Annotated in this window: 78 protein-coding genes, 2 tRNA genes, 2 pseudogenes and 1 other annotated feature (2 of these 83 running past the window's edge); of the genes and pseudogenes, 45 read left to right on the forward strand and 37 right to left on the reverse strand. The window is 44.6% G+C overall.

Annotated elements, in window-relative coordinates; translation table 11 throughout:
• Nucleotides 1-221: the end of a transketolase gene (gene tkt, locus AC5JPO_RS12090; RefSeq protein WP_493853946.1), read on the forward strand. It extends 1777 nt beyond the left edge of the window; 221 of the gene's 1998 nt are visible here — the last part of the coding sequence; its start codon lies beyond the left edge, outside the window; its stop codon occupies nucleotides 219-221.
• A gap of 127 nt (nucleotides 222-348) precedes the next feature.
• Here the strand turns inward: tkt and AC5JPO_RS12095 are convergent, their stop codons facing one another.
• From AC5JPO_RS12095 to exaC, 9 genes are all read right to left on the reverse strand, one after another.
• Nucleotides 349-1653, reverse strand: a complete 1305-nt coding sequence (locus AC5JPO_RS12095) for an SIR2 family NAD-dependent protein deacylase (RefSeq protein WP_493853947.1) — start codon at nucleotides 1651-1653, stop codon at nucleotides 349-351.
• Between the two features lie 548 nt (nucleotides 1654-2201).
• Nucleotides 2202-3173 (reverse strand): peptide ABC transporter ATP-binding protein, encoded by a 972-nt coding sequence (locus AC5JPO_RS12100; RefSeq protein WP_493853948.1) that lies wholly within the window; start codon nucleotides 3171-3173, stop codon nucleotides 2202-2204.
• On the reverse strand, nucleotides 3170-4237 hold the full coding sequence (locus tag AC5JPO_RS12105; RefSeq protein ID WP_493853949.1) for an ABC transporter ATP-binding protein: 1068 nt from the start codon (nucleotides 4235-4237) through the stop codon (nucleotides 3170-3172). The genes AC5JPO_RS12100 and AC5JPO_RS12105 overlap by 4 nt, the downstream gene beginning before the upstream one ends.
• Before the next feature lies 1 nt (nucleotide 4238).
• Nucleotides 4239-5153 carry an ABC transporter permease gene (locus AC5JPO_RS12110; protein ID WP_493853950.1) on the reverse strand — a complete coding sequence of 305 codons (915 nt, stop codon included), beginning with the start codon at nucleotides 5151-5153 and terminating at the stop codon, nucleotides 4239-4241.
• 139 nt (nucleotides 5154-5292) lie between these two features.
• The gene (locus AC5JPO_RS12115) at nucleotides 5293-6309 is read right to left on the reverse strand and encodes an ABC transporter permease (protein WP_319052180.1); all 1017 of its coding nucleotides are present in this window, start codon (nucleotides 6307-6309) and stop codon (nucleotides 5293-5295) included.
• A gap of 199 nt (nucleotides 6310-6508) precedes the next feature.
• On the reverse strand, nucleotides 6509-8149 hold the full coding sequence (locus tag AC5JPO_RS12120) for an ABC transporter substrate-binding protein (protein WP_493853951.1): 1641 nt from the start codon (nucleotides 8147-8149) through the stop codon (nucleotides 6509-6511).
• A gap of 486 nt (nucleotides 8150-8635) precedes the next feature.
• Nucleotides 8636-10279 carry a GMC family oxidoreductase gene (locus AC5JPO_RS12125; protein ID WP_493853952.1) on the reverse strand — a complete coding sequence of 548 codons (1644 nt, stop codon included), beginning with the start codon at nucleotides 10277-10279 and terminating at the stop codon, nucleotides 8636-8638.
• A 211-nt stretch (nucleotides 10280-10490) separates the two neighbouring features.
• On the reverse strand, nucleotides 10491-10817 hold the full coding sequence (locus tag AC5JPO_RS12130; RefSeq protein WP_493853953.1) for a DUF779 domain-containing protein: 327 nt from the start codon (nucleotides 10815-10817) through the stop codon (nucleotides 10491-10493).
• A gap of 166 nt (nucleotides 10818-10983) precedes the next feature.
• Nucleotides 10984-12510, reverse strand: a complete 1527-nt coding sequence (gene exaC, locus AC5JPO_RS12135; protein ID WP_319052185.1) for an acetaldehyde dehydrogenase ExaC — start codon at nucleotides 12508-12510, stop codon at nucleotides 10984-10986.
• Between the two features lie 336 nt (nucleotides 12511-12846).
• Here exaC and AC5JPO_RS12140 point away from each other — a divergent pair, with 336 nt between their 5' ends.
• The 3 genes from AC5JPO_RS12140 (at nucleotide 12847) to AC5JPO_RS12150 (ending at nucleotide 16286) form a co-directional block, all read left to right on the forward strand.
• Complete coding sequence (locus AC5JPO_RS12140) at nucleotides 12847-14805, forward strand: AAA family ATPase (protein ID WP_493853954.1); 1959 nt, start codon at nucleotides 12847-12849, stop codon at nucleotides 14803-14805.
• A gap of 149 nt (nucleotides 14806-14954) precedes the next feature.
• Nucleotides 14955-16103 (forward strand): type I glyceraldehyde-3-phosphate dehydrogenase, encoded by a 1149-nt coding sequence (locus AC5JPO_RS12145; protein WP_493853955.1) that lies wholly within the window; start codon nucleotides 14955-14957, stop codon nucleotides 16101-16103.
• 92 nt (nucleotides 16104-16195) lie between these two features.
• Nucleotides 16196-16286, forward strand: a tRNA-Ser gene (locus tag AC5JPO_RS12150).
• A 107-nt stretch (nucleotides 16287-16393) separates the two neighbouring features.
• Here AC5JPO_RS12150 and AC5JPO_RS12155 read toward each other — a convergent pair.
• The 3 genes from AC5JPO_RS12155 to AC5JPO_RS12165 all read right to left on the reverse strand — a co-directional run bounded on the left by AC5JPO_RS12155 (nucleotide 16394) and on the right by AC5JPO_RS12165 (nucleotide 18114).
• Nucleotides 16394-17125, reverse strand: a complete 732-nt coding sequence (locus tag AC5JPO_RS12155; RefSeq protein WP_493842736.1) for a hypothetical protein — start codon at nucleotides 17123-17125, stop codon at nucleotides 16394-16396.
• A 363-nt stretch (nucleotides 17126-17488) separates the two neighbouring features.
• Nucleotides 17489-17821 carry a CopG family transcriptional regulator gene (locus tag AC5JPO_RS12160; protein ID WP_443526028.1) on the reverse strand — a complete coding sequence of 111 codons (333 nt, stop codon included), beginning with the start codon at nucleotides 17819-17821 and terminating at the stop codon, nucleotides 17489-17491.
• A 217-nt stretch (nucleotides 17822-18038) separates the two neighbouring features.
• Nucleotides 18039-18114, reverse strand: a tRNA-Asn gene (locus AC5JPO_RS12165).
• A gap of 477 nt (nucleotides 18115-18591) precedes the next feature.
• On the opposite strand from AC5JPO_RS12165, the gene AC5JPO_RS12170 reads away from it, so the two are divergent.
• From AC5JPO_RS12170 to AC5JPO_RS12240, 15 genes are all read left to right on the forward strand, one after another.
• Nucleotides 18592-18945, forward strand: coding sequence for a DMT family transporter (locus tag AC5JPO_RS12170; protein ID WP_493842737.1), 354 nt, complete (start codon nucleotides 18592-18594; stop codon nucleotides 18943-18945).
• 1 nt (nucleotide 18946) lies between these two features.
• The gene (locus AC5JPO_RS12175) at nucleotides 18947-19537 is read left to right on the forward strand and encodes a TetR/AcrR family transcriptional regulator (protein ID WP_443526031.1); all 591 of its coding nucleotides are present in this window, start codon (nucleotides 18947-18949) and stop codon (nucleotides 19535-19537) included.
• A 248-nt stretch (nucleotides 19538-19785) separates the two neighbouring features.
• Nucleotides 19786-21288, forward strand: coding sequence for a betaine-aldehyde dehydrogenase (gene betB, locus AC5JPO_RS12180; RefSeq protein ID WP_443526032.1), 1503 nt, complete (start codon nucleotides 19786-19788; stop codon nucleotides 21286-21288).
• 119 nt (nucleotides 21289-21407) lie between these two features.
• Nucleotides 21408-23108 (forward strand): choline dehydrogenase, encoded by a 1701-nt coding sequence (gene betA / locus AC5JPO_RS12185; protein ID WP_443526033.1) that lies wholly within the window; start codon nucleotides 21408-21410, stop codon nucleotides 23106-23108.
• Nucleotides 23109-23388: 280 nt separating this feature from the next.
• The gene (betT, locus tag AC5JPO_RS12190) at nucleotides 23389-25434 is read left to right on the forward strand and encodes a choline BCCT transporter BetT (protein WP_443526034.1); all 2046 of its coding nucleotides are present in this window, start codon (nucleotides 23389-23391) and stop codon (nucleotides 25432-25434) included.
• 253 nt (nucleotides 25435-25687) lie between these two features.
• A complete protein-coding gene (locus AC5JPO_RS12195) occupies nucleotides 25688-26176 on the forward strand; it encodes a M48 family metallopeptidase (RefSeq protein ID WP_319052195.1) in 489 nt (162 codons plus the stop codon).
• A gap of 176 nt (nucleotides 26177-26352) precedes the next feature.
• Entirely contained in the window at nucleotides 26353-26775 is a 423-nt protein-coding gene (locus AC5JPO_RS12200; RefSeq protein ID WP_443526035.1) for a tetratricopeptide repeat protein, read from the forward strand.
• A 41-nt stretch (nucleotides 26776-26816) separates the two neighbouring features.
• A complete protein-coding gene (locus tag AC5JPO_RS12205; RefSeq protein ID WP_443526037.1) occupies nucleotides 26817-28004 on the forward strand; it encodes a flavin monoamine oxidase family protein in 1188 nt (395 codons plus the stop codon).
• A 56-nt stretch (nucleotides 28005-28060) separates the two neighbouring features.
• The gene (locus AC5JPO_RS12210; protein WP_443526038.1) at nucleotides 28061-29002 is read left to right on the forward strand and encodes a DMT family transporter; all 942 of its coding nucleotides are present in this window, start codon (nucleotides 28061-28063) and stop codon (nucleotides 29000-29002) included.
• Nucleotides 29003-29203: 201 nt separating this feature from the next.
• Nucleotides 29204-30964, forward strand: a complete 1761-nt coding sequence (locus AC5JPO_RS12215) for a potassium transporter TrkG (RefSeq protein WP_493853956.1) — start codon at nucleotides 29204-29206, stop codon at nucleotides 30962-30964.
• Nucleotides 30965-31031: 67 nt separating this feature from the next.
• Nucleotides 31032-31733, forward strand: a complete 702-nt coding sequence (locus tag AC5JPO_RS12220; RefSeq protein ID WP_319052200.1) for a potassium channel family protein — start codon at nucleotides 31032-31034, stop codon at nucleotides 31731-31733.
• A gap of 43 nt (nucleotides 31734-31776) precedes the next feature.
• The gene (locus AC5JPO_RS12225) at nucleotides 31777-32319 is read left to right on the forward strand and encodes a DUF3124 domain-containing protein (protein WP_443526042.1); all 543 of its coding nucleotides are present in this window, start codon (nucleotides 31777-31779) and stop codon (nucleotides 32317-32319) included.
• Between the two features lie 136 nt (nucleotides 32320-32455).
• Nucleotides 32456-32869 carry a PaaI family thioesterase gene (locus tag AC5JPO_RS12230; RefSeq protein WP_319052202.1) on the forward strand — a complete coding sequence of 138 codons (414 nt, stop codon included), beginning with the start codon at nucleotides 32456-32458 and terminating at the stop codon, nucleotides 32867-32869.
• Between the two features lie 619 nt (nucleotides 32870-33488).
• On the forward strand, nucleotides 33489-34469 hold the full coding sequence (locus AC5JPO_RS12235; protein WP_493853957.1) for an OmpA family protein: 981 nt from the start codon (nucleotides 33489-33491) through the stop codon (nucleotides 34467-34469).
• A gap of 140 nt (nucleotides 34470-34609) precedes the next feature.
• Nucleotides 34610-55303 (forward strand): Calx-beta domain-containing protein, encoded by a 20694-nt coding sequence (locus tag AC5JPO_RS12240; protein WP_493853958.1) that lies wholly within the window; start codon nucleotides 34610-34612, stop codon nucleotides 55301-55303.
• A gap of 147 nt (nucleotides 55304-55450) precedes the next feature.
• Here AC5JPO_RS12240 and AC5JPO_RS12245 read toward each other — a convergent pair whose 3' ends face one another.
• The 10 genes from AC5JPO_RS12245 to AC5JPO_RS12290 all read right to left on the reverse strand — a co-directional run bounded on the left by AC5JPO_RS12245 (nucleotide 55451) and on the right by AC5JPO_RS12290 (nucleotide 66615).
• Nucleotides 55451-56131, reverse strand: coding sequence for a c-type cytochrome (locus AC5JPO_RS12245; protein ID WP_493853959.1), 681 nt, complete (start codon nucleotides 56129-56131; stop codon nucleotides 55451-55453).
• 72 nt (nucleotides 56132-56203) lie between these two features.
• Entirely contained in the window at nucleotides 56204-57817 is a 1614-nt protein-coding gene (locus tag AC5JPO_RS12250; protein ID WP_493853960.1) for a flavin monoamine oxidase family protein, read from the reverse strand.
• 94 nt (nucleotides 57818-57911) lie between these two features.
• On the reverse strand, nucleotides 57912-59228 hold the full coding sequence (locus AC5JPO_RS12255; RefSeq protein WP_493854034.1) for a c-type cytochrome: 1317 nt from the start codon (nucleotides 59226-59228) through the stop codon (nucleotides 57912-57914).
• Between the two features lie 219 nt (nucleotides 59229-59447).
• Entirely contained in the window at nucleotides 59448-60059 is a 612-nt protein-coding gene (locus tag AC5JPO_RS12260; protein WP_493853961.1) for a YceI family protein, read from the reverse strand.
• 190 nt (nucleotides 60060-60249) lie between these two features.
• Nucleotides 60250-61047 carry a PAP2 family lipid A phosphatase gene (locus tag AC5JPO_RS12265; protein WP_493853962.1) on the reverse strand — a complete coding sequence of 266 codons (798 nt, stop codon included), beginning with the start codon at nucleotides 61045-61047 and terminating at the stop codon, nucleotides 60250-60252.
• A 139-nt stretch (nucleotides 61048-61186) separates the two neighbouring features.
• Nucleotides 61187-61648 (reverse strand): diacylglycerol kinase, encoded by a 462-nt coding sequence (locus tag AC5JPO_RS12270; RefSeq protein WP_443527141.1) that lies wholly within the window; start codon nucleotides 61646-61648, stop codon nucleotides 61187-61189.
• 223 nt (nucleotides 61649-61871) lie between these two features.
• Complete coding sequence (locus AC5JPO_RS12275; RefSeq protein ID WP_493853963.1) at nucleotides 61872-63233, reverse strand: sensor histidine kinase; 1362 nt, start codon at nucleotides 63231-63233, stop codon at nucleotides 61872-61874.
• Nucleotides 63234-63327: 94 nt separating this feature from the next.
• The gene (locus AC5JPO_RS12280; RefSeq protein WP_443527100.1) at nucleotides 63328-64008 is read right to left on the reverse strand and encodes a response regulator transcription factor; all 681 of its coding nucleotides are present in this window, start codon (nucleotides 64006-64008) and stop codon (nucleotides 63328-63330) included.
• Nucleotides 64009-64063: 55 nt separating this feature from the next.
• Nucleotides 64064-65752 (reverse strand): phosphoethanolamine transferase, encoded by a 1689-nt coding sequence (locus AC5JPO_RS12285; RefSeq protein WP_493853964.1) that lies wholly within the window; start codon nucleotides 65750-65752, stop codon nucleotides 64064-64066.
• Nucleotides 65753-65925: 173 nt separating this feature from the next.
• Complete coding sequence (locus AC5JPO_RS12290) at nucleotides 65926-66615, reverse strand: Crp/Fnr family transcriptional regulator (protein WP_319051635.1); 690 nt, start codon at nucleotides 66613-66615, stop codon at nucleotides 65926-65928.
• An 85-nt stretch (nucleotides 66616-66700) separates the two neighbouring features.
• Between AC5JPO_RS12290 and AC5JPO_RS12295 the strand changes: the two genes are divergently transcribed.
• Entirely contained in the window at nucleotides 66701-67492 is a 792-nt protein-coding gene (locus AC5JPO_RS12295) for a class II aldolase/adducin family protein (protein ID WP_493852183.1), read from the forward strand.
• A gap of 7 nt (nucleotides 67493-67499) precedes the next feature.
• Complete coding sequence (locus AC5JPO_RS12300) at nucleotides 67500-68369, forward strand: alpha/beta fold hydrolase (RefSeq protein WP_493853965.1); 870 nt, start codon at nucleotides 67500-67502, stop codon at nucleotides 68367-68369.
• 211 nt (nucleotides 68370-68580) lie between these two features.
• On the opposite strand, the gene AC5JPO_RS12305 is transcribed toward AC5JPO_RS12300, so the two are convergent.
• Entirely contained in the window at nucleotides 68581-69216 is a 636-nt protein-coding gene (locus tag AC5JPO_RS12305; protein ID WP_493842756.1) for a TetR family transcriptional regulator C-terminal domain-containing protein, read from the reverse strand.
• 473 nt (nucleotides 69217-69689) lie between these two features.
• Here AC5JPO_RS12305 and rutA point away from each other — a divergent pair, with 473 nt between their 5' ends.
• From rutA to AC5JPO_RS12350, 9 genes and pseudogenes are all read left to right on the forward strand, one after another.
• Nucleotides 69690-70793 carry a pyrimidine utilization protein A gene (gene rutA, locus AC5JPO_RS12310; RefSeq protein WP_493853966.1) on the forward strand — a complete coding sequence of 368 codons (1104 nt, stop codon included), beginning with the start codon at nucleotides 69690-69692 and terminating at the stop codon, nucleotides 70791-70793.
• A gap of 14 nt (nucleotides 70794-70807) precedes the next feature.
• Nucleotides 70808-71527 carry a pyrimidine utilization protein B gene (gene rutB, locus AC5JPO_RS12315; protein ID WP_493853967.1) on the forward strand — a complete coding sequence of 240 codons (720 nt, stop codon included), beginning with the start codon at nucleotides 70808-70810 and terminating at the stop codon, nucleotides 71525-71527.
• A 73-nt stretch (nucleotides 71528-71600) separates the two neighbouring features.
• Nucleotides 71601-71984: a pyrimidine utilization protein C gene (rutC, locus tag AC5JPO_RS12320; protein WP_493853968.1), complete on the forward strand. Its 384-nt coding sequence runs from the start codon at nucleotides 71601-71603 to the stop codon at nucleotides 71982-71984.
• 131 nt (nucleotides 71985-72115) lie between these two features.
• Entirely contained in the window at nucleotides 72116-72697 is a 582-nt protein-coding gene (gene rutF / locus AC5JPO_RS12325; RefSeq protein WP_493853969.1) for an NADH-dependent FMN reductase RutF, read from the forward strand.
• A 34-nt stretch (nucleotides 72698-72731) separates the two neighbouring features.
• Nucleotides 72732-74090 (forward strand): solute carrier family 23 protein, encoded by a 1359-nt coding sequence (locus AC5JPO_RS12330; RefSeq protein ID WP_493853970.1) that lies wholly within the window; start codon nucleotides 72732-72734, stop codon nucleotides 74088-74090.
• Between the two features lie 40 nt (nucleotides 74091-74130).
• On the forward strand, nucleotides 74131-75630 hold the full coding sequence (locus AC5JPO_RS12335) for a CoA-acylating methylmalonate-semialdehyde dehydrogenase (RefSeq protein WP_493853971.1): 1500 nt from the start codon (nucleotides 74131-74133) through the stop codon (nucleotides 75628-75630).
• 119 nt (nucleotides 75631-75749) lie between these two features.
• Nucleotides 75750-76358: pseudogene (gene ribB, locus AC5JPO_RS12340) on the forward strand (3,4-dihydroxy-2-butanone-4-phosphate synthase); the annotation flags it as partial.
• A 176-nt stretch (nucleotides 76359-76534) separates the two neighbouring features.
• Entirely contained in the window at nucleotides 76535-77311 is a 777-nt protein-coding gene (gene rutD / locus AC5JPO_RS12345) for a pyrimidine utilization protein D (protein ID WP_493853972.1), read from the forward strand.
• Between the two features lie 18 nt (nucleotides 77312-77329).
• Complete coding sequence (locus tag AC5JPO_RS12350; RefSeq protein ID WP_493853973.1) at nucleotides 77330-77926, forward strand: malonic semialdehyde reductase; 597 nt, start codon at nucleotides 77330-77332, stop codon at nucleotides 77924-77926.
• Between the two features lie 227 nt (nucleotides 77927-78153).
• Here AC5JPO_RS12350 and AC5JPO_RS12355 read toward each other — a convergent pair whose 3' ends face one another.
• The 6 genes from AC5JPO_RS12355 to AC5JPO_RS12380 form a co-directional block, all read right to left on the reverse strand.
• Nucleotides 78154-78432, reverse strand: a complete 279-nt coding sequence (locus tag AC5JPO_RS12355; protein WP_443527114.1) for a peptidylprolyl isomerase — start codon at nucleotides 78430-78432, stop codon at nucleotides 78154-78156.
• A gap of 115 nt (nucleotides 78433-78547) precedes the next feature.
• Nucleotides 78548-79321, reverse strand: a complete 774-nt coding sequence (locus tag AC5JPO_RS12360; RefSeq protein ID WP_493853974.1) for a sulfite exporter TauE/SafE family protein — start codon at nucleotides 79319-79321, stop codon at nucleotides 78548-78550.
• A 185-nt stretch (nucleotides 79322-79506) separates the two neighbouring features.
• Nucleotides 79507-81012, reverse strand: a complete 1506-nt coding sequence (locus tag AC5JPO_RS12365) for a tripartite tricarboxylate transporter permease (RefSeq protein ID WP_493853975.1) — start codon at nucleotides 81010-81012, stop codon at nucleotides 79507-79509.
• Nucleotides 81013-81017: 5 nt separating this feature from the next.
• On the reverse strand, nucleotides 81018-81473 hold the full coding sequence (locus tag AC5JPO_RS12370; RefSeq protein ID WP_443527117.1) for a tripartite tricarboxylate transporter TctB family protein: 456 nt from the start codon (nucleotides 81471-81473) through the stop codon (nucleotides 81018-81020).
• 116 nt (nucleotides 81474-81589) lie between these two features.
• Nucleotides 81590-82603 carry a Bug family tripartite tricarboxylate transporter substrate binding protein gene (locus AC5JPO_RS12375; protein WP_493853976.1) on the reverse strand — a complete coding sequence of 338 codons (1014 nt, stop codon included), beginning with the start codon at nucleotides 82601-82603 and terminating at the stop codon, nucleotides 81590-81592.
• Nucleotides 82604-83168: 565 nt separating this feature from the next.
• Nucleotides 83169-84458 carry an SLC13 family permease gene (locus tag AC5JPO_RS12380; protein ID WP_493853977.1) on the reverse strand — a complete coding sequence of 430 codons (1290 nt, stop codon included), beginning with the start codon at nucleotides 84456-84458 and terminating at the stop codon, nucleotides 83169-83171.
• A gap of 333 nt (nucleotides 84459-84791) precedes the next feature.
• Here AC5JPO_RS12380 and AC5JPO_RS12385 point away from each other — a divergent pair, with 333 nt between their 5' ends.
• On the forward strand, nucleotides 84792-85517 hold the full coding sequence (locus tag AC5JPO_RS12385; protein WP_493853978.1) for a GntR family transcriptional regulator: 726 nt from the start codon (nucleotides 84792-84794) through the stop codon (nucleotides 85515-85517).
• A gap of 231 nt (nucleotides 85518-85748) precedes the next feature.
• Here the strand turns inward: AC5JPO_RS12385 and AC5JPO_RS12390 are convergent, their stop codons facing one another.
• Both AC5JPO_RS12390 and AC5JPO_RS12395 read right to left on the reverse strand, forming a co-directional pair.
• Nucleotides 85749-86384: a BLUF domain-containing protein gene (locus AC5JPO_RS12390; protein ID WP_493842766.1), complete on the reverse strand. Its 636-nt coding sequence runs from the start codon at nucleotides 86382-86384 to the stop codon at nucleotides 85749-85751.
• 413 nt (nucleotides 86385-86797) lie between these two features.
• Complete coding sequence (locus AC5JPO_RS12395) at nucleotides 86798-87229, reverse strand: Lrp/AsnC family transcriptional regulator (RefSeq protein WP_443527125.1); 432 nt, start codon at nucleotides 87227-87229, stop codon at nucleotides 86798-86800.
• 169 nt (nucleotides 87230-87398) lie between these two features.
• Between AC5JPO_RS12395 and ocd the strand changes: the two genes are divergently transcribed.
• From ocd to AC5JPO_RS12410, 3 genes are all read left to right on the forward strand, one after another.
• The gene (gene ocd / locus AC5JPO_RS12400) at nucleotides 87399-88493 is read left to right on the forward strand and encodes an ornithine cyclodeaminase (protein ID WP_493853979.1); all 1095 of its coding nucleotides are present in this window, start codon (nucleotides 87399-87401) and stop codon (nucleotides 88491-88493) included.
• 67 nt (nucleotides 88494-88560) lie between these two features.
• Nucleotides 88561-89520, forward strand: a complete 960-nt coding sequence (locus AC5JPO_RS12405) for an arginase (RefSeq protein WP_493853980.1) — start codon at nucleotides 88561-88563, stop codon at nucleotides 89518-89520.
• A gap of 86 nt (nucleotides 89521-89606) precedes the next feature.
• Nucleotides 89607-91010, forward strand: coding sequence for a YjiH family protein (locus tag AC5JPO_RS12410; RefSeq protein WP_493853981.1), 1404 nt, complete (start codon nucleotides 89607-89609; stop codon nucleotides 91008-91010).
• Between the two features lie 187 nt (nucleotides 91011-91197).
• On the opposite strand, the gene AC5JPO_RS12415 is transcribed toward AC5JPO_RS12410, so the two are convergent.
• Nucleotides 91198-91536, reverse strand: a complete 339-nt coding sequence (locus AC5JPO_RS12415) for a hypothetical protein (RefSeq protein ID WP_493853982.1) — start codon at nucleotides 91534-91536, stop codon at nucleotides 91198-91200.
• 436 nt (nucleotides 91537-91972) lie between these two features.
• Here AC5JPO_RS12415 and AC5JPO_RS12420 point away from each other — a divergent pair, with 436 nt between their 5' ends.
• From AC5JPO_RS12420 to AC5JPO_RS12435, 4 genes are all read left to right on the forward strand, one after another.
• Entirely contained in the window at nucleotides 91973-93073 is a 1101-nt protein-coding gene (locus AC5JPO_RS12420) for an L-dopachrome tautomerase-related protein (RefSeq protein ID WP_493853983.1), read from the forward strand.
• Nucleotides 93074-94114: 1041 nt separating this feature from the next.
• Nucleotides 94115-94240: a hypothetical protein gene (locus AC5JPO_RS12425; protein WP_493853984.1), complete on the forward strand. Its 126-nt coding sequence runs from the start codon at nucleotides 94115-94117 to the stop codon at nucleotides 94238-94240.
• Nucleotides 94241-94444: 204 nt separating this feature from the next.
• On the forward strand, nucleotides 94445-95182 hold the full coding sequence (locus AC5JPO_RS12430) for a hypothetical protein (protein WP_493853985.1): 738 nt from the start codon (nucleotides 94445-94447) through the stop codon (nucleotides 95180-95182).
• A gap of 367 nt (nucleotides 95183-95549) precedes the next feature.
• Entirely contained in the window at nucleotides 95550-96671 is a 1122-nt protein-coding gene (locus AC5JPO_RS12435; protein ID WP_201559462.1) for a Fic family protein, read from the forward strand.
• A gap of 522 nt (nucleotides 96672-97193) precedes the next feature.
• On the opposite strand, the gene nirD is transcribed toward AC5JPO_RS12435, so the two are convergent.
• Together nirD and nirB are read right to left on the reverse strand one after the other, a co-directional pair.
• Entirely contained in the window at nucleotides 97194-97544 is a 351-nt protein-coding gene (gene nirD / locus AC5JPO_RS12440) for a nitrite reductase small subunit NirD (protein WP_238036651.1), read from the reverse strand.
• A 90-nt stretch (nucleotides 97545-97634) separates the two neighbouring features.
• The gene (gene nirB / locus AC5JPO_RS12445) at nucleotides 97635-100220 is read right to left on the reverse strand and encodes a nitrite reductase large subunit NirB (RefSeq protein ID WP_493853986.1); all 2586 of its coding nucleotides are present in this window, start codon (nucleotides 100218-100220) and stop codon (nucleotides 97635-97637) included.
• Between the two features lie 610 nt (nucleotides 100221-100830).
• Here nirB and AC5JPO_RS12450 point away from each other — a divergent pair.
• From AC5JPO_RS12450 to AC5JPO_RS12475, 6 genes are all read left to right on the forward strand, one after another.
• The gene (locus AC5JPO_RS12450) at nucleotides 100831-102333 is read left to right on the forward strand and encodes a NarK family nitrate/nitrite MFS transporter (protein WP_493853987.1); all 1503 of its coding nucleotides are present in this window, start codon (nucleotides 100831-100833) and stop codon (nucleotides 102331-102333) included.
• Between the two features lie 3 nt (nucleotides 102334-102336).
• Nucleotides 102337-104367, forward strand: coding sequence for a bifunctional protein-serine/threonine kinase/phosphatase (locus tag AC5JPO_RS12455; RefSeq protein ID WP_493853988.1), 2031 nt, complete (start codon nucleotides 102337-102339; stop codon nucleotides 104365-104367).
• 77 nt (nucleotides 104368-104444) lie between these two features.
• Nucleotides 104445-105902, forward strand: a complete 1458-nt coding sequence (locus tag AC5JPO_RS12460; protein WP_493853989.1) for an NAD(P)/FAD-dependent oxidoreductase — start codon at nucleotides 104445-104447, stop codon at nucleotides 105900-105902.
• Complete coding sequence (locus AC5JPO_RS12465; RefSeq protein ID WP_493853990.1) at nucleotides 105899-109108, forward strand: molybdopterin-dependent oxidoreductase; 3210 nt, start codon at nucleotides 105899-105901, stop codon at nucleotides 109106-109108. Before AC5JPO_RS12460 ends, AC5JPO_RS12465 begins: the two co-directional genes overlap by 4 nt.
• A gap of 137 nt (nucleotides 109109-109245) precedes the next feature.
• A complete protein-coding gene (cobA, locus tag AC5JPO_RS12470; protein ID WP_443527140.1) occupies nucleotides 109246-110178 on the forward strand; it encodes a uroporphyrinogen-III C-methyltransferase in 933 nt (310 codons plus the stop codon).
• A 220-nt stretch (nucleotides 110179-110398) separates the two neighbouring features.
• Nucleotides 110399-111618 (forward strand): IS3 family transposase gene (locus AC5JPO_RS12475; protein WP_493853537.1). Its coding sequence is split into 2 segments (ribosomal slippage): nucleotides 110399-110675 and nucleotides 110675-111618, totalling 1221 coding nucleotides; the frame shifts between segments, so codons are not numbered across the junction.
• Nucleotides 110674-110790: a sequence feature (AL1L pseudoknot), on the forward strand. (Overlaps the previous gene by 117 nt.)
• 145 nt (nucleotides 111619-111763) lie before the next feature.
• Here the strand turns inward: AC5JPO_RS12475 and AC5JPO_RS12480 are convergent.
• A pseudogene (locus AC5JPO_RS12480) lies at nucleotides 111764-111838 on the reverse strand (IS1 family transposase); the annotation flags it as partial.
• Between the two features lie 76 nt (nucleotides 111839-111914).
• On the opposite strand from AC5JPO_RS12480, the gene AC5JPO_RS12485 reads away from it, so the two are divergent.
• Nucleotides 111915-112748, forward strand: coding sequence for a cation efflux transmembrane domain-containing protein (locus tag AC5JPO_RS12485; protein WP_493853514.1), 834 nt, complete (start codon nucleotides 111915-111917; stop codon nucleotides 112746-112748).
• Between the two features lie 660 nt (nucleotides 112749-113408).
• On the opposite strand, the gene AC5JPO_RS12490 is transcribed toward AC5JPO_RS12485, so the two are convergent.
• Entirely contained in the window at nucleotides 113409-114884 is a 1476-nt protein-coding gene (locus AC5JPO_RS12490; protein ID WP_493853991.1) for an ATP-binding protein, read from the reverse strand.
• Nucleotide 114885: 1 nt separating this feature from the next.
• Nucleotides 114886-115343 carry the 3' portion of a heavy metal response regulator transcription factor gene (locus AC5JPO_RS12495; RefSeq protein ID WP_413190034.1) on the reverse strand. It continues 262 nt past the right edge of the window, so only the last 458 of its 720 coding nucleotides appear in the window; its start codon lies beyond the right edge, outside the window — the gene reads right to left on this strand; its stop codon occupies nucleotides 114886-114888.

Here is a 115343-nt window from a genome sequence, read left to right on the forward strand (position 1 = left end):
AGCAAGATGCTAGCTATCGTGAAGCGGTATTGCCTGCCAATATCCGTGCTCGTGTCGCAGTAGAAGCCGCGCATGTAGACTACTGGTATAAGTTCGTTGGTCTAGATGGCAAAGTTATTGGTATGACCACTTATGGCGAATCTGCTCCTGCTAGCGACTTGTATAAAGAGTTTGGTATCACGACTGATGCTGTGGTTGAAGCGGTGAATAGTTTGGTGTAATAAACCTGAGTTAGTTAGTGTTTAAAAAAAGAGCTGCCGGAGAAATCTGGTGGCTTTTTTTATCTAACTATATTTTCACTCATATATTGCCGACCTATTGAATCGCATATTAATAGCTAAAGAGCAATTACAAGTTAGCATGTTTCTTATAATCAAACATACATAAGAACTTTCTATACCCAGTTTCTTTTTTATCTTCATATATTTTTAGATAATCAGCGACTTCGTCTAATTTCAAATTTTCGTGCCAAACACCCCATGAAATAGCATTAGATTTGTTTGTTAAAGAAATGTTTTCATCCAAAATAATATCCTGAATAGTTTGATGGTTATTAATACAATAACGATTTATACCCTTGATTAGATCATTCATAAGTTTTGTCTGTTGCTTTTTCAACCTGCTTTCTTCTTCAATACCTTCACATACCTTACTAAACCCATAAATAGGAAAATACTGATTATCCGCAATACGTTGTTTGTTGACTAGTAAAAGCAATTGATCATTAGAGTCTTCTATTATCTTGAAATAATCAGAAATCATTTCTGAAATAGTATGAAAATTATATTGTATTGTACGTCTGGAACCTATAGCGATTATTTTATCGCCATTATTTACTTCATCCATATCTTCTGTAAAACTTACTTGAATATTTCCACCTTCATATATTTCTTTTGCAATTGACTGAAACTTTCTTACGTCCATTGCCGAAATCGGCAATGATAGCTCTGCAAGTACCCGATAAATTTCAGAGAAATTATTTGTTCTAATCTTATTGATTCTAATTGTCGAGAATCCTTCAACATCAATATCATGTTCGACAATATTGAGATTCTCTGAACCTTCTTCATACTCTACAAGTAGAAAGTTTTCTCTAATTTTTTTTGCTACATCTGTATTCGATTCAACATAGGAAAAAATTGTCTTTAGAAGTTCTTTAATATTATCATCACCCACGTTATAACCTAGAAAAATTATTGGATTATGGATAAATAAAGAAAGTAATTGCGAGCGTATTAGCTCATACTTAACTTTGAAGTTTTCATAATCGGGTTTTGTAATAATAATTTTATTTGGATCACTAATACTTCCATGTATTTTATAAACTGAACCATATGGATTACTGAGCAGAATATCATTGCCTACTAGTGGATTAAATTCAAAAATATCTTGCGCTAAATTATCGTAGTTAGTTGTGATGATTGAGCCTATGTTTTTTCTTGCTTTCTTAAGTTCCGCTAACTCTTCTTCGATAGAATCTCTGTAAGTTAAGTCTGATAGTAAACTAGATATATATATCTTAAACCTACTTATAGGAACTCCTAAACGCATATTTTCAAAAAAAATATCATTAATTTCCTTAAAGCTCCCCTCCGGATTACTCTCTAAGTATTTATTAAAGTTTTTTTCAAGAGTTTCCTGCAATGCTCTCATATTTGAACTGACCATTGACGATATGATGGGATTTAATATTCAAGTATTCTCTATCGTCTCCATATAACTCAGTAGCAATTTTTGAGAGCAATCCATCCCAAGTATATGAGTTTTCCAAATATCTAAGACTTACACCAGTTCCTATAAACAATACTGGATGGTTTGTGTATTTGGCTACGAAATCTTTTATATTCATAATAGTCTACTATTAGATAGCGAGCGTAAGATGTGTTAGCGATAGCGTAACTTAGCAGTATTAAAAAATCAAAAATTAAATCGGTGGGTTACACCTTATCGTCGTTCTCTACGAGAATTTGACAAGTCTAACGCTACTCTATGGCGAACACAGTGTTATTTTCAAATAATAAATATCGAAATATGATAGATTTTTGCTGAGGGTGAGCGAGGAAATAATAAAGCACTGCTTTGCCCAAATGCAAGACGAAAGTACTGCGAAAAAAGGCGCACGCCAAGGACAGTCCTTTTATGGGTGCGCGCATTTTCCTAAGTGCCGAGGTGTGGTGAATGTAGCTTAACTGTTAGTCATCTCAACCATATATCTCTTCCAAACGTAAACAAGCGACCAATCGACCGTCCCATTCGCGCAGTTGCGGCTCTACTTCGCTGCATTGTGGTTTGGCATAGGGACAGCGTTTGTGTAGTGCACAGCCACTTGGTGGATTAAGCGGACTTGGTAGCTCACCTTGCAGGGTTAGATCATTCTTATGTCCATTTACTGTGGGTGCAGCAGCCAATAGGGCGATGGTATATGGGTGTTTTGGCGCATTATAAATTGCTTCTTTGGGGCCGTGTTCGACGGCCTGACCCAAGTACATCACCATCACATCATCAGCGACGTGGCGTACGACCGATAAGTTATGCGAGATAAAGACATAAGCGGTTTGATATTCGTCCTGCAAGTCCATAAACAGGTTCAATACTTGCGCTTGAATCGACACATCAAGTGCGGAAGTTGGCTCATCAGCGACGACAATTTTTGGATTGAGCATCATGGCGCGGGCGAGGGCGATTCGCTGCCGTTGACCACCCGAAAACATATGCGGAAAACGACCAGCATGTTCAGGACGTAGACCCACGTTTCTCATCATCTCGTTGATCTTGTCGCGCTTCTCTTCTTTGGACAGTTTGGTATGGATATCCAATGGTTCAGTCAATTGATAGCCAATGGTATGGCGTGGGTTCAAGCTGCCATAAGGGTTTTGGAATACCGTTTGAATTTCGGTACGCAACTCTTTTAGCGCCTTTCTACTATAGCCAGTGGTGCCTTCATCATTGATAAATAGCTCACCGTGTGTAGGCGCTTCGATCAGCGTCAGCTGGCGGGCAAGGGTTGATTTGCCGCAGCCTGACTCACCAACGACTGCAAGTGTCTTACCAGCTTCAAGTTCAAATGAGACACCATTGAGCGCTTTCACGTATGCTTTTGCTTTGCCCAGACCTTGTGATACTGGGTAGTGCTTGTGTAGGTTGTCTGCTTTTAAGACCACTTTGTTACTCATACTTGGGACTCCAAAGTAGCAGCATGAGAGGGGCGAGAAGTAATATTAGAATCAATACAACGCACCTTACCAGTAGGCGTATCTAAAATAGGTGGTGGTACTTCGCAAGCGGGCTCCTTATACGGACAACGAGGAGACAGTAAGCAACCACTTGGACGATCGTATTGACTGGGCACAACCCCTGGTAAACTGTTCAATCTATCTTGACCGATAGCCAACTCAGGGATGGCTTGTAGCAACGCCTCAGTATAAGGGTGAGCAGGATATTGAAAAATCTCTGGCACGGTACTGGTTTCAACCACTTGTCCCGCATACATAACCGCGACATCACGCGAGTTTTGAGCAACGAGGCCCAAATCATGAGTGATTAGTACCATCGCCATTTGTTTTTCACGTTGCAAACGGCTCAGTAAGTCCATGATCTGCGCTTGTACAGTGACATCAAGCGCAGTGGTCGGTTCATCGGCGATCAGTAGTTTTGGCTCGCAAGCAAGCGCCATTGCAATCATGACTCGCTGACTCATTCCCCCTGATAGTTGATGCGGATAGACCTTGAGACGGTTTTTGGCGTCAGGCATCTCGACCAGTTCTAACAGCTCTAATATACGTGTTTGTACGGCGGCGCCGCGCAAACCAAGATGCTTGCGCAGAACTTCACCCAATTGCATTTCAACAGTAAAGCTTGGATTAAGACAAGACATGGCGTTTTGAAAGATCATAGAGATGTCTTTACCAATGATGCCGCGTCTCTGTTTCGGCGGCATACCGAGCATGTCTTTACCATCAAACATCACCCGCTTGGCACGCACGCTGGCAGACGGTGGCAGTAGTCCCATCAGCGCCATCATCGTGACCGACTTACCTGAGCCTGACTCTCCTACGACAGCGATGACCTCACCTTGAGTAATTTTTAACGACACATCATCCACTGCGCGAAAGGCACGCATACCTTGTCCAAAAGTGACAGACAGATTTTCAATGTCTAACAGCAACGGTGAGTCTTTTGTTGATGCGCCATTCATAGACGTGTGGTTGGTAGGTATTTTAATTAATGATTCAGTCATGTTAGGACACCTGTTTGAGTTTAGGGTCTAGCGCGTCACGCAAGCCATCCCCCGTCAAGTTGATCGACAATGCTGCTAAGAAAATAGCGACACCTGGCCAAATAGCGAGCCAAACATTACTTTGAATATACTGACGAGCCGTACCGAGCATCGCGCCCCATTCAGCATCTGGTGGCTGTACGCCAAAGCCTAAGAAACCAATCGCACCTGCTTCTAAGATAGCAGAGGAGAAGATCATCGTTGCCTGCACGATAAGCGGTGCCATACAGTTGGGCAGAATGGTCACGAACAGTAGACGCAGTACGCCAGCACCCATGACTTGTGAGGCAATAAAGTACTCGCGCTGAAGCTCTACCATCGCGGTAGCGCGAGTCAGACGAATAAAGGGCGGTGTACAGACCAGTGCAATCGTGATAATCGTATTGGTCATAGAAGGGCCTAAGATAGCGGCAATAATGATGGCCAAAAGCAAGCTGGGATAGGACATCAAAATATCATTAACCAGCATGACCGCCTTGCCCCAAACCTTTGGCCAAAATGCGGCACTAAGTCCTAAAGAAATACCGACCAGCATAGCAAGGGTGGTCGCGCTCAAACCGATAAACAGTGAATAACGCGCGCCATACATCACTCGCGACAAGGTATCGCGGCCAGCATCGTCAGTACCTAGCCAAAACATCGTATTGCCACCATCCAAAAAAGCAGGGGGCAATTGCTCTTGACCGGTAAATAGCTCATAGGGATCATGGGGTGCAATGGCGGGCGCGAGTATGGCAACAAGCACCATTAGTGCCAGTACGATAAAACCAAGCACCGCGCCTTTGTTTCGGCAAAACGTCGACAAAAATAGCTGCCAAGAAGATGGCGGTGTGGCGGCCATAAGCTTGACATCGGAGGGGAGAACAGAAGGCTTCATGAGCAGTTCCTATAGTGGCTAGTGCATTAGATTTTTAGGCTTCTTTTTCTAACAATTATTAGAAATTTACTACAAACCTTTGAAACCAAATAAGCGCTAATCCTCACTATTTATAATATGTGTATTTATCACTGTTGATTTAAGACGTATGTCGAATGCGTGGGTTGATCAGACCATACAAAATATCAATAAATAAACTGACCAAAATCAGAGCGGTGGCGACCAGTAGGATACCGTTTTGTACAATTGGGTAGTCACGTGTGAAGAACCCATCGAGTAACCAGTTGCCAACACCTGGCCAACTAAAGATTGTCTCGGTAATGATCGCTCCTGCGAGCAATGTTGCCATCTGTAAGCCAACAACTGTAACGACAGTGATTAACGCATTACGCATGACGTGTACCAGTATCACGCGGCGCGGTGACAAGCCTTTGGCACGCGCGGTACGTACATAGTCTTCATCTAACACCTCTAGCATCGCAGAGCGCGTCATCCGCGCTATCATCGCTAACGGAATGGTCGATAGCGCAATAGAAGGCAGGATGAAGTGTTTGACCACGTTCCAGAACGCACCAGGCTCGCCTGATGTTAGAGAACCGAGTAGCCATGAGCCATATAGCGGCTGCACATCCAAAAACTGTGCGACAGAGATCACCCCAGCGACAGGTAAAAGTCCTAGGTAGTGGGCAAATATGCCAGTCAAAATAGGCCCCAGCAAATAAATGGGCATAGAATAGCCTGCCAGCGCCCCTGACATGAGTGTGTAGTCAATCCATGTGCCGCGGCGTAGCGCTGCAAAAATACCCAAACTTATCCCAACGACGCTAGCAATGACAATAGCGCATAGCGCCAGCTCTAACGTGGGCACAAAATGTGCAAAGAAGTCTTGCAGTACAGGGGTACGGGTACGGAAGGACTGACCGAAATCACCTGTCAAAATACCCGTTAGGTAGTCCCAATACTGGGCGATGAGGGGTTTGTCCAGTCCCAGTCTCTCTAGCGCGCGAGCGTGTAGCTCAGGGTCGACCATACGCTCACCCATCATAATCTCGACTGCATCTCCAGGGACGAGGCGAATTAGAGTAAAGGTGGATAGGGTGAGACCAAGATAGACAGGTATTAGGATGGCGATGCGACGTAGAATATAAAGTAGCATGGGCTGCTCAATAGTTGTGGTTCGATGATTAGAAAATTAGCAGTGATGAGCGTATCCGTGACCAAGCATTTAACTCATATTATTGATATTATTTATATAAGTGCGGCTGGGGCAGAGTATCTGACCCAGCCGAATATCAATAAATACAAATATTAATGAATTAAGAGTGCTTGTCATACAAGGACGTAATCAGCCAAGGTTATTCAACTTTTACGCCATCGAAGCGTATTGAGCCAAGTGGGCTAATCTTATAGTCGACGACGTTTGGTGCAGTGAATACGGTTACGACCGAGTGTGCCATTGTCGTCCAAGGAAGTTGTTCTTTGAAGATTTGCTGTGCTTGTTCATATTCAGCGACACGCTCGTCTTGATTATTGATCTGACGGGCATTGGTCACTAAGTTATCAAAGTCTTTGTTGCACCAGCGTGAGTAGTTATTGCCACCCACAGCATCACAAGACAGTAATGAGCCTAGCCAGTTGTCTGGGTCACCATTATCACCGGTCCAGCCAGCTAGAATGACATCAGGCTCGCCTTTAGCAGCGCGCTTGAGGTATTCGCCCCACTCATAAGTGACCAGCTTGGTATCGACACCGATCTTAGCCCAATCTGCTTGTAGCATCTCAGCCATCAGCTTGGCATTTGGGTTATATGGTCGTTGGACTGGCATATACCATAGGTCGATAGAAAGATTGTCTGCACCAGCTTCTTTAATCAGGGCCTTTGCTTTTTCGACGTCATAAGGCGCATCTTTTAGAGACTCGTCATAGCCCCACTGTGTTGGTGGCATTGGATTGGTCGCTTTGAGACCTTCACTTTGATAAACCGCGTTGATAATCGCGTCTTTATTCACAGCCATATCTAATGCCTGACGGACTCTTAGATCACTAAGCTGCGGTTTTTCAACGTTGTAACCAACATAGCCCACGTTGAAACCAGGTTGGTCGAGAACCGTAGCCTTGCCAGATTGTTTGACAGATTCAATCTCAGCAGGTTTTGGATAGGCCGATACATGACACTCACCAGCTTGTACTTTTTGAGCACGGACTGCTGAGTCTTTAGTGATAACAAACACAAGATTATCGATATGAATATCGTCTTTATTCCAGTAGTCTGGGTTTTTGGTATAACGAATTTGTGCGTCTTTTTGATAAGAGGTAAAGACAAATGGTCCTGTACCAACAGGTTTGATATTGATATCAGCGGCATCACCAGCTTCCATCAGTGTGTTGGCATATTCAGCAGAGTTGATGTAAGCGAATGGCATCGCTAGGTTCTGTAAAAATGGGGCGTTGGTTTCGCTCAGGGTAATTTTTACCGTGTAGTCATCGACCTTTTCGATATCAGAGATAATATCAGGTAGCCCCATGCCAACAGAATAAGGGAATTCAGCAGGATAAGATTTATTAAATTCAAAGTCTGGGTCGGTGATACGCTCTAGCGTAAAGACAATGTCGTCGGCATTGAAATCGCGAGTCGGGGTAAAGTAATCAGTTTTACCGAATTTAACGCCTTTACGTAGGTTGAACGTATAGGTTTTGCCATCTTCGCTAATCTCCCAGCTCTCAGCTAACCCTGGCTGAATCTCAGTTTCCGCTCTTTTAAACTCTACCAAACCGTTATAAATAGGGAATGCACTCGCATCAAAATCTGTACCCGAAGTATACTGCGCCGGATCAAAACCAGCAGGGCTACCTTCTGAACAATAAAGCAAAGTCTTGGCAGCTTTTGCATCAGAGCTGGCAGCAGAGTCATCAGTGGTTTTATTGTCTCCACTACAGGCACTAACGCCTAAGATGAATGTCGTCAACAGGGTAAGTTTAAAGAGAGATTTTTGCATTATTACATCCTATGTAGTGATAGGTAGTCACTTATGATATCCAGATAGCGGTGTTCAACTATGGATATCATGAGCAAGCGTTTGATGACCTTGAAAGTGTTTATTTATATATTTTCTTATATACAAAAAGAAACATATTATGGGTTGTTATAACTTTAATTTATATTGATAGAAACTAAAAATATAAACAAGTCGTTCGAATATACTCTCTTAATCTGTAGTAGTGCAAGCTATAAATGAACTAATTTTGATAATAATTGCATCATTATGCTGTCAATAGCACGAATTTAGTAGAATATGCTAAATTCTATTGATTTTTGTCTATACATTTAATTTGTGCCAAAAAGTGATTAAGATCCAGTATTGTATGATTTTTTACTAAATACAGACGACGAGAAATAAACTGGTTACGTGCATCTGACGTAACCAGTTATGACATGTTTTTAAGGTAATTATCTATGTGACGACATTATCTTTGGCTATATTTTATGCAGAGATATTTTTGGCATGATCATGAGTTGCCTTGATAAGGTCTGCTATTTTTTCGGCAATCATAATCGTCGGTGCATTGGTGTTGGCACTGATAAGCGTTGGCATCACTGAGGCATCAATGACCCGTAGTCCTTTTACACCGCGCACTTTTAGCGCCAAGTCAACCACCGAGCTATCATCTGAGCCCATCCGGCAGGTGCCTACTGGATGGTAGATGGTGTCAGATTTATTGCGGATATAGCCGAGCATGCCATCTTTTTCGAGATAGGGGGCAGGGTAGTCTTCTGTAATATACTTGGCGAGTGCTGACTCTTGCATGATGGCTCGAGTACGCTCGGCGCCTGCCACCATCTGCTCAACGTCTTTTGGATGTGAGAGGTAGTTTGGATCGATCAAGACGGCAGCAGAGGGATCCGCTGAGTCCAGTCTTACCGTACCGCGACTCTCAGGTCGTAAGTAGCAGCTATGGCAAGAGACCGCATAGCCACGCCTGAGGTCTCGACCATGCTCAATCACACGTGAGATGACAAAATGCAGCTGAGTGTTTGGCCACTCTTTTGGCGCATCACCCACACTAAAAAACGCACCTGCTTCTGCATAGTTAGTAGAGAGTATGCCTGTACCGTCCTTTCTCCATTGGCGAATGCTTTTGGTCAGTGTCGAGAGTGCTGCTATACCGATACCGATGACATCCGTAGTATTGACCTCGTAATCAAAGACCACATCTAAATGGTCTTGTAAATTACCGCCAACTTCAGGGGCATCTACTATGACCTCAATACCATGAGACTTTAAATGCTCGGCGGGACCAATACCTGAGAGCATAAGGACCTTAGGTGAACCGAATGCACCACCTGACAAGAGAACTTCGTGACGTGCCAGAACCGTGTGCTCCACACCGTCTTTTTCGTAGACAACACCAGTCGCTTGATCGTCTTCAATAATGACACGGTTAGCCTGTGCATGTGTGATGACAGTTAGGTTTGAGCGGTTTTGTACGGGATGCAGATAGGCGGCAGCCGCGGAGCAGCGTTGGCCTTGTTTTTCACCATGGAAGTGGGTGACCTGATATAACCCTGCACCGTCTTGTTTTTCGCTATTGAAGTCTTTGTTATGGTCCAAACCGTTCGCTATAGCCGCCTCTACAAAAGCCTTTGAGATGTCTCGCGGGCTTAGCAGATCGCTGACATGCAGTGGTCCACCATCGCCATGTAAGTCATCGCTGCCATGGACGTTGTTTTCAGCTTTTATAAAGTAAGGGAGTACATCATCAAATCCCCAGCCAGTACAGCCTTCTTCTACCCAGCGCTCGTAATCTAGTTTACTGCCGCGCGTGTAGATCATGGCATTGATTGCTGATGAGCCGCCTAGGCACTGCCCACGTGGTTGAAAACCTTTACGGTTATTAAGATGCTTTTGGGGTGTGGTATGAAAGCACCAGTTGTTCAGTTTGAGCGGCTTGCCCGGCACCATCAGAATCAGTCCGGCAGGTACGCGTACAGCCAGATCTTTCCCATCACCGCCGTACTCCAATAAGCAGACACTGATATCTGGGTTTTCGGTCAGACGGCTTGCAAGTACACAACCTGCCGAGCCACCGCCCACAATGACGTAATCAAATGTTTTGTCAAATTCCATTTTATATTCCTTATAGCATCCATGCTAATTAAAATAGGCTATGCTTTACAGTATCTATTATTTTGCTGAAATAATAAAATAAAAATGACTCGGCGGTGTCTGTATATATCAGTAGGGTATAACCGCCCATGGGGCAGCACAGGGTGCATGGCGTAGTACTGATGCCATATTGTCTTGTTTCAAATAACCTTTCATCTTGTCCCGAATAGTCTCATACCGAACAGATCTCTGAGCGTACGATGAAGCGCTTGCCTTCAGGGATCTCTAATGAAAAACTCGCACCGCGCCCATTGACCACATCGATAGTCAGATCAGTATGCTGCCACAGATCGTACTGTGCGCGTCCCATATAAAATGGACAGCCAGCAAGCTTGCCAACCAGCACATCTTGACCGCCTACCTTAAACTCTCCTAATGGATAACACATCGGCGAGCTACCATCACAGCAGCCACCTGATTGGTGAAACATTAGCTCACCGTGCTTGGATTTCAATAGCGTAATTAATGCTTCACAAGCTTCTGTTGCCATAATTTTCATCATTAACTCCTTATATTTCCTCTATCTATAAATTACCAGTCTATAAATCACTAAAAATAGCACTTTAATGATTTATTAAAGCAAAAATGCAACCTACCTTGCGACAGATTGCATTTTTGTATGCTTGTTTCAGCATGGTCACAAATTAAGAGTTGTCAAAATCTGCTTAGAAAAATCCCATCGCTTTAGGGCTGTACGATACCAGCATGTTTTTGGTCTGCTGGTAATGATCGAGCATCATCAGATGGTTTTCGCGGCCAATACCAGATTGCTTGTAACCGCCAAATGCTGAATGCGCAGGATAGAGGTGATAGCAATTGGTCCATACGCGGCCCGCTTGGATACCACGGCCAAAACGATAAGCGCGAGTGCCATTACGTGTCCAGATACCAGCGCCTAGACCGTACAATGTGTCATTGGCCAGCGTCATCGCTTCTTCATCGTCTTTGAAAGTAGTGACAGCAAGCACAGGACCAAAGATTTCTTCTTGGAACACACGCATATCATTGGTGCCCTCAAAAATAGTGGGCTGTACGTAATAACCGTTTGCCATATCGCCATCATGTTTGGCAAGTTCACCACCTACCAAGACTTTTGCACCTTCTTTTTTGCCGATATCCAGATAAGATAGGATTTTTTCTAATTGATCTGAGCTGGCTTGTGCCCCAATCATGGTATCGGTATCGAGCGGATTACCCATTTTGATAGCTTTGACACGAGCGATACAGCGTTTCATAAATTCATCGTAGATGCTCTCGTGAACGAGCGCGCGTGAGGGACAGGTACAGACTTCGCCTTGGTTTAGCGCAAACATCACCAGACCTTCGACCGCTTTGTCCAAGAAGTCATCGTCTTCATCCATAATATCAGCAAAGAAAATATTTGGACTTTTGCCGCCCAGCTCTAGTGTGACTGGAATGATATTTTCGCTGGCATACTGCATGATTAAGCGACCAGTCGTGGTTTCACCAGTAAAGGAGACTTTATCGATACGTGGGTTAGAAGCGATAGGCTTGCCGGCTTCAACACCGAAGCCGTTGACGACGTTTAGTACGCCTTTAGGCAGAATATCAGCTACCCCTATCAATTCAAGCATATATAGGACAGAAGCAGGGGTTTGCTCAGCAGGCTTGAGGACGATACAGTTACCCGCCGCCAGTGCTGGGGCAATTTTCCAAATTGCCATGAGAATAGGGAAGTTCCAAGGAATGATTTGACCGACCACACCTAGTGGCTCATGAAAGTGATAAGCGACGGTATCTTCATCAATCTGACTGATGCCGCCTTCTTGTGCGCGGATAACGCCAGCAAAATAACGCAAATGGTCGATGGCGATTGGAATATCAGCGGCGAGGGTTTCACGTACAGGTTTACCGTTTTCGTAGCTTTCGGCGATCGCGATGGCTTCTAGGTTGGCTTCGATACCGTCAGCAAGTTTGAGTAACATATTGGAGCGTTCAGTGACACTCGTTTTGCCCCAGGCGTCTTTTGCTGCGTGTGCTGCATCTAGTGCCGCTTCTACATCGGCTTCTTTTGAACGGGCGATCTGACAGAAGGTTTTTCCATCAATTGGGCTGGAGTTATCAAAATACTCGCCATCAATAGGAGGCGTCCACTCACCATTGATAAAGTTATCGTATTTTTCGCGGAATTGAACGGGGCTGTCTTCAGTATTGGGATAAGCGTATAACATTAACCACTCCTTGTTGTGTATTATGGTTATCTAAAATATGGTCACTGGTGTAGGGCCATTTAAAAATAATCCTTGGTCTTCCTGACCAAGTTATCATCCTATCGTACTGAGCTTTTTTGCAGAACGATAATGACTTTTTATAATGATATATTTTGTATCACATAACTTAAAGTTATGTGATATGAGCGGGTGAAAGTAGTCCGCAAAGTGGTTGCAGCTGCTATAATTGTGAGCATCGATTTTGGCTGGCTATGGTTATCGAATTAACCATGGCAGCTTTCTTCTTATACTGTTTCTTATACTATTCTTTTTCATAATATTGGTTGGTTTGGGTCTATGCGTCAATCTTCTGCTCTTGATATCCTAAAAACAGGTCAAAATGTCTTTTTGACTGGCTCAGCAGGCTCAGGCAAGACTTATACGCTCAACCAATATATCGACTATCTGCGCGCACGCCGTGTGCCCGTCGCGGTGACGGCCAGTACGGGTATTGCAGCCACGCATATGAATGGCACAACGATTCATAGTTGGTCAGGGATCGGCATCAAGGATGAGCTGACGGATCGGGATTTAACCACCTTATCACGCAAGCAGTTCTTGGCAGATAGATTAAAAGATACTTCAGTTTTGGTCATCGATGAGATATCGATGCTACATGCCAAGCAGCTCAATCTAGTCAGCCAAGTACTCAAGCACATTCGCAAGAGTGACAAAGCCTTTGGTGGTATTCAGGTGGTGGTCGCAGGTGACTTCTTTCAGTTGCCGCCCATCGGTAGCAAGGGCGAGAGCAATCGTGAAAAGTTCGCGTTTATGTCTGAGGCATGGCTCGATGCCAAATTTCATATTTGCTATCTATCAGAGCAGCACAGACAGGTTAGCGAAGCGGCCAATGGCGGACTAGATTTGGACGATATCCTTAACCAAATCCGTCGTCAAGAAGTGACCTTTGAGGCGATTGCGGCGTTGGAGGCGACTTATGATCAAAGCGTCGATATCAAGCGCACGCGTCTGTACACGCACAATCTCAATGTCAACAAAATCAACGACAAAGAGCTTGCTTCTTTAGAGGGAGAGACGATGCGCTTTGAGGCGACTGCCACAGGCGACAGTAAGCTGGTTGAAACCCTAAAAAAGACCGTACGGACTCAAGATGAGCTGATCCTCAAAGTTGGTGCAAAGGTCATGTTTATCAAAAACAATGCCGAGCTTGGTGTCTCTAACGGTACGATGGGTGAGCTGATTGGTTTTGCGGCAGTCAAAATAGATGATAGCAAGGACAATAGTGATGCGCTAATCGAAGACGATAGCAGCGATGACATTGATGAAGATGCTGCTGGCGAAAAAACGACGAAAGGTAAGAAGTCCACTGCTAAAAAAGATAAAGATAAAGATAAAGATAAAGAAAAACCAAAAACAAAGAAAATAACCACGCAAAAAATGCCTGTGGTGCGGCTCAACTCAGGACGTGAAGTCATCGCTGAACCTGAAGAATGGATCATCGAAGATGAAACGGGCGATGTGCTAGCAAGCTACTTGCAAGTTCCGCTCTGTCTGGCATGGGCGATTACCATTCACAAATCACAGGGCATGACCCTTGATGCGGCTGAAATTGATCTGTCACGCACCTTTGAGTTGGGTCAAGGCTACGTAGCATTGTCACGGCTCAAGTCACTGGCAGGGTTACAGCTGCTCGGTATGAATGACATGAGTCTGCAACTTGATCCGCTAGCACGCGGGGCAGACAAGCGATTCTTAGTGCTGTCAGCAGAGGCGGATGCCAACTACGCCATGCTAGATGAAGAAAGTATGCAGCAGGCACACGACAAGTTTGTTTTAAAATCAGGTGGAACGCTGAGTAAATCTGTCATTGATGCCTATGCGGCGCTGCAAAAAAAGCGCCGCGAGCAGCAGCAAGCGCAAATAGACAAAAAACAAAAATTAGGCAATCAAGTCTCTGATAAATCAGACAGTACTTTGCTTGCGACTAGAGTGCTGTTAGAGGAGAGTCTGACCATAGCAGAGATCTCACAAGCGCGTCAGCTGTCACAATCAACTATCATGCGTCATATCGGTGAGCTAAAATCACAAGATCCCAGCCTTGCCTGTGATCATCTGCGCCCAGACGATGAGGTGATGACAGCTGTAGGCAATGCATATGTCGCCATCAAGGTCGCTAACAACCCAAATGACTTCAATGATGATGGTAGTATCAAGCTGCGCCCCATATTTGATCATCTTAAGCAGAGCATCGACTACAATACCATTCGCTTGGCTCTGATTTTTATTACGCCATAAGTATTTGTTGCTGCATAGGTAGCTATCTATTGCCGCACAGAATGTCATTGCAGATCTTATGGTACGACAGTACCAAACCCACTATTAGAGCGTGCCAAGAGTGACCGCGCTCACTCTTTATCTTTCTTATTTGATAGCGATACCTTGTTATGCCTGATTTTTCTAATGCGACTTACCAGTTGACCTCCGATCCCATCGCGACGACGTTTCGTACGACTGGTGAGCACTCACAGCCACTAAGAGTCGCCATCAATGGTTTTGGACGTATAGGACGCAATGTACTGCGCGCCTTGCTAGAGCGCTTTGAGGTATTGGGACGTGCTATCCATGTCGTCGCCATTAATGATTTGGCACCGGCAGATATTTTGCTGCATCTCCTAAAATTCGACAGTACACACGGTCGCCTTAGTCGATTGGGCGTCGATGCTGAGATCATAGAAAGTAACGCGGATAATGGAGGCAAAACCCAGCTTTGTCTAACCAAAAACAATTTAACATATTGTATCAATATGCTATCAGAGCCTGATCCACAAAACCTATCTTGGCAGTCGCTGGGCGTCGATGTGGTACTAGAGTGTACCGGTCATTTTCGCTCTTACGAGCAGGCGATGTTACATATCGATGCAGGCGCGCAGCAGGTCATTATTGGTGCTGCACCATTCGATGATGTGGACGCTTGTATCGTTATGGGCGTCAACACAGACGCGCTGACACTTGAGCTACCGATTATCTCTAGCGTGTCTTGTACCACGCAGGCATTGGTGCCGCTGATTGACACACTGGACAAGGCATTTGGTGTAAGATCTGCCATGATGACAGAGATTCATGCGGTCACTGCCGATCAGACTGTACTCGATCAGGCGCATCGAGACCCAAGACGCGCACGTGCTTCTGGCTATAATATTATCCCAACGACGTCCAGTAGTATCGCTGCAACAGAGCGTGTCTTGCCAGCCATGGCCGGCAAGATAAATGGGCACTCGATACGTGTACCTACTATCGATGTGGCAGCCATTGATGTGACTTTTGTATTTGATACGCCAGATGTCAGTATTGAGGATATCCGTGAGACACTCAAATCGGCCAGTCAGGCACATCTGCATGACATCATGGCGTATACCGATGAGCCGTTGGTCTCTAGTGATTTTATTCATCAGACCGAGTCGCTGATCATCGATGGTCAGCAGCTCATGCAAGTAGGCGACCAGTACAAGGTTTTTGCGTGGTACGATAATGAGTGGGGATATGCCAATAGGCTGCTAGATATGTGCCTACATCTGGCTTATAGCAAGCGATAAGCAACTGATTAGAACGTATTTGAAAATTAATTGAACTTTTTTAGATTAGGGGCTTGCATTATAAAATGATATCTATATAATGATGCACCAATGGAGACGTGGCAGAGCGGTTGAATGCACCGGTCTTGAAAACCGACAAGGGTTAATAGCCCTTCGAGAGTTCGAATCTCTCCGTCTCCGCCAAATTCGAAAAATCCCCAATCAGAAATGATTGGGGATTTTTTTATGGGCATTTATAAAGGTTTAAGTCATACATCTTGTAGATGTCTTTATTAGTCTACTTTGGATGGCTATTTTGCCAATGAGTTGCCAAACTCGATGGTCTGGTCATCCACTAATACTAGGGTGCCTTCTTTTATCTCAATGGTCATGCCTGTGGTGTTTTTGATCGCACGCATGACATTGATGTCCTCGATACTGCTATCGATGACTATCTTTCCAGATTGCTCAGGCTCAATAGCAGGATCAAATGTGATCAAAGGGACATTGAAGTTCTTGCCTTGCTCAAGGTTATCGTCTTGCATCGTCAGCGTACCTTTGAAGCTCTCAATAGGTACTGTCCCATGATTTGATAGCATAAACTGCATTTTGACTTGGTTTAAACTGTCACTATCACTGGTTTTGATGGGCAGCAGGGCGACAGGATATTTCTGAGCTGTCGCATTTGCTGTCTCACCAGTGACAATAGGGCTTTTCTTACCTGTTGGATTATCAGGATGCAGGCGCTCGTATTCACGCTGTTGTATCAAGGCTTGCTTGATCGTGGTACGCGGCATGGCACCTGACTCATACGCATCGCTGAGTTTCATACGCAGCATATAGCGACTGAGGACTTGCTGATCGGCTGCAGGTAGTTGTTCAAAGGTTTGTCCTAATTCGTCTTGCCACTGGTCAGAATCAGTAGGTATGGTTTTTTGGCTTGGATCTGTTTGCGGCGACGAGCAGCCAGAGGCAAGCGCGAGCACCGTAACCGTCATGGTCAAATACAAAGCCTTGTTAAAACGCCGCTGTAAACCTTTCATCGTATACCCCCTTATGCATTTTTATTATGATAAAGCCTGTCTAATAGTGATGGCTATTTTCTTAATATACCTCGTTTAAGGGGAGATTGTGTTTAATTATGGCTAACTGCGGTAGTAAAATGTGCAAAGTACTAAAAAGTGAATACCTTTAAATAGGACAGATAACAGCATAAATAAAAGAGAGTGCAAGAATAAAAAAGGTGCAGTGTTCATTAACAGTAATAAAGCAATCGACAAAAAAAGACCACATTCGCATCAGGAAACGTGGTCTTTTTTTTGACACTCATTATTAGGCTTTATGTGCCAAGTGATGATGTCTATGCTGTCGTTTCAATATCGACTTTCATTTCGATATCGACAGCATTATTGATCGTTGTCTTGAAGTTCAGACAAAGAGTGCGTGATATGATTGTTATGAGTAACCACAATAGCTTCATCAATGATACGTTGGCTCACGCCGCGCTTGCGTAGTGTCTCGATAAAAACTTCATCATGAGCCAGTGTATAGTCTTGATGATCACGATCGAGACCTTGGCGAATATATAAGCGAATAAGCCCTTGAATGCGTTTGAAACCCAAGTCTGATGACGTTGTTTCTAATAGCTCAATCATTTCTTCAGACAAACGAATACTGATCGGGCGCATAATTTTTTGCGGATGATCAGAAAACTTATTTTTTATACGTACAGGTATCATAATAAACCATTACTTTTAGTGAGTAGGAGCAAAGCACTCAAACAAAAACGAACCCAATCCAAATTAATCTTACCATACAACAAAAACGCCTAAAATAACACTATAGCCATGCAATACGCTTAAACTTATAAGTACATATTAATATCATCATAAGTACATATAAAAGAGGCAACAATAAAAAAACCTTCATCAAATAGTGATGAAGGTTTTTAGTATATGGCTCTCCAACCTGGGCTCGAACCAGGGACACACGGATTAACAGTCCGTTGCTCTACCAACTGAGCTATTGGAGAATAAGCTGTCATAACATTAAGCGTTTTAGCTTTGTTACCAATCAATTTCTTGGCTTGTTTGCGTTATGTGGGGCACATTTTAGCCAAGTCATTAAGGGCTGTCAACCTTATTATGCCATTAATCAGAAATATTATTACAATTATCAAAAATAGGCGTTTGTGCCTTACCAAATAAGCTATTTCGATACTGATATTTACCGAATACAGGTAGCAATTGGCTGTAGCAATGACGGACATCTATAAAAATCTCGTCCAGCATACAGAAAAGTTCAGATGAATATCAAAACGGCATGCTAATTGACTGCAAAAACATACGGTTTTTTGAATATTAAGGCAAGTACTACACTATTTGACACAATAAAGACGCAAGACAGCCCTTCACATTGCTAGAGTATTGCTATAAAATACCTACCATACGGTATCTTTAATATGTATTTAACGAGTATATTGTTAGTAAATGCTTGAACAAAGGCGGGTGTGCTAAAGATGAGTCCTACAACAATTGCCTACGGTTACCTGACCATTGCCATCATATGTGAAGTGATTGGCACGACTTTTTTGATGAAATCAGAGCAGTTCACCCGTCTGGTGCCGACCATTATGATGGGCGCGCTTTATACGGTCTCATTTTATTTATTGGCACAGACGCTCAAGACCATACCGCTGGGCATTGCCTATGCATTGTGGGGCGGGCTGGGCATTGTGCTGACCTCGCTTGTGGGTGTGGTGCTATTCAAGCAAACCCTTGATACGGCAGCAGTAGTCGGCATTGCTATGATTGTTGGCGGTGTTGTTGTCATGAATTTATTGTCTAATTCTGTGGTGCATTAGTATGAATATAGAAGTGGAAAATGCTCATAAGCGTAAAAAACAGCCAGAAGTGGTTCGTCGGGCGCTGCTGGATCAAGCGGCACGGATAACACTAGAGCAAGGGCTGACTAAGGTGACGTTTCAGGCGGTCGCTGATGCAGTAGGGGTAACCAAAGGCGGCGTTATGCATCATTTCGCTACCAAAAACGCTCTTGTCATCGAAGTGTTCAATGATGCGATGGCCAAATTTGAGGCAGAAGTAGATGCTGCTATGGCAAAGGATCCTGTGAGTTATGGTGCTTTCACCCGTGCTTATATCGATGCCACTATCAGTTTGGGCGAAAAAGCGCAGGCAGAATATGACAATCAAGCAACCTTATATGTGTTGATGCTAGGGGATAGCGAATTACGTGAAATGTGGGCTCAGTGGGCCAATGCCCAATTAAAGAAACATGCCGCAACTGACGATACCGAAACCTTATGCATGGTCCGTCTGACTGCTGATGGTATTTGGCTCTCGGACTTTTCAGGTGTCGATATAGCAGACAAAAAGAGGCTGCGTGATCGACTGATAAAAATGACGCAGCGTGATTTTGATAACAGCACTGACTAAATGACAATGCTGACTAAATGACAGCACACAGGTCAAATAGAAGTAACAACCAAATAAAAGCTTAAATCAGAAAATATTTAGACTGATAAGGGTTCAGCTGTTAGGCAGCGAAGCTCTGATAGGCGTAGATAAACCACTTAATAAACATCTAACGACGAAAGACTATATTCACAAATTTAACTCATAACGACATCACATGGTCAGCGCCTTTGCAACGCTGCTGCTACCCATCGTCCTAAGGAATATTCATGACAGACATTAATAATTTGACAGATATTATCGACCTAGAACAAGTACAAACTGCTTATGTTAATGGTCGTTATTTGGCGGTCGATGACACGCTCACTACTTTTGAAGATATCAACCCAGCGACTGGCGAGGTATTGGCTACCATTCAACAAACAAGCAATGAGCAGATTGATGAGGCGGTAAAAGTCGCGCATAAAGGTCAAAAAATTTGGGCCGCGATGACGACTGTGGAACGTGGTCGAATTCTCTCAAAGGCTGTTGAGATATTACGTGCGCGTAATGATGTGCTGGCATTGCTGGAAACAAAAGATACGGGCAAAGCATACTCTGAGACAAAATATGTCGATATCGTCACTGGTGCTGATGTCGTTGAGTACTATGCAGGGCTGGCACCAATGATTGAGGGTCGTCAGATTCCATTACGTGATACGAGCTTTGTCTATACTCGCCGCGAGCCGCTGGGCGTGGTCGCTGGTATCGGTGCGTGGAACTATCCTATTCAGATCGCAATGTGGAAAGCAGCACCTGCACTGGCTGCTGGCAATGCAATGATCTTTAAACCGTCAGAAGTTACTCCTCTGACTGCCTTAAAACTGGCTGAGATTTTTACAGAAGCAGGACTGCCAGATGGTGTGTTCAATGTCGTACAAGGTAATTACGAAGTAGGTCAAGCACTAACCAATCATCCAGATATCGCCAAAGTATCGTTCACAGGCGGCGTACCGACAGGTAAAAAAGTTATGTCAAGCGCAGCAAGCTCGTCTTTAAAAGACGTGACTTTAGAGCTTGGTGGTAAGTCACCGCTGATTATATTTGAAGATGCCGATATTGATACCGCCGCTGACATCGCGATGATGGCCAACTTTTATAGTACCGGTCAAGTATGTACTAATGGTACGCGTGTCTTTATCCCTAAAGCGCTACAAGAAAAGTTTGAGCAAGCCATCTTGACGCGCGTCAATCGTATCAAGCTAGGCGATCCGGTGGATGAGAACATCAACATGGGTCCACTGGTTAGCTTCCCACATATGGAGCGCGTGCTTGGCTATATCGAGCAAGGCAAGCAAAGTGGTGCTCGTCTGTTAACAGGCGGTGCACGCGTCACGACAAACGAGCTTGTAAATGGTGCTTTTGTCGAACCGACTGTATTTACAGATTGCAGCGACGATATGACTATCGTCCGTGAAGAAATCTTTGGTCCAGTCATGTCGATATTGACCTATGAGACCGAAGAGGAAGTGATTCGCCGTGCTAACGATACCGATTATGGCTTAGCAGCTGGTGTGGTGACGGCTGATCTGAAGCGCGCGCATCGCGTCATCGCTCAGATCGAAGCAGGTATCTGCTGGTTAAATACGTGGGGTGAGTCAGCAGCACAGATGCCAGTCGGTGGTTACAAGCACTCCGGTATTGGCCGCGAAAACGGTGTTGAGGCGCTTGAGCATTATACTCAAACCAAATCTATCCAAGTAGAGTTGGGCGCGTTTGAATCGGTCTTTTAAGCGTTGATAGTTTAGCAATTTGTATTAAAAGAAACTAAGACAGTAAGGTCATCCTCCAGCTTTACTTGACCTTTCTGATACGAAACGATTTATGTTTTTTCCATATTATGGAGCATGTTATGACATCAACCACACCTGAGTACGACTACATTATAGTCGGTGCAGGATCAGCAGGAAATGTGCTGGCCACGCGTTTGACCCAAGATGCCAGTATTAAAGTATTGCTATTAGAAGCAGGTCGCCCAGACTATCGACTAGATTTTCGCACCCAAATGCCAGCCGCGCTTGCCATGCCATTGCAAGGCACGACTTATAATTGGGGTTACAAGACAGACCCTGAGCCCTATATGAATAACCGTGTTATGGATTGTGGTCGTGGTAAAGGGCTTGGTGGCTCATCGCTTATCAATGGTATGTGCTATATCCGCGGCAATGCGCTGGATTTTGATGATTGGTCTGAGATAAAAGGGCTATCAGACTGGACATATTCAGATTGCCTACCGTATTTCAAAAAGTCAGAAAACCGCGATGTTGGCGAAAATGACTATCACGGTGCGGGCGGCCCTGTTGAGATGACCACCTCAAAGCCAGGGGTCAATCCGTTGTTCCAAGCCATGATCGAAGCGGGCGTACAAGCGGGCTATCCACGTACCGAAGATTTGAACGGCTATCAGCAAGAAGGCTTTGGCCCGATGGATCGATTCGTGACCCCTAATGGTCGCCGCGCGTCAACCTCTCGCGGTTATCTAGATCGCGCCAAGCCGCGTAGCAATATCACGATCTTAACAGGGGCGCTGACCGATGTGATCTTATTCGATGGTAAGCGTGCCGTTGGTGTCAAAGTAGAGCACGACGGTCAGACCAAAAAGTTCTATGCCTCTCGTGAAGTGGTAGTTTCGTCTGGTGCGATTGCCTCACCTCAGCTATTGCAGCGCTCAGGTATCGGTCCTGGTCAGTGGCTAAAAGACGCGGGCGTGACTGAAGTACTAGAGTTGCCAGGTGTGGGTAATAATCTACAAGATCATTTAGAGCTATATATGCAGTATGAATGTAAGCTACCCGTTTCCATTGCCCCTGCAAACAAATGGTGGAATAAGCCTGCTATCGGTGCTGAGTGGTTGTTTAATGGTACTGGTCTTGGTGCCTCTAACCAGTTCGAGGGCGGCGGTTTTATCCGTACCGATGAGAAGTTCACTCATCCAAATATTCAGTATCATTTCTTGCCATTGGCGGTACGTTACGATGGACGTAGTGCAGTCAAATCGCATAGCTTTCAGGCACACGTAGGGTCGTTACGCTCACCAAGTCGTGGTCGCGTCAAGCTGACGTCACGTGACCCGAAAGCGCATCCAAGTATCTTGTTCAATTACATGTCTCATGATCAGGATTGGCAAGAGTTCCGCGCGGCGATGCGTATCACGCGTGAGATCATGCATCAGCCAGCGCTCGATCCTTATCGTGGACGTGCTATTGCACCGACTGATGATTTGGTGACGGATGCTCAGTTGGATGAGTACGTACGTAACCATAGTGAGACCGCGTATCACCCATCTTGTACTTGTGCGATGGGCGAAGACAATGACTCCGTCGTCAATGGTGAAGGTCTGGTACACGGTATCGATGGCTTACGCGTCGTCGATGCGTCCATCATGCCCAACATCATCAGTGGCAACCTCAATGCCACCACGATCATGTTGGCAGAAAAAATCGTTGATAAAATGAGAGGTGTACAGTTGCCACGATCAACGGCAGATTACTATGTCGCCAATGGTGCACCGCTGCGCGCTGAGCCTATGCGTGACTATCTCTCGACTATTTAAGTTAAATACAAACTTACATGTCAGTAACTGAATAAATAACAATATAAGAAAATTTTAACTATAAGGCCTTTCTAAGTAGAGGCCTTTTTTATCAGCGCTAACGTATTGGTACGATAAATATCGTTATGGTTGAAGCTGTTTATAATTCTATTTGCGTTTTATTTATTGGTACTGCTTTGTCCGTCATGCGGTGATTTATATATTGTGTGACAATTATCCATAATACTATGCCGGACAAAGCAATATCGGACCCTGTTTAATTTACCTATTGAGGTCTTTTATGTACAGTTCGCCATCACAAGATGTGACGAAACCTTTGAGCCTAAACAAAACGGTGTTTTTGGGCTCTGCTATTATTTCTATTTTATTGATAATCTGGACCATTGCTTTTCCAGATTATAGTGAAACCTTGCTGAGCGCTAGCATGACTTGGGTATCAGACAAGTTTGGCTGGTATTACATGTTGGTGGTTGCCGCTTATAGTATCTTTGCATTGTTTGTTGGTTTTTCTAAGTACGGCGACATAAAGCTTGGTCAAGACCACGAAAAAGCACAATTTCCGTTTTTGGCGTGGGCAGCCATGCTGTTCTCAGCAGGTATCGGTATTGACTTGTTGTTCTTTGGTGCTTCTGAACCTTTGATGCATTATTTGACCCCGCATACAGGTTTAGAACCTGCTAGTACTGAGGCCATGCGCGAAGCACTAGCGCAAACCTTTTTACATTGGGGTCTGCATGGCTGGGGTATTTATGCCTTGATTGGTATGGCGTTGGCTTACTTTGCTTATCGCAAAAACATGCCGCTGGCACTACGCTCGCCGCTGACACCAGTATTTGGTGAACGCTTAATCAAAGGCTGGCTAGGCGATGGTATTGATACCTTTGGTGTCGTCTGTACGTTGATGGGTATTGCAACGAGTCTAGGTATTGGTGTGCTACAAGCTAATGCTGGTTTGACCCATGTATTTGGCATCGAATCTAGCAAGATGGTTCAGGCACTGATCATTGTGGGCGTTGTCGCGGCAGCTGCTATCTCTGCGATGACAGGTGTCGAAAAAGGCGTACGTCGTCTGTCTGAATTCAACATGTTGTCATCAATTTTGCTATTGCTTGCCATACTCGTGATGGGTAATACCGTATACCTATTGAACACCTTTACCCAGAATATCGGTCAATATTTCCAGACCATTATTTATAAGACCTTCGATGTTTATGCTTATGATGGTGCTGCTGGTGCCGAGTGGAAATCTTGGTGGACGATATTTTTCTGGGCATGGTGGGTTGCTTGGGCACCATTTGTAGGTCTATTTATTGCGCGTATTAGCCGTGGACGCACGCTGCGAGAGTTCGTGTTTGGCGTGATGTTTATTCCACTGGGTTTCATTTTTGCATGGTTCTCTATCTTTGGTAACACGGCAATAGACTTGGTTGCCAATGGTGCAACTGAGCTTGGCGAAATCGCTGTTAATGACGCTGCGATGGGTATGTTTGCGTTATTTGAGTACTTCCCTTATAGCGAGGTGCTGTCATTTGCTGGTGTAGTGATTGGTCTGATATTCTTTGTGACCTCAGCGGATTCAGGGGCGTTGGTACTTGCAAACCTGAGCTCACGAGGCATGACTAATGATACGGATGCACCGGTATGGCTGCGTTTATTCTGGGCGGCAGCAACGGGTCTTATTACGCTAGGCTTATTGTTTGCTGGTGGTTTTGGCTCATTGCAGTCGGTTTCTGTGATCGCAGGCTTGCCATTCTCTATCATTCTTGTGCTCTACATGATAGCGATGTGGAAGTCACTAAAAGAAGAAGGCAACAAACGCAAAGCGAGTACTATTGGTACTGCCAATGTCCTTGATAACGGTAAAGGCTGGAAAGCCCGCTTGCAACGTATTGTGAGTTTCCCAGGACATGCGCAGGTCGAAAAATTCTTGCACACTGTGGTGATGCCTGCCATGAGTGATGTCGAAAAAGAGTTCGAAGCGGGTGGTCTAAAAACCTCGCTAGATATCCATAATCTTGCGAGTATTGGTGAAGGTATCGATGCTGGTATGGATCAAGACAGCGGTCAAGTTGACGGTCTAAAACTGCGTGTCGGTCATGGTGATGAAGATGACTTTATTTATGAAGTACATTTGATCAAAGCTGAGCGCCCTAACTTTACGCTGAATACGTCAAGCAAGCATGCAGAGTACTATTATCGTGCTGAGGTATTCTTGAGAGAAGGGTCGCAAGAGTATGACTTGGTTGGTTATACCAAAGAGCAGGTACTGGTCGATATTCTCAATCAGTACGAGCGTCACTTGCAGTATTTATATCTAGAGCGTTAATTGACTATAAATAGCTATCCATTTATATAGGTACGATAGCTCATCATTGAACGCTTATATAAGAAAACACCCCATAAGTTGATGACAGCTTATGGGGTTTCTTTATGACAAAAACTCAGTCAGAAAGCAGGTGATGACCAGTCAAAGTAATTAATAAAGCAAGAAGTCAATACAAGCAGCATGTATAAGGTAAAATTAACTAAGACTGTGCTGATCAGCCAATAAATTGAGCATTTAAGCAAAGGATATCGTTGTGACTACATTAAAATACATTGCTCATTATCCAGAGCACATCCAAACTCAAGTTGCAGAGATGATGAGTGATGGCAGGTTAGGGGTATATCTCAAAAATAAATACCCCACCCAGCATGAGATCCAAAGTGATAAGGCGCTCTATCACTATATCAATGAGATAAAAAACCAATACATGCGTAAGATTGGCCCGCTATCAAATGTCAGCTATAGCAGTAAATTAAAAGTTCTAAAACATGCGCTAGGAATGCATACCACACAGTCTCGGGTACAAGGCAGTAAGCTCAAGTCGCACAACAGCATCACGGTGGCCAGTTTGTTCAAAGACGCGCCGCCAGATTTTTTGCGCATGATAGTGGTGCATGAGCTTGCGCACTTCAAAGAGCATGACCACAACAAGGCGTTTTATCAGCTGTGCTGTCATATGGAGCCTGAATATCATCAACTGGAGCTGGATATGCGTTTATGGTTGCATTGGCAAGAGCGCTGATTACATGGACGTTATATAGCCATACCATGTGTTTGCTGATAACTGAAAACACTCATCATTTGCAGTAACCGTGCTAAGCTTGCCTGTATTAAAATTTTTGCCATCAAACTATTCGCAATTAAACCATAAATACACATACGTACTCTTTTATTACTTCACTAAAAATAGAGAAAAAAATGATCAATACCAAAATATATAAAGCCATCTATACGTTAGCCGAAGAGCTATTAGAAGCTGATCGTAGAGGCAATCAAGCGAAATTTGACGAGCTTTATACTGAGCTAAAAGCCATCTGTACCGATAATGAAAATACTGATAAAGACCATCCAGAGCAATGGGAAACCTTGGCTGATTTTACAGAGGATTTAGATGAGGCATTGGTTATCTATGACAAAGCACTAATCAAAGCCACTGCTATCAACTCAAAAGATCATATGTCTTCAATAGCTTTTTCTATGGCAGTACTACAGCTTGAGATGGGTGAAAAAGAAACAGCCATCCAAAGTTTGCAAAATGCCAAAGTCACGGCAAACAAAATTGAAGACAAAGAATTTAAGGTTGAGATCGATGAGATGCTTACCAAACTATTGGCAGAGTAGTCTCAACTATAATCAATCCTCTATGAATTGAGTAATCTGATATGCAAGACGTACCGGTAGTGATTGTTGGTGGCGGGCTAAGTGGACTGTATGCTGCCTTTTTATTAGAGCAAAAAGGTATTGCTTATAGGCTGCTAGAAGCGCGTGATAGATTGGGCGGTCGTATTGCAGTCGCCAGTTTCTCAGGTGCGCTCCATAATGGACAGGCTGCTCATGACACAGGCATAGCTAATAAATATAGTGCTAATCAAGATAGTGCTAACGCATTAATCACAGATGATGCATTTGATTTGGGTCCCTCTTGGTTTTGGCCTGACTATCAGACGCAGTTAAGTACGCTCATTGAATCGCTGAATTTATCACGTTTTGCGCAGTTTGAAGCGGGCGATATGATGGTTGAGCGCGCTACTGATCAGCAACCCGTGCGAATGCAAGGCTATAAAAGCGCGCCGTCTTCTATGCGCCTAGTCGGTGGAATGGCGGCTTTGATTGAGGCGCTATATGCCCGCTTAGACGTTAAAACCATCATTACCAACCAAACTGTGCAGCAGTTAAGTAGAGTAGGTGAGTATATTAACGTACAGAGCGTAGATACCTCTGGACAACTGACCATAACTCGAGCGCGTCATGTCCTGCTTGCGCTACCGCCCAGACTGGTAGCGGGTCGGATAGCATTTGAGCCAGCGCTACCACAGGAGCTAATAACACAGTGGCAACATACAGCAACGTGGATGGCGCCCCATGCCAAATATGTGGCAGTCTATGAAACGCCGTTTTGGCGAGATAATGGTCTCTCAGGGGCCGCGCGTAGTGCGATAGGACCACTCACTGAGATACATGATGCTTCTACTGTAGACAGTCATGGTGCCCTATTTGGCTTCTTTGGTGTACCGGCGCAGGCACGCCAAAGTGTCTCTGATATCGTGCTAAAACAACATTGCCGTGCACAATTGGTACGTTTGTTTGGTACGCAGGCGAGTAGTCCGGTAGCTGAGTATCTCAAGGACTGGGCGCAAGACCTATTGACAGCGATGCCTGCTGATATCAATGGTAACGGGCAACATGCCGCAGCACCACCAGCCAAACCAAAAACAGGCGCATGGCAAGACCAACTAACAGGCTGCGGTAGCGAGTGGTCAGCACCGTTTCCTGGTTATATTGCTGGCGCTATTGATGCAGCAGTTATAGCAGTGCAGAGCTTACCTGCGACAGTATTATCCAAAGAGTAAGTATTGCCAAAAGCCATATAGTTATACAAAAACATCGTCATCTAATAGGATAGTTGATGAATGACTCCCTCAAGCAAAAACCTGATTATAATGCGACTTGGCTGGTACCTGTTGCTTGCCTACTGGTCGGTGGTGCGCTCACAGGTATCTCAACCAATCTCGCCAAATACGCTGTCGATATCGGTCTTACGCCACTAGCGTTTTTGTTTTGGTCGATCACTGGTGCAGCTATTATTCTAATGATAGTTGCCTTCATTAGACAAGAAACACTTCCTTTTAGTGCCAGAAGCTTTAAGTACTATTTCGTTGCTGCCTTTGTCAGTGTGGCTGCTGCCAACTTACTGTTATTTTCAGCGATTCCTCATGTTGGCGCAGGGTTCGTCGCTCTTATTATATCCTTACCTCCATTGCTGACGTATCTTGGCGCACTGCTGCTGCGCATAGAGCGCTTCTACCTCACCCGTGCGCTTGGTGTCGCTGCGGCACTTTTAGGAGCAGGGGTGTTGGCTATCCATAAGCTCTCCGCCCCAGATACCAGCGTGTTTTGGATTTTGGTCGCGCTGTGTGGACCAGTACTACTCGCCATTGGTAACATATACCGGACACTACGCTGGCCTGATAATGCCGCATTTAGTGCACTCGCTCCGGGGATGCTAGTCGCCGCCTCTCTACTGCTGGTTCTATTTAGTGCGGTATTTAACTTTTCTGTCACGATACCTTTAGAGAGTGGGCTACCGCTTGGGTTGATAGCTGTACAGGCAGGTGTATTTTCTGGACAATTCTTATTACTGTTTCTATTACAAAAAACAGGCGGTCCTGTTTTGCTCAGTCTACTAGGGGCGGTCGGGGCCATCTTTGGTGTCCCTATTGCGATATTTTTGCAGGGAGAGCATCCGCCTGAGGGTTTGCTGTTAGGAGGTTGTCTGATTACTATTGGCATAGCACTGGTGACATGGGGCGGTGTAAAAATGTCGACGGTCACAACAAAAAAAGAATGAAGGGCACTTAGCAAACGCGCCAATAGGTAAGCATATCTGATCAATACTCTATAATCGTGCAAGTATCTGATATCTTGTCTTAATTACTTATACAGTCTATATAGATCCAATAATTGGTTACGATTCTCTCAAATCAATTTTTGTGAATAGGGCAAAAAAGGAGTATAAGTATCGGGGTTATTGTTGTCATGGATTCAGGCTATGAATGCAGCCATGCGTTATCGATTATTGAATAATATTACGATTCTGATAAGTGTCATTGGGGTCGTTGTTGCCTTGTTAGATAGTGGTTTTACACTGCCGACGTGGCTACAACAAGGTTTCCATATTTTTTATCTAGTCATTATTTTTTTGAGCTTTGTGGTGACGGTTGGCCGTTATATCTACACAAATAAGCCGTTCACGCTTAATAAAGTGGCGGTATTCGATGCCTTTACCAGTATCGCTATTATTATTTTACTTGCGGCACACTTTACTGACCTAATGCGTTTTGGGTTGTCTGCCGCTGTTGATGGCTTCGTCGCCATCAAGATAGCCGTGTTTGTCACCTTTATCCGTGAACTTTCTGATCACAATTTTAATCTTAATCGTACCTTTCTGCATCCTGCGCAGTTTTTTATTCTAAGCTTTTTGGCGGTGGTGCTGATAGGCGCCCTGCTGCTAATGATGCCCAATGCCACAACGCAGCCGTTATCCTTTGTTGATGCGCTCTTTACCGCGACCAGTGCGGTTTGTGTGACAGGACTTATTGTGGTGGACACGGCGACCCATTTTACGACGTTTGGACAGGCCATTATTATGGGCTTAATACAAGTCGGCGGCTTAGGTATTTTGACATTTGTGACTTATTTTAGTTACTTTTTTAAGGGCGGCGTCAGTTATGAGACGCAAGCCAGTATCAGCGAGATGTCGTATATGCGCGGTATGGGCAACGTAGTCTCGACCTTGAAGTCAATCTTATACGTGACTTTTGGTGTTGAGGCAGTAGCAGCGGCACTGATTTATATCAGTATCTATGATATACCCGATATGAGTTGGTCTGAGCAGTTGTTCTTTTCGATTTTTCATGCAATTTCAGCTTTTTGTAATGCGGGGTTTTCGACCTTTAGTGCTGGCATGTATGACGATTCGCTACGCTTTAATTACCCGCTACAGCTGATCGTGGCGATGACCTTTATCTTTGGTGGTATGGGTTTTACTATTGTGGTCAATGTACTGCGCTATCTACGGCATCGCATTGAGCGACTACTGTATCGTCATGATCAACGCTATTTTTATCAGCCTTGGTTGCTCAACATCAATAGCCGCATTACCTTGATTACGACTGGTGCGCTATTGCTGGTCGGTCTGATTGGAGTGATGATATTTGAATACGATAATGTGCTCGCTGACCATACCAGTATTTTTGGTAAGCTTGTGACAGGATTCTTTACCGCTGCCACGCCGCGAACCGCAGGATTCAATGTGATTGATATGGGTGAGCTTGCATTCCCAACGATCATGCTGACGATATTTTTGATGTGGATTGGCGCGTCACCAAACTCGACAGGGGGCGGTATTAAGACCAGTACCTTTGCGATTGCCTTATTGAATACACTCAGTCTAGCCCGTGGGCAAACGAAGATTGAAGTATTCAAACGTCAAATTGCGGAGATCTCCGTGCGCCGCGCATTTTCTATTATGTGGTTGTCACTGCTGGTCATCGGTACTGGTGTGACGCTCATTAGCTATGATCAGCCAGAGCTTGATTTGATCAAAGTAGTGTTTGAGTGTTTTTCAGCATACAGTACAGTAGGGCTGAGTTTGAATCTAACAGCAGATTTGTCAGATTTTAGCAAAGTGGTGATATCGGTCATTATGTTTGTTGGGCGGGTCAGTATGCTAACGATATTTATTGCACTACTCAAAAACATGCGCCAACGCAATTATCGCTATCCAACTGAGGAAATTACGATTAACTAAATTTTTATACATAAATAATTTTACGTTCAGAAGCGAAAAATATAGTTTAAAAAAGGTCATCAAGGTTATGAAGTATATTATCGTAGGATTGGGGAATTTTGGCGCGTCACTAGGCTCTGCATTGACTAGCCAAGGGCATGAAGTGATTGGCATTGATAGCAATATGCAAAGGGTCGAAACCTATAAGGAAGTTATCTCTCATACGCTCTGTATGGATGCCACAGATGAGTATACCGTAAGCGGCTTACCCATCATTGATACTGACATCGTCATCGTGGCAGTTGGCGAAGATCAAGGCGCAAACGTGATGGCAACGGCGTTATTTAAGACCCTAAAAGCAAAACGGTTGATCAGCCGCAGTATCAACCCACTACACGAAAAAGTCCTACAGGCTATTGGGGTGGACGATTTGATTCATCCTGAAAAAGAAGCGGCCAATCGCTGGGCCAAACGACTGTCGCTACGTTATTTTGTCGATTCGTTTGAGTTAAGCGATAACTTCAGTATGGTAGAGATTAATATTCCAAGTGTATTGATCGGTAAGACCATCGATGAATTGCAATTGGAGCAAAAGTTCAATATACGATTGCTTAGTACCTTGCGCTATGAGTATTATGAAGACAGCTTTGGTCGTACTCAGAGCAAACCGAGCATTCAAGGATTGGCAACGCCAGAGCAAGTATTAAAAGACCACGATGTACTGGTCATTTATGGCGCGAACAAACACATCAACCAGTTTTTACGTAGCGTCGGTGTGAAAATCAAATAACGGCTCAACAGCGTAGTGACATGAGAAGATACAGGGGGAGTTTATGAATAAGCGCAGTGTAGCCGCTCTATTGGTTGCCGCTATGGCACTACTGTCTGGCTGTGATCCGTCCGCGCAAGATCCGAACGTCACCCTGTCCGAGAATCAACAGGACCCGATTGAGGCGTTGGAGGTGACGTCCAATGTGGATCGTAGCGAGTTCAGCTATAAAGAAACCTTTTATGTCCCCATCTATTCTGATATCTATACTGATAAAGACAATCGTAAAGTGTTACTGGCTGCGACGTTGAGCGTACGTAATACCACGTTGGAAAAATCACTATATATCAATAAAATTGATTATTACGATACCGATGGCGCTCTTGTCAAATCCTATATAGACAAGCCAATCGAGCTACCTGCGATGGCCACGCTCAACTATATCGTTGAAAAAGAAGAGAACAAAGGTGGCGCTGGTGCTAACTTTATTATCGAAGTTGAAGGCGCGGATGAGACCGTCAAACCAGTTATTGAGGCGGTCATGATTGGGAATTTTAGCAATAAAGGATTTGCGTTTAGTACCGAAGGCACGCCTGTGATACATTAATCGGATGTGTTAAAGAAAATAGCAATGTCGGCAGTGTTAACAACGGCAATAGCGGTAGTTCCATTTAATATAGCGATATTTAAGTAGCGATATTCAAGGTAGTGATATTCGAGACAGTGACATTCAAGGAAGAATTATGTCTGCAACCAAAGAAGAAATTAACGCCTTTATGGCAATGGAGTTCCCCCAAACAAAATGCGTCGTTGAAGCAGTAAGCGCGCATGGCGCGACCTTATCACACGATATTGGTATCAATGAGCTACGTCCCGGTGGCACCGTGTCTGGTCCTGTCATGATGGCCGTCGCTGATGTTGCTATCTATGTGGCGATACTGGGAAAAATCGGCATCGTGCCCTTGACCGTGACGACCAGCCTGACGATTAATTTTTTGCGTAAACCATCAGCAGATGCACGTATTATCGCTGAGTGTACCTTACTTAAAGTAGGGCGAGCGCTGATCGTGGGTGAGGTGTCTCTGTATTCAGAAGGCTCGGATGACGTTGTCGCACACGTAGTCGGCACATATTCTGTACCGCCTCAGCGTATATAAACTTTTACTTCATAGTATATATTGCTTGAGTAATAAGTCTTTTATCGTTAGATTAGTACGCATTTAGTATTATAGACTTAGAGATCAAGACCATAATATTGCAATATTAGATCTCATCGAAATGACTTATCGTCATGATTTAATCATTACCTTTGAATTATTGGATGACAGTCATTAGCGTAGTCACTACTACAGAATACTCTGCATAAAACAAACCTCGCCAAGCATAACAGCTTGCGAGGTTTATTTTATGGTAGTACGGATTTCTAAAAGGTGGTATGAGTTGGCATTTATTTTGCAACATTAAAGAACCAGCAACTATTATTTTTATAAATATTTAAATAAACAATAGTTTGTTTAATTATGGGATGAATTTTCATGTAAGATAGCACCTGCTCAGAAGAATGAGAGGTTTTTGTACGATAAAGCGATCTGGGTAATTTATTTATATTAATAAAATTAATGACTTAAGATAAAATTTTCAGGTAAAAAGCGATGTATGGTCGGTTGGATGGTTTGACCGTACTGGTATGCAACTATAGTAACAGGTAGCATAAAAGTATACATAAGTGTCCAAAGGTGATTCAGAATACAGTAAGTAGTAAGTAAGGGAGTAGTCATGGAAAATATACTCAGAAAGTCTATCAATATCATTGTTTTACCAGTAATGCTATTAGGAATGACAGCATGCTCCGTGACTGGTAACAACAGTATCGATAACGATGGAGATAGTCGCCATGTGAGTAAGGTTGCATGGAACAACCAAACTGATGCTGATATCAACTATATATTAGACCAAAATGTATCTTCTGATAAAACCCGTTTGGTATTTATTAGATCCAATGACCGTTACTCTGAACAAACGAGTGCCAACATCGCAGTAAACAATCGGTTTCAAGTGAGTCTCCATGCAGGCAACTATACGGTTGTTGAATCATGTGTTGGTATAAACCAATTAAGCGCTCATGCCACGGGGTTCAAGGACAATAACTTGCTGGCAAATAAAAAAGAGTATGAGTTAGTAGGCGGTCAAACTTACTTTTTTTATGTGAATATGGCTCAAACGGGTCAAAGCACCTTAGAGCAGATCACTACCGCTAGCGCATTGCAACTACTAGAAAAAAAGCGTTATCAGTCTCATCAAATCAGTCGCGTTGTTCCTAACTGCCCAATACCTATCATAGCCGCACCACCAATTAATCCACCTGCTGTTATAAAAACACCGACACCAGCATTGTCCGAAAGAATATCTATTGATCTTGAAATATTGTTTGAGACAGACAAGTCGATGGTACGTCCAGCCTATTATGCAAAAACGACCGAACTGGTCACGTTTATGAAGCAGTACCCGAATACTGTAGTAACTATCGAGGGACATACAGATAGCCGTGGTCAAAATGACTACAATCAAGCATTATCACAGCGCCGAGTCAACGCAGTGAAAGAGATACTAGTTAACGAATTCGGTGTTGCACCCAATCGTATAAGCGCTATCGGCTATGGCGAGTCGCAGCCAAGAGCAAGTAATGATACTGCAGCAGGAAGACGGCTTAATCGCCGCGTCATCGCTGTAGTAGAAGAGCAGCCGCAAAATGAATAATAAAAGGCATCCAAGTGGATTTTATTCATTTAAAACGGCTTTGACCGATTATTCTTTGGCAATGAGTGCCGCGTGATATCTCTCTCAAGTTATATTATCCCAATTGAAAAACAGATAACAATAAATAGAAGGTAAAAAATATGAACACGATTATAGTGAAAACCAATAGTGCAACTCAGACTGTCGCGCAAGTACAAGTAGTCACCGAAGATGGAAAGCCTACTATTATTAAAGCTGTGGACAAGGTTAATTACGAGTTTCATGATACGGCAATCGGTCGTGCGCCCAATCATATTATTACCAAGCGTCTAAAAAATGATTTGCATGTCTCGTTCGAAAAAGATGGCGAAAACAGTGATCTTATAATAGAAGGGTTCTACGACGAGGCAAACAGTGCACTGCTCGGAATCGCTGAAGATGGTGAGTACTATTACTATATTCCGGATACTGGTGAGACTTACGACTATGTCACGCAGCTAGAGACAGGGGATGTGGAAGGTCAGGCATTGGGTGGCACTGAATATATAGCGGCGGCTGCGATACCTTGGTGGATACCTGCAGCAGCAGGCGTTGGCTTAGCTGGTCTAGTAGCAGCCCTTAGTAGTGGCAGTGATGATGACAATGAGCCAGCTGAACCTGCTTCTATAGTGAGCCTTAGTGGGGTGATGAACCTAAGCGAAGCAGATGCTGCCGATAATGCGAATACAGCGTTGTACACAGTCAGTCTGGATAAAGTGAGTGAGACAGATACTACAGTTACGATAACGATCACACCTGGATCTGCTGATGGTGATGACTATAGTGCGCCAGCCACGCAAACAGTCACGATTCCGGCTGGACAGACCTCTGTTGATTTTGGAGTGCCTATTGTCAATGATGATGTCTATGAAGGAGCAGAAGGCTTTCAAGTAGCGATCACAAGTGTCAGCACGGGCAGAGCTACTATTGATACTGCCAATAGCACTGTAGAAACGACTGTATATGATGATGGTACGACTGATGGTAGTACACCAGTCGATCCTAACAATCCGATGACAGGAAGTGATATACCCGTGGTCAGCATTGTGGCAACTGATGGTCAAGCGATTGAAGGGATTGATAATGGGTTAGTTTTCGCTGTATCACAAAACAAAATTAGTAACTTCAACACCTTAGTTGACGTAAAAATTAATGATACAAGCAGTATCGAATTGGCAGATATTGCTTCTATTAGTTATGTTAACATTGATGGTGTTACTGTATTTCTGAGTAATGCAAATGATATCCAAGATTTTCTTATCAATGGAGCGAGTGTCAGAATACCAGCAGGACAGAGCTCGGCACCAGTCATTAATGTCACAGTGGTCGACGATGCCATCTATGAGGTCTCAGAAGCCCTAAGCATGAGCATCAGCAATCCGATCAACGCCAGCATTGGCACCGCCACTGATGTCGCCACCATCTTCGATGAAGATGCAGCAGACGGCACCGTCAACGAGGGCGACAAACCGAGCGTTAGCGTGGGCAATGCCAGCGCCACAGAAGGGGACAATCTGGTTCACCAAGTCACCGTCAATGGCGTCACCGAAGCGGATGTCACCTATGACTTTGACTTGGCAGGTAATAGCGCCACCGCGGCCACCGACTTTAGCAACGCCCCCGTCTTTAGCAACGGCGTCATCAACAATAATGATGGCACCATCACCGTCCCTGCTGGGGTGACCGACTTTACCGTCAGCTATCCTGTGCTCAATGATGCCATCCTTGAGAACGATGAAACCACCGAGCTTACCATTGGCAATGACAGTGGCACTGGCACCATCATTGATGCTTTAGATGCCATTCCTGTGGTGAGCATTGCCGCGGTGAGTGATAGCGCCACCGAAGGGGCAGACGACAGCATCGTCTTTAGTCTCAGCCAAACGGGCGCAACGGACAAAGACAGCACTGTCACCGCAAGCCTAGTGCTTGGCGACAGTGATGCCAGCGACATTGACAGCATCACCTTTACCGATGCCAATGGCAGCCAAACCATCAGCGTGGCGGACGCCATTGCTGGGGTTAGCGTGACCATTCCTGCGGGCAGCAGTGTCCTGCCAACGTTCACCATCAGCCCAACTGACGATGCCATCTATGAGGTCTCAGAAGCCTTAAGCATGAGCATCAGCAATCCGATCAACGCCAGCATTGGCACCGCCACTGATGTCGCCACCATCTTCGATGAAGATGCAGCAGACGGCACCGTCAACGAGGGCGACAAACCGAGCGTTAGCGTGGGCAATGCCAGCGCCACAGAAGGGGACAATCTGGTTCACCAAGTCACCGTCAATGGCGTCACCGAAGCGGATGTCACCTATGACTTTGACTTGGCAGGTAATAGCGCCACCGAGGCCACTGACTTTAGCAACGCCCCCGTCTTTAGCAACGGCGTCATCAACAATAATGATGGCACCATCACCGTCCCTGCTGGGGTGACCGACTTTACCGTCAGCTATCCTGTGCTCAATGATGCCATCCTTGAGAACGATGAAACCACCGAGCTTACCATTGGCAATGACAGTGGCACTGGCACCATCATTGATGCTTTAGATGCCATTCCTGTGGTGAGCATTGCCGCGGTGAGTGATAGCGCCACCGAAGGGGCAGACGACAGCATCGTCTTTAGTCTCAGCCAAACGGGCGCAACGGACAAAGACAGCACTGTCACCGCAAGCCTAGTGCTTGGCGACAGTGATGCCAGCGACATTGACAGCATCACCTTTACCGATGCCAATGGCAGCCAAACCATCAGCGTGGCGGACGCCATTGCTGGGGTTAGCGTGACCATTCCTGCGGGCAGCAGTGTCCTGCCAACGTTCACCATCAGCCCAACTGACGATGCCATCTATGAGGTCTCAGAAGCCTTAAGCATGAGCATCAGCAATCCGATCAACGCCAGCATTGGCACCGCCACTGATGTCGCCACCATCTTCGATGAAGATGCAGCAGACGGCACCGTCAACGAGGGCGACAAACCGAGCGTTAGCGTGGGCAATGCCAGCGCCACAGAAGGGGACAATCTGGTTCACCAAGTCACCGTCAATGGCGTCACCGAAGCGGATGTCACCTATGACTTTGACTTGGCAGGTAATAGCGCCACCGAGGCCACTGACTTTAGCAACGCCCCCGTCTTTAGCAACGGCGTCATCAACAATAATGATGGCACCATCACCGTCCCTGCTGGGGTGACCGACTTTACCGTCAGCTATCCTGTGCTCAATGATGCCATCCTTGAGAACGATGAAACCACCGAGCTTACCATTGGCAATGACAGTGGCACTGGCACCATCATTGATGCTTTAGATGCCATTCCTGTGGTGAGCATTGCCGCGGTGAGTGATAGCGCCACCGAAGGGGCAGACGACAGCATCGTCTTTAGTCTCAGCCAAACGGGCGCAACGGACAAAGACAGCACTGTCACCGCAAGCCTAGTGCTTGGCGACAGTGATGCCAGCGACATTGACAGCATCACCTTTACCGATGCCAATGGCAGCCAAACCATCAGCGTGGCGGACGCCATTGCTGGGGTTAGCGTGACCATTCCTGCGGGCAGCAGTGTCCTGCCAACGTTCACCATCAGCCCAACTGACGATGCCATCTATGAGGTCTCAGAAGCCTTAAGCATGAGCATCAGCAATCCGATCAACGCCAGCATTGGCACCGCCACTGATGTCGCCACCATCTTCGATGAAGATGCAGCAGACGGCACCGTCAACGAGGGCGACAAACCGAGCGTTAGCGTGGGCAATGCCAGCGCCACAGAAGGGGACAATCTGGTTCACCAAGTCACCGTCAATGGCGTCACCGAAGCGGATGTCACCTATGACTTTGACTTGGCAGGTAATAGCGCCACCGAGGCCACTGACTTTAGCAACGCCCCCGTCTTTAGCAACGGCGTCATCAACAATAATGATGGCACCATCACCGTCCCTGCTGGGGTGACCGACTTTACCGTCAGCTATCCTGTGCTCAATGATGCCATCCTTGAGAACGATGAAACCACCGAGCTTACCATTGGCAATGACAGTGGCACTGGCACCATCATTGATGCTTTAGATGCCATTCCTGTGGTGAGCATTGCCGCGGTGAGTGATAGCGCCACCGAAGGGGCAGACGACAGCATCGTCTTTAGTCTCAGCCAAACGGGCGCAACGGACAAAGACAGCACTGTCACCGCAAGCCTAGTGCTTGGCGACAGTGATGCCAGCGACATTGACAGCATCACCTTTACCGATGCCAATGGCAGCCAAACCATCAGCGTGGCGGACGCCATTGCTGGGGTTAGCGTGACCATTCCTGCGGGCAGCAGTGTCCTGCCAACGTTCACCATCAGCCCAACTGACGATGCCATCTATGAGGTCTCAGAAGCCCTAAGCATGAGCATCAGCAATCCGATCAACGCCAGCATTGGCACCGCCACTGATGTCGCCACCATCTTCGATGAAGATGCAGCAGACGGCACCGTCAACGAGGGCGACAAACCGAGCGTTAGCGTGGGCAATGCCAGCGCCACAGAAGGGGACAATCTGGTTCACCAAGTCACCGTCAATGGCGTCACCGAAGCGGATGTCACCTATGACTTTGACTTGGCAGGTAATAGCGCCACCGAGGCCACTGACTTTAGCAACGCCCCCGTCTTTAGCAACGGCATCATCAACAATAATGATGGCACCATCACCGTCCCTGCTGGGGTGACCGACTTTACCGTCAGCTATCCTGTGCTCAATGATGCCATCCTTGAGAACGATGAAACCACCGAGCTTACCATTGGCAATGACAGTGGCACTGGCACCATCATTGATGCTTTAGATGCCATTCCTGTGGTGAGCATTGCCGCGGTGAGTGATAGCGCCACCGAAGGGGCAGACGACAGCATCGTCTTTAGTCTCAGCCAAACGGGCGCAACGGACAAAGACAGCACTGTCACCGCAAGCCTAGTGCTTGGCGACAGTGATGCCAGCGACATTGACAGCATCACCTTTACCGATGCCAATGGCAGCCAAACCATCAGCGTGGCGGACGCCATTGCTGGGGTTAGCGTGACCATTCCTGCGGGCAGCAGTGTCCTGCCAACGTTCACCATCAGCCCAACTGACGATGCCATCTATGAGGTCTCAGAAGCCTTAAGCATGAGCATCAGCAATCCGATCAACGCCAGCATTGGCACCGCCACTGATGTCGCCACCATCTTCGATGAAGATGCAGCAGACGGCACCGTCAACGAGGGCGACAAACCGAGCGTTAGCGTGGGCAATGCTAGCGCCACAGAAGGGGACAATCTGGTTCACCAAGTCACCGTCAATGGCGTCACCGAAGCGGATGTCACCTATGACTTTGACTTGGCAGGTAATAGCGCCACCGAGGCCACTGACTTTAGCAACGCCCCCGTCTTTAGCAACGGCGTCATCAACAATAATGATGGCACCATCACCGTCCCTGCTGGGGTGACCGACTTTACCGTCAGCTATCCTGTGCTCAATGATGCCATCCTTGAGAACGATGAAACCACCGAGCTTACCATTGGCAATGACAGTGGCACTGGCACCATCATTGATGCTTTAGATGCCATTCCTGTGGTGAGCATTGCCGCGGTGAGTGATAGCGCCACCGAAGGGGCAGACGACAGCATCGTCTTTAGTCTCAGCCAAACGGGCGCAACGGACAAAGACAGCACTGTCACCGCAAGCCTAGTGCTTGGCGACAGTGATGCCAGCGACATTGACAGCATCACCTTTACCGATGCCAATGGCAGCCAAACCATCAGCGTGGCGGACGCCATTGCTGGGGTTAGCGTGACCATTCCTGCGGGCAGCAGTGTCCTGCCAACGTTCACCATCAGCCCAACTGACGATGCCATCTATGAGGTCTCAGAAGCCTTAAGCATGAGCATCAGCAATCCGATCAACGCCAGCATTGGCACCGCCTTTGATGTCGCCACCATCTTCGATGAAGATGCAGCAGACGGCACCGTCAACGAGGGCGACAAACCGAGCGTTAGCGTGGGCAATGCTAGCGCCACAGAAGGGGACAATCTGGTTCACCAAGTCACCGTCAATGGCGTCACCGAAGCGGATGTCACCTATGACTTTGACTTGGCAGGTAATAGCGCCACCGAGGCCACTGACTTTAGCAACGCCCCCGTCTTTAGCAACGGCATCATCAACAATAATGATGGCACCATCACCGTCCCTGCTGGGGTGACCGACTTTACCGTCAGCTATCCTGTGCTCAATGATGCCATCCTTGAGAACGATGAAACCACCGAGCTTACCATTGGCAATGACAGTGGCACTGGCACCATCATTGATGCTTTAGATGCCATTCCTGTGGTGAGCATTGCCGCGGTGAGTGATAGCGCCACCGAAGGGGCAGACGACAGCATCGTCTTTAGTCTCAGCCAAACGGGCGCAACGGACAAAGACAGCACTGTCACCGCAAGCCTAGTGCTTGGCGACAGTGATGCCAGCGACATTGACAGCATCACCTTTACCGATGCCAATGGCAGCCAAACCATCAGCGTGGCGGACGCCATTGCTGGGGTTAGCGTGACCATTCCTGCGGGCAGCAGTGTCCTGCCAACGTTCACCATCAGCCCAACTGACGATGCCATCTATGAGGTCTCAGAAGCCTTAAGCATGAGCATCAGCAATCCGATCAACGCCAGCATTGGCACCGCCACTGATGTCGCCACCATCTTCGATGAAGATGCAGCAGACGGCACCGTCAACGAGGGCGACAAACCGAGCGTTAGCGTGGGCAATGCTAGCGCCACAGAAGGGGACAATCTGGTTCACCAAGTCACCGTCAATGGCGTCACCGAAGCGGATGTCACCTATGACTTTGACTTGGCAGGTAATAGCGCCACCGAGGCCACTGACTTTAGCAACGCCCCCGTCTTTAGCAACGGCATCATCAACAATAATGATGGCACCATCACCGTCCCTGCTGGGGTGACCGACTTTACCGTCAGCTATCCTGTGCTCAATGATGCCATCCTTGAGAACGATGAAACCACCGAGCTTACCATTGGCAATGACAGTGGCACTGGCACCATCATTGATGCTTTAGATGCCATTCCTGTGGTGAGCATTGCCGCGGTGAGTGATAGCGCCACCGAAGGGGCAGACGACAGCATCGTCTTTAGTCTCAGCCAAACGGGCGCAACGGACAAAGACAGCACTGTCACCGCAAGCCTAGTGCTTGGCGACAGTGATGCCAGCGACATTGACAGCATCACCTTTACCGATGCCAATGGCAGCCAAACCATCAGCGTGGCGGACGCCATTGCTGGGGTTAGCGTGACCATTCCTGCGGGCAGCAGTGTCCTGCCAACGTTCACCATCAGCCCAACTGACGATGCCATCTATGAGGTCTCAGAAGCCTTAAGCATGAGCATCAGCAATCCGATCAACGCCAGCATTGGCACCGCCACTGATGTCGCCACCATCTTCGATGAAGATGCAGCAGACGGCACCGTCAACGAGGGCGACAAACCGAGCGTTAGCGTGGGCAATGCTAGCGCCACAGAAGGGGACAATCTGGTTCACCAAGTCACCGTCAATGGCGTCACCGAAGCGGATGTCACCTATGACTTTGACTTGGCAGGTAATAGCGCCACCGAGGCCACTGACTTTAGCAACGCCCCCGTCTTTAGCAACGGCGTCATCAACAATAATGATGGCACCATCACCGTCCCTGCTGGGGTGACCGACTTTACCGTCAGCTATCCTGTGCTCAATGATGCCATCCTTGAGAACGATGAAACCACCGAGCTTACCATTGGCAATGACAGTGGCACTGGCACCATCATTGATGCTTTAGATGCCATTCCTGTGGTGAGCATTGCCGCGGTGAGTGATAGCGCCACCGAAGGGGCAGACGACAGCATCGTCTTTAGTCTCAGCCAAACGGGCGCAACGGACAAAGACAGCACTGTCACCGCAAGCCTAGTGCTTGGCGACAGTGATGCCAGCGACATTGACAGCATCACCTTTACCGATGCCAATGGCAGCCAAACCATCAGCGTGGCGGACGCCATTGCTGGGGTTAGCGTGACCATTCCTGCGGGCAGCAGTGTCCTGCCAACGTTCACCATCAGCCCAACTGACGATGCCATCTATGAGGTCTCAGAAGCCCTAAGCATGAGCATCAGCAATCCGATCAACGCCAGCATTGGCACCGCCACTGATGTCGCCACCATCTTCGATGAAGATGCAGCAGACGGCACCGTCAACGAGGGCGACAAACCGAGCGTTAGCGTGGGCAATGCTAGCGCCACAGAAGGGGACAATCTGGTTCACCAAGTCACCGTCAATGGCGTCACCGAAGCGGATGTCACCTATGACTTTGACTTGGCAGGTAATAGCGCCACCGAGGCCACTGACTTTAGCAACGCCCCCGTCTTTAGCAACGGCATCATCAACAATAATGATGGCACCATCACCGTCCCTGCTGGGGTGACCGACTTTACCGTCAGCTATCCTGTGCTCAATGATGCCATCCTTGAGAACGATGAAACCACCGAGCTTACCATTGGCAATGACAGTGGCACTGGCACCATCATTGATGCTTTAGATGCCATTCCTGTGGTGAGCATTGCCGCGGTGAGTGATAGCGCCACCGAAGGGGCAGACGACAGCATCGTCTTTAGTCTCAGCCAAACGGGCGCAACGGACAAAGACAGCACTGTCACCGCAAGCCTAGTGCTTGGCGACAGTGATGCCAGCGACATTGACAGCATCACCTTTACCGATGCCAATGGCAGCCAAACCATCAGCGTGGCGGACGCCATTGCTGGGGTTAGCGTGACCATTCCTGCGGGCAGCAGTGTCCTGCCAACGTTCACCATCAGCCCAACTGACGATGCCATCTATGAGGTCTCAGAAGCCTTAAGCATGAGCATCAGCAATCCGATCAACGCCAGCATTGGCACCGCCACTGATGTCGCCACCATCTTCGATGAAGATGCAGCAGACGGCACCGTCAACGAGGGCGACAAACCGAGCGTTAGCGTGGGCAATGCTAGCGCCACAGAAGGGGACAATCTGGTTCACCAAGTCACCGTCAATGGCGTCACCGAAGCGGATGTCACCTATGACTTTGACTTGGCAGGTAATAGCGCCACCGAGGCCACTGACTTTAGCAACGCCCCCGTCTTTAGCAACGGCGTCATCAACAATAATGATGGCACCATCACCGTCCCTGCTGGGGTGACCGACTTTACCGTCAGCTATCCTGTGCTCAATGATGCCATCCTTGAGAACGATGAAACCACCGAGCTTACCATTGGCAATGACAGTGGCACTGGCACCATCATTGATGCTTTAGATGCCATTCCTGTGGTGAGCATTGCCGCGGTGAGTGATAGCGCCACCGAAGGGGCAGACGACAGCATCGTCTTTAGTCTCAGCCAAACGGGCGCAACGGACAAAGACAGCACTGTCACCGCAAGCCTAGTGCTTGGCGACAGTGATGCCAGCGACATTGACAGCATCACCTTTACCGATGCCAATGGCAGCCAAACCATCAGCGTGGCGGACGCCATTGCTGGGGTTAGCGTGACCATTCCTGCGGGCAGCAGTGTCCTGCCAACGTTCACCATCAGCCCAACTGACGATGCCATCTATGAGGTCTCAGAAGCCTTAAGCATGAGCATCAGCAATCCGATCAACGCCAGCATTGGCACCGCCACTGATGTCGCCACCATCTTCGATGAAGATGCAGCAGACGGCACCGTCAACGAGGGCGACAAACCGAGCGTTAGCGTGGGCAATGCTAGCGCCACAGAAGGGGACAATCTGGTTCACCAAGTCACCGTCAATGGCGTCACCGAAGCGGATGTCACCTATGACTTTGACTTGGCAGGTAATAGCGCCACCGAGGCCACTGACTTTAGCAACGCCCCCGTCTTTAGCAACGGCATCATCAACAATAATGATGGCACCATCACCGTCCCTGCTGGGGTGACCGACTTTACCGTCAGCTATCCTGTGCTCAATGATGCCATCCTTGAGAACGATGAAACCACCGAGCTTACCATTGGCAATGACAGTGGCACTGGCACCATCATTGATGCTTTAGATGCCATTCCTGTGGTGAGCATTGCCGCGGTGAGTGATAGCGCCACCGAAGGGGCAGACGACAGCATCGTCTTTAGTCTCAGCCAAACGGGCGCAACGGACAAAGACAGCACTGTCACCGCAAGCCTAGTGCTTGGCGACAGTGATGCCAGCGACATTGACAGCATCACCTTTACCGATGCCAATGGCAGCCAAACCATCAGCGTGGCGGACGCCATTGCTGGGGTTAGCGTGACCATTCCTGCGGGCAGCAGTGTCCTGCCAACGTTCACCATCAGCCCAACTGACGATGCCATCTATGAGGTCTCAGAAGCCTTAAGCATGAGCATCAGCAATCCGATCAACGCCAGCATTGGCACCGCCACTGATGTCGCCACCATCTTCGATGAAGATGCAGCAGACGGCACCGTCAACGAGGGCGACAAACCGAGCGTTAGCGTGGGCAATGCTAGCGCCACAGAAGGGGACAATCTGGTTCACCAAGTCACCGTCAATGGCGTCACCGAAGCGGATGTCACCTATGACTTTGACTTGGCAGGTAATAGCGCCACCGAGGCCACTGACTTTAGCAACGCCCCCGTCTTTAGCAACGGCATCATCAACAATAATGATGGCACCATCACCGTCCCTGCTGGGGTGACCGACTTTACCGTCAGCTATCCTGTGCTCAATGATGCCATCCTTGAGAACGATGAAACCACCGAGCTTACCATTGGCAATGACAGTGGCACTGGCACCATCATTGATGCTTTAGATGCCATTCCTGTGGTGAGCATTGCCGCGGTGAGTGATAGCGCCACCGAAGGGGCAGACGACAGCATCGTCTTTAGTCTCAGCCAAACGGGCGCAACGGACAAAGACAGCACTGTCACCGCAAGCCTAGTGCTTGGCGACAGTGATGCCAGCGACATTGACAGCATCACCTTTACCGATGCCAATGGCAGCCAAACCATCAGCGTGGCGGACGCCATTGCTGGGGTTAGCGTGACCATTCCTGCGGGCAGCAGTGTCCTGCCAACGTTCACCATCAGCCCAACTGACGATGCCATCTATGAGGTCTCAGAAGCCTTAAGCATGAGCATCAGCAATCCGATCAACGCCAGCATTGGCACCGCCACTGATGTCGCCACCATCTTCGATGAAGATGCAGCAGACGGCACCGTCAACGAGGGCGACAAACCGAGCGTTAGCGTGGGCAATGCTAGCGCCACAGAAGGGGACAATCTGGTTCACCAAGTCACCGTCAATGGCGTCACCGAAGCGGATGTCACCTATGACTTTGACTTGGCAGGTAATAGCGCCACCGAGGCCACTGACTTTAGCAACGCCCCCGTCTTTAGCAACGGCATCATCAACAATAATGATGGCACCATCACCGTCCCTGCTGGGGTGACCGACTTTACCGTCAGCTATCCTGTGCTCAATGATGCCATCCTTGAGAACGATGAAACCACCGAGCTTACCATTGGCAATGACAGTGGCACTGGCACCATCATTGATGCTTTAGATGCCATTCCTGTGGTGAGCATTGCCGCGGTGAGTGATAGCGCCACCGAAGGGGCAGACGACAGCATCGTCTTTAGTCTCAGCCAAACGGGCGCAACGGACAAAGACAGCACTGTCACCGCAAGCCTAGTGCTTGGCGACAGTGATGCCAGCGACATTGACAGCATCACCTTTACCGATGCCAATGGCAGCCAAACCATCAGCGTGGCGGACGCCATTGCTGGGGTTAGCGTGACCATTCCTGCGGGCAGCAGTGTCCTGCCAACGTTCACCATCAGCCCAACTGACGATGCCATCTATGAGGTCTCAGAAGCCTTAAGCATGAGCATCAGCAATCCGATCAACGCCAGCATTGGCACCGCCACTGATGTCGCCACCATCTTCGATGAAGATGCAGCAGACGGCACCGTCAACGAGGGCGACAAACCGAGCGTTAACATTGCTGCCACTGATGCGCAATCGATTGAAGGGGTGGACAATGTCTTGAGCTTTACGGTTGAGCAAGATAGTGAAAGTAATTTTGACACTACAGTGCAAGTGACAGTTGATCCAAGTAGTGACGTAGAAGCGGCAGATATTGCTTCGATTATCTATATCAATGCGACTGGTGATCAAGTGGTTATTACCGATGCTACGGTCATAGCAGAAGTTTTAGATGGTAGTACTATACTTGAGCTCAAAGTTCCTGCAGGAAGCCAAACAGCACCTGCTATTATTGTCACTACTAATAATGATGATATCTTTGAGAGCAGTGAGCAGCTCAGCTTTGTGGTCACTAGTGCTGATAATGCAGACATTGATAGTGCTGTTGCGACTGGCACTATTTTAGACGAAGATGCGGTAGACGGTACACCTCAAGCAGGTGATAAGCCGACTGCAATTGTCACTAGAGACAGTGTGGTTGAGGGGAATACTCTTGAGTTCACCGTTGATTTGAGCAACCTATCTGAGTCTGATACAACAGTAGCGCTGACGTTAGCGAATGGTACAGCGGTACTTGGCACAGACACGAATACGTCTGTCGAAGTAAGCTTAGATGGTGGCAACACCTTTAGCACGGTTACTGTTGCTATAGATGGTACCTTTAGTGTGGATGTTCCCGCTAATAGTACGGATGGTATCATCGTGCGTGTATCTACTGTTGATGACAATATTGATGAGCCAGATGAAACCATTACACTGACAGCAAGCGCAACTGACCAAGTCACACCAAGCACAGCGACTGGTACCATCATTGATAACGATGATGCGCCTGTTGTTTCAATTGTTGGTGCTACTTTAGTAAATGAAGATGCTGGTACGGTCACTTATACCGTTAGCTTAACCAACCCATCATCAACGGCTGTGACGGTTGATTATGCCACCAGCAATGGTACAGCCACTGCTGGGGCTGATTATGGTGCAAACTCAGGTACGTTGACTTTTGCACCAGGGGAGGTAACCAAAACGGTAACGGTTGCTATTACTGACGACACCCTGTTTGAAAATTCTGAGAACTATACTATCGCTTTATCTAATCCATCACTCAATGCCAGTATTGATAGCAAGCAAGCAAGTGTTACCACCGCCATTGCTGACAATGATATAGCACCAACCGTCACTATTGAAGATACAGATGCAGCCACAACACCACAAGATAACAGCGTGGTTGAAGGCACAGGTAACACTGTGACTGGCGCTATCGATATCACTAACCCGCAAAGTGTCGCAGCGCTGACTATCAACAGTGTCGATGTGACCACAGCCACCGCTGCTAATCCTGTGATTATAAATGGTAGCGAAGGCCAACTGGTTATTACGGATTACAACTCGGCCACAGGCTCGCTCACTTATGCATATACCGAAGATGGCAGTGCTGAAATGCACAACACCGCTGGTGACAATGTATTAGACCAGTTTACTGTCAATCTCACCAATAGTGCAGGTGGGACTTCATCTGACACGTTAGATATTCGTATCATTGATACCGCGCCTACTGCCAATCCAGATACTAATAGCCTTACTGAAGAGACAGACAAAGTAACAGGTAACGTGCTCACGGCTACAGGTGCAGCAGCAACAGATGTCGCCGACAGTTTAGGGGCAGACGCAACATCTGTCACGGCGATAGAATCAGTTACATCTACCACGGTGACGGGTACAGTAGGTGGAAGTACACAAGGTGACTATGGTGTGCTTTCGCTCAATGCAGATGGCAGTTACAGTTACGATCTTGATAACGATGCAGTACAATATCTTGCTGTCGATGATGAACCTTTAACCGAAACCTTCAACTACACCATCACAGATGCTGATGGTGATACCAGTACGACCACTTTGACTGTGAATATCAATGGTACTAACGATAGACCTGTCATCACTAACGTTGCGAACGGTAACAACATCATCGAAACTGCTGCAGCAATAACCGAGCAGGCTGATGGTACTGCTATCATTCGAACGGGTACCCTTAGCTTTGCGGATACTGATGACAGTGATGAGCCGACGATTAGTGAAATCGCGGCAGAAAACATCTATGTCTATGACTCAAACAACACAACCTTTACCAATGCCAATCCATTAACAGATGTTCAAAAAGCAGCCTTATCAAGTATATTTGAAGCAGATAATAATGCAGGCAGCTTTGAAGAGGGTAGCTGGAGTATTAATGCTGAGGCGGACGTCATTGATTTCCTTCCTGAAGGGGAAACCATCACCATTCGTTATGCCGTACAAGTCAATGATAATGAAGGTATCACCAATGCTGTTAATGGTAACGAAATCAGTACCAGTGAGCTTCGCTACATTGAAGTGACCATTACAGGTACTGATGATAGTATCGCGCTTGTAGATGATACTGATAGTACCGATGAAGATACAGTATTATCAGTGGCGGCTGCCAATGGTATTTTTGCAAACGATACTGCAGATGCTGATGCCAATACAGAGTTAACTGTCGATAGTTATACCGTTGCTGGTATGATGGGGACATTCAACGTAGGTGTTGCTACTAGCGTCACTATAGACGGCTCTATCATTGGTGAGCTGACAATAAACACTGATGGAAGCTATATCTTTGATCCTGCTGAAAACTTTAGTGGCACCGTACCAGTGGTCACTATTGCTGTCAATAATGGTCCTAATGCCGCAACTCCAGAAAGCGGTACAGAGACACTGACGATCACCGTCAATCCAGTATCAGATGCACCAGATATTGGTGATGATATTGCATTATCAACTGACGAAGATAACACTACCGCTAGCTTAGGTTTGCAACCACCTGTTATTAGTGATGATACGGATTTAGATGGCATAGGGAATGCTACTGACAACCCTGAACGTATCGGTTTGATTACCTTAACGGGTATACCAGATAGTGCAACCCTAAACTACGGGGGTAATACCTATGCATCAACTGGTGCTGACATCACCATATTATTAAGTGATTATTTGACTAATGACCAAATAATCACTAATGCAGGCACACCAACCATCACCATGACCAGTGCTGAATTTGAAGCGATGACACTAACGCCACCTGCCGATGATGCTACTAACATCTCTTTTGAGATGTCAGTGATAGAATATGAAGTTGATAACAGTGGTAATATCCTTGCAGGAGTGGATGGTGCAGAGAGTACCGTCACTATTGATATTGATGTTCAAGCTGTGACGGATACTGAAGATAATAATGCTGCGAATAATAATCCGAATGATGATGATATTATTGACTATAGTACCTTTGGCTATGACCAGAATGAGGTAACGGGAGATACCTTAACGGTCACTGTAAATGAAGGTGAGTCTGTTGATTTACCAATCACCACCAATTTTGGTGATTTAGTGGGTAGAGGTGGAAGTCTAGAGACCTATGGTTTCGTAATTAGCGGATTACAGCCAGATGCTGTTGTCTCATTTATACCTGCTGGTAGTAGTAGGGTGACCGAGTATACTGTTGATACCAACGGTCAGGTATTGATTGGTGTTAATGCTGCCGCACCGACATCTACTAGTTTGAGAGTCAATGGTGGCTCAGAGCCGCAAATTAGCATCACATCAGCTGAATATAACTCACAAGATATGAGTAATATTACCGTGTCGTTATTTACCCAAGACCACGATACTGACTCATCTCCAAGAAATAAAACGGTTGAGCTAATCGATACTGTTAACGTTAATCTGACCGTGGCACCTGTTGCTGGTCAAGTAGTAGCGAATGATGTTAGTACAACTGAAGACACAGCCTTCACACTTGATGAGTTTGATTTTGCAGTACTTGATGACCAAGACGGCAGCTCAGCTGTTGCCGAAATCATCACTACAATTCGGTTTATTTTGCCGGAAGGTTGGACATATAACGATGGTACCACCGATACAGTAGGCGCGAGTGGCGGTACGGTGATTGTTATTACCGACACCTCTGATTTGGGTAGCTTGTCGCTTACGCCACCTGCGCAGTCTTCAACAGATACTGATATCGACTTTGAAGTAACCAGTGCAGATTTGGATGATGATGGAGATGTAGCCGTTGCTATCAGTGAAACAACCACATTAACCCAAACGATTAACATCACGCCTGTAGCCGAAGTTGTGGGTAGTGATATTGATGGTGATGGTACGCCTGACTTAACCATTAATCCAGACTACACTTACACTGCTGTAGCGCAAGAAGACGCTGCATTTGACCTTGGTGTTGACGGTACATTCAGATTACTCGATAACTGGTCAAACCAAGATGATACGGTTGATTTTGGAGAAGAAAGCCATACTACTGCCCTCAATGATTCTGAGCAGACTTATGCTCATCTGACGTTTGGTAGTAGAGACAATGGTGTGTTTACTGCCATTGAAGGCGCCGTATTTACCTATAACAACGGTAGTAATACCTTGTCGCTTACAGATAATGGGACGGGTGTCGATATTCCAGCCGCTTATCTGAATACGGTTACTGTGACCCCGCCGCAAGACTATAGCGATTATACAGTCACTTCGGTATCGGCTACTGCTGAGACAGCAGTCAAAGTAGAAGCTGTGACTATCGACTATGATGAAGATACAGATACTAGTGTCGAGCCAGTAACGAGTGGTGAGAGTTACTTAACTTTCACAGTTGCAGGTGTTGCTGACCAAGTTACGCTAGGAGTCGATCCTGCCACAGGTTTAGAGGATCAGGCAATTAGCGGTGGTAATAATCGTGATGGGTCATCAGTTGCAGTTGTTGTTCCTACCGATGGTATTCCTTTGAACATCCGCCCAAGCTCACGTGACGATGATGGATCAGAATCTTATGACGTCACTATTACAGACATTCCGCTAGGCGCTCAGTTATATGCCGATAATGATGGGACACTGACGCTGTTGGATACTACTGGGGGCTCAGTAACCATAGCTAATTACACCAATACAGTGAGCGATTTATACTTTGTACCAGCTGAAAACTATAGCGGCAAAGCCAATCTCCAAGTATCAGCAGTCAGTAGAGAGAGCGATGGAAACATCAGTGCTTCTAGCGCAACATTGAACTTGCCTATTAGTGTCGTTGGCCTAGCAGATCTTATTGTAAATGACAACCTAGCAACTGAGACTGCAACGATAGTGGATATTGATGAGCAGTCTGTCACCAAAGATTATACGTATGTTGGTATCGAAGGCGCTGGCAATGACAGCATATCGTTGTCAGCGTTCTTTGCTGATACTGCCAATATTGCCGCTTATGATACTGGTAGTCCAGCAGCAGAGCAGGTCACTTACAAGGTGACAGGCGTGCCTATAGGATTTGGCATCACGGGAGCAGTGTTCTTAGGCGGTAGTGAAAGTGAAGGTACTCGTAGCTGGTCTGTATCTTTAGACGCTCTCAAAGACGGCTCAGCAAAACTGACAACGCCTGAAAACTTTGCTGGTGATATCGAGCTGACCATTACAGGAACGACGACGGAAGTGGTGTCCGGCAATAGTGCGACTCATGACGCTAAAGTTGTCTCTGTATTAATTACGCCTGATGCTGCTGATGGGGTAGTCAACAACCCGCAAGTGTTAGCGGTTGAAGATGAGTGGACGACTGTCGATTTCCTTGCGTCATTTGTGAGTGACGATACAGTGGTGTCAAGCAATAGCGATATTGGATATGAGTCACTTGAGACCATAACAATCAAAGCTGACGACCTGATAGATCGAGACTTATCACTACGCATTGATGGCACTGAAGAGAGTCTGAATGCAGGTGAAACGTATTCATATAGTCCCAATCAAACGATTGAGATTAGGTACGATGAAACCAAGCGTCATAGCGATGACAATGTCACATTGCCTTTTGAGTACACTTATACAGATACCGCATTGCTTGAGGACGACGCTACGATTAGCAGTCAATCACCAACAGGAACGGCTAATGTAAACGTGACGTTCCAAGCAGTGACTGACATGCCAACAATAAGCGTAGATGTGACAGACAACAGCATCAATAATAACGGTACAGATGATACGGCATCAGCGATTATCGCCATATCCTCCCCTGACCAAGATGGGACTGAGTCTTTTACTCGTTTAGAGGTTCGCGACGTCCCTGATGGTATTGTTGTACAAGGCGGTATCTTAGCGGGCACTACCTGGTATGTCGACGTACCAGATACGGCCATTACAGACTCAGCGCCAGAGTACACACTGGTATTGGCTCGCAACCCAAACACCAACGATATCCCTGTAGGCACCTTCAATGTCACTGTAGTAGGTGTCACACAAGATATCAATGGCGAGGGTATCGATGGTAGTGAAGCGACGGTTGTAGGTATATTCCCTATTACCTTAACAAGAGATGGAAATGGCGGTAATCCTGCCCCCGTTGATCTGATCGATACGCTCAATGTCACTCCTACGCCTCAGTCAGAAGATGCTGCTATTTTATTGTCTAGTTTAGTAAATGCTGAGTTGAGCGATACAAATGTAGTTAGTGCTTATAGCTTCTTACTAACTGATCTACCTGAAGGCACAGTGTTGAGTAGCAATAATCCAAACGTAAGTGTACAGCAAGTCGCAGGTCAGTGGATTATCAGCGTTGAAGATAGCGAGGAGCTAACACCTAATCAAGCGCTAGGTAATGTTGTTTTGACACCACCTGAAAACTTTAGTACCAATGAGGCTAATGTTGGTCAAGAGCTCAGTTTTAATGTTGAATTCACTGCGCTGAACGACCAAGGTTTAGAAGATAATTTGAGAATCGATGACGTTAATGTAGAGATAACACCAGTCACTGATCCTTTCGACAACGATGGTCAGACCACAGCATTGGCCGTTAATGAGGATACTCCTATCGCCATCAATATAAACTTAACCAATAGTGCGGATGGAGACTATGTTTCTCTGGTTGATGGTAGGCTTTATCTACAACTCGATGAGAGTGGTTTGACCGATGTTAATGGTGGTGCTGGTGTGCTGACTGATAGTAGTAACAACCCTCTAGTACCTATCACGTTGGCCGATGGTGAAGTGGGCGATATTCCTGCTGGTACTTACTACGTCGTTGATGTTGCAGATACAGACAGTGATATCGATGGTATCAACCCTGCTGACACGATCACGGTCAATTATACCCCTGCCGAAAATGAAGATGGCACGGCAGTAGTGAATGTATACGCAGCACACAATGAAGTCGATGAGATCAGTGGTGATGATAGCGTGACATTGACATATCAGCACAGTTACGATATCGCAGTTGCTGCACAACCAGATGCATTGGCTATTTTGGATAGAGATGATGATGATTTAATGGTTACTGCAACGGGGGATGAGGATACACTCATAGCCATACCTTATCAGATCAATCCAGTAGATGAAGGAGACGATGCAGCAGCGATCACTTTAGACGATGTGCCTAATGGTTATCTGGTGTATTACATTAACACCTCAGGAGACACTGTTCTAGCCAGTAACAATGGCGTCTCAGGTAGTAATAACAATAACTCATGGTCAATCAATGCCAGTCAGCTAAATAACATTAATCGTGGTGAAGTAGGTGAGATGGATAATATCTTTATTCAAGCGCCTGAGAATGTCAGTGGCACGGTTTCAGGTATTGAAGTCAGCGTCATCAGTGACAGTGGTTTGGCCAGTACCCCGCTTGTAGTGACCTTAGATGTGACACCTGTGGCCGATGAAATCGTATTCAATCCATCTACCTTAGTTGGTTTCCAAGGTAAGTGGACGACGCTCAACTTAAATGCTGCAATGGAAGATATTGATGGCAGTGAAACCGTTAATATCATTGTGACTGGTGACAATCTATATGGTGATGTACTACAGGTAACAACCAGAGATGGCGCGCCATTGAACGTAACGTGGAATGCCAGTATACAAACCTACGTTATCGAAGGAGTACCTTATGAAAGTATTAACAATTTGCGTGTACAATCGGCGACATCTTATGTTGGTCCTTTAACCATTACATTAGAAACAGTTGAAACGGGCAATGGGGATACTTTTGTCACAGACCCAGGTACCATTAATATCGATGTAGCGCCTACTTTAGTATTCAATGGCACCCCTGACGATGATGCTTTAATTTCAGTAAACCAGACGTCTGCGCTTAAATATACTGGTGGCGCAGGCGATGATTTGTTTGTCGGTGGTAGTGGAAACGATATTTTTAATGGTGATGCTGGCAATGATACTTTAACTGGCAATGCCGGTAACGATACCATTAACGGTGGCATCGGTAATGATACTATCAGTGGTGGCGCAGGTAACGATGTCCTGAATGGCGATGCTGGTAACGACATAATTAATGGCGGCATTGGCAATGATACAATTAACGGCGGTGCAGGCGCAGATACGATTGATGCCGGAGCGGGTAATGATACGATAGTGTTTGACGCTGATGACCTACTCATCAATGGTGGTGATGACGACGACACTTTGCTCATTAACGTAGCAGGAACGACAATCGACTTCGGTACTTTTAATTCAACTAAGTTTGAGAGTATTGAAACCATTAATCTGATAGGTAATGGCGCTCAAGCGCTTACCAATCTATCCACTAATGATGTGCTTGATATTATCAATGATACGGTACTTACTAACAAAGATTTGATTATCAATGGTGATAGTTCTGATAGCGTATCGTTGACCGATGAATGGACGGATACAAATACTACTGTGTCGCAGGATGGTATTAGCTACGATGTTTATAGCTTCTCGGATACCAATGGAACGCACGATCTGTTGATTCAGACTGATATTACGACCAATATTATTATATAGGTCTATTCAACTAGTACGGGGTTTGACTTTTATCTTCTACAAAACGCCATTGGATCAAATCCAGTGGCGTTTTTTTGAGTGTTGTCTACGAAATAGCATACTTTAATAACTGGCTAGCCCTCCTTACTCAGTTGCTTGTTCAGTTGCTTACTCACTCGGGTCCGATCCTGGTGGAAAGTCATGGCGTAATTGTGCGACATTATCCGTTGTGACCGTATCCGTGAAGTTATTGAGATCGCTATGCACGTATTGTGTGACGGCAGCTATTTGCGCATCATTCATCATGCTGTGAAACGACGGCATACCGCGCAGGCCGTTAATGATTACGCCAATAATATAGTACTTTGACTCCATCTTACTGTTATTGGTCAGTGGCGGATAGTAACCAGCGCCTTGCGCGCCGTCACCTTTTTGCATATGACAACCTGCACAAGAGTCGTCATAGAGTTTCTTACCGTTGGTTGTAGCAAATCCCGTTTTACCTTGTGTGCTGCCTTCAAACTTGGCGAGCCACTGCTGCATGCTGGCATCATCGCTCATTTTGGGTATCGAGCGCACATCGACGATATTACTAGTGGGTTCAGCCAACTCACTTTTGGACATGTATACGCCGCCCCATGCGCCTTGATTGCGACTGGCCTGATTGTCAAAACTGCTGTTAGATATCACAGGCGTCGTCTGTGGATTGGCGATAGTGGCTACATCTTGTGTTCTATTCTGACTACAGCCTGACAATGTTAGCAACGCGATCGACCCGCCAACTATGAGCTTTATTACGGCCTTGCCTGAGCTAGACGATTTTGTCGGGTTTGCTGTCATTATATTCATGATTGTCCCTAATGTGCCTAGTCTCATTGTTATCATCCTTAATTCAGCGCCAGACTGGTTATACAAAGTAGTTTAGCCAAGTTTCTTGGCCTTTTGATGCAAGCGTTTGGCGGCATCCATACCAGATAATATCGCGCCTTCTTGCCACGCAGGAATGTGCGAACAATGCTCACCTGCCAGTACGATGCGGTGATCAATCTCGCAGAGGGTCTCGTAATACTGCTCACGACTCGACTCGCTCCAGATACCATAACAGCCAAGCGACCAAGGGATACGGTGCCATGCGACGGATGTGCCCGAGCGGAACTCCTTGGTATATTGCGGATGAATCTGTTTGCCATAGGCGAGCGCCGCGTTGATACGCTCTTTGGGCGTCAAGGAGTTAAACTTATACGAAGTCTCGCCAAATCCATAAGCGCCAAGCAACACACCTGAGCCTGTGCTAAACATATCTTGTGAAGGGTAGGAGATTTGGGTAATCGGCAGATCAGTATAAGTGATGCCACCATAGATCCATTCATCTTCTTCCCAAAAGCGCCGTTTGAATTCTAAACCGACTTTATACGAGCTGTCATAAGGGACAGCTGCCATGGCTTGCTTCATGGGTGCGGCCACATTGATGTCAATTTGAGTCAGTATGGACAACGGAATCGTACAAATGCACCAATCTGCTCGCACGGTTTTGGCAGCACTATTAGGGCTATCGCTATCGCTATCGCTATCGACATATTCGACGCTGACGCCCGTCTCGTCTTGATTGATTTTGGTGACTTTGGCATTAAAAGTAATCATATCTCGGCACTCACGCGTAAACGCATCACCGATTTTCCCCATACCGCCGACAGGCTGAAACATCGTTGGTTGATGCACATGGACAGTATAGTTGCTATAAATGTCTGACCACATGCCTGAGTCTATTAGCTTGTCCATTGGTATCGGCGTTGATGGCTTGGCATCAGGCATCAAGCCGCCACCCGGATACACACTATAGCCGCGATGCTTGCCCGTTTCATGGCTTTTGACATAGCGATAATTGTTATCCAGAACACCCCAACCCTTTAGCCCTTCGAGTAGTTTTTCTTTGTCTTCTTTATCAACGCTACTGTCGAGACTGCCTTTATTGACGGCTTTGGATAATAATTCTGACACATAACCACGAATATCACTCTGCACCTCACCCAAGCGCTGCGGTGCACCATCGAAGTGATTGGTACGATGCAGATAGGCGCGATCATTGGTCTGGATAAAGGGCTGTAGTGCCACACCGAATTTTTTGCAGTAATGAAAGACCGCGTAGTGATGGATGGGTAATCGCCATGGACCACCATTAAAGTAATTGCCTTTTTTAAAGTCGCACGTGACCTCAGCGCCGCCCAGCTCTGTATATTTATCACCGCTATTGAGCGTCCAACTACGTCCGCCGCCGCGATTTTGGTATTCCAGCACGGTCACTTTGTAGCCTGCTTTACGTAGCTCATAGGCGGCAGTCAGCCCGCCCAATCCCGCGCCCAAAATAACGATACTGGCGCCAGCTGGTGCGCCTTTCAGATTCATTTCTTCTTTAAAGCTCGACTCGGATGCAAACCCCAACGTGGTCATCGCTTGATACATCGCGGTCGCGCCTGCGGTCTTGCCGATCATGGAGAGCAATTGCCGACGCGTAGGGGATTGGAGCAAATCATTCATAGGATTATCCTTATCGTGCTGGTCTTTGCCACATGATGAAAGGCGAAGATTAGAGCACATTTTTTATAGTTGTTTCTAATGCCAATTCTCAGGGCTAGCTTTTTTCTTTTATCACGCGCGTGACGTCCGCTGCGCTAACATCGCTGTTGGGTAGACCACCAAAGGTAACGCGCACATAGTTAGTAATACTCGCAATCTGTGCAGGGCTTAAATCTTTTGAAAACCCCGGCATTTTCGGTGCTGTATTAAAGGCACCTTTTGCCCCAAAGGCAATCACGCCAACGAGTGCATCAGGCTTTACGCGGCGAATGCTACTGAGGCCAACGATGGATGCATAACGCGCATCAGGCTGAGCGTAACCATCGACGCCGTGACAGCTGGCACAATGTGCTAAATATAAATCTTTTGGCGAGCTGCTGTTCAAGTTATTATTGCTGCCGCTCTTGTTGGCACTGCTGACAGTATTCGCTTTAGCCTGCGCCAGATAGTCTTTTTGCTCCAGTAAGTCATAAGTAATGGAGTTGCTGGCTGGCTTCGGTAGGCGAGACACATTGACTGGTATGAGATAGTCATCGGTCTTAATGGCTGGGATGACTTTTAGATAAGATGCCATCGCGATCAGATCTTCATCAGTGAGATAGCGCGTGCTATGTGCCACGGCTTCCGCCATCGGTCCGCCCGCATAAGCGCGCTTATCAAGCGTTCCTGTACGCAGGTAAGTCACGATATCCATTTCGCTCCAGCGCCCAATACCAGTGTCGTTGTCAGGGGTGATATTGGGTGCAAACCATTTACCAAGGGGTGCACCGGATAAGTAGCGGTCTTTATCAAGGCCTTGGATTAGATTGCGCGGCGTATGACAAGTGCCGCAATGCTCTAAATTATTGACCAGATACTCACCGCGTTGCTGGGTTTGCGTGAGTCCTGCGCGGTTTTCGGTAGAGGGTACGTTGATGACATTCCATGCCAGCATCAAGCTACGGATATTTAATGGAAAAGGCAGGTGTGTGGTTTTTTCAGGGGGCTTGTCTACCACAGGGACGGTCTGAAAATAAGCAAATAAGGCACTGATATCATCATCTGTCATGCCATGATAGGACGGATAGGGCATCGCAGGATAAATCTGATGATTTGGCGCGCGTCCTTTGCGCAAGGCTTTTTTAAAATCAGCCTCGGTATAATTGCCAATGCCATAGCGCGTCGATGGCGTGATATTGGTCGAATAGATATTGCCAATCGGTGTCTCAATCGGTACACCGCCACTATAGTCTTCACGGTGACAAGCCATACAGTCAGCGCTGCGCGCCACGTAAGCGCCGCGGTTGGCAAGAGGACTATTGGCTGGACTGACATTTGGTAGGGTTATTCTGCTAGGCAAAGTGTCCATTGGCAGGCTGACCGTCTCTGCCATTGCAGCGGTAGCAAGTACGCTCAGCCCTGATGTTAATGCCACTACTGCAGAAAATGACGCAACTGGCATAGCTCTACAAAGCGTCTTTATAATATCCTTATAACTCATCTATATTCCCTTCTAGCAAAATGCCTGATAGTTACTAGTCATTTCTATTAAAATTAAGCAAAGCAATAAAAGCCGATACTTTCAAAAGGGACTGTCGGAGCATTGAAACAGCTACTGTCTGGCCGCTTCCACTTTGATGTTTAACTTTAGGTTTTTGGTCAGTCCAAACCATGCAAATTTGTTTATATTCCACTTTGTGCGATCAATCATCGCGGTAAAGTTACCACCGCAAATCTCCTGTTTGAAACCAACACTTGCGCCACATTCAAACTTGGTGGCCGTCAGGCTAATAGGATACGTCTCACCATGCAATTTAAGCTGGCCATCTACTCGTGTTACCTGTGGTTTCTTAGCCTTATTAAAGTACCATTTTGTTGATTTAAAGCGCGCTGAAGGATGCATTTTTGCATCAAAGAAATCAGGGCCTGTTAAGCTTTTATTAAAAGAGGTATTGCCCGTATTTAGAGAGTCTATCGGTATGATTAATGAGATGTCGCCAGCTCTTAAATCTGGATCATATTGTAGTTGACCGCTAATATTATAAAATCCGCCAGCGGTGGCAGAGCTTTTGAAACGTTCAATGGCAAATTTTATGTGCGTACTGGTGGGATTAATAGAGTAGGTAGCGGCATGACTGTCACTTATGGTACTGACAAGCAGTAATGGCACAATCGATAAATAGTAGACATGCGGGATTTTTTGTCCAATGCATAAGAAGCGCATGGCTACATTCCTTTGTGGGTAATATATAAAGCATGTCATCAAAAAGCACTATCCATAGTGCTAAACAGTGACAAACCAATTGCTCTTCATTATTTATACAGTATTTTTAGATGATGAGTCATATTATTTTGATAAATATATAGAGGTTATATCCGCTTATATTTAAAGCCCTTATAGCTAAAGATTTATTTTAGTTGTTCGGTATTTCGAGAGTAGACAGACGTCTATCAGCATGTTTGCTATTGCTACCTTTGGCGCTACTGACGCTATTGATGATAGTGTCTCTAAACAATAGAGTAGCGAGCGCACAGGCTATGGTCAGCGATAGCAGCATCGAGACTAAGGTATGACTAAAGAAATGGTCGCCAAAGAGCATCTTATACAGTCCCATCGTCCAACCTAGTCCCGTCACTATCGTAAATATACGGTCACGGTATGTGTATAACGATGGTAAAAACGCCAATCCATATAAAGAAAACCCTGCGCTGGCGTGAGCCGCTGGGAAACATCTGGCAGGAGTCGCAGCCACGATGTTTTGCCACAGGTTAAGGTAGGGCAGATCACCGTTAAATGAAACCAAGTCGTTTGGACAGCTCACATGGGTAAAGCCTTTGAGCGTGGCAATGGTAGCCGGTACAATTACCATTATAATCAGTAAGTAGCCAATCTCCCGAACGGGTAGCGGTAGCAGAAATCTATCGAACTTATGGCGATACTGCGAGGCAAGGTCGGGCAAAGGCTGTCTATACTTAATGATTAGCACTACTATGAGGTAGACTGCCAGTAGAATTAATAGAGCTTTGGGTAAATCATAAAAGATAAAAGCATAAGGCTGCGCGCCCTTTTCTAGTAGCCAGTGTCCATTGTTATAAAATAGCTCACTGATGCGTAGGTCCAACTGGCTATGTTCAAACATTATTGTAGCAATGATGGTTACGCACAGTAATTTTAGCCAGAGCCAGGCTGTTGAGTGGTCTTCTACAGTCATAGATACCTCTGTAACGTATGTCAGATAATGATAGATTGCAGCATGACTATTTAATGATGTTTCGTCTGGTTATTGATGTCTCATGTGGCATAGGTTTTGCGATCTACAGTGCTGCTATCTAGGTATTTATCATGCTTTATTAACATAAGACTGATAATGCCATTGTCCATAAAGCAGTTAAAAGACACAGCGACAAGAACTGCGCCGCCGAGCCGACATCTTTTGCTATCTTGGCAAGTGGGTGTTTGGCTGTCGATGTATGGTCGACGCACGCTTCGATACCCGTGTTTAGCAGCTCAACAATCAAAGATAAAAAAGAAGCAACTACCAGCATCATTTTTATACCAATTGAAAAAGGCACAATAATGACAGCAGTAAATAGGGCAATATTGAGCCACACGACTTGTCTAAAAGCCGCCTCAAATTTGTAAGCTGCTTTAAAGCCGTCTATTGAATAGCCAGCAGCTTTTACAATGCGATAAAAGCCCGTTTTGCCTTTTGCGCTCTCTGCAAAGCTATTAGGCGTGAGCGCACTGTGATGTGCTACCTGCTTGATAGAGCAATGCTCGGCTGGCTTGTTTTCAAGATTAATAGGAGTAATTTTATTCATATAGAATTCTTAATGATCTATTAATATCAAGGTGCACTCTCGGCTTGGCACGACCAAAAAAAACAGTCAGGTAAAGTCGATATAGCTTGAGTATAAGACGAGAGAGATTAAGAAAGTGTTAAGAGACTACAAAGAGGCTGGGATACGTGGTAATGAACATTAAATAGAGAAGAGCGTATTTTTTAGATGAGGCTTTTTGGCGCTATAACATGTGCTACTTGTAATAAATACTAAAAGTGCTACCGCCTGAATGATTGGCTTGATGGGTCAGCTGCCAGCCCATATGAGACATGATGCGTTGTACAATGCTTAGTCCCAAACCTGAGCCTTCAACCTTGTGATTGATATCATGCTTCGGTGACAAGGCTGTGCCTTTACCCTCGTCTTGATAGTCATGAGTCAATCGCTCAAATCGCTCGTAGAGTAGAGGCATCATCGCCTCAGGAATACCAAGACCCGTATCAGTGACCATAATTTTTTCGTCATCGATAGTGATGATGACTTCGCCATCATCGGTATACTGAAACGCATTTTTTATCAAATTACCCAATGCCATTTTTAATAGCTCAGGACGCACATAGGCACTATATTCTTGCTCAGCGATTACCTGACACGTGACAGTCTTGTAGCGTAGCAAATAGGTCAATCGCTGCACCTCGGCTAAGACAATGCTATTGATGGATGTTTGCGGTGCATCAAGCTTTTCAGGCGCGCGCGAGAGTAAGAGCAAGGCTGTGATAATCTCAGAAGTCTCACGCGCGGTATCACCAATACGATTGGTAAACTCGGTTAGATGGCTGTCTGTTGGGAGTTGCGACGCTAGCACCTCAGAGGCACCCATAATGATGGTCAAAGGCGTGCGCAGCTCGTGACTGACATCCCCTGTAAACAGTTGCTCGCGTTTTAGATATTGCTCGAGTTTTTGGTTTTTTTCATCGATCGCTCGCGCCAACACCCCGACTTCAGAAGGCAAGTGCGTGAGTTCCGTTAAGTTTTTATGATCGCTCTCAACCGCTTGTTTTAGATCGAGTAGGGGCTTGATGATCTGTTTGGAGGACAGATGAGAGAATATAGCTGCGATAAGTAAACTCAGTATTACGGCCACTTTGAGCGTGTCCGCAAAAATATCTTCTAAGTTTTCAAAGATTTCTAACACAGGGTAGTGACTCATCACTATCTCAACCCCTTCTATGTAGGTCAAAATATATGCTTGATCGCCTTGCTCATACGCAAAAAAGTGTAGATGGGTGCGCTTCTGCTCAGTGCCTTTGTTAACAGTGCTTTTATTAAGAGTAACGTCAGTTTCTTGCACGGTGTCATTCGCAGAGGCTTGCAGACTGACTGGTGCATAATCATAGCGGTAGATTTTAATGCCTGGGTCAGCCGTATAAATAGGCTGATCGCCATGTTTTTCTTGACTCATCTCCAGCTGTTGCAATAGACGTGCTTTGACCAATTCTCGCTCTATTCTGCTTTCTGCATACAAAAAAATGCTGACAAAAGCGCTGCATAGTAGTAAGGCAAATATAAAATAAGAGAAGCGAAACTTATTGGCGATTGAGTGTATGTTGAGCATAGAGGCACTTATATAGTAAAGCGGTATAGTAACGATAGGGGGTAAGGGTTTGTGGCACAAGATATATCTTCAATGAGCACGAGCGCTTTCGAAGTTAAGTGGGATCTATCACCTGATAACCTACACCAGGCAGGGTGATAATCATAGGTTTATCGAATGGTTTATCGACCTGCGCTCGCACGCTATGCATATGGGTGCGTAGCGCATCACTACTTGGGATGTCTTGCCCCCATACTTTTTCTTCAATCTCGTATTTGCTGACGACTCTCGGTGCGGCACTCATTAGGATATGCAGTATTTTAAATCCAGTTGGTGTGAGCCTAATGGATTTTCCTTCGCGTATAATAGTATGCTCGCTGTTATTCAATGATAGCGCACCCACGGCGATACTGTGTACAAAATGATCATCCTCATGACGACGTATGAGCGCTTTTATACGACATTCTAGCTCAATCAACGAAAAAGGCTTGACCAAATAATCATCAGCGCCGCTATCAAATCCTGCTACTTTATCTAAAAGCGTATCGCGCGCAGTGAGCATCAGCACTGGTGTCTTGTCGTGCAATTCTTCTCTGAGCTTTTTGCATAATTGCGTGCCATTCATACCTGGTAGCATCACATCGAGCAATATCACGTCATAATGATTGCTTGAGGCGAGTGTGAGCCCACTATAGCCGTGATGTGCGTTGTCCAGCTCAAAGCCTTTGGGCTCAAAAAACGCATAAATGTTGGCGACAATATCGGGATTGTCTTCAATAACGAGTATCTTATACATAATGCTGACCTAAGAAATAGTGGTTGCTTAAAGGATAACGCAATATAAAAACAGGTTAGTGATGCACGTTAAAAAAGGTTGGTGCACCTTTGACCTCATTGGTTGTAATGCCAAAAAAGCTCAGCAACGTCGGCGTAATAAAATCATGTGACACCGGCTGACTGCTCATACTAGAGAGACTATCTGCATCGATGTTATTACTGTCCGGTGACCAAATTACCGCAGGAACATGTTTTTGGGTATCTGGTGCAAATGTATAAGGCAGACCATGCAAGTAAATATTATTTTCACCCAAACTTTCTCCATGGTCACTCATATAGACCATGACGACATCATAATCTTGTTCATAAGGTTTTAAGGTATCAATCACGTTATTCAAGAAATAATCAGTGTAGCGAATGGCGTTATCATAGCCATTTATTACAGACTGGGCATCACATTTCGACAGCTCATTGGTCATACAGACAGGTCTATAGGTTTCAAATTCTTTAGGATAACGCTGGTAATAAGCAGGGCCATGATTGCCCATTTGGTGCAACAAAATAAGCGTGTCTTTAGGCATCTCTTTCTGTGAGCTGCCTGACTTAACCAGTGTATCAAAACCATCAAGCATACCAATATCTCGGCATTCAATATCACAATTTGGATTGGTATCAGCCGTCTTGTAGTCCTCAAAAGTCACACGATCAGCCACACCTTTAGAGCTAGAGTTATTGTCTCGCCACACGACATTGATCCCTTGCTTGCTGAGTGTATCGAGTACGTTTTCGTTATACTTAGCGGTATCTACGTCGTAGTTTTCTCGATTGGTATAACTGAACATACAGGGTACGGAATAGGCGGTCGATGTGCCGCAAGAGACCGCGTTTTTAAAACTATAAAGGTTTGATTGCTTTGAGAGCAGCGGCGTGGTGTTGCGTGTATAGCCATTTAAACCAAAGTGATCCGCTCGAGCAGTTTCGCCAACCACAAACACCATCAGTTTGGGTTTTGCAATGCTGTTGTCAGGGGTTAATCGCCTTGCATCTGTCGCATGCAGCGTGAAAGTATCAGGACGGCGCAGCTCTTTAATATAGTTTTCGCCAAGTTTTAACATTGAGTAAATAGGCGTAATCGGGTTGGCATAAGAGCGCACTTCTTTATGCTGACGAAAGAAGCTGGCGTACTGATCACCAAAGGGTAAGAGACAAGCGGCGATGACTGCGATAGATAATATCAGTGTAACTGTTTTTTGTAGAATGCTGAGTTGCCAGGTAAAGCGCTTTAAGCGAATTTTGCTAATAATAAACGCTGGCAACACCCCCAATATCAGCACTCGAATCACCAGACTGGGTGTGAACAATCCCATCGCTTCTGCTTGATCGGTCTCCATGCTATTGATTAGCATATTGGTGTCAAATATCGTTCCGTAAGCATCAGTAAAATAACCACAGATGGCGGCAGTAATCAGCAGCGTTATCAACACTGGCTTGGCAATCTGGCGATAGCAAAGCAGCTGTAATACTAGCCACATCAGTCCAAATAGCACACCCGTAATAGACAGTATAAAACCTATGTTTTTGATAAATGGATAGACATTTAGCACCTGCTCGAAAAATCCAGTATTAGCAGTCGCGACCAAATACAAGGCAGTGGTAATCAGAAGATAACTGAGATTGACTTCACGATGATATGGCTGACTTAGGAAATGGGTTTTTCCACGAGCTGTGGGCGTATTTATTTTGACGGCTTGAGGTATTGACATACAAGAACTTCTCAACAAAATGGTAGGAAACGTCATTCCTTACCGTACCAAACGGGCTGTTAAGAAGGTGTTAAGGTGGTATCTCTGATACTTATGCCAATAGAAGAGAGGTTGAATGGTTCGTTTAGACGTGTGTTAAGACGTTCACTGATAGATGCTATAGCATACTCAAATTATTCGGGGTTCATCATAGCCATTAGCTGAGGCTTGTTCTTTATGGTAATAAAGCCATAGTGCATATTGATAATGGTCTGTTTTTGCCATGATTGAATGATTTTATTGATGGTCTGTCGGGTGGTACCGAGCATGAAGCCAAGCTCCTCTTGCGACAAGCGTAGATCTATTTTTATATCAGCGCCTACCTGCTTGCCATAAGTGCCAATCAGCCCGATGAGCATACTAGCTAGTCTTGCGGATGTATTTAGCGAGGTCGCATTATCAATCCATTCAAAGGCTCTACGTATCCGCCCGCAGGTAATGAGCGCGAGATGCTTGTACAAAATCGGATGCTGCTCAGCGGTGTGGATCACTGCTTTTCTAGGGATGGACAGTAAAGTAACCTTGTTTGTAGTCCACGCATCATGGGTACGAGGGTTGTCATCGATGATAGATATCTCACCAAACCAATCGCCACTAGACAGATGGGTAAGGGTCATGGCGTTTCCGCTAGCGCTTACATTACAAACCCTGATCGTCCCTCCTAGAACTAAGTGTAAGGCCGCATCATCATTATCACCAACCGCATGAATCATCTGGTTTTTTTGATACGTTTTGAGCACAGCGCTATGTGCCAGTTGTGTCTGGATTTCGGCTGGCAAGTGAGTAAACCAAGGGTCATTATCTAGATGATGAGTGATATTCATAAGTGTAATGTTTTTGACAGATTTGGGGTTACAAAATAGTGTAGAGTGATGTTTCAGGATATCTACAATTGTAAAGGACTATACAATGCAAACAGCTATGGACACCACCACACAAACGCATTCAACCTCGAGTGTACACCAAAACATGAGCGAGCAAGAGTGGGAGATGCGCGTCAATCTTGCAGCTTGTTATCGCATCATTGCCTCTTATGGCTGGGATGATTTGGTATTCACGCATATCTCAGCCCGCGTTCCGGGTACTGAAGACGAGTTTTTGATCAATCCGTACGGAATGTTATTTGAAGAGATTACCGCATCTAACCTAGTCAAAGTAAACAAAGCTGGCGAAAAAGTAGCGCCATCAGAATTCGATGTCAATCCAGCAGGGTTTATCATCCATAGTGCGGTGCACGAAGCTCGTGACGATGCCCACTGCGTGATTCATTTGCACACAAACGACGGTGTTGCCGTATCTGCACAAGAGCAAGGCTTATTACCCATCTCCCAACAATCGCTATTTCCTTTGTCTAATCTAGCGTACCACGGCTACGAAGGCGTCGCGCTCAACCCAGAAGAAAAAGTTCGTTTGGTCGCTGATTTAGGTGACGCTCACTTTATGATTTTACGTAACCATGGTCTGCTGACGTGTGCCGATACCGTGGCCAATGCGTTTTTGTATATGTATATCATGCAACGCGCTTGCGAGATTCAGATAAAAGCGCAGAGCGGGGGCGGTGCATTGACACCGATACCAGCTCAAATATTGGCAGGTATTCAAGCGGCATCCGAGGAAGTCACGAGAGGCGCAAATGGTGATATCGCATGGCCTGCACTGTTAAGAAAACTACGTCGCACTGACCCATCATTTGAGGAGTAAGCCAGTAATGATGACCTTGGACGAATGGCAACGACAGGGAGAGTATTTGACTGTTGATGGTCAGCAGATTTTTATACGGCATGCAGGGGACAAAAGCGCGCCTGCATTGCTACTGATTCATGGTTATCCTAGTGCAAGTTGGGATTGGGAAGGGATGTGGGATGCGCTCACTGAGCGCTACTATGTCATCACACTCGATATGCTAGGGTTTGGATTGTCAGATAAACCAAAGAATGCTCGCTATCTAATCAGTGAGCAAGCTGATATTTGTCAGGCTGTTTTGCGCCAATGCGGCGTCAGTGACTATCATATATTGGCGCATGACTATGGCGATACCGTGGCTCAAGAACTGCTATCAAGGCAAGTACATACCGATAATGAGTTCTATATTGGTAGCGTTTGCTTTTTAAACGGTGGTCTGTTCCCTGAAACGCACAAACCGATCTTAATTCAAAAACTATTGATCTCTCCATTAGGCTCTTTGGTATCCAAACTGATTACCAAGCAGAAGTTTGCTCGCAGTCTGCAGCGTGTCTTTGGGCCCAGCACGCCACCTACACCTGATGTCATCGATACTTTATGGCAGCTACTAACTCACAATGAGGGTTTGGCAGTGATGCACAAACTCATTAACTATATGCCGCAGCGTAAGCAATATCGCGAGCGCTGGGTAGGCGCTATTATAAAGAGTACGGTACCGGTTAAATTGATCGCTGGCGCTAAAGATCCGATATCAGGTCAGCACATGATGGATCATTATCGTACGTTGATTCCCAATGCTAATGTCACCGAAATGCCGATGTTGGGTCATTATCCGCAGATCGAGGATGCTGGAGCGATAACCACTGCCTATCTACAGTTTAGAGACACTATTTAAAGGTAATATTTAGATACACTGTTTAAAAATACTATTTAAAAACACTGTAGTCTAAATAGAAGTTGTATTTGTCACACAGTTTTACTGTCAAAAAGCGCAGGTCATCACATGATGCCCTGCGCTTTTTATGTATGGTAAGTATGAGTTAAAAGTACAAAAAATCTCTAAATCTGATTTGATTCATTACTGCTGTTAAATGATCCGCTCACGATTACGGAATCAAACTGTCTACGAGCAGTTGAATACTCGTACTTAATGCCTCATTAGCGAATTTTTTGTTTCTTAAGCTATGACTACAGACCGCTTCAATTTGGGTGGAAAAGTCAGAGTAGTGCTGGGTAACTGCCCAAATATGAAAAATCAAATGAATAGCAGAAACAGATTTAATCTTGTCATCTGCAATCCACCCATCAATCACTGCCACCTTTTCTCGAACCAAATATCTTAAAGGTCCCTTCAGCACCCCCATTAAGTGAGGTGCTCCTTGCATGATCTCTAATGCATATAGTCTCGATGCTGCAGGTGACTTCTTTGAAATCTTGTATTTTTCTTCAATATAAGTTTTTAGTGCATCTCTTGGATCTTGGTTGATGTTGATATTGCTTAAAGGGGACAACCACTCACTGAGTACCGTTTCTAGAGCAGCAATATAAAGAACCTCTTTGTTTTTGAAGTAATAAAATATATTCGATTTAGAAATATCAGCTTCTTCAGCAATCCTCTCCATTCGCGCGCCATTTAGTCCTTCTTGCGAAAAGACAATCAATGCAGCATTGATAATATGCGCTTTTTTCTTTAGTACTTTTGAGCTTGTTTCCGTCTCTTCTTTTAGCACGCTGTCTTTCACTGTCATGTCCTTCATTATAGAGTTGCATAAATCGAATTGTAGATGATCGTTGATTGAATTTAAAAAAGGAGCGAAGCCCTCGGGTATAAGCGCCACTTATTGGCCCACATATTGCTCTTATCAGCGATGAATATCCTATTCGTCTATAAGGCTGTTGATTATAGAAATCGAACTTACGAGTGTCCTATTTACCGTTAATTAATCTCACCCCATTCAGATTACCACCAAAATTCACTTTTCAAGTGTTTCTGCACTATTTTATAACAAACTGCACCGTTTTATAACAGTGTGCACTATCACTATGCATTTTTTTAAACCATATGGTCTAAAAAATTTATGGATAAAATTTAGTAAGTTATTGATAAATATAAATAAAAAAATATGGCATAGGTTTTGCTATATAAAAAAACATAAAAGAATTTTTATTTCTTTTATAGCTATCTTCTTTCTTCTCGAAATTTATAGGTGACCTCATGGAAATAGGTATTTTTTGTCCGATTGGCAACAACGGTTGGTCAATTTCAAAAAACGCGCCGCAGTACAAGCCAACATTTGAGCTTAATAAGCAAATTGTGCAACGTGCTGAGCACTATGGTTTTGATTTTGCGCTCTCAATGATCAAGCTACGCGGCTTTGGCGGGGAGACGGAGTTTTGGGATTATAACCTCGAAAGCTTTACTTTGATGGCAGGACTTGCGGCAGTCACGTCCAAAATAAAAATCTATGCCACATCAGCAACGTTAGTGATGCCGCCCGCAATCGTAGCGAGAATGGCATCGACGCTTGATAGCATCTCAAACGGACGGTTTGGACTGAATGTCGTGACTGGCTGGCAAGAAGCAGAATATGGACAGATGGGAATGTGGCCAGGCGATGATTATTTTGGTAAGCGCTATGACTACTTATCTGAATATGTACAAGTCCTAAGAGACCTGTGGGCGACCGGCCAGTCTGATTTGAAGGGTGAGTTCTTCCAGATGGATGACTGTCAAGTGAAGCCTATTCCACAAGCGGATATGAAGATTATCTGTGCGGGTCAATCAGATACAGGGTTAGCGTTTTCTGCAAAACATGCTGATTACAACTTTGTTTTTGGTAAAGGTCTAAACACACCTACCGCTTATGCTGGTATCAATGACCGATTAAAGGTACACACGGATAAGACGGGCCGCAATGTTCCCACCTATGTGCTCTTTATGGTTATTGCAGATGAGACCGATGAAAAGGCGCAGGCAAAATGGCAATCGTACAACGATGGTGCGGATTTTGAAGCCATTGATTGGCTGCAGTCACAGGGCGGTAAGGACAAAACCTCAGGCAAAGATACCAATATTCGCCATATGGCCTCAAGCGTTTCGCCAGTCAATATCAATATGGGTACGCTGGTCGGCTCTTTTGAAAACGTAGCCAGCATGTTAGACGAAGTTGGTGAGATACAAGGTACTGATGGCGTCTTACTTACTTTTGATGACTTCGTACAAGGTGTTGAGGATTTCGGCAGTAAGATCCAGCCCTTGATGAAGAGCCGCATCAATGTCGATACCCCAGTTGCCAGCCAAGCTGTCAGCGAAGCCTAATAAAAGGAGTGGATATGAATTCGGTTAATACCATTTGTGCAGACTTTACCAAGGAATCCTCTCCTGTCTTAGAGTCGTTGCCTGAACCTATCAAGTTAGACCCCTCACAGACGGCATTGATCGTCGTGGATATGCAAAACGCTTATGCCAGCCAAGGCGGTTATCTAGATTTGGCTGGGTTCGATGTCACAGCAACCAAACCCGTCATCGATAAAATCAAGCAAGCGGTGGATATTGCGCACCAAGCTGGCATACAAGTCATTTACTTCAGAAATGGCTGGGACAATAAATATGTGGAAGCTGGTGGTAGTGGATCGCCTAATTATCACAAATCAAACGCCCTAAAAACCATGCGTAAAAACCCCGAGATGGAGGGAATGTTATTAGCAAAAGGGGGCTGGGATTATGAGTTGGTCGACGAGCTTAGCCCTGCGCCTCAAGACATCGTTATAGATAAACCTCGTTATAGCGGCTTTGCGAACACCAACTTAGATAGCGTATTGCGGTCACGGGGCATACGTAACTTATTACTCACTGGTATAGCAACCAACGTCTGTGTTGAATCTACGCTTCGAGATGGGTTTTTTCTTGAGTACTTTGGGGTGTTGTTAGATGACGCTTGTTATCAAGCAGGACCAGTAGAGGCTCATGAGGCCACGCTATATAACGTAAAAACCTTTTTTGGTTGGGTATCTGATGTTGCCAGCATGCAGCAGTGTTTTACAGATAGCTAATGCTTTGAATAGCCAACTAAGAAACCAAAACCAAGCGTTTCACACTTAATCCAACCACACTAGGAATGTAGATATGTCCAAACAAGTGATTATCCCTGAAGGTACTAGCAAACCATTAGCACCTTACGTACCAGCGACCAAGGCCGACAATATCGTCTATGTCTCAGGCACCTTACCCTTTGATGAAAATAACGATGTCGTACATGTGGGCGATGCCGCCGCCCAAACTCGCCATGTCTTAACGACGATCAGAAACGTGATCCAAACGGCTGGCGGCGATATGGATGATGTGACCTTTAATTCGATCTTTGTAAAAGATTGGGCAGACTATGACGCCGTCAATCAAGTCTATGCAGAGTTCTTCCCCAACGATAAGCCAGCAAGATTTTGTATTCAATGTGGACTAGTAAAGCCAGACGCGCTAGTCGAAATCGCTTCAATAGCACACGTTGGATAAAACAGCCTATTTAAAAACTGCAGTTAGTGAGTTTAAAGTTACCTAACATTCAACCCCCTAGCATGTAACCGTAGTAGGGCGATTTAGTTGACCACATATGTAGTGGAATATTGTTTAAAAGGAAATGACAGATGAATACAGTAATTAAAGAAAGCCAAGCCACGCAGTCCTCATTAATGAAACATAAATCTAAAGAATCATTCACCCCTACGGCAGATAACTTAACTGACATGCAAAAAACGTTTAGAGAGGCGATGAGTAAGCTTGCAGCTGCCGTCAATATTATCACCACTGAAGGGCCTGCAGGGCGAGCAGGGTTTACAGCCTCAGCGGTATGCAGTGTCACTGACGCACCGCCAACCCTATTGGTATGTTTGAACAGAAATGCTTCTGTATACCATACCTTTAAAGAAAACATGGTGCTATGCGTCAATACGCTTGGTCTTGAGCATCAAGATCTCAGCGGAGTATTCGGCGGTAAGACGGCTCCAGAAGAAAGGTTTGATCAAGGCAGTTGGTCCACGCTAGCAACAGGATCGCCTGTATTAGAGGACGCTATTATCTCTTTTGATTGCAAAATCAAACTCATCAGCTCGGTGGGAACCCACGATATTCTCATTTGTGAAGTATTGGATATCAAACACAAGCCCGATTGTGAAAGTCTCATCTATTTCAATCGAGACTACCATCGATTAAGTAAGTGCAAAAAATAAGTATCACACCTCTACTTTTTTAAGGATATTTGAAATGGACAAATGGTTTGTTAAATGGCGTCCCTACACTGGGAACCTAGAAACGACACCGGTAGGTATCAATGAGTACTTACCAATGGGTAAAAGTGTTGTTTTGGGCGCACAGCATTCATTCGCAATGTTTGGTGCGACAATCTTAGCCCCACTGCTGATGGGATTTGATCCGAGCTTAACCATGCTGATTACTGGTATAGGCACGATACTTTTCTTCCTTATTACGGGCGGTCATGTACCCAGTTACTTAGGCTCAAGCTTTGCATTTATCGGAGCGGTAGTAGCAGTCACAGGGTATAGCGGCACGGGTATGAATCCCAATATCGGCATTGCGCTTGGTGGTACCGTGGTCTGCGGGATTTTATACGCATTGATGGGTCTACTGGTGATGAAGACAGGTGCAGAGTGGATTGAGAACTTGATGCCCCCTGTGGTCACTGGGTCCATCGTCATGATTATCGGTTTACACTTAGCGCCTGTCACCATACAAAGCGTCATCGGTAATAGCTTTGATTCTTGGATGGCGTTGGTCACTGTGTTGTGTATCTGTGCAGTCGCCGTATTTACCACAGGTATGGTAAGGCGCTTGTTACTGTTAATAGGACTGGTAGCGGCATATTTTGTTTACTTCCTCTTAACCAATGTGATGGGAATGGGCACGCCTATTGATTTTGCGCCAGTAGCGAGTGCGGCTTGGTTCGGCATGCCAACGCTATATTCTCCTGTATTTGAAATGAGTGCCATATTAGTGATTGCGCCTGTCTTTATCATTCTGATCGCCGAAAACCTTGGGCATTTCAAAGCAGTAGAAGCCATGACTGGCAAAAGTATCTCACCGTATATGGGTAGAGCGTTCTTCGCTGATGGTCTTTGTACCACGCTCTCGGCTTCGGTAGGCGGTACTGGTATGACGACTTATGCAGAAAACATCGGCGTGATGGCAGCGACCAAAATCTACTCTACCGTTGTCTTTGTCATAGCAGGTGTTTTTGCCATTTTATTGGGCTTATCTCCTAAATTTGGCACTTTGATTAGCACCATCCCTGTGGCTATCTTGACGGGTGCCTCAATCGTAGTCTTTGGTCTAATTACGATCGCTGGTGCGCGCATTTGGATGAATGCAAAAATTGATTTCAGTAAGAATGGCAACATGTTGGTCGCTGCAGTGCCAGTGATTTTAGGAACGGGTAACTATTCATTAAACATTGCTGGCTTTGATTTGGGCGGTATCGGCACCGCTACTTTCTTAGCAATTCTTATGAACCTCGTTTTCAACTTCAAAAACAAACCAAAAGCGGCAAGCGTAACCACTGATAAAGAAACCGCTACAACAGAGCCGCTCCTAAAGCTCAACACATAATTTTAAACCCCTGTTTTATATCAATTTGAGGAATCGTGTCATGAATGCAGAACCACACAACGTACAACAACTAATCAATGGCGAATTTACAGAGTCAGCTACCACAGAGTGGATTGATATCACCAATCCAGCCACTCAAGATGTGATCGCCAAGGTACCACAATCTACCCCTGAGGAAATCGAGCAAGCTGTTAAAACGGCATCTGAGGCGTTTCAGAGTTGGCGTACCACACCAATCAGCAAACGAGCTCGCATCTTTTTGAAGTATCAAGAGTTGATACGTGCGCATATGGATGAGCTGGCGGCGCTACTGACTGAAGAGCAAGGAAAAACGCTGGCAGACGCTAGAGGTGATGTGTTTAGAGGGCTTGAGGTTGTAGAGCATGCAGCAGGTATTGGTAATCTACAGCAAGGCGGCTACATCGAAAACGTCGCCAGCAGCGTCGATATGTATACCGTTCAGCAGCCAATAGGCGTCTGTGCAGGTATTACGCCTTTTAATTTCCCTGCCATGATCCCGCTATGGATGTTCCCAATGGCCATCGCCACAGGCAACACTTTTATCTTAAAGCCATCTGAACAAAACCCAATTGTCACCATGAGACTGGTTGAGTTAGCGCTTGAGGCAGGTATCCCAAAAGGGGTGCTAAATGTGGTTCATGGTGGCAAAGATACCGTGGATGCCCTATGTGATCACCCAGACATAAAAGCGATGTCTTTTGTTGGTTCAACCGCAGTGGGTAAGCATGTTTATGACCGAGCAGGTCAAGCGGGCAAGCGTGTACAGTGCATGATGGGTGCAAAAAACCATGCCGTTATCATGCCAGATGCCAACAAAGAACAATGCTTGAACCAGTTAGCAGGGGCAGCGTTTGGGGCAGCAGGGCAGCGATGTATGGCACTGTCTGTTGTCGTCATGGTTGGCGCGTCTAAACAATGGGTCGATGATATTGTAGAAAAGTCATCACAACTGGTGGTTGCTGCTGGCAAGGACGACAAAGACTTAGGCCCTCTCATATCCAAACAGGCCAAAGCCCGCGTTGAGCGTTTAATCCAAGCAGGCGTGGATGAAGGCGCAACCCTCAGACTAGATGGTCGCGGCTGTCAGGTAGAAGGTTATGAAGACGGCAACTTTGTTGGTCCGACTATCTTGGACAACGTAACCACTGATATGAGCTGCTATACCGAAGAAATATTTGGCCCTGTCTTATGTATTGTATACGCTGACACGCTTGAGGAAGCAATTCAAATCATCAATGCCAATCCAAACGGTAATGGTACCGCGATTTTTACCCAGTCTGGAGACCATGCACATAAGTTCCAACAAGACATAGACGTCGGACAAGTAGGTATCAATCTACCGATTCCAGTACCGCTACCTATGTTCTCGTTCACAGGGTCTAGAGCCAGTAAGCTCGGCGATTTAGGTCCGTATGGCAAGCAAGCAGTACAGTTCTATACACAGACCAAAACTGTGATCTCGCGCTGGTTCGATGAAGATGCGAGCAAAGGCGTCAATACGACTATTTCTATGAGCTAGACCTACGGCATAGCAAACCTAGAAAACCATGTCAGAGCGTGTCATTAATTAAGCCCTAAAAATGGCACGCCCTACATGACAACATACAAAAGCAAATATAAATGCAAATGGTGGATTTTATGAACATCAATACGATACCAGAAATCATTGAAGATATTAAAGCAGGAAAAATGGTCATACTCATGGATGATGAGGATAGAGAAAATGAAGGTGACCTCATTATGGCAGCAAGTCTTGCTAAGCCTGAAGATATTAACTTTATGATTACACATGCAAGGGGTTTGGTTTGTTTGACACTGACCTCTGAGCGCTGCAAACAATTAAACTTACCGTTGATGTGTAAAAACAATAAAGCACCTTACAGTACAAATTTTACCGTTTCAATTGATGCCGCAAAAGGCGTCAGTACTGGCATATCAACGGCAGACAGAGCTCAGACTATCAGAACCGCTGTGTCCCAAGACGTTACCTGTGATGATGTTGTAACCCCAGGACATATTTTCCCACTCATGGCTAAAGAAGGCGGTGTCTTAGAGCGTGCGGGTCATACTGAAGCAGGTTGCGATCTGACGAGACTGGCTGGCCTCGAGCCTGCTGCAGTCATCGTAGAGATCATCAATCAAGATGGTGAAATGGCTCGTAGAAATGATCTTATCAAATTTGCCGATACCCACAATCTAAAAGTCGGGACCATAGATGAGTTAATCAAATATATTAAGTCTCAAGAGGGTGTCGATAGTAAAGGCAAAGTTGAATATATCGAAGAAGCGCTGGCACATGAGTATTGTGAAAGCGATGAGCGCATCGCTGAGCCAAGTTAGTAAACCTAACGTAACTCTAGAATAGTAAAGCCATTAGCTGTTTTTATAGCCATTTAAATGTCACTACAATTGGACGGTCACCTATGTTAGTCAAAAAATACCCTTGTAAGAACGACTCGTCAAAAACGATCGTATTTAGTTCAGGTTTAGGCGGACGTGCTGACTTTTGGTTACCTCAAATTGAGCGTTTTACCGAGCATTATCATGTGATTTGTTATGAACAAGAAGGGGTATTGCCTAATAGCGAACGCTTACCTGACAATTACTCTATGCAAGATTTGGCAGCGCAGTTAATTGAAATATTAAAACAAGAAGGGCTGTCTAATTGTCATTTCGTCGGTCATGCGCTTGGCGGATTCATTGGTATGGAAGTCGCTCATAAGGCACCAGAGTTGTTAGATAAACTGGTCATCTTGAATGGTTGGGAGAGCCTAGACCCTCACACTATCAAATGTTTTAGTATGCGAACCAGCTTGCTACAAGATACAGGGATAGAGGCGTTTGTACGCGCGCAAGCGATATTCTTGTACCCACCGTTCTGGATCTCAGACAACATAGAAGCACTCACACAAAAAGAAGATAAAGCCATTGCTAACTTTGCACCAATTGAGAACGTGCTAGCGAGATTAAAAGCGTTGCAGGCTTATCAGCCCCTCATAAATGCCAAACATATTAAAAATAAAACGTTAGTGTTAAGCAATCTTGACGATGTTTTGGTGCCATGGCAACGCGGTCTGGCGTTAGCCGGTAGTATGCAAAACGCCCAGTTTGAGTTAATGCTGACAGGTGGACATGGCAGTACAGTTACTGAGACCTGCTCAACCAATAGCAAAATCCTGCAATTCTTATCCAAAAACTAAAGTCAACGAGGAAGTATTATGACTGATTCACTATCGTTATCTTCAGAAGGTCTTGATCAACTGTTTGGTAAGGCCAGATCCTTTAACGCTTGGCAACAAAAAGACGTGCCAGATGCGTTACTTGAAGAGATCTATCACTTGGTTAAAATGGCGCCTACCTCAGCCAATTGTTCACCTGCACGGTTTATATTTCTCAAATCTGATGAAGCGAAAGCGCGCTTAGAGCCTGCACTATCATCAGGGAACGTTGAAAAAACCATGACAGCACCCATCACTGTCATTGTCGCTCATGATGAAGCGTTTTATGAAGAGCTTCCCAAACTATTCCCGCACACGGATGCCAGATCATGGTTTACGTCTAGTACCGAACTTGTAAAGGAAACAGCGTTTAGAAACAGCTCTATGCAAGCGGCGTATCTTATCTTGGCATGCAGAGGGTTGGGGTTAGATACGGGTCCCATGTCTGGGTTCGATAACGATCTAGTGGATAAAACCTTTCTCAAAGACAGTAACTGGTCCTCAAATCTACTCATCAATATAGGCTATGGTGAACCCGATCAGTTGTATCAGCGCTTGCCAAGATTAGATTTTGATGAGGCTTGTCAGGTCTTATAAAACCCGTTATTCATACAGTATGCTGTCTTGCGATCAGTAGACTGAGTCGTTAACAAATGTAGAGATGATTGCTTTTATTTTGATTAGCCAAAAATTAAGCCACCTGCTTATACTTAGCAGATGGCTTATTTATTAGGCATAGCACAGCTGGCTTGTCGCTAAGGCAGTGACTGTAGTTCCTGTACTTAAACTCTTGCTCTCAAGTTGATATTCTTAAACTCAAACTCTTAAGTTCTGTAAAGCACTTTTACCACATGCCATCCAAATTTGGTTTTGACTAGATGCGGAGTGAATAGCTCACCGTTGAAACAAACCTTATCAAACGGCCCTACCATTTGACCTTTTTTGAACTCACCTAAGCTACCACCTTTTTTACCCGACGGGCAGGTCGAGTGTTTTTTCGCCAGCACATCAAATGCAGCGCCTTTTTTAAGTTTGCCGATAATGTCTTTAGCCAGTTCTTGGTCTTTTACTAAAATGTGTAGTGCGCTAGCGGTACGAGCCATAATCTAAACCCTGCATAAAATATCGATTGTCAGGATATTATAGCATTACTTACTTTGGTTACTAAGTTGAACTTAATATGGATATTGCTCAAGAGTAGGAGTGGTAATGAGTCGTTTATAATAGGATTTTAGCATTTGTTGCTATCATTATTAGACCACTAATCACCATCAAAATCAGCAGCATTATTCTAAACTGACTAATGCTAATGCCTGCCAAAAAGCGTTTGCCAATAACATTGCCAATCACAGCACCCAGTCCTAATACAAGAGCATACACCCATATCTTGACGGTAAGTATCCCAAAAAAGGTGTAGCTGACGATTTGTACAATACCTACGAAGAAAGAATTCGCCGTTTTGGTCGCAATAAGGCTTTCTTTTTCTAGTCCAGCATTCATATAAAAAGGGTTAAGAATAGGGCCGAGACCACCTACTAATGTGCTCATAAAAGCAATGGCAAAGCCTACAGGTACAAAACCTACTTTTGGCATATCAAATGTTTTACTTACTTTGCCAAATTTGTATTGGAAAATAGTAGAGACTAAAAATGCACCAACCAATAACTGAATCCAGCCTGCATCCAAACGACTAAACACCAATGCGGCGAGCCATGCGCCCACGATAGCGCTTGGGACATAGTACTTAGTCAATGACCAATCAATATCATGCCAGAATAGATAAAGCCGCGAGGCATTACTCATAAAGGTAGCCACGTTGATCACAGGAGGTGCAACCGTTGTCCCTATCATCGAAGAGGTGACTGGTATCAGCAGCATAGCACCGCCACCACCGGATATAGTGGAGATAATAAAAGCAACTATACCAGCGAAAAATAAGCCTGCTAAGTGCCAAGTTGGGATGGGTTGTAGTAAGTCTAAAACAAAGAGCACTATAAAATCCTATTTTATAAGTGACATCAAGTAGTGATGTTTTGCTGATTTTGGACAGCTGACAAAAGAGCTAGGAATGTTAAATAACTGTTGAAAGTAGAGTAAAAATATCTCTAAAAAAACGGTGGTCATACATAGAGTATAACCACCGCCGGAGAGACATTTAGAGACGTACTAGCAAGAATTTATACAGCAGTCTTTTTGAAGCGTTTACGATAGATTTTGCGAATAATTGGCATAAATACCATCAGTAAAGCAAGTACCCATAGTGACATGGTGATTGGGCTACTCCATAGAATAGACATCTCACCTTGAGAGATAGAAAGAGCGCGACGTAGGTTGGATTCCATCATTTCTCCCAGTACATAACCTAGAATAAGCGCTGATAGAGGGAAGTGTAGCTTACGTAAGAAATAACCAAATATCCCAAGCCCTACCATGAACACCATGTCAAACGTGGTGCTATTAATAGAGTAGACCCCAACGAAACTAATAGCGGCGATCGATGGTATTAGGATATAGTTTGGTACATTAAGTAGTTTAGAGAACAGGCCAACTAGCGGAATATTCATTACTAACAAAATGACGTTACAGATGAACAAGGAGGCAATAAGACCCCAAACAATATCAGGCTGCTCTGTAAATAGCTGCGGACCTGGTGTGATATTGTACAAGGTCAATGCACCCATCATAACCGCAGTCGTACCAGAGCCGGGGACACCCAAAGTCAACATCGGTACAAATGAACCACAAGCTGAGGCATTATTAGCCGCTTCTGGAGATGCCAGACCACGCAGATCGCCCTCACCAAACTTACCACTATCACCCGCAATTTTGCGCTCACTAGCATAGGTCATCGCACTGGCGATCGTCGCACCTGCACCAGGCAAAATACCGACGAAAAACCCCATAATGCCACTACGTATCATGGCACCAAAAGCAAACGTGAACTCTTTTAGATTGAATAGACTGCGTTTACCTTGCTCGATGATTTTCCCACCAGTACTGGTTCTCTCAAGTAGGATTAAGATCTCACTGACACTAAAAAAACCAATAACGATGGTCGTGAACTGGATACCATCCGATAGATTGACTGAATCAAAGGTAAAGCGGTAAATACCAGTCACTGCATCTACACCGACAGTGGCCAGACCTAAGCCAATTAATGCTGAGACTGCTGTCTTAATCGGTTGATCGCCGACCAAACCACTCAAGCAAGTAATGGCGAATACCATCAATACAAAGTATTCAGCAGGGCCGAAAGACACCGCCCATTTGGCTAATAGAGGTGCGAACAAGACCACACCAATGGTCGCAATCGTAGAGCCGAAGAAAGAGGCTACTGCAGAGATGGACAAGGCGATACCTGCTTTGCCTTGTGTGGCGAGTGGGTTACCATCCAACGAGGTCATAACTGCCGCGGCAGATCCTGGGACGTTGAGCAAGATAGCAGAGATACGTCCACCATACTCACAACCGAGATATACTGCTGCGAGCAAGATAAGAGCACTCTCTGGTGGTAGACCCAGCGCAAAAGCAAAAGGCAACAGTATCGCCACACCATTGATAGGACCCAGACCAGGTAACATACCCACGATAGTACCAATAAAGGCACCAATTAAGGCAATCAGTAAGTTTTTGGGTAGGGTAGCGACCGCAAAACCGTGCATTAAAAAATCAAAAGTTTCCATAATCGCTATCCCATTATTCCTGATAGTATGCCAAGTGGTAGAATTACATCCAATGCCATGTCAAACAAGGCATACAAGGCAATACTGATCACAATTGAAAAGATAAGGCTTTTAATAGGGTTGCCAGCAAACAGTAAACCAAGCGCAAAACACATCAGTGTCGTAGCAACCACAAAACCTAAAGGCTCAAAAATCAGACTATAAATCAACAATGTGCTGACACATAAAACAAGGTTTCGAATCACTACATTGTTGTAGCCCAAATCAAGTACTTTCGTAAACCGTGCTGGACGAAAAGCAATCACTAGGGTCAAAAGTGCCATTAGTGAAAAAATTAAAATAGGATAGGGTCGAGGACCGATAGGGTCATAGGCAATGGGAGCGACATAACCGATCGCTAAATAGATCAAAAATAAGCTAAACAGTCCCATCAACCCAGAGAACGCACGTTCCATTGTCATAGAAGTATTCCTTAAATTCCAAAATAAGAAGGTTGAGAGATGTCTCATCTGTCAACCTTCGATAAATACTATAAAAACCAGTATTCAATCATTAAGGGGATATGAACTGAGTAATGCTACTTAGCTGCAGCATCAACAAGACCGTACTCAGCAGACAACTCACGTAGCTCACCTGTACGTTTATAAACATATTCTTCTAGCTCATCACCAGTCATAGAGAATGGTAGTAGCTCTTGCTGCTCGCGTAATTCAGCGAATTTTGGATCGGCCAACATGGTGTCAAATGAGGATTTCCACCAGTCGTAAGCGGCAGGACTGACATCTGGACCCATGTAATAGCCACGGACCACTGGCCAAGTAACGTCGTAGCCTTGCTCTACAGCAGTAGGAATATCAGCCATCGTACCGCCCAGTCTTTCATCTGCAAACACGGCCAATACTCGTAATTTACCAGCAGTGGCTTGCGGCATGATCTCAGCAATACCCGCACTAACGACGGTAATATGGTTACCCATCACGGCAGTAATAGCTTCACCGCCACCTTCCATAGCAACATAAGTCATGTCGCTAGGCTTTACCCCCACTGCTTTAGCCAAAATAGCGGTCTGCATCCAGTCTTGACCACCAACACTACCACCAGCGGCGAAACTAACTGCTTTGGGATCTGACTTGAGCTCAGCGACCAATCCTGCTAGATCCTTGATTGGTGAGTCAGCATTGACAGCGATGGCACCATAATCAGTACCAACCGCTGCGAGCCATTTCACGTCTTTTTCAGTGAATTTGCCGAATTTACCCTGTGATAAATTGAGGATAGACCCCGTTGAGAAGGCAATAATGGCGTCGTTGTTAGCGCGATCATTGGCAACGATTTTGTTGTAAGCAACAGCGCCAACACCGCCTGGCATATAAGTGACTCGCATTGGATCTTCTAATAGACCAGTATCTCTTAGACCAGCCTGAGCAAGCTTGCACGTCAAATCAAAGCCGCCACCTGGTTTTGCAGGGGCAATACATTCTGGACGTGAAGGGGCATCAAAACCGGCATCAGATGCTGTCGTTTCGGTCTTATTACAGGCGGTGAGGGTTAGTACTGAGAGGCCAAGAGCCAGATAGGATAGTTTTTTCACACGACACTCCTTGTGTGTATTTTCAATTAAAACTCAATAAAATTCTGAGTGAAGCCATAGCGTTATTGCAAAAGAAATTCAGGTCACACCGATATAGGTTGCTGAATTTCATAACAGTGCGCTTTTTAGTGTTTTGCAAAAGTAACAGAATATTTTAAGAATAACAAGAAACATATGTATGTATATATGAATTTTATTTTGATATAGTGGTTCAAGGATTCGCTAATCAAGACTCTATTGCACCAATACTAAACACTAATAAAAATATTATTAGTATTTATAAGTGGATAATTAAGACAGTAAAAACAAATAGATATGTTTAAATATGAGCACAGCAGTGCACGTAGGTGATAGTGATACCTACATGCACTGCTGTGCTATAGCAAGATATAAAGGATTGCTTAATTAGTGATTACTTAGTTAGTAATTATTTTGAAAAGTATAATAAGAAAACTGAGTCACATATAAAATAGAAAGCCTAAGGGTATTGAAGACTCTTATAATATAGTTGTTCAATGAAGATAATAGCAGGTCAAGAAATGAGTGAAAGCTAAGAGATAAGATACTAAAATACGAGCTGTATGACTAAAACTGCTAGCATTCCAACAATGATACCTAGGGGGACTGCTTTAAATAATAGCGTATTCAAAAGCTGATCTTTGTCTATATGTACTTGGGCGGCGCCAAGTATCAGGCTACCTCCTGACGAAAAAGGAGAAATAGATGAGCTTTGCGCACCTATCACAATGCAAATAAATAGTAATAAAGGATTTAATCCAGAGGCAATGGCTAGGGCAGGAACCATAGGGAATAGAGTTGGGGCGACCACGCCAAGCGTACTGGCAAATACTGACATGATTGCGCTGATGATGAATACTAAAATCGGTATCATCCAGATAGGTACATTGGTACTGAGCCATTCTGTTAGCTCATAAATAACGCCTACCTCCACACCAAGGCTGATCAACATTCCGACCCCGCAGATCATGATCAGCGTATTCCAAGGTACTAAAGCAATGATTGTTTTTTCGTCACCTAGTTTCAAAAACAAGCTAACCATGGCGAAAAAAATAGCGATAAAACCGATGTCGATTCTAGCGTTCAAAAACTCGATGGCCTCTACGTTTGGTATTAGTAGGTTTAGGATAGGTGCAATAAGCACCGTGGCCACCATAATAAATACAAGTACAATAGATTGTTTTTGCTTACGATCTAAGGGCTCGGGTGCTATAGCTTGGATCGCTATCTTGCTATTTTTGGTATTAATAAAACTATAAATACCTAATACTACTACTGGTGTCAAAAAGGTAACCACAAAGATGCCCAAAGCATAAGTGAACGTATTGTCATTGGCGACGCCTGCTCCGCGCATGAGCTCTCTAAAAATAACGCCACTTTGTGAAGTGACAAAGTTGGCTCCGGCTAGGGCACCATAGTTGACTGAAAGGGTGGCCACCACAATATTGAGGTTGGTTCTTTTGGACAACAATAGAATCATAGGCGCCATGGTGGCTAATACGGTGTAATAACCAGCCCCTAGGCCTGCCACAATTGTAGCAACAAAGAAAATAGCCAAAGGTAATGAGGATGGGAAATGTCTGCATTTATAGATCAGATGACTGCATAATTTCTCTAAAGCACCATTGGCTAGAGGAAAGTTATAAAAGAGTGTAACGGCAAAAATGACAAAGAAAATCTTAAGAGGCCACAGCTCAATAATTTCATAAGCGCTAAGACCCATACCAAAACACCCAATCAGGTATGAGAACACAATGGCAAATAAGCCGATATTAATTTTGGTGGTATAGCCGAGCGCGATAGATATTACAATAGCGGCTAGAACATAGAGAGTCATAGCTGCTCCTTGGTCTCAAATATATGAATTCTACAAAAACTCATACCAATTTTTATAGAGTAACGAGCAGCACGATGATATTGACAAACGACGTTCTAGATTAGAGAATCGTGTAAGTTTGGAATTTACGTTTGACTGAGTAGAATAATAGCAAAAAAGCAATGCAGATTGGCTAAGATTAACCGTAAAAAGCAAGACAAGCGTTAGTATGGTAATACTATAGAAGATTTTTAGATGTCGAGTGGGTAATAAGCCCTGTCTCAATCTTTAAGGTTAGAGCGTGCTCTAAGAGAATATTGTGGTATATAAACCTTTCCAAATAGCGGTGACAAAATGTTAAAAAATTTAGAAAACTTTAAAATGCCAAGATACGAGCAAGTAAGATGGCATATTCTGACGCTACTGACAGAAAGTAAGTGGGATGAAAATACACCCTTACCAACAGAGCAAGAGTTTGCAGATAAATATCAAGTATCAGTCGGAACGGTTCGCAAAGCGGTTGAAAAACTAGTAGAGGATGGCGTATTAACTAAATACCAGGGTAGGGGTACTTTTTTGAAACGACCAGATTTTGAAAGTTCTTTATTAAGGTTTTTTAAATTTCGTGACCAAGATGCTGGTTATGCGACACCGAACGGAGTAGTCAAAAAGGTGATCGTCATAGAAGGTATTGATGATATTAACCAAAAGCTGAATATCAGTAAGAGCAAAGCACTCATTTACATAGAGCGTATGCGTATTATTGAAGATAAAGTGCTACTGAGTGAGAAAATTTGGTTACCTAAGAGCCGTTTCAAAGCATTTATTGACTTGGCGCCAGAAGATTTCGAAAACCTTCTTTATCCATTTTATTACACAAAATGCGGTCAGTTCGTTTCGTCTGCTGTAGAAACCCTATTCTTCATAACCAATCATATAGATACCTACCTAGCCAACACTAAGGAAGAAAACTTAGTAAAGGTATGCCGCATTGCCAAAAATCTAGAAGGCGATCCCATCGAATATAGAGAGTCATATGGACTCGCAGAAAAGTTCAGTTATGAAGTTAATATTGTCTAATAGATAAGAAGTGGTCGAGAGGAAGTAGACGATTTAGGTTATCTAGGAAAACATTTCGTAAGCTAACTTTATGGTAAGACTACAAGCTTTGTAGAGGCTTTTTACTGACCGCGAGCCTATGGCAAGTAGTCCCATTAAAACAAGTTATTCATCGATTAAGAGGATGAAATACCTAATTTCCTATTCCCTTGAGATATGTTCAAGTGAGTCATAAGTCATCCAACTTAGGTATCAAGTAATGACGTCATATCTGAACAATAACACAGCTGCCGTTGATGCGACCAATAGTCCAAGAAATATAAATAGCAAAATATTATTGTGGGTTAGCTTTTCTTCAAGCTCAGAGTAACCTAAATTATCGAAGGTAATGTAATCCTCGTCACGACTGAGGTTAGAGTAGTCAAAATTCCTCACACATTCGATGAAGTGCTCAACGAACCAATAAGGCCATTGCTCAGGTTTGAATGGTGAGATCTCTCCTAATTGAGCATGATCAGACAGTCTATGCCAATTACTAGCGCTCAAGTTGAGACTGTGCATACGCCAATCTTCAAAGCGGCACTGACTGACTTGTTCAACAGCAACGACGCCTACTTTTTTATGGTTATTGTCTTTAAATATTCTTTGCATAAGAGAAAACACAACATCCTTCCCGCCTTCTAAGCATTGAAGAAAACTTTTTTCGTCATTGCATAGAAATCCCGATATTTTATTGTCTCTGTTATAGACATCTGAATGGCTCTGAATATGCTCAAATACAGACCTGTCTAGAGTATTTACTTTACTAACATAGATGAGTCTTACAAGGGAGTTTGATGGAACGCCCTTCATAGATTTTTCTAGTCTCCTATGGCTTTCTATCTTCATTCGTGCCCTCTTTTTATGATATATGCTAATTTTTTATCTCAATGGCCTCTTATTTTAAACGATTTTTGCATTGTAGATTTGTTGTACCGTGTGAAAAGTCTACTTTTACGTCCATATTTCAACATTAAGGCATAGAATATGTGGCTCAGACGTAGGCATCAAATCCGTATCATTAAACTGAGTGTGTTCTAGTCTCAATGTGAGCACTGCTCTTGTCTTACGTAGATTTTGGTTTTTCGTCATGATAAAAACATCATTGAATCATTGGTTTACCAAGCTCGGTTTCACCGTTTTTTAGCATGGTTCAATAAAGCTAGAACCAAGTAGGTCAGTGAAATACGCATCCAGAACATGATTACTAGAGACAACTCTCAAATCGATAAAATACCTATATCTCCCTAAGTATTCTTACCTCATAAACTCGACAGCAAAACACTGGTTTCGCTATTAAGAATGCCATCGATCTCTCTTACTTGCCGCAGCACTTCATCAAATTCTCTCAAACTTGTCGTGTGTATCTCTGCCACCAAGTCCCACGCCCCATTGGTAGTATGCAGCTTGATCAATTGCGGGATACCGCGCAATTTTCTAATCACTTGTGACGTAGACTTTCCTGTCACCTCGATCATCATCATCGCTTTGACTGTTTCGTTATCTAGTGCCTCATGCACTCGAATCGTAAATCCTAAAATAGCGCCATTATGAATCAGTCTATCCAATCTGTTTTGGACAGTGGCACGAGAGACTTTAAGTTTTTTTGCAAGGATTGAGATGGTTGCGCGGCCGTCTTGTCGTAATTCAGATATCAGCTCGCTGTCTAAAGAATCATAAGTGTAGTACGCCATAAAAATGCTTCCCTTATTAGGTTTTTGACATTGTGCTAAGTAGTACCTATCAATATGTCAAAAATATATCAATATTTAATAACTTATTGACATTTTAACTGACATTTATAGTTGGTAGGATATTGATTGTCGGTTTAACAAACAATATTCATGGAATGGAGCAAAACGAATGTCTAAATTTATCGTATCTCAAAAGCAGGGTGTGCCATTTGTTAGCGTACAGGCGATGGCTGAAATCATCAGTAATTATGGTATAGAACAAACCATAAGAGAGTTGGTAGATGCTTTAGAGCAGGATTTTTCTCGCTGGGAGCAATTCGAAAAATCCAGTCGTTTTGCCTCTCATTCCAAAGACGGTGTTATAGAGCTCATGCCTGTCAGCGATGGTGACATGTTTGCATGCAAGTATGTCAATGGCCATCCCATCAATACCAAACGGGACTTACAGACGGTAGCCGCTTTTGGCGTATTGTCTGATGTTGACACAGGCTATCCGATTTTATTGACAGAAATGTGCATCTTGACCGCACTACGTACGGCGGCGACCTCGGCACTGGTTGCCAAACACTGTGCGCCTAAAAACGCTAAAACCTTGGCACTTATTGGTAATGGTGCTCAAGGAGAGTTCCAAGCAATGGGCATGAAGGCAGTGGTTGGCATCTCAAAAGTACGTCTCTATGATGTTGATCCAGCTGCGTCTGAAAAAGTCGCGCATAACCTTGCCGATTCAGGTTTGGATATTACTATCTGTAAAACCGCAGAAGAAGCGGTTGAAGGCGCAGATATCATCACGACCTGTACCGCAGATAAGAAAAACGCCACCATTCTGCGTGATGATATGGTCAAAAAAGGCGTCTATATCAACGCTATCGGTGGCGATTGCCCTGGCAAAACCGAGCTGGATGCCAATATTTTACTAAGAGCCGATCATGTCATTGTAGAGTTTGAACCACAAACCCGTATCGAAGGCGATATTCAACAACTCTCTCAAGACTTTCCTGTGACAGAGTTCCATCGTATCGTAAACGGTGAAAAAGAAGCGCGCACCAACGACAATAACTTAGTCGTATTTGACGGCGTTGGTTTTGCCTCAGAAGACTTTACGGCTCTAGTATTTTTGCGTGATTTGATCAAAAAACAAGACGCCTATGAGCTGCTTGATTTGATCCCTCATCAACAAGATCCTAAAAATCTCTATTCGGTAGTCAAAGCTCATAACAAAGATCGTAGCATAGCGACGACTGAAGCTGCATCTATGGCGTAAGTGGTTAAAAAGATCAATTATAAATTTGAATAATGAAAGAATTGCTTTATTTAATGGAGACAACATAATGAACGACTTAATGAAAAACGTGCGCATAGTTGAAGTGTATTCAGATGTTGCAGGGCACAAGAAAGGCGCGTCACTAGGCATTGATGCATTGCGCGCATCATCAAAAGAGATGAATGCAGACTACTATGAAAAACTGCAACTTGACAGTATCAAAAATGAATACATACACGAAGAAGAGTCGTTATTTAAACATGCAAAATACGCTGATGTGATTGAGCCTGTTATCTCTAAATTGGCACATAAAATAAAAGAAATTAGAGAAGATAATCAATTTCCGATTGTTATCGCAGGTGATCATTCTAGCTGTGCAGGAACCATGCATGGTCTCAAAATGGCGCATCCTGATGCTGAGATCGGTGTGGTGTATATAGATGCCCATGCTGATTTTCATTCACCATATACCAGTGGATCAGGCAACATGCATGGCATGCCTTTGGCCATGGCGTGTGCGATTGACAACTTGGAATGCAAACGTAATGACCTCTCTGAAAAAGAGAAGGAATATTGGGAGCGATTAAAATTTATGGCATCTGATGAGCCATCAATCAAGCCAGAAAACGTCGTGTTTTGTGCCGTTAGAGACTATCAAGAAGAGGAGATGGAGTTAATCAAAAGACACAAAATTCCGTTATATAGTGTGGCTGAAATAACCAAAAAAGGCATCAGCGCCACAGTAGCCGAAATCTTTAAAAAACTAGAATATTGCGATCATATTTACGTCTCATTTGATGTCGATAGTGTTGATCCCTTATATGTCCCAGGGACAGGGACGCCAGCAATGAATGGTCTGTCTTATGAGCAAGCCATGCAGCTCAACATAGAGCTCATTAAAAACGAAAAAGTATGCTGCTGGGAGATGGCAGAGATCAATCCTTTGTACAACAACTCAAAAGATGACTCAACGAGAATATTTAAAATTTTAGAAGAAGTGACGCACTCCCTTTTAAATAATTACTAGCATAGAAAATTTAGAATAACTCACAAAAACCAATCTGAACGACATTATTTATATTAGTTGAAATTGACAGGGAGTCAAAAAATAATATGGACATTATTAAGACTAATGCCTCAAGTAAAGAGGCCAGCAGCATCAATATCAGACAGTTTTTAAAGTTCTTTATCCCATCTATCATAGGTTTGATGCTGTTCGTATTTCCCATTCCTTATGTAGATGGTAAGTTTGTCACCTATGCAGAAGGGTTTACCATTCCTATATCTGTGTTGAAGGATTATATCCAAGGGTATATCGGTGACCTCTTACCCTTATTCGTTGTCACCTCAATCATGATTACCTTGTGTGCTACGTTATATACCAAAGTTATGAAACCTTCATTGATTTTGAATAATGCGTTTTTAAATAATTTGCTGAACGTTACGACACCTTGGCTTGTGATTAGAATGCTTGGTGCGTTCTTTGTTGTCGTGACTTATTTTAAATTTGGGTTTGAGGCAATATATTCAGATAATATTGGCGGCTTAATATTATATGAACTAATGCCAATACTGTTTATCGTATTTTTCTTAGCTGGGTTATTACTACCACTATTGCTCGATTTTGGCTTATTAGAATTTTTTGGGGTTCTATTAAGTAAAGTGATGCGCCCTTTATTTGGCTTACCAGGTAGGTCATCCGTAGACTGTCTAACGTCGTGGCTAGGTGATGGAACGATCGGCGTCTTATTAACAGATAAGCAATTAGAAGGCGGGTTTTATACTAAAAAAGAAGCGGCCGTTATTGCCACAAGTTTTTCAGCCGTTTCGATTACGTTCTGTTTGGTCGTCATCTCTCAAGTTAAACTAGAAAGCTACTTTCTCAATATGATTGGGGTTGTTGCTTTATGCGGGATTGTTTGTGCTTTAGTAGTACCAAGATTACTACCGTTATCTAGAATTGAAGATACTTATACGATAGAAAACAGTGATAGAGATCATGAAACTATTCCTGAAGGGAAAACGTTATTTACTCATAGTCTACACAAAGCCGTTCACAAGGCAGATAGGAGTCCAAGCTTTGCTACTTTCTTAAAAGAGGGGCTAAAAAACATCTTGGACATGTGGATCGGGATATTACCTGTCGTCATGGCGATAGGGACCATGGGCTTAATTGTTGCAGAAGAGACGCCTGTATTTGACTATTTAGGTATGCCATTTATTCCGTTCTTAGAGCTATTAAACATACCGTTTGCAGCAGAAATGTCAAAAACGATTATGGTAGGTTTTGCAGATATGTTCTTGCCTGCCATCATAGGCTCTTCAATAGAATCAGAGTTGACTCGCTTTGTCATCGCTTGCTTGTCAGTCTCTCAATTGATCTACATGTCAGAAGTCGGTGGGTTGATCTTGGGGACAAAAATCCCTGTGAGTTTCTTACAGTTATTGGTGATTTTTTTACTAAGAACCCTTATTTCATTACCGATCATTGCCGTGTGTGCTCATATGATTTTTTAATAGGATTATCTCCCAAGTTTAAGACTACAGGATTGACAGCAGGAGTCATGAAAAGCATAAGCGAGTACACTCAGTGCTACTTAGGAGCAAAAGCCTCCAATAGTTCTCGTTGTCACATAGCAAAATAGCCCATCTATGGTAGATGGGCTATTTTGCTTTATGGAGGATTTGCTGTAGCTATCTAGTATTAATGTCCACGACCGCGATGCTCACCACTGCCTTCATGTTCAGCCTTCATTTTCTCTAACTGCGAACGTTGCTGTGCTGTTAGGACTTTTGCAATCTCAGCTCGAGCCTGTTGGCGACCATCTTTGCCTTGGCTACGATACTTATCGTGAATAGATTTAACTTGTGCTTGCTGTTTAGCCGTTAGATTGATTTTTGAAAGTGGTCCTTTGTGCGTACCGCCTTTATGTTGCATTTGTGCTGAATTTGGCGCGGCAGTATTGGTAGCGGCTGTTGCAGGAGCAATCATCGCGACACAAGTTGATGCAGCTAATAGTGAGCCTAATAGTAATTTTTTCATGGTGTTATCCTATTTATATATCTTGGTTGAATAAACAAGTTTGCAAAATCATCTAACATTAGCGATTTCGATTAGATAAGGCGTTTCTTTATTAATCCCTTTCCGACAACAAGAATGATAAGGGATTAAAACGTTGCGTAGTTTGATGAAAATTTAAGAAGAGTAACGACTTACGCCTATCTGCCCATGTTTATTACAGCTTTGATAACACGCTATATTGACTACCCTGATGAAGCGCTATGTCTCTCAAAAATATGTAATGACTAATCAAGCTGATGTTAAATCAAACTGGCATTAAAAATAAGAGAACTTTCTATTTTCCAATTTTATCTTTGAACTGATGACTTTAGAGGTATCATGAAAAGAACAGAAATATTTGGTAGAAAAGTTAAAATGGACATCGTTATAGGCTTTTTTACATATTCAGGAATTCACGATGAAAAATATTTTTATTATTGGTTTAATCACGACAGCATTAGCAGGGTGTAGTTTAGTTGAGCGCGATGCTATGTCCGTCACGCAAGTAAAAAGCGATGTAGCTACAGTGGGGCAGATAGAAACGGTTATCGGTTTACCTATCCGCCCAGGCAATGTTATGGCTACGAGTGGCGGTCGGGTGTTTTCTACCGTGCATCCTAACGATGGTGAACAGGGGATACAGTTATTTGAAGTGACTGGACCTAACCGCTATCAGCCATGGCCTTCAAACAAATTTCAATCTCCTAAAGGCCAGTATGGTGAAGCGACCATTGATACACCATTAGGTATTACCAAAGACGATCAAGGTGGGTTATGGATCGTCGATATGGGTCAACATATTAGTAAAACTCGTGTTTGGGGGTTTGATATTGACACTGGCGCAGTAATTAGCAAAATCGATATACCGACAGATATCGCACCAAAAAATAGTTTTGTGCAAGACTTGGTGGTTGATAGAGAAAATGGATGGATTTATTTAGCGGATATTCCCAATCCAGCCATTATTGCTATTGATATGAACACCAATGAAGTACGCCGTTTTGGCAATCATGTCGCTTTACAACCTGAAGCTGATGCAAAAATGGTAATCAATGGTGCTGAGATTATGATGGGTGGCAAGCCGACAAACAATGGTATAAATCCAATTACGATGTCCGCTGATAGTAATACGATTTATTTTGGCGCGATGAACGGTGAATCTTGGTATAGCTTAGATGCTACCTTATTTAGAACTAAGGCCAGTGATGAACAGATTGGCAAGAGCATTATACGTGTTGGTGATAAACCCGTTTCAGATGGCGCTACTACAGACAGTTATGGAAATCACTACTTTACCAACTTGAACGATAATGGCCTAGATGTGCTTGATACGAAAGGGCAGCTAACATCGTTAGTACGAGACAGCCGATTCGACTGGCCTGATAATGTGTCTTTAGATACGAATGGTTGGTTGTATGTTGCAGTAAATCAATTACATAAAACACCGCAGTTCACCGGCACCGTCGATAAAGGCCAGCCGCCTTACTATATCTATAGAGTGTGGGTAGGGAACCAATAATAGCAATACAGTCGATGTGGCGTAACAGGCGCCATCTCGGCATCGACCGTGTTTGCATACCTTAAGGCGTAACCTTGGTAATGAAAAACAGTAATCGAGATAGCCCATATTTCACGGACAAAAAAAGCCCCAATCTTAAGATTGGGGCTTTTCGAATCTGGTAGGCGTAATCGGATTCGAACCAACGACCTCTACCATGTCAAGGTAGGTCGACGAACTGCCTTCAAATGATCTAATTCTACATGTACTGTACTTAAAGGGCTACAGTCTTGTATTCATAATTATATATCAGTATGAAATTGATGTAAATTAATATTTAACTCGTAGTTGGGCACTGCCATTTGGCAGTGTTCTTGACGTCTACTCTGTCCATAATGTCTTAGGTGATAGTTGGTTTTTAGCTATTTATAACGGTCAAACATCTTATTTTAAGGCAAAGGTGTTTTTTGCTAGTCGTATATTATTGTCTAATTCATATTTATGTAACGCCGCTAAAAACCAAGTTAACCAGATTGGATGCAGAGTTTGAACAATTGCGAGATCATGCATGAGTCACGCAAGAGAAGCGTCTGATGGCACTGACAGAAGGGGAAGATCAAAGTCAAATCTTAGATACTGCTAGACACATACGGCGGTATCTTCTATATCTCTACCAAGTTGTTCTCTTTATCTTTCGCAAATCATACCGCTTCCCATTGTTTAATCCACCTACCTATAACACTACTCATCACAGAGCCCAAGAATTCAATATAACAAGGTTACAATCCACGCTCCAGCATATGCTCGCACTTCTCTATACCGTTTTCTTAATCTTTATCTTGACTAGTACTTTTGTCAATAATTGAGAGCATCTATCTTATGAAGTTACATTAGATTCAAGATGTTAATGCTTAGCATTGAAATGCAATAAAAAAACTATACACTTATGTAAACAATTGTTAGTATTGGTTACTGATTATCTCTGAAATACTACCGTCTATGCAAAAAATAAGTAATTCCCTGAAGATAAAACCAACCACAAGTTCAGCAAGCATACTCATGATGTCTATGTTATCTGCCTGCGGCAAAACCCCCTCCGAACAAATAAAAGCCATCACCGAAGATAAATATCCTGTGGCAAATATGCCAGATGAGCCATTAGAAAGGTGTTATGAGAAAAGTAGCTAAATTAAGTGTCTTTTTACCAAGCAATATGACAGTAGTTCTAAATATGTAAATAGTTAATTGAGCTGTAACCTATTTTATATACGTTTATAAATACGAGCTTATCAAAGAGTGAAAGTAATGAATCCATTAATAATAAGACCAAAACTACATTTTAAGCTTATGAGCATTCTAATACTAGGACTCGCACTACTACAAGGCGGCTGTATGCAACAAGATATAAAGCAAGACCCCTATAAAGAGGGCGATATCGTTACTTGGAAGATTAATGACCATCTTATTTTGAAGGCTGAAGTCGGAGAAAGGCGAGAGCATGTCGTTACTCGTACTCCTAAAGGAGAAGCTGAGTTCTATCGTCCACAGTATGAGCGTTATATTGGACAATTTCCTATTGACTACCAGCCTACGAGATTTGAAAAGATAAGCGAGTCAGAGGCAAGAGACATGCCTATCTCCAAGCACTCAGGCAGAAGATATGAGTTTAATCTGATGCTTAATGGCTCATGGGTGCAGGCTTCGGATAGAAGTGTCTACTCTAACGACACCTTAGATCATCCTGAGCAGGTGAAGGTTGTTGTAAATAATTATTCTCTAGGGGGAAGTACCAAGCAGTCTTTTGAGGATTATTCAATGTTAGAGCTAGATGCTGATTCTGCAAAGACTAATAATGGGGTGACTTGTTATCGTTTTAAGGGAGAGCATGATAATCAAAGAAGATGCTTTGGCGAATCTATTAACCCTCTCGTTTCAGGTTTCTCTTACTATATCCCAAAATCTAAGGATTATCCTGTAACTGCAGAGTCAAGAGAATCTATTTATAGCGGTATAAAAATCAACTGGTATGCGGATCGCAAAAACCTTGATCAAGCCCAAGCGATTGATGCTGCCATTTGGCGTTTATTAGACACTTGGAATATTTCCCCTACCAAATCAATTGACTATTAAGGAAACCTATCATGACTATTCAGCTTATAACCTCTACCATGTCAAGGTAGGTCAACGAACGTGTAAAAAATGACATTATCTTACATACACCGATATTAATAGCCTGTACATATTATATGATTTAATAATCACAATGTAAATTGTAATGGAATAAAATTTAGCTCGTAATTGGGCACTATATTTTTATAGTGTTTTACCTCTACTCAAGCCCTTCTCAGAACAAAAAAACTATGTTTGTTCGTTGAGAGTCTATTCTTATTACGCTGCTATTGTCGTTTTTGAATTTCTACGTATTGTTTCTACTGCTTATTCTCTGCATAATATAAGGAGATTACTGTTCTAATCTCTGCATATCTCTGGGGAACGTATGAAGCATACTACTTATATTCATGAACATCCAAACTGGACTGAATGGCAATGGTCGGACAAGAAGCTATTGCCACTCGTCAGTCGTGTGCGGATATTACAAGGCCATTTACTAGGAAAGCTGCTAACACTAGGGTTCGATCTGAACGTTGAGGCACAATTAGATGCGGTGACCTTAGAGATTATCAAAACTTCTGAGATAGAAGGTGAGACGCTAAATGATGAGCAAGTTCGTTCTTCAGTTGCACGGCATTTAGGGTTAAATAATGCCAGTATGCCAACGACTACTCGTGAGATCGATGCCGTGGTAGAGATGATGCTAAGTGCTACCTATCGTTATCAACAGCCGCTATTGTTCGATGATTTACTCGGATGGCATCGAGCATTATTTCCAGATGGATATAGTGGGCTTTATCGTATTCAAGCAGGCAGTATCCGTGATGATAGTAAAGGACCAATGCAAGTAGTGTCTGGTGGGTATGGTCGTGAGCAGGTTCATTTTGTTGCACCCAGTGCGGATAGGTTGCCAGATGAGCTAGACAAGTTTTTATTATGGTTCAATACTTCGTCAAATGTGCAAGACGATATAGATTTGGTCATAAAAGCAGGTATTGCTCATTTATGGTTTGTGACTTTGCATCCATTCGATGATGGAAATGGACGACTAACACGAGCACTCACAGAACGAATGCTGGCAAAAAGCGATAACAGTGCCCAACGCTTTTATAGTATGTCAGCGCAAATCCTTAAACAGCGTAATGACTACTACAAAATACTAGAGCGTACGCAAAAAGGTGATAAAGATATCACGGATTGGTTGATGTGGTTTTTACAAACGCTAGAGCAATCCCTCATTGTAGCTCAAGAAACTACAGATAAAATTATCAGTAAGGCGGGCTTTTGGCAGACGCATCGACAGCATGCTTTGAATGACAGGCAGGTGAAAATGTTAAATACTTTGCTGACTGATTTTTATGGCAAACTCACCACTAAAAAATGGGCGACCATGACTAAGTGTTCTATAGACACGGCACTAAGAGATATTAATGATTTAATAGAGAAGGATATGATGCAAAAATCCGTAGCATCAGGGCGCAGTACGAGTTATGAGTTGGTTTTATGATAAAAACTATATTGTTCAAGTCTGCTATGGCAGCAATAAAGTATACAAATAAGCGGTAATAGAGACAACCCATTCAGTGACATAATATGAGTGGTTCCATTATGAAGGTCTAAAATATTCGATACGATAAGGAAGTCTTAACTTTATAAGAGGGTTGCATTTAGAAGGTCTTCTTTGTATGTACAAGGGATCAACATAGAGTCCAAGCTGATTGTTCAAGAGGATAAAAGCGCTTAGACTTTGCTATACATCTACTGTGCAGTTATTGATTGTATAAAATAAAGCAAGATGTCTTATTCCTGTGTGATAAATGTGCATTGTCATTTTAGTGTTGATTTATGAATAATCACAAATAGCTTTTCTAATCTTATTTAATATCGATAACTTACTAGCAGACATCAATCTCATTAATTTATTAGGGGATGACAAAAGGTTTGATGAAGAATAAAACGGCCTTCGACTCTTAAAGTCAAAGGCTGCTTCAATAGTCTAGAAGGTAGTATGTACTAGACACACAAGTACCTAGTTATATTTTACGATGACATCGCTACCCTCAAGCTCTACTTTATACGTGTCGAGTATAATGCTTTTGTCATCTAAACATTGACCTGTGACAAGATTAAAGCGTTGCTTATAAATAGGTGAGGCGACATATAGTACATTTTCATCAGAGCCATCCTCGTTGGTAATAGTGGTGCCGCCAATCAGACCTCTAGACAAGACGTTGGCTTGGCTGAACGGATCATAATTATCAAGCGCAAATAACTGTGTTTGCTTGGTGCAAAAAATAGCCACTTGTTTGCCGTTCACGAGCGCACAGACACCTGTCTCGGGAATAATATCATTGATTTTGCATACAGTGAGCTGAGTCATCAGAAGATCCTTAATAGTAAAATATAAATGAGACCAACAACAAAAAATGCTTTTTAGCGTCTAATATTAATAGACGCTGACACGTTAAGATTACGCCAATTCGGTCACTTTGATTTGCGTCTTTTCGATATCGGTTGCAGGGCGAATCTGCTCTCGCTCAGTGACGAATACCACATTGTCATCGCCTTGCTCACTATTAACAAAATGACGGAAACGTTTGAGTTTTTCGCTATCAGTAATGGTGGCTTTCCATTCACAAACATAGTTGTCGATGAGTAATTGCATCTGCGACTCTAGCTCCTCAGCGATACCTAAACTGTCCTCAATAATGACTGCCTGTAGATACTCAAGTCCACCTTCAAGGCTCTCGCGCCATTTGGATGTACGCTGAAGCTTATCTGCGGTCTTGATATAAAACATGATAATACGGTCGATATATTTGACAACTGTATCCGTATCAAGATCCGTTGCGAATAGCTCGCCATGACGTGGGGTCATGCCACCATTACCACAGACAAAGAGATTCCAGCCGTTTTCAGTGGCAATAATCCCAAAATCTTTGCTTTGCGCTTCAGCGCACTCACGGGTACATCCAGATACGCCCATTTTTATTTTGTGTGGTGAGCGTACGCCTTTGTAGCGGTCTTCTAGTCTAAGTGCTAAACCCACACTGTCATCGACACCGTAGCGACACCAGTTGTTGCCCACACAAGATTTCACTGTACGCAGAGATTTACCATAAGCATGGCCCGTCTCAAATCCAGCATCGACCAGTTGGGTCCAGATATCGGGCAGTTGGTCTAAACGTGCGCCAAATAAGTCGACGCGCTGACCGCCAGTGATTTTGGTATATAGATTGAACTCTTTGGCGACTTGTCCGAGGATGATGAGTTTATCTGCAGTGATTTCACCGCCAGGCACGCGTGGCACGACCGAATAAGTCCCATCTTTTTGAATATTGCCTAGATAGTAATCGTTGCTGTCTTGCAGTGGCGTGAGTTCGGGCTTGAGTACATAATCATTCCAACAAGACGCCAAAATAGAGGCGACGGTTGGTTTGCAAATCTCGCAGCCATGACCACTACCGTGCTCATCTAATAGCGCATCAAATGTCTTAATGCCTTGTACTCGAATCAAGCTATACAACTCCTGACGTGAGTAAGCAAAATGCTCACACAGATCATTATTGACTTCAAAACCAAGCGCGGTTAGTTGATAGCCCAATGTGTCTTTTACCATAGGTGCGCAGCCGCCACAGCCGGTACCAGCACTGGTACATGATTTCACCTCTGCCATGGTATAAGCACCGTCTTCAACGGCGGCACAAATAGCACCTTTGGTGACGTTGTAACAAGAGCAAATCGTGGCGCTATCGGGCAGGTTCTCGATACCCATGGTGGGTTTTTCTACGTTGGGTAGGATCAGGCTTTCAGGATGGGCAGGCAGGTCAATATCGTTTAGAAATAGCTGCAAGAGATTGTTGTAATCCTCAGTGTCGCCTACCAATACAGCGCCCAATAGCCGCTTATTGTCTGCTGTGGTTACCAGTTTTTTATAGATACCCTCAGCAGGGTTTTGGTATAAATAGCTCAAACTGTTCTCTGTTGCACCGTGCGCATCACCGATACTGCCCACATCGACGCCCATCAGTTTGAGCTTGGTGCTCATGTCAGCGCCTGTAAAGGTCTGAGCGTGATCGCCTGCGATTTGAGCAGCGCAAATACTGGCCATGCTATAACCTGGTGCGACCAAGCCAAAAACGGTGTTGTCCCATACGGCGCATTCTCCAATGGCATATACATTCGGGGCATTGGTACGGCAGGCTTCATCAATCAGAATACCGCCACGGGTGCCGATTTCAATACCGCATTCAGGGTTGCTTTTGATAATGCCATCTTGCGGACGAATACCCGCACTAAAGACGATCATGTCGGTATCCAACGACGTATCATCAGCGAACTGCATGGTTAAGTGACACGATGCTTCATCCGACAGGGTATTGTCGATAATGGTCTTAGTATTTTTACCTGTTAGTACTTTGACGCCAAGGGCTTCAATTTTACGCTTTAAAATATCACCGCCAGCAGCATCAAGCTGTACGCCCATCAGTTGAGGCGCAAACTCTACTACGTAAGTATCTAATCCTAGTGTGACTAAGGCTTTGGCAGCTTCAAGACCCAGCAGACCACCACCGACCACGACACCTTTTTTGACTTTTGGCTGCTGAGCAGTACTGAGGATATCATCCAAATCTTTAATCGTACGATAGACATGACAGTGCGGATGCTCGCGCCCTGGAATCGGCGGCACAAACGGATAGGAGCCTGTTGCTAGTACCAATTCAGCATAGTCTATCTGGGTACCGTCTTCCGTGCTGATACATTGATTGGCGGCATCGATGTTTGTGATTCGCTGATTAAGATGCAACTGAATCTGAGCATCCTCATACCTGCTCAAGTCCACTAAGTTTAGTTTACTCACATCTTTATGTTCAAAATAGCTCGATAGATACACCCGGTCATAAGCTGGGCGATCCTCTTCAGCAAATACGTGAATCTCAAACTGATCGTGTAAGCCTTTCTCTATGGCTCTCTCGATAAAGTGATGTCCCACCATACCGTTACCAATCACCACTAATTTAGCTTTATTCATCGTACTTACTATAGTGCTACTCATATGCCTATCCTCAGTAATGGGTTTGCTTAAATACTTTCATCTAATGTCCCATCCAAAAGTCGCAAGTTAATTTTTAGATGGTTCAATGATAGATAGTCGTTAATGCTTAGATGCCTATAACTATTAAGCCCTCAATAATCGTGCCAAACACAATTAATGACATTCAATTATCGAACCCTTATATAGTTAAAAGATATGTAGCTTTACCAGTTTATAAGGTCATGCCAGTACTTTTGGTGATGCTATTTTCTGTTGTAAGTAGTTGCTTAATACAATCTTTTTAACAATTGTTATTTATATCCTATGCACCAAAATAGTTACAAAAATGCACCAATTTGGTTTTGATTGTTACTTTAAAGGTGCATCGCTTACTTTAATTAACCGAGGGGTAATTTAGTTTTATCTAAGCAATACTATTTAATTGGGATGCCTTTAGAGTCATCTAGTACAAAGCGTAGCCCTATTAAAAAAGATGATGTTTTATATCTATGTCAATTTTATATTTGCAGCTGGCACATCCATTGCACTCTCTTAATGGTCGCAACTGATAAGTTTCTGACTCATAACGTGTTTTTATAACTTTAATGTTAGCCATTTGAGGAAATCGTCTATGCCTTCATCGAAACCTGATGTGCCAAATAAAAACAAGCTGAATATCTTTTCTTTTAGCGGTAAAAACAAAATTCTCCATCTTGGGTGGATGGCGTTTTTTTTCACCTTTTTCGTGTGGTTTAACCATGCGCCATTCTTATCTGCGATTGGGGAGAGTTTGAACCTCACCAAAGACCAGGTAAAAACTTTATTGATATTAAATGTTGCCTTGACTATCCCAGCTCGGGTCATCATTGGCATGTTGACCGATCGCTTTGGTCCTCGGCTTGTTTACACTGCAATTTTAGCCATTGGCGCTATTCCTTGTCTCACCTTCGCTTTTGCGCAAGATTACAACACGTTAGCGCTATCACGCTTTTTATTGGGTTTCGTTGGTGCAGGGTTTGTGGTTGGCATTCGTCTCATGAGTGACTGGTTCCCTGCTAATGAGCTGGGTACAGCTGAAGGTATCTATGGGGGCTGGGGAAATTTCGGCTCTGCCGCCGCGGCACTGCTACTACCGACAGTCGCTATTGCGGCCGCTGCCATCTTTGGCGGTGAGGAAGGTTGGCGTTATGCAACGGCTACCTCAGGGGTGGTTATGCTGCTCTATAGCGTGATTTTTTACAAGATGGTACGTGATACCCCTAAGGGTGCTACGTATTTCAAACCTAAAAAATCGGGTGCCATGATGGTGACTTCATCAGGTGACTTCTGGCTCATGATGGTATTTAAACTGCCAATGTATTTGGCATTGGCCTTATTGGCGTGGAAATTATCACCAGCTGGTGTGAGTTTACTGAGTCAGGCAAGTGTCAACATCGTCTATATTGCGTTGGTGGTGTTATACGTTTATGAATTTATCAGTAGTTATCGTTTTAATAAGGAAGTATTTACCACGCCTGTGCCAAAGGCTCACCGATATGACTTTAAGCAAGTCGGTATTTTGAATATTTTATACTTTGCGACTTTTGGCTCAGAGTTGGCTGTGGTCTCTATGCTGCCACTCTTCTATCAAGAAACCTTTAACTTATCGATTGTCATGGCAGGTGTCTTGGCATCAAGCTACGCCTTTATGAACCTCATGTCACGTCCAGGCGGCGGCTGGTTGAGTGATAAATTTGGTCGCAAAATCACACTTTTGATTCTCACTGCAGGTTTGGCCGTTGGTTATCTGTTGATGGGTGTCGTTGACTCTTCATGGCCGATCGCACTTGCGCTGTTGATTACCATGTTCTGCTCTTTCTTTGTACAGGCGGGTGAGGGAGCAGTGTTTGCTGTGATTCCACTAATAAAACGTAGTATGACAGGTCAGTTTGCAGGGATGACAGGCGCCTACGGTAACGTAGGGTCAGTGGTCTATTTGACCGTGCTGAGTCTGGTATCGTATCAGGCATTCTTCTTTGTGATTGCCGCAACGGCAGTGATTGGCTTCTTGGCGCTGTTTTTATTAAAAGAGCCTGAAGGCGTCATTATTGAAGAGATGCCAGATGGCAGTTTTGCTCAAATACAAGTGAGCTAAATTATGTACGAGAGCGTCAAACAAGCGCCTAAAGAGACAAATCAAGTAAGCAGCCATGATGCGGACGTTGCATTGTGGCTGCCTGATTTTTGTACGATGGCAGGGCGCAAAGCTGAGAACCAAGATAGCCTGCTTATAACGACTTGCCTACCTTATGGGTCGTCATCGTCAGCGCTCAGGAACTGTCCCCCATCTTTTACAGCGCCTTTGTTGGTGCTGATGGCTGATGGGGTTAGTGCTTGCCAGTTTCCCAAACAAGCCAGTCAGTCTGTGATAAACACGGTGGCACACCATATCACCTCAAAACTTGCAGAGATAATACAGGCAGATACGGTGCAAGATTCACTCTATAGCTTTGATGACAATCAAATTGCCATAGTGATTAAGGAGGCGGTCCACCAAGCCAATGATGCGCTTTATTTCCCGCAGGCGTATGATCGTCTGCCAGCTTTATTATCAACTTTATCAGGACTGCTATGCATAGGCGACCGTATTCATCTGTTTCATACGGGCGATTCTCGTATCTATCGTATCGGTATCGACAGTATGGTGCTATTGACCAAAGACCATCACATTCACCACGGACGAGACAAAGGGGCGTTGTCTGCTGCTATCGGTGCTGATACCCGAGTTGAGCTGCAACAGTCGGTGTTTACCTTGCATCAAAACGAGTGTCTGGCGCTCATGACTGATGGGGTTTATGAGTCTATCGTGCCCGCAGAGTTACAGTTTGAGTTGTGTGCTGCGGTACAGGCCATGCATCAATCAGTGGGATGTCCCAATCAAATCATCGACCATCTTCAGATAAGCCAGCGCTTATGTGAGCATGCCTTTAGCGAGGGTAGCCATGATAATCTCAGTGTGATCATGCTAGGCATGAACGATGCACTCACAAAGAGCAAAACGCATAGAGAAACCGACAACGGCATTGCTCTTGATCAAAATGTGGATAGCGACAGTAGTCACGCTCAGGATATCAATCACTATCGCTTACCAACGGGCTTGGCAGTAGGGGCACAGATTGATAATTTTGTGGTTAAAAAAATCATCGCGCGTACGGCTCGCAGTGAGGTGTATTTAGTAGAGGATGACGACCAGCATGCATTTGTTTTGAAGTCGCCAAGTCTCAATGTCATTGCTGATGGGCATTATCTACGTGAGTTTTTAAAGGAGCGCAAAATCGGTTTGAGCCTGTCCAAGCACAAACGCATTGGTGAGCCTGCTTATAATCAAGTGGACCCCAATAGCGTATCCTCCCATGATCCGCTTTTAAACAGTGATGTCTCTAAAAAACTGAATGCTACTTTCAATGCGTCTAATGCGTCGGGGCTTTTGCGTTACTACCCAGTGCCTGCCAGCAGCACTTATTTATATCATTTAACGGAATATATTGAAGGGGAGAGCCTACGAGTTTTTATGGATCGTCAAGCCCCTTGTGATATTTGGCAAACTTACGATTTACTCACCAAGATCGGCATGGCAGTCCGTGTGATGCATCGGAACTATCTACTGCACCAAGATATCAAGCCTGAAAATATATTATTAACTCAATCAGGTGCGGTCAAATTAATCGACTTTGGCTCTGCTAGCTCCTCCATATTAAAAGACAGTACGCGTCCTCCTAATGGGGATTTGCACTACGCTGCACCAGAATATTACACCGACGCCCCAAAAGGGATACATTCCGATTTGTTTTCGATTGCCGTGATTGGTTATGAGTTACTCACAGGCGAGCTGCCATTTAGCTCGCAAACTTTAATGAATCCATCTGGCTCACTGATCGTACCTGCCGAGCGCCTGCGTCAAAATCGAGTGCCAGCTGCTAGCCAACAGGCTTTGATGCGGGCGCTACATTCTAATACGCAGGCGAGGTATCAAGCGATTGGCGAGTTCTTACAAGACTTTAATCCTGATAACAGTAATGATACCAGAGATCCTGAACCGCTGATCGTACGCCATCCCTTACTGGTTTGGCACAGCATTTGCTTTATTCAGCTTATTATTATCATATCGTTGCTGATTCATTTTTTATAAAACCTTTTAAAAAGGCAAATAGTACAACAAGCCATTTTATTCATCGCTGCGTGTTGCGGCTAAGGGAGGCTCTTCCTATGTCATTTGATATGTCACTTGATTCACCAGAACCAACCAATGCTTCTTTCTCTGCCAACGTTTCTTCCCCTAAATGCCAAGCCACTACGGGCATCGTGATTATAGGCGCTGGGATGGCAGGCAGTCGCTTTGCCATTGAGCTGGCACGTGCTCAGCAGTCAAGCAGACGAGAAAGAAACGCCGCGCATTTGCCCATCACGCTGATTAGTAAAGAGCCGCAAGTTGGCTATAACCGTATCATGCTATCACCGGTACTCTCAGGGGAGTCGGTTTTTGAAGAGACATATTTATACGAGCTAGCAGAATATGAGCAATTGGGTATCACGGTATTGGCTGGCACGTCGGTAGATGCCATCGATACCAAGCAACAGTGTATTGAATTGAGTGATGGACAAGTCCTAGATTATACCGAGCTGGTGCTGGCTACTGGCTCGCAAGCTCGCGTCATCCCTTTTGCCAATCATGATGCTAAGGGTGTTCATGTATTTCGAGATATTGCTGATGTGCAGGTATTGACGGAGTACGCGCGCCAAGCAAAAAATGGTCTCGTTATTGGTGGCGGGGTGTTGGGTCTAGAGGCCGCCTGCGCTTTGGCGTCTCAAGGGGCAGATATGACAGTGGTTCATGTCGATAGTCATGTTCTCAACCGACAGCTTGATATGCCCGCCGCTCATCTGCTACAAGCAGAACTCTTCAGTCGAAGTGTCAAGCTGGAGGTATTAGCCAACACAGAATGTATTACAGTCAATGATCAACACGAGGTTAATGGTCTGTTGTTAAAGGATGGTCGCACACTGCCAGCAGACTTTATTGTCATGGCAGTTGGTGTCATCCCCAATATGACACTGGCGCAGCAAAGTGGTCTTGATGTTAACCGAGGTATCCTTGTAGATAACTTTATGCATACTAGCTGCCCGCATGTCTATGCGATCGGTGAGTGTGTCGAGCTGGACGGGGAGCTATTCGGGATGGTGGCTCCTGTCAATCAACAGGTCGATACTTTGGTGTCTGTCTTAAAAGCGCCACGTATCTCAAGTCGTAAGACAGCCAATAGTGACTCGCGACCACACGAATCTGAAAATAACTGGTGTCCCTTTATCAGTAAGCCTTTATCTTTAAAATTAAAAGTATCTGGCATCGCGGCTTTTTCAGCAGGTCAGATTGCTTTTGACGATAGTGAAATGATGCAGATAGAGCGCGTGGTCTATCAGCAAACGAGCTTCAATCATTATCTTTGTCTCTATATTAAAGAAAGCAAACTTATTGGCACGGTACTGTACGGTGATGTGAGTGAAAGCGGGTTTTATAGTAAGCTGATCACTGATGGCAGTGACATATCCTCGATAAAAGAAGACCTTATCTTTGGCGAAGCCTATTGCGATGTAGAGAAAATAGAAGCAGCTGAGCCCGAATCTGCCGTGCCAAGTGACGCACACCTAATAGGAGAGGCATCATGAGCAGCACCATCTTAAATGACGATCAAGCCCTCAGTGTCGTACCATCCTCTCGCATTACAACTTACACTGAGGATTTGATCAGTCCTATTCGTACCACTTGTCCTTACTGCGGCGTAGGCTGCGGCGTACTAGCAAACATCGATGAAGCAGGTGTAGTCAGCGTGACAGGCGATCCTGATCATCCAGCAAACTTCGGTAAACTCTGCTCAAAAGGCAGTGCACTGGCACAAACATTGGGCACTGAGCGCAGGTTGACTCAGCCTTATTATCAAGACAAACAGCGATCAATTGCAAAAGGACAACCAACAGATAAGCAGCCTGTCGAGTGGGAGGCAGTATTGGATGATATTGCCAGTCGTTTGAATAACACTATCGCGACACACGGGCGTGACAGCGTAATGTTTTATGTGTCAGGGCAGCTGCTTACAGAGGATTACTACGTTGCCAATAAGTTTATTAAAGGCTTCATTGGTAATAATAATATCGATTCCAATTCGCGTCTTTGTATGTCCTCAGCAGTTGCAGGGCATAAGCGTGCTTTTGGTGCAGACTTAGTGCCTAGTAATTATGAAGATTTAGAGTCTTGTGATTTATTGGTATTGGTGGGCTCCAATATGGCGTGGTGTCATCCTATCTTATTCGGACGGTTTTTAGCCGCCAAAAAGCGTGATCCTAATAAAAAACTAATCGTTATTGATCCGCGTCGTACTGATTCTTGTGAATTTGCCGATTTACATGTGCCCATCACTGTCGGCACGGATACCCACTTATATAACGGACTGCTGCATTATCTTGAGAAAGAAGGCTGTGGTGATAAGGACTATCTTAAGCAGTGTCAGGGTGTCACGCCCGCCTTAGAGGCCGCAAAAACATGGACGATTGATAAAGTGGCGACGGCATGCGGTATCAGTGCGGAATTTGTACGGGAGTTTTATGAGCTGGTCGCTGCAAACGATAAAACAATCACAGCATTTAGTATGGGCGTCAACCAGTCTGCGAGTGGTACCGACAAGGTCAATGCCATCATCAATACTCACTTGTATACTGGGCGAGTGGGCCGAGTAGGTGCAAGTCCATTTTCACTCACCGGTCAGCCGAATGCAATGGGAGGGCGTGAAGTGGGCGCGTTATCGAACCTACTTGCCGCGCATCTAGACCTAGATAACGAGCAGCATCGTCACTTGGTGGCTGATTTTTGGCAAGCGCCGCAACCGCTTGCCGCAGAGACTGGGGTAAAAGCTTGCGATGCCGCTGATGCCATACTAGATGGTCGTATCAAAGCCATTTGGATTATGGCAACCAACCCTGTCGTTAGCTTACCTGAAGCCGATAAGTTTCGCCGCGCACTGTCGGCCTGTGATTTGGTGATTGTATCTGACTGCTCCGTCGATAGCGATACGGTTAAGTGTGCAGATATTGTTTTGCCGGCACAAGGTTGGGGGGAGAAATCAGGCACAGTGACCAACTCGGAGCGTCGCATCTCGCGCCAACGGGCGTTAATGCCTGCACTCGGACAAGCAAAGCCTGACTGGTGGATACTGTCGCAAGTCGCTAAACGTATGGGTTTATTAGGTTTTGATTACCACCATCCTAGTGAGATATTTAATGAGCATATCGCTCTAACTGCTTATAGAAATGATGCTAGCCAAGCTTTGTCAGATAGCAATCAACCGCGCTATCTTAATTTGGCAAAAGATCTTTCGCTAGAGCCAGTAGGGTCGCTAGAACTGATAAAGCCAGACCATCTTGAGCAGCAAAATAAAGACGTAGTTTCTTTCAGCCGTGACGCATACGATGTCATGACCCCGTTTCAGTGGGGCGGCGCACGTATTACACCCAGCAAAACAAAGTTTATTGCCATTACGCCTCCCAGTCACGGCAGCTTACCCAATAGGCATCCGCAACGATTGAGATCGAAAAGCGCGGATAGTCAAAAAAACAATGACAGTCATACGTTGCATCAGCATCACTCAGGGGCGGTAGATCTACGGCTTATTACAGGTAGGCTTCGCGATCAATGGCACACGATGACGCGCACAGGACTTGCACCGCAGCTCAACCAACACGCATCTGTACCAACGCTCACCGTGCACCCCCATGATGCCAAGCAGCTTGGTGTTGACCAAGGCGATTATGTACAGCTACGTCCTTGCTATGATAAAAGCGACGAGAAAAGCGATAAGCAAAACTTATCAATACAGAGCCAGCCGCAGTACATGGTTTCTAGTAATACCACTACAGACAGTCAGGTGCTCGCACAAGTTGCCATCAGCGATAGTATGATCGCAGGAGATGCTTTTATGCCGATGCATTGGAGTAGAGCTTTCGCTCGTTTTGCGCGCGTAGGTACGCTGATTCCAACAGTCGTTGATCCACATTCAGGACAGCCTGAATTAAAAAATTCCGCAATCAGCGTGATGCCTGTACCGATGAAAACTTATGGTAAGATTTTGGTGCATCCTGATTTACAAGACACCATTATAGTGCATCTGCGTGAGACCATATTGAACTCTGAAACAGAATCCGAGGATAAAAATACGCCGATATCTTCCTGTGATACCAATGCAGATTTTGAAATAGCAGACGCATTGCCTGCGTTGCCCGCACTGACATGGAGTTTAAGTCGTCAAACTAATAGCGTTTTGATTACCTTGGCCAGTCCCATAGACAGCGTCGTCAGTAAATTGCTTGATGCTGATTACTGGCAGCACTTCATCCATACCTATCAAACATCTCTAGCCAATGAGTCCATCAATAGTGCGTTTACTTGCAGCAAGCAAGCAAAGCAGCTTCGCTTCGTCTCGACGCAGGTAGATGCAGATAGTAAAGCGATAGATCATGCATCGATTAGCACGTCAAAGTCTGACATACCACGCGATCAGCTTCTACTAAGCGTTTGTTTTGCGCCACAAGTGGCGCAGCTGCCCAGTATTCATTGGCTCAATAGTTGCTTTGCCAGTACTGATGCGATACCAGAAAATCAACGTCATAAGTGGTTGCTAGCAGGTCGTCCAGCGACAGGTTATGTTGATCCAGGTCCATTGGTGTGTTCATGTATGGCAGTTGGAGAGAATATTATTATCGAGACGATTACTAAGCAGCAATGTATGAGTGCCCACGCGGTTGGCAAAGCGTGCCGCGCAGGGACTAACTGCGGTTCATGCGTGAGTCAAATCAATACCTTAATCGAAAAGTATGCGTCTTAAAAACTTTCTAAGATCAGGCTTGCTTACTAATATGGCATAGGGTTTGCACTGTATCTTGTAGGCTCTTCTTTTCTCAGGTATGCCATTGTTAGGTGCAGGTTTGCGCGTTATTAACAGTGTTATTAGGAGTTATTACCATGACTGATTCATCTCCCTTTATTACCACATTGATTGCAAATCATTTGTCTAATACTAATTGTCATACCGCAGGGCGCGACAAGCCATTAGGTATAGACAAAAATATGAAAGTAGGCACGGTACATTTGGTTGGTGCAGGTTCTGGTGATCCTGAACTACTCACGTTAAAAGCACTGCGAGTGATGCAAAAAGCAGATGTCGTGCTCTATGACAGCTTGGTTTCAGAGGATATTTTAGATATGTGTGCGCTGACAGCAGAGAAGATATTCGTTGGTAAGCGCCGTGCCAATCATGCGCTACCACAAGAAGGTATCAATGAGCTGCTAGTCAAACATGCGCTAGCAGGTAAAACGGTCGTTAGGCTCAAAGGGGGCGACCCCTTTATTTTTGGACGAGGTGGTGAAGAACTGCAAGAAGTGGTGCGTCATGGTATTCATTTTGAATCTATTCCTGGTATCACTGCTGCTAGTGCGGCTGCAAGCAGAGCAGGTATTCCATTGACACACCGTGATCATGCACAAGCCGTGAAGTTTGTAACAGCATGCAAAAAATCAGGTGCACCTAATAATGACTATGATGAACTTTTGGACAGTACGCAAACCGTTGTCTTTTATATGGGGTTGAATCGACTAGATGAGATGACCCAAGGGTTAATTGCCGCAGGGCGCGACAGTAACACACCTTTTGCTGTAATTAGTCATGCTAGTTTGCCTACTCAGCAGCTGCTAATCGGTACGCTTGGCAGTATCGCCGAGCAGCAAGCTGAGGCAAAACTACCGACCCCTGCGCTATTGATTATGGGTGATGTGGTTAATTTATACTATGAGTTTGCAAGCTATAATCTTGGGGCGTTAGGTAAAAGTACCTTTATTGACGTTCAAAACGTTGTTAGCAGTCATGATTTAGTCAGTAATTTGGAGGTTGTCACGTAGGATAGAAGCATACTAGTGCCAAGCGATAATAGTGCTTAGCACTTTTATAGTATGTCAGCACAAATTATTAAACAGGGTAATGACTACTACAAAATACTGAAACGCATGTAAAAAGTAGACGATGTAATAAAAAGAGTATGATGCAAGGTACCATGACTTTGGGTACAGTATGAACCGCCCCGGGATTGTCGGAGACTCAACATTCTGAGAGAATACGACAATGAAAAGACAAACCTACACTCCTGAGATTAAAGAACGCGCCGTTCGCATGCTGATTGAAGCGTCGAGCGACTATCCTTCTACATGGTCAGCCATTCAAGCCATAGCGTCAAAGATTGGCTGTACGCCTGAGACACTGCGATCCTGGCATAAAAAGCACATAGACCAAACCATTCCCGCCTCAGTGCAGGCTCAAAGTGACAAAGAGCGTATCAAAGAGCTTGAACGCGAATGCAGAGAGCTCAAGCAAGCCAATGAGATTATACGTAAGGCTGCTGCTTTTTTCGCCCAGGCGGAGCTCGACCGTCCACCCAGATAATGGTTCAGTTTATTGATGACTATAGAGGTAGTTATGGGGTCGAGCTGATTTGTAGAGTACTACCGATTGCCCCGTCAACCTATCACCGTGCTAAAGACCTAGAGTGCTGCCCTGAAAGGCGTTCACTGCGCAGTCAGCATGACGACTACTATCTCAGCGAGATTAAACGCATCTGGCAGGACAGCAAATGCCGCTATGGTGCTCGCAAAGTCTGGCGGCAGATGAAGGCAGATGGCATTTATATCGCACGCTGCACCGTCGAGCGTTTAATGAGTCAGCACGGCTTACAAGGTGTCTGGCGCGGTAAGGGTAAGATTACCACCAACAGCCGTGACGACCAAAAGCGTGCTGACGACTTGGTCAATCGTAACTTTAATGCCCATCGTCCTAATCAGCTGTGGGTTGCAGATTTTACTTATATCAAGACATTGAGCGGCTGGGTTTATACCGCTTTTATTATTGATGTATTTGCTCGCGCTATTGTCGGCTGGAAAGTATCGAATCGTATGAACACGGATATGGTAATGGCGGCATTAAATCAAGCGATAACAGATAGAAACAATCCCAAAGATGTCATTCATCACAGTGATCGAGGGGTTCAGTACTTATCTATTCGCTATACCGATAAGATGACGGACTCTGGCGTGATTGCTTCTGTTGGTACAACAGGCGATTCATACGACAATGCATTGGCTGAAACGGTCAATGGGCTTTACAAGTCTGAGGTGATTCATTATTTAAAGCAGAACTGGACTGGTGTGAACGATGTTGAACTGGCAACCCTTGAGTGGGTGGATTGGTTCAACAAGAAGCGTCTACATAGCACGATTGGATATGTGTCACCCTTTGAGTTTGAAAAGCGGTATTATGATAATTTAACCCTGTCAGGCATCGCTGCCTGACTCAAGTAGATCAGCTTCCGATATAGTCGGGGCGGTTCAGTAAGAGTGAGTTCAGCAGACTGGTATAAGTGGTTCCATTATACCAGTCTGTTTTAAGTAGTCTATTAATAGTTTTAAAAGGTGAGTTGGCTGGTTCCGCTGGGGTATAGCTTTTGAAACCATTTTTCTTTATATTGTCACTTAGACAGGCTGGGCATTTGATGTATAGTGTCATTTGCATTTCACTATTTATCAATTTCTCAGCCTGTTTTTTTCCAGCCTACTTTTTGAACCACCACCCGGATATAAATGTAGCTATGAATAAAACAACTTTTAAAATATCGAAGATGGACTGCCCTTCGGAGGAAAACCTAATCCGAATGAAATTAGAGGGCCACTCGAATATTGAACATCTTGAGTTCGACATTCCTAACCGTCAATTAACTGTGTTTCATCATGACAATATAGAAGGGATAGAGACTGCTATTCATGACCTAAAATTAGGAGACACCCTACTCTCGACCGAAACCATTGACCCCTCTGATCCCAACAATAATTTTAAAATTGATGCTGACTCTAGTCACAAAAAAGATGCTGAGCAAAGAAAGCTACTATGGATAGTGCTGGTCATTAACTTTGCTTTCTTTATTATTGAAATGAGCACGGGACTGATTTCTCGTTCGATGGGGTTGGTCGCCGACAGCTTAGATATGTTAGCAGATAGCTTCGTGTACGGAATTAGCTTATTTGCGGTCGGTGGAACGGTCATTAAGAAAAAACGGATTGCTAGAATTGCCGGATATTTTCAAATTACGCTAGCGATTCTTGGTTTTTTAGAAGTACTAAGACGTTTCTTTGGCAATGAGCAGTTACCTGACTTTTCTACCATGATAGTCATATCGATTCTTGCGCTAATTGCAAACTTGATTTGCCTCTATTTACTACAAAAATCGAAAAGCAAAAAAGAAGAAGCCCATATGCAAGCCAGTATGATTTTCACTTCAAACGATGTGATTATCAATTTAGGGGTAATTGTTGCAGGGATTTTGGTTAATTGGTTACACTCTAGTACGCCTGATTTGATTATTGGTAGCATCGTATTTGCTTTAGTTATTCAGGGCGCCTTTAGAATATTGAAGTTGAGTAAGTAGCCAAGCCTAATAACTGAAGCAAATAGCTCAAGTAAGTAGCTTAATTAAACCGCTAAGTGTAAAGTAACTGGGTTTGAAGCAAATAAACATCATAAGGATATGAGACCTCAAGCAATGATTGAACAAACTTTAAATCTAGTCACCACCAAAGACCATCAGCAAGTTGCCGTTTGGCGAATAATAGATGATGAAGTCTTTGATAAGAATCTGGTGGTGGTCAACTAATTTAGGACACTAATAAAATTCAAACCTACATCGCCATTACTTATAACCCTGAGTCGAGAACGGATAATAATTATAAGCGTTGGGGCAACTTTTATGACCGCCAAGATCTGTTAGTAGGTGACGAGTTGTGTCAGGTGGTTAATTTTCAGAGACCTTCCTAAATTTTGTGTAAGTATTTAATCTAAACGTCAGTTACACAGAATCTGGGATGGTCTCTTCAAGTCCTCACTAGCGCACCGATCATAGATAGAATATCTATGGTAAGTACATCATGAAGTACACTGTGGCTATCTCAGCAAGTTGAAACCTTAATACCATTAGCTCACAGCCAAAGATTCAAGTCCTCACTAGGGTGCCGTCATTATTATCTTAATATCTTGTTAACTCATCGATTTTTATAGTTCATAAAATCCAAGCATCGTAGTATGAAAATAGTTAATATTTGGCCATCAATAACTCTACAGTAACCTCAAAATGATACTCATCTTTGATCGCAATATTTACTTTGCCTTTATGGGCATTGGCGATAGCCCGAACGATAGACAATCCTAGTCCTGTCCCTGAATGTTGACTGCTTGTCTTATCATGACGATAGAATCGCTCAAATAATTTATCGGCCGCGCTTTGATTTAGCGGTTTGTCTAAGCGGTTAGTCAAGGCGATTTTTAATAATGATTGTTTTGAGGATAGAGGATCTTCTTTTGAGTTCTCAAGAGTCATATCTGAGGTAATGATGGTAGCTGATATTGTGATAGTACTGGCACTAGCGGCGTAATAGATGGCATTTGACAGCAGATTAGCAAATAACCGCTGCAGCAAACCTTCATCACCTAGTACTGTCGCAAATACACCCGATTTTACAAAAGTTATCTCACGATCCTCGGCAAGCATTTCATAGTAGTCGATCAGCTTTGTGATTAGACCCTCGGTATCTACGTTACTAACTTGCGAGTCGCTTAATCCTTTTTGAGTTTTTGCCAGTAGCAACATATTGTTTATCATAGCCGACAGCTGCTCTAACGTATCATGCTGATGATGTAGCTGCTCAATGTATTCATCGCCAGCTCTTGGCTTAGTTAACATGACCTGCGTTTGTGTACTAAGCGTCGCTATTGGCGTACGTAGCTCATGAGCGATATTGTCTGAAAATCGTGACAAAGATTCAAAGTTGCTTTCAAGCTTGACCATCATCGAATTATAAGACTCTGCTAGTGGCCGCAGTTCTAACGGCATATCGTCAACCCCAACTCTTTCGTCTAACCTTTGGAGGTTTATGCCTTTCATTTTTTGTACGATAGTGGCCAGAGGAGCAAAACCCCAATAAACACTTAATGCCGCTACTGAAACTAATAATAAGGTGATGGCAGTAAGTATCAAGCTCAGCTGGCGATTGAACTGGATAAGATATTGATGATGCACATCGATAGGTAATGCAATAAACGCCAAAACCTCTTGATTTGGAATAATAATTGCTCGGTAATGCCTATTATTTATCTTGATCATAAACTGCTGATCGTGATGATCCTGCCATAGTGATAACAAGCTAAAATCGGGCGGTAAATTATGAATGAAATTACTAGGGTCACTGGATAATAATTTGCCTTTTTTATCTGCTACTAAGGTTTTTAAATCATAATCTAGCCAAGAGGAATGCAAGTGATTGTCATTAATGAGTGATTGGGACTTTGACACTGTGAATGGTTCTATGTGATCGTTAACATCAATCATGCGTTTGCGCAGGTTAAAAGCCGCATGGGTGATAATCTCTGAGTCCATTTGCTCAAAGTGTCCACTCACAGAGCGCTGCACCCACGCATAGATGATGACCTGAGAGATGATAACGAAGACTGTCAATAAGAAAATAGTTCGCCATAGCAATGACCAGCGCCGATTTTTGAGTTTATAGTTCATGCTATTTAGAATAGTCTCCGTCCGCACCACTTTGGACTTCAGTAGCTAGCGCCTCCAATCGGTAGCCCATACCGCGCACAGTATGAATCAGCTTTGCCTCATGCTCATCATCTATTTTTATGCGAAGACGCCTTATCGCCACATCAATCACATTGGTATCATTTTCAAAATTCATATCCCATACTTGAGAAGCAATGACTGAGCGAGGTAGCACCTCACCTCGGCGCTCTAATAAAAACTGTAATAATGAGAACTCTTTTGCCGTGAGCTTAATAGCCTTGTCTTTTCTATGCACAGTGCGCTTGGCAATGTCCATTTTAAGATCCGCTATTTGCATAATCGTACTTTGATAATCGGATTGATTGGCACGTCGTAATAAGCTTTTGATTCTAACGATCAATTCTGCAAACGCAAAAGGCTTGGTTAAATAATCATCGCCCCCAATTTCAATCCCTTTTA

The sequence above is a fragment of the Psychrobacter sp. H25 genome (assembly GCF_059076335.1).

Excerpts from the sequence above, each read along its gene's own strand:
- AC5JPO_RS12110 (WP_493853950.1), bottom strand. The coding sequence starts at position 5,153 with ATGAAGCCTTCTGTTCTCCCCTCCGATGTCAAGCTTATGGCCGCCACA.
- AC5JPO_RS12115 (WP_319052180.1), bottom strand. The coding sequence starts at position 6,309 with ATGCTACTTTATATTCTACGTCGCATCGCCATCCTAATACCTGTCTAT.
- AC5JPO_RS12145 (WP_493853955.1), top strand. The coding sequence starts at position 14,955 with ATGCCTGATTTTTCTAATGCGACTTACCAGTTGACCTCCGATCCCATC.
- AC5JPO_RS12390 (WP_493842766.1), bottom strand. The coding sequence starts at position 86,384 with ATGAAGATAGAAAGCCATAGGAGACTAGAAAAATCTATGAAGGGCGTT.
- AC5JPO_RS12240 (WP_493853958.1), top strand. The coding sequence starts at position 34,610 with ATGAACACGATTATAGTGAAAACCAATAGTGCAACTCAGACTGTCGCG.
- AC5JPO_RS12335 (WP_493853971.1), top strand. The coding sequence starts at position 74,131 with ATGAATGCAGAACCACACAACGTACAACAACTAATCAATGGCGAATTT.
- AC5JPO_RS12465 (WP_493853990.1), top strand. The coding sequence starts at position 105,899 with ATGAGCAGCACCATCTTAAATGACGATCAAGCCCTCAGTGTCGTACCA.
- AC5JPO_RS12450 (WP_493853987.1), top strand. The coding sequence starts at position 100,831 with ATGCCTTCATCGAAACCTGATGTGCCAAATAAAAACAAGCTGAATATC.
- AC5JPO_RS12245 (WP_493853959.1), bottom strand. The coding sequence starts at position 56,131 with ATGAATATAATGACAGCAAACCCGACAAAATCGTCTAGCTCAGGCAAG.
- betT (WP_443526034.1), top strand. The coding sequence starts at position 23,389 with ATGTACAGTTCGCCATCACAAGATGTGACGAAACCTTTGAGCCTAAAC.
- AC5JPO_RS12350 (WP_493853973.1), top strand. The coding sequence starts at position 77,330 with ATGACTGATTCACTATCGTTATCTTCAGAAGGTCTTGATCAACTGTTT.
- AC5JPO_RS12125 (WP_493853952.1), bottom strand. The coding sequence starts at position 10,279 with ATGGAATTTGACAAAACATTTGATTACGTCATTGTGGGCGGTGGCTCG.
- AC5JPO_RS12410 (WP_493853981.1), top strand. The coding sequence starts at position 89,607 with ATGGACATTATTAAGACTAATGCCTCAAGTAAAGAGGCCAGCAGCATC.
- rutA (WP_493853966.1), top strand. The coding sequence starts at position 69,690 with ATGGAAATAGGTATTTTTTGTCCGATTGGCAACAACGGTTGGTCAATT.
- AC5JPO_RS12455 (WP_493853988.1), top strand. The coding sequence starts at position 102,337 with ATGTACGAGAGCGTCAAACAAGCGCCTAAAGAGACAAATCAAGTAAGC.
- AC5JPO_RS12380 (WP_493853977.1), bottom strand. The coding sequence starts at position 84,458 with ATGACTCTCTATGTTCTAGCCGCTATTGTAATATCTATCGCGCTCGGC.
- AC5JPO_RS12255 (WP_493854034.1), bottom strand. The coding sequence starts at position 59,228 with ATGGCAGAGACGGTCAGCCTGCCAATGGACACTTTGCCTAGCAGAATA.
- AC5JPO_RS12215 (WP_493853956.1), top strand. The coding sequence starts at position 29,204 with ATGAATGCAGCCATGCGTTATCGATTATTGAATAATATTACGATTCTG.
- AC5JPO_RS12235 (WP_493853957.1), top strand. The coding sequence starts at position 33,489 with ATGGAAAATATACTCAGAAAGTCTATCAATATCATTGTTTTACCAGTA.
- AC5JPO_RS12200 (WP_443526035.1), top strand. The coding sequence starts at position 26,353 with ATGATCAATACCAAAATATATAAAGCCATCTATACGTTAGCCGAAGAG.
- AC5JPO_RS12100 (WP_493853948.1), bottom strand. The coding sequence starts at position 3,173 with ATGAGTAACAAAGTGGTCTTAAAAGCAGACAACCTACACAAGCACTAC.
- AC5JPO_RS12405 (WP_493853980.1), top strand. The coding sequence starts at position 88,561 with ATGAACGACTTAATGAAAAACGTGCGCATAGTTGAAGTGTATTCAGAT.
- AC5JPO_RS12120 (WP_493853951.1), bottom strand. The coding sequence starts at position 8,149 with ATGCAAAAATCTCTCTTTAAACTTACCCTGTTGACGACATTCATCTTA.
- AC5JPO_RS12175 (WP_443526031.1), top strand. The coding sequence starts at position 18,947 with ATGAATATAGAAGTGGAAAATGCTCATAAGCGTAAAAAACAGCCAGAA.
- AC5JPO_RS12365 (WP_493853975.1), bottom strand. The coding sequence starts at position 81,012 with ATGGAAACTTTTGATTTTTTAATGCACGGTTTTGCGGTCGCTACCCTA.
- AC5JPO_RS12250 (WP_493853960.1), bottom strand. The coding sequence starts at position 57,817 with ATGAATGATTTGCTCCAATCCCCTACGCGTCGGCAATTGCTCTCCATG.
- AC5JPO_RS12155 (WP_493842736.1), bottom strand. The coding sequence starts at position 17,125 with ATGAAAGGTTTACAGCGGCGTTTTAACAAGGCTTTGTATTTGACCATG.
- nirD (WP_238036651.1), bottom strand. The coding sequence starts at position 97,544 with ATGACTCAGCTCACTGTATGCAAAATCAATGATATTATTCCCGAGACA.
- nirB (WP_493853986.1), bottom strand. The coding sequence starts at position 100,220 with ATGAGTAGCACTATAGTAAGTACGATGAATAAAGCTAAATTAGTGGTG.
- rutB (WP_493853967.1), top strand. The coding sequence starts at position 70,808 with ATGAATTCGGTTAATACCATTTGTGCAGACTTTACCAAGGAATCCTCT.
- AC5JPO_RS12095 (WP_493853947.1), bottom strand. The coding sequence starts at position 1,653 with ATGAGAGCATTGCAGGAAACTCTTGAAAAAAACTTTAATAAATACTTA.
- AC5JPO_RS12260 (WP_493853961.1), bottom strand. The coding sequence starts at position 60,059 with ATGCGCTTCTTATGCATTGGACAAAAAATCCCGCATGTCTACTATTTA.
- AC5JPO_RS12265 (WP_493853962.1), bottom strand. The coding sequence starts at position 61,047 with ATGACTGTAGAAGACCACTCAACAGCCTGGCTCTGGCTAAAATTACTG.
- AC5JPO_RS12160 (WP_443526028.1), bottom strand. The coding sequence starts at position 17,821 with ATGATACCTGTACGTATAAAAAATAAGTTTTCTGATCATCCGCAAAAA.
- rutD (WP_493853972.1), top strand. The coding sequence starts at position 76,535 with ATGTTAGTCAAAAAATACCCTTGTAAGAACGACTCGTCAAAAACGATC.
- cobA (WP_443527140.1), top strand. The coding sequence starts at position 109,246 with ATGACTGATTCATCTCCCTTTATTACCACATTGATTGCAAATCATTTG.
- AC5JPO_RS12230 (WP_319052202.1), top strand. The coding sequence starts at position 32,456 with ATGTCTGCAACCAAAGAAGAAATTAACGCCTTTATGGCAATGGAGTTC.
- AC5JPO_RS12140 (WP_493853954.1), top strand. The coding sequence starts at position 12,847 with ATGCGTCAATCTTCTGCTCTTGATATCCTAAAAACAGGTCAAAATGTC.
- rutF (WP_493853969.1), top strand. The coding sequence starts at position 72,116 with ATGAATACAGTAATTAAAGAAAGCCAAGCCACGCAGTCCTCATTAATG.
- AC5JPO_RS12285 (WP_493853964.1), bottom strand. The coding sequence starts at position 65,752 with ATGTCAATACCTCAAGCCGTCAAAATAAATACGCCCACAGCTCGTGGA.
- ocd (WP_493853979.1), top strand. The coding sequence starts at position 87,399 with ATGTCTAAATTTATCGTATCTCAAAAGCAGGGTGTGCCATTTGTTAGC.
- AC5JPO_RS12425 (WP_493853984.1), top strand. The coding sequence starts at position 94,115 with ATGTCTATGTTATCTGCCTGCGGCAAAACCCCCTCCGAACAAATAAAA.
- betB (WP_443526032.1), top strand. The coding sequence starts at position 19,786 with ATGACAGACATTAATAATTTGACAGATATTATCGACCTAGAACAAGTA.
- AC5JPO_RS12220 (WP_319052200.1), top strand. The coding sequence starts at position 31,032 with ATGAAGTATATTATCGTAGGATTGGGGAATTTTGGCGCGTCACTAGGC.
- AC5JPO_RS12130 (WP_493853953.1), bottom strand. The coding sequence starts at position 10,817 with ATGAAAATTATGGCAACAGAAGCTTGTGAAGCATTAATTACGCTATTG.
- AC5JPO_RS12370 (WP_443527117.1), bottom strand. The coding sequence starts at position 81,473 with ATGACAATGGAACGTGCGTTCTCTGGGTTGATGGGACTGTTTAGCTTA.
- AC5JPO_RS12355 (WP_443527114.1), bottom strand. The coding sequence starts at position 78,432 with ATGGCTCGTACCGCTAGCGCACTACACATTTTAGTAAAAGACCAAGAA.
- betA (WP_443526033.1), top strand. The coding sequence starts at position 21,408 with ATGACATCAACCACACCTGAGTACGACTACATTATAGTCGGTGCAGGA.
- AC5JPO_RS12330 (WP_493853970.1), top strand. The coding sequence starts at position 72,732 with ATGGACAAATGGTTTGTTAAATGGCGTCCCTACACTGGGAACCTAGAA.
- AC5JPO_RS12385 (WP_493853978.1), top strand. The coding sequence starts at position 84,792 with ATGTTAAAAAATTTAGAAAACTTTAAAATGCCAAGATACGAGCAAGTA.
- AC5JPO_RS12430 (WP_493853985.1), top strand. The coding sequence starts at position 94,445 with ATGCAACAAGATATAAAGCAAGACCCCTATAAAGAGGGCGATATCGTT.
- AC5JPO_RS12210 (WP_443526038.1), top strand. The coding sequence starts at position 28,061 with ATGAATGACTCCCTCAAGCAAAAACCTGATTATAATGCGACTTGGCTG.
- AC5JPO_RS12290 (WP_319051635.1), bottom strand. The coding sequence starts at position 66,615 with ATGAATATCACTCATCATCTAGATAATGACCCTTGGTTTACTCACTTG.
- AC5JPO_RS12105 (WP_493853949.1), bottom strand. The coding sequence starts at position 4,237 with ATGACTGAATCATTAATTAAAATACCTACCAACCACACGTCTATGAAT.
- AC5JPO_RS12225 (WP_443526042.1), top strand. The coding sequence starts at position 31,777 with ATGAATAAGCGCAGTGTAGCCGCTCTATTGGTTGCCGCTATGGCACTA.
- AC5JPO_RS12415 (WP_493853982.1), bottom strand. The coding sequence starts at position 91,536 with ATGAAAAAATTACTATTAGGCTCACTATTAGCTGCATCAACTTGTGTC.
- exaC (WP_319052185.1), bottom strand. The coding sequence starts at position 12,510 with ATGTTATACGCTTATCCCAATACTGAAGACAGCCCCGTTCAATTCCGC.
- AC5JPO_RS12205 (WP_443526037.1), top strand. The coding sequence starts at position 26,817 with ATGCAAGACGTACCGGTAGTGATTGTTGGTGGCGGGCTAAGTGGACTG.
- AC5JPO_RS12300 (WP_493853965.1), top strand. The coding sequence starts at position 67,500 with ATGATGACCTTGGACGAATGGCAACGACAGGGAGAGTATTTGACTGTT.
- AC5JPO_RS12485 (WP_493853514.1), top strand. The coding sequence starts at position 111,915 with ATGAATAAAACAACTTTTAAAATATCGAAGATGGACTGCCCTTCGGAG.
- AC5JPO_RS12420 (WP_493853983.1), top strand. The coding sequence starts at position 91,973 with ATGAAAAATATTTTTATTATTGGTTTAATCACGACAGCATTAGCAGGG.
- AC5JPO_RS12295 (WP_493852183.1), top strand. The coding sequence starts at position 66,701 with ATGCAAACAGCTATGGACACCACCACACAAACGCATTCAACCTCGAGT.
- AC5JPO_RS12435 (WP_201559462.1), top strand. The coding sequence starts at position 95,550 with ATGAAGCATACTACTTATATTCATGAACATCCAAACTGGACTGAATGG.
- AC5JPO_RS12490 (WP_493853991.1), bottom strand. The coding sequence starts at position 114,884 with ATGAACTATAAACTCAAAAATCGGCGCTGGTCATTGCTATGGCGAACT.
- rutC (WP_493853968.1), top strand. The coding sequence starts at position 71,601 with ATGTCCAAACAAGTGATTATCCCTGAAGGTACTAGCAAACCATTAGCA.
- AC5JPO_RS12275 (WP_493853963.1), bottom strand. The coding sequence starts at position 63,233 with ATGCTCAACATACACTCAATCGCCAATAAGTTTCGCTTCTCTTATTTT.
- AC5JPO_RS12395 (WP_443527125.1), bottom strand. The coding sequence starts at position 87,229 with ATGGCGTACTACACTTATGATTCTTTAGACAGCGAGCTGATATCTGAA.
- AC5JPO_RS12280 (WP_443527100.1), bottom strand. The coding sequence starts at position 64,008 with ATGTATAAGATACTCGTTATTGAAGACAATCCCGATATTGTCGCCAAC.
- AC5JPO_RS12460 (WP_493853989.1), top strand. The coding sequence starts at position 104,445 with ATGTCATTTGATATGTCACTTGATTCACCAGAACCAACCAATGCTTCT.